Origin of the sequence: Providencia sp. PROV024, assembly GCF_032709665.1 — a bacterium.
GTDB lineage: Bacteria > Pseudomonadota > Gammaproteobacteria > Enterobacterales > Enterobacteriaceae > Providencia > Providencia huashanensis.
In genome coordinates, this window is record NZ_CP120546.1 from 55,929 (window position 1) to 167,297 (window position 111,369).

Genomic DNA, 111,369 nt, shown 5'->3' on the forward strand with positions numbered 1-111,369 from the left:
CGGCGAACATCGGCAGCAGGATGCCAATGAATAGCCCCTCGTACTGGCTCAAGAAGCCCAGTCCGATGGCCGCGCCAAAGCTGGCGATGGCAGGAAAACAGGCGGCGCAGCCCATCGCGGAAACGACGCTGCCGAGCGCGCCGGTTTTGCCAGCGATGCGCGTGATGAGTCCCATGTGTCGCTCCCGAGTTCGGTTAACGGATCAGCGTTTGAGGCTGGACGGATAGCCCGCGTCCTCGGTCGCCTTGGTCAACTTCTGGACGTTGGTCTTGGCATCGTCGAAGGTGACGACGGCCTGGCGCTTGTCGAAACTTACGTCGGTCTTGCTCACGCCCTCAACCTTGGAAAGCGCGTGCTTGACAGTGATCGGGCAAGAGGCGCAGGTCATGCCAGGCACGGACAGCGTGACGGTCTGGGTGGCGGCCCACACGGGGGCAACAACGGCAGCGAGGGCGAGGGCGGCAAACAGTTTTTTCATGATGAACTCCTGTGATTAATAGAAAAATGGCATGACGTAGGGAAATCCGAGCGAGACCAGGACCAGCGCGGCCACGATCCAGAAAATGAGCTTGTAAGTAGCTCGCACTTGGGGAATCGCGCAGACCTCACCCGGTTTGCAGGCTTGCGCCGGGCGGTAGATGCGCCGCCAGGCGAAAAACAGCGCGACCAGCGCTGCGCCGATGAAGATCGGGCGATAGGGTTCCAGCACCGTCAGGTTGCCGATCCATGCCCCGCTGAACCCCAAGGCGATCAAAACCAGCGGCCCCAGGCAGCAGGCCGACGCAAGAATGGCGGCCAGCCCACCGGCGAAGAGCGCGCCGCGCCCGTTTTGTGGTTCAGACTTTTGTGGTTCAGACATACGCTTGTCCTTTCAAATTTGGTTTGGATAGCTTAAGCTTACTTCCGTAGTTATGTACGGAGTCAAGCGATATGCAAATTAATTTTGAGAATCTGACCATTGGCGTTTTTGCCAAGGCGGCCGGGGTCAATGTGGAGACCATCCGGTTCTACCAGCGCAAGGGCCTGCTGCCGGAGCCAGACAAGCCCTATGGCAGCATTCGCCGCTATGGCGAGGCGGATGTAACACGAGTGCGGTTCGTGAAATCGGCCCAGCGGCTGGGCTTTAGCCTGGACGAAATCGCCGAGCTACTGCGGCTGGAGGATGGCACCCATTGCGAGGAAGCCAGCGGCCTGGCCGAGCACAAGCTCAAGGATGTGCGCGAGAAGATGGCCGACTTGGCACGCATGGAGGCCGTGCTGTCTGAACTGGTGTGCGCCTGCCATGCGCGGAAAGGGAACGTTTCCTGCCCGCTGATTGCGTCACTGCAAGACGGAACGAAGCTCGCTGCATCGGCGCGGGGGAGTCACGGGGTGACTACGCCTTAGCGTGCTTTATTTTCCGAATTCTGAGACGACCCCAAAGATAACTGAATTGGGGCTGGGAATGGTCAGGACCCAATTTAATTTCACCAAATCGAGAGAGGCCTAAATAGGCGACAGTCAATAAAATTAAGGCAACAGCCAGAATATAAAACCAGCTGGCATTCTCAAAAAGTTGTGCCTGTAGAGCTTTGAGCAAAATTTCAGAACGTTGAGGAAAAATAGCGGCTATTGCAACGACACATATAATAATAAAAGCGGAAACAAAGAAAACGGGCGGATTTATCTTCCCCCACGTTTGAGACTTTTGTGGTGATAATGACATTCAATCTCCCTTTTAATGCGTGCTCATGATTGTCATGAAGCTCGGTTTATTGTGATAAATATAAGTTATTTAATTAAAAAGTATCCAATCACTTGTTTATACTTAAATATCTCTCTCATGTCATTCCACGCGGTATGACTCATTGTTGAGTAACATAAACTTGATAAACGAATAGAGGGACATTTATTGCGCTATTTTCATCGATTTTGATACTTTCGAAATAGTATGCCGCGAACAACCTATCAGGTTTTCTATTTGGCTATAGCTTTTTTTCTCCATCAGAAGGCCTTCAATTTTTTGGTGTAATATTTTGTTGATCGGACGGCCTTTATACTTCCCTTCTTGTTTGGCTTTTTGCACTCCTTGCGCTTGACGACGCCGTCTATCTTCGTAATCCTTTCTTGCAACCGCTGCCAGCATGTCTAACATCATACTGTTAAGGGCAGCAAGCATTCGTTCTGTAAATTCATCGGTGCGACTCATAAACTGGTAACTGGTTGGGAGGTCTAAAGAAACGACCTTTAACCCTTTGTGTCCAATGAGATATTTTAATTTTTCCCAGTCATCGGCATTCAAGCGGCTAATTCTATCTACCTGTTCAACTAAAATAATATCACCGGGCATGGCCACATTGAGTAAGCGAAAGAGTTCAGGTCTGTGAAGCTGAGCGCCTGACTCATTTTCTTCAAACCAGCAGGCAATTTGTAGCCCCATTCCTTCAGCAAATTTCAACAGTTCATTTTTTGCTCTTGACGCATCCTGTTCATGCGTAGAAGCACGTAGATATCCATAAATTCGTATATTTGTCTTCATCGGTGCACTATACATTGGTGTTGTTATAGTAGTGCATTATACATCTATTTTTTATACTTATTACACTAGAGTTTACCTAGTGTAGTTAAGGTAGACTTAAATTGCACTTTTATATCGATTACGCGCGCGTCCATTATATGATGTTGTTTATTTTTAGAGGATAGAACATAACCACAATGAAAGAGATTAAATCAGGCCGTATTCAAATTTTGACAGAACAGGAGATTCATGAGCTCTATTCTCGTCCAATATTTAATCAAATTGAGCGTGAAGAATATTTTTCATTAGATCCGAGTATAAAAAAAATCCTCACTAAAATGGGAAAAATTGAAACGAAAATATATTTAATTCTTCTGATTGGTTATTTTCGCGCGAAGCCTGTTGTCGCTCAATTTAAACTACGAGAGGTTAAACAAGATGTCGACTATATTTATGCGACACATTTTCCAAATAGAAAGCCGAAATACCCCTTTATTGCTAAAAGTACTCGAGCAACATTGATCGCTAAAATGCATGAAATACTGGGTTTTTCGCGGTTATTAAGACAAGATAAACAAGCCTTGATAGAGCGTTTGGGTGATGTCGCAACAATCTGTACATACCCCAAATATATTTTTGATGAATGCCTCGCTTTTTTAGGTCAAAACAGAATTGGATTAGTGGGTTATTCCACTTTGCAAAATATGATCACCACGGTTTTAGCTAATGAGAGGCATCGTACCGAGTTGATCCTTTCAAATAGCGTGCCACCAATAATACATAAAAAATTAAAGAAGATACTGCATACAAAAGGGGTTTTAAATAGTCTATCTGGCCAACAAGGCGCAGCTAAAGATTTTACACCGACAGAGCTCGCAAGTGAAATTGAAACGCATAATACCATAAAAAGTGTTTATCCCGACGCAAAACGTCTTGTTGGTGAATTGGGATTATCATTAGGTAATTTAAGCTATTATGCATCGATTATTCAACATCAATCGATTTATAAAATTCGTCGATTTCCCGAATGGCAAGGCATGTTATATCTGGTTTGTTATCTATTTTTTCGCTACCAAGAAACTAATGATAAATTGGTAACAGCTTTTTTATATGTGACGAGAAAGCAAAGGGAAGCTGCGAGTGCTTTAGCTAAGTTACGCATTGCAGAAGAACTGGAAATTATTCGTGAAAAGTTAATGCATGCGGGTAATATTTTACACCTCTTTGTTGATGAAAACGTCAGTGACAATACGCAATTTGGTGATATTCGCCAAAATGCATTTGCAATGATGTCTAAAGATGAAATTCAGTTAATAAGTCAACATCTTAATAAGAATAGTTTTGATAAAACCCATTATGAGTGGCTATACATTGATACACAATACAGAAAAATTGCGAATACAATGAGGTCACTCTTTCTCGCGATTGATATCGAGTGCGAACCAGGATTACAACTACTATCTTCCCAATTATTAACAGCAAAATCAGAACTTCAAAAAGATAAGCACATTTCTACCGTCGATCAGCGGTTACTGTTAAAAAACGATAAACCTTTTATCCTGATAGATGAACAGGTTAATACTCAACGATTTGAATACTATTTATACCAAAAAGTGGCTCGGATGATTGAGAGTAACAATATTTACATCAATGAAAGCGCCAGCAACAAGCGTTTAGACGATGATCTGATTTCAGCCACCGAGTGGAAAAAAAGCCATGTCATCATTCAAAAAACAGGATTAACTCGGCTCAATACACCGATACAACAAACGCTTTCGGAATTAACGCAAAAACTGAGAGACCAAATGGAGCGAATTGGTCGCAATATCCATGATGGAGCCAATGATTTCGTGACACTTCAACCGCGTTCAAATCAGTTAACATGGAAACTGGCGAATAAACGCTGGAAAGATGACATTGATAATCCCATATATAACCAGCTCCAACATATGGGGATCATTGAAATTATGGACTATGTTCATCAAAAAACGGGTTACTTAGATGCATTTAAAAATATCGCATCAAAAAAGAAAAACACTAAGGCCAAAGAGGGCGATTTACTCGCTTGCATATTTGGAAATGGCTCAAACTATGGTGTTCATCATATGTCATCAATATCAGCTAGAGCCATCGGTGTGCTTAGAGCCGTCAATGATGGTTATATTAGGCCTGAAACAACGAGTGAAGCTAATGATATGATAGCTGATGCTTTAGCAAAACTCCCCATTTTCAAATATTATACGATTAACGAAAGTGCCCCATTTGGTAGTATTGATGGCCAAAAACATGGTTGCCGAATCAATACATTTAAAGCCCGTTTTTCTGCTAAATATTTCCGAAAAGGGAAAGGCGTATCAGCACTCACATTAGTTTCAAATCATGTACCAATAAATACGAAAGTGATTTCAGCCAATGAATATGAGGCTCACCACGCATTCGATTTACTCTATAATAATACCAGCCATATTCAGCCCAAAACATTAGCAACAGACACGCATGGCGTTAACAATGTAAACTTTGCTATCCTTGATCTCTTTGGGTATCAGTTTGCCCCGCGATATGCAAAATTTAAACACGTTTTTAATGAATTGTTTGAGATCGAGTATGATGAAATCCTTTCCCTGAAACTTAAAAAATCGCTCAACTTATCACTCATTCAAGAAGAGTGGGAAAATATTCAATGGATAATTTGTTCATTAAGCCGTAAAACGACGACACAAAGCACGGTGATTACTAAGCTTTCTAACAGTAAGAAAAACAATCGCACCTTAGCGGCTCTTCGTGAATATGACCGAATAATTAAGTGTTTATACGTTCTCGATTATGTTGATGACAAAATGCTCAGGCAGTTTGTCCAACAAGCACTTAATCGGGGTGAGGCTTACCATCAATTACGGCGTGCAATTGCGTCAATTAATGGTAATCAATTCAGAGGTGGCGATGATTACCAGATAGAACAATGGAATGATTGTGCTCGTATCATTGCTAACTGCATTATTTATTATAATTCTGCATTATTATCCAGTTTGATTGAAAAATTTGCGCGTGAAAATAATCAAGAAGCGGTGAATATGATAGCTGAGTTATCACCTGTCGCATGGCAGCATATACAGCTGGCCGGTAATTACACCTTTGGCCTTAAAAAAGATAATATTGTACTGGAAAGATTACTGGAGAATTTAGATCCTCTTATTTCAGAAGAGTCGTTAAGCTTAGCGGCATAGTCTATTAATATTATTAAACTATATATCGGCTGTAGTCCTTGATATCAAAGGGCTACAAGCAAACTTTGGACTTTTCGATGAAATGGGCACACAACCCCAAGCAGGGGATCGTCAATCACTGAATCATCATCCTGACAGTCATTATCCATTTCCAGGCACTCCGCCAATATTAACGCATTTGAAAAAACGGGGGCGAGACGCCATTCATCGTGAAATAGTTCGCAAACTATAAGGCGTTCATTTTCAAGACCGATAGGCCAGTACAAACCATAGTAATCGCCGTTGCCAAAATCAGTTTCAAATAATGGTAGGAAACCATTTGCTGGAAATGGCCCCTGACTAATTTCACTATCATGAATTGTGAATGGTATTTCTGATTTTAATAGTTCCATTTGCTATTCCTGATGAGGTTGTCATTTTTAAGTAATGATAATGCAGTTTTAATTAAAGTCATATTAAGAAGGTTTAATAACCTAATATCTAGACCAACATACAATAAAGGGTATAACCCCATGCCCCGGCGCTCCGCTTGGGGCAAAACCCAGCCCGAGCTCTATCCTCATTGTTCCGCGATAATATGAAAGCCCGCTTGGGTTCGGTGTCATTATTTGGAATCGGCAAGTTCTTCCTGAATGACAGACGCGAGAAAAGAAGAGATAAAAGAGAGAAAAAAAGAGAAAAAATAAGAGGCGGGGGATTCGGTAAATTCAGCGATAAAGTAGGTAAAGAAGGTCTTCAGTGTGGCAGCGGTGGGTTAATTAAATCATATTGTATGTTGGTCTAGATTTGTAATGTTGGAACTGATATCGGTTATGGCATGGCGTATTTCAACAGGGTAAATTTCTCATGCATAGGAAAAAGCAGATCGGTTTGCTGTCATTTCCTGATGCAGCTGATCGTGGTTTAGGTATTATTAATATCTATTATTAAGCGGGCTAATTATCTGATGAAGTTAAATATTGACGCATGCATTTCCTTTCTGGGCAAGAGTGCTTGGTTTTTTGTTATTGGTACAGCGGTGCTGCAAGTGGTAAGTGTCGCCCTGTTTATTTACTCGCTCTTTACCGGCATGGATATAGACAGACTGATTCTGGCTTCCGCAATCTTGTTTGTTGCGGTAGTGCTGTTTGGTATCTCTAAGTATGCAATTAAAATTCGCGCTCTGGATGACGCGGGTGGACCACAAGCCTATTATGACCAACAGATAGAATGGCCGCTAACACAGTTCTATATCGATCTGATAGAAGAGAGTGATGTGAAACCAGAGTTCGACGCCTGGATTAAAGACAAAGACAAACCTCTGACGCTCGGCCAATTCGATGACGGGTTAGCTAAAGCGATACAAACAGCATATTCATTACCGATGGGGAAGGATTTACCAGATACCCAGATTATTAAACTCATTGTATATCGACATGGAACGCCTGTCTTAAAGTGGATGAGTATTGGTTTCTTCCTCCTGAGTGGAGTGCTCGGCCTTATCCTGCTTAATCCGCAAAACACACTGGCGGAAGGCATTCCATTCATTATGTTCACGCTACTTCTGGCATTGGTTTTTAGGGGACGTCTCAGAAAACGGAAAATAAAGCACGTTAAGCCCATTGCAGACGCTAGATATTGACGAGTACGTCGGGTTTTCTCTTGTTTGAGTTGCCTCTTGTGGTAAGATAGTAATCAATTACTATCTTACAAGGAGTGCTCGTGGACACCCATCCAAAGCATCTGCCGGCCGATGAACGTCGTGCCGTAACTGTCGAGTCCGTCGTGGCGCTTGCCGGTTCACAAAACCCAAGCGAGATAACCACTGCGGCTATCGCTAAACACATGAACTTGACCCAGGGTGCGCTGTTTCGGCACTTCCCGAACAAGGAAGCCATTTGGCAGGCGGTCATGGAGTGGGTAGCAGAGCGCCTATTAGCCAGAATCGATCGATCCGCACAAGGAATCGAGTCGCCCTTGGCAGCCATGGAGGCGATGTTCATGAGTCATATCGAATTCGTAGCTGAGCACCCAGGCGTGCCAAGAATGATGTTTGGTGAGCTTCAGCGTGCCGAATCGACACCGGCCAAGCGCATGGTGCAAACCTTGATTCAGCGCTACGGCGAACGTTTGCATCGTCTCATCGAGAAAGGCAAGGCCAGCGGCGAGTTGTCTCCCTCGCTTGACAACGAGGCGGCGGCAACGCTGTTCATTGGCACGATCCAGGGCTTGGTCATGCAATCGCTGTTGGCGGGTGATGTGGGACGTATGCACCGCGATGCGCCGCGCGTCTTTGCAATTTATCGGCGTGGCATAAGGAGTGCGCAATGAAAAAGTTACCCTTGCAAGGCCGCACCCTGGCGCTGCTTGCCGTCATCATTCCTTTGCTGGTGCTTTTTATTTATGTCGGTCTGCGATCAGGGCCGCTCGCCCCGGTCGCTGTGACGGTGGCAAGCGTGGAATCACGGGCTATCACACCGGCGCTGTTCGGCATCGGCACGGTGGAGGCGCGCTACACCTACAAGATCGGGCCGACGTTTGCCGGGCGCGTCAAACGCCTGGAGGTGCATGTAGGCGACCAGGTCAAGGCCGGACAGGTGCTCGGCGAGATGGAGCCGGTCGACCTCGATGATCGGGTGCGCTCACAGGAGTCGGCATTCAAGCGTGCGGAAGCGGCTTTGCGCGAGGCAGAAGCCCGGCAAGCCTACGCGCAAACCCAGGCGCGCCGCTACGAGCAATTGTTTGCGGTGCGCTCGACCAGCGAGGAAATCGTCACCACCAAGCGGCTGGAACTGCAGATCGCCGATGCCGCCTTATCTGCCGCTCGGGAAGATATTGTCCGGGCACGCTCCGACCGCGAAGGACTCGTCGCGCAGCGGAGCAATCTGCGCCTGATCGCGCCGGTCGACGGTGTAGTCGCCGTGCGCGATGCCGATCCCGGCACGACCATCGTCGCGGGCCAGGCCGTGGTGGAAGTGATCGACCCCAAGAGTTTGTGGATCAATGCGCGCTTCGACCAGATCAGCGCATCGGGGCTGGCTGGGGGGTTGCCGACTCTTATCGTCCTGCGTTCGCGTGGTGGCCAGACCTTGAAAGGTCGCGTGCTGCGGGTGGAACCCAAGGCCGACGCGGTAACCGAGGAAACGCTTGCCAAGGTGACATTCGATAACAAACCAGAACCTTTGCCACCGGTGGGTGAACTGGCCGAAGTCACGGTTGACTTGCCGGCGCTCCCGGCCGCTCCACTGATCCCCAACGCTGCCGTCCAGCGTGAGGGCGACAAAGTTGGTGTCTGGCAAATCGTGGATGGTGATCTGCATTTCTCCCCGGTCAAGCTCGGCACTTCCGACCTCAATGGTTACGTGCAGGTGCGCGAAGGGCTCAAGAATGGGGACCAGGTTGTGACCTATAGCGAAAAGGCACTGACGGCGCGCAGCCGCATCCATGTGGTCGACCATATCCCAGGAGTGTCACGATGATCAGCCTGGCCGGCCGCGACATTCTCCATGCCTGGGGAAAATTCGTCTTCACCGGCATCGGTCTGGGTCTGCTGATCGGCGTCACCCTGGTCATGGCTGGGGTGTACCGAGGCATGGTGGACGACGGCAAGGCGTTGCTCGACAACAGTGGCGCTGACCTTTGGGTGGTGCAAAAGGATACTCTGGGTCCTTATGCGGAGTCGTCCAGCCTCAACGATGACGTGTATCGCGCCATTCTCGCCATGCCGGGAGTCTCACAGGCAGCGAACGTGACCTACCTGACCATGCAGGTACGCAAGGGCGAGAGTGATGTACGCACCATGGTGGTCGGCATCGCGCCCGGTGCGTTGGGGGCTACACCCGGATGGCCTCCTTATCTCGTCGCTGGACGCCAGATCACGCGCGGTCACTACGAGGCGGTGGCCGACATCGCCACCGGCTTCAAACTGGGAGATCGTCTTGCCATTCGCCGAAATCATTACACCGTCGTGGGGCTGACACGGCGCATGGTGTCGTCCAGCGGCGACCCGATGGTATTCATTCCGCTCAAGGATGCCCAAGAGGCTCAGTTCCTCAAGGACAACGACGCCATTTGGCAAAGCCGGCGTCGCACCGAAGCCAACCCGGCCTTCAATCGACCCGGTGTTCCTGGTTTGCTGGATGCCGTGATTGCTTCACAGAGCACCAACGCGTTCGTCAATGCAGTGCTGGTCACTCTGAAACCTGGTCATGCGCCGGACGAGGTTGCCGAATCCATCCGACGCTGGAAGCGTTTGACGGTCTACACACGGGCACAGATGGAAGACATCCTCGTCGGCAAGTTGATCGCCACGTCGGCCAAACAGATAGGCATGTTCTTGGTGATTCTGGCCATCGTTAGCGCGGCCATCGTCGCTTTCATCATCTACTCGCTGACGATGGACAAAATCCGCGAGATCGCGGTATTGAAGCTCATCGGCACACGCAACCGAACTATCGCCGCGATGATCATGCAGCAGGCGCTCGCCTTGGGGGTGATTGGCTTCGTGGTCGGCAAGATCACCGCCACTTTCTCAGCCCCCCTGTTCCCCAAATATGTGCTGCTCACGCCAATGGATTCCGTGACCGGTTTTTTTGCCGTGCTCGTGATTTGCGTGCTGGCCAGCATCGTCGCCATTCGCATGGCACTCAAGGTCGATCCGGCCGAAGCGATAGGGTGACCCCATGATTGGAAAAGGAATCCGCATCGAAGGCCTAAGCAAACGCTTTGGCAAAGGTGACACGGCTGTCTACGCGTTGAAGGACGTGAATATGCAGGTTGCACCAGGTGAGGTGGTCGGATTGGTCGGCCCTTCCGGCTCGGGCAAGAGCACGCTGCTTAAATGCCTGGGTGCGGTGATCGATCCGAGCGACGGCCGCATGACGCTGGGTAATGAAGTGATATACGACGGCGGTTGGCAAGTTCGTGATCTGCGCGCCTTGCGGCGCGACAAAATTGGTTTTGTCTTCCAATCGCCGTACCTGATTCCGTTTCTCGATGTCACCGACAACGTGGCCCTGCTGCCGATGCTTGCAGGCGTCGCGAATGCAGAGGCGCGAGCGAAGGCATTGGAATTGCTTACGGCGCTTGATGTGCAACACCGAGTTCACGCCATGCCATCGCAACTCTCCGGTGGCGAGCAGCAACGGGTTGCCATCGCGCGCGGATTGGTTAACCGCCCACCGGTGATCCTGGCGGATGAACCCACCGCACCTCTCGACAGCGTGCGTGCCATGGCGGTGATTCGCATCCTCAACGACATGGCTCGGAAGTTCGAGACCGCCATCATCGTCGTCACCCATGACGAAAAGATCATCCCCACTTTCAAGCGCATCTACCACATCCGCGACGGTGTGACCCATGAGGAAGCTGGCGAAGGGCGGGAGTTCGAATGAGAGAACGATTGAATTACAGGAGAATTTCATGACCCACCGCAAACACAACCACGCATTTGGAACTATCACCCTGACCGTTACGGCCTGCCTGCTTTTATGGGGTTTTCAGTTGCCAGCTTGGGCTGGTGACGCTACCCAGGTTGAGCCACTGGCGCTACGCAAGATCATGCAGGAACTCGAGCGCAACATGCAGGCTATTACCGGTGCGATTTCGCAGGAGGAATGGGTTCAGGTCGTTCAGCTCGCCCCAAAAGTTGCTGCACACCCCGAGCCACCGCTTACTGAAAAAATGCGCATCCTTGCTTACCTCGGCGCTGATGCGACCAAGTTCAGAAACTTTGACGCGCAGACTCACGAGGCGGCGCTGGCCATGAAGCTGGCTGCTGCGAGCAGCGACGGCAAGGCGGTGATCCAATCATTCGCCCACGTGCAGGAAAGCTGCTTGGGCTGCCACCAAGCTTTCCGTAAACCTTTCGTGGAGCATTTTTATGGAGCACGCTAAAACATGCCAGCGCCCCATCAGCCTCAAAAGACGGCTTGCGGCAACTTACCTGGTAGCTGGTCTGGTCACCGCCGGTCTGGCCGGCTGCGCCGCCGGCCCTGATTTTCAGCGTCCCACCGCACCCGATGTGGCTCGCTACACTGCAACACCGGTGGCTGATAGAACCGCGTCCGCTCCCACGCAGTTCGGCGAAACACAACGTCTAGTCGAAGGGCTTCCGATCGAAACGCAATGGTGGCAAAGCTTGGGTTCATCCGCACTCGACGGACTGATCAACGAAGCTTTCCATGTCAGCCCGACGCTGGCGAGCATCAGCGCCAATTTGCGACAGGCGCAGGAGCTTCTTGCCGCACAGGCGGGCTCGACGCAATATCCACAGGTAGATGTCGCACTGGGATCTCAGCGCCAGCAAATGAGTCCCAGTAGCCAAGGGTTGAGCGGAGACGCACGTCAATTCAGCCTCTACAACGCCAGCGTTGGCGTGCATTACAACCTCGATCTGGCTGGCGGCAACCGGCGCGCACTCGAAGCCTTGGCTGCTCGCGCCGACTACCGTCGCTTCGAACTGAATGCTGCGCGCCTGGCCCTTGCCGGCAACATGGCAACCGCTGCCATTACCCGAGCACGCCTCGCCGCGCAACTAGAAGCCACTACTGCCATTTTGCGCGTGCAGGATGAGCAACTGCGCCTAGCCCATGAACGCGTGCGTATCGGTCAGGCCTCACCTGATGAAGCGTTGAGCCTACAAGCTCAGGCGGAGCAAACGCGGGCAGAACTGCCTGCGCTGCGTAAACAACTGCAACAAACCGAACATCTACTGGCGGTGCTAGCCGGTCGTGCCCCAGGCACGGGTGGCATCCCGGCCTTCACTCTGGCCGATTTCACTCTGCCCGTCGAGATGCCGCTCGTCGTGCCCTCAGAACTGGTGCGCCGCCGACCGGATATCCAGGCGTCAGAGGCGCTGTTGCATGCGGCCAATGCAGACTATGGTGTGGCTGTCGCCAAGCTCTACCCACAGATCAACCTGAGCGCCAACCTTGGCTCTCAAGCGCTGACCACCGGTGCCCTGTTCGGTGGTGGCTCGGCAGTGTGGGGCCTGGTTGCGCAGCTCACCCAGCCTCTTTTTAATCCAGGGCTACCCGCTGAAAAAAGAGCGGCGCTCGCCGCTTTTGATGCCGCCGCAGCCAATTACCAGAGCGTCGTATTGGAGTCTTTGCGTAACGTCGCCGACACCCTGCGCGCGGTGGAAAGCGATGCACAAACTTTGACTGCCCTCGCTGCCGCTGATATGGCTGCACAGGCCTCCTTGCAGTCGGTCGAGCGGCAATACCGGCTGGGCGCGGCCAGCTACCTGCAACTGCTCATCGCGCAGCAACAGGCACAGTCAATCCGGATCAATATGATTGCGGCCCAGGCACAACGCCTAGTCGATAGTGTTGCTTTATATCAGGCCCTGGGAGGTGGTGTCAGTTAAGGCTATGCCCTAACCTGATGTCAGATGTTGAGCACAAACAACGTCAGAGTAGAGTGTGAATTTATATTTATTGACACATTCAGCCAAGGGTAATAGATTTCATCCTGACATTTTTACCTTTGGAGGCATCTTGCAAGGTCAACGTATCGGCTACGTCCGCGTCAGCAGCTTCGACCAGAATCCTGATCGACAACTGGAACAAATAGAAGTCGGCAAGGTATTCACCGATAAGGCTTCAGGCAAGGACACACAACGTCCCGAACTTGAAAGGCTGCTGGCCTTCGTCCGCGAGGGCGACACCGTGGTGGTGCATAGCATGGACAGGTTGGCACGCAACCTTGATGACCTGCGCCGCATCGTCCAAGGGCTGACACAACGGGGCGTGCGCATGGAGTTCGTCAAAGAAGGGCTGACGTTCACCGGCGAGGACTCACCGATGGCCAATCTGATGCTGTCGGTCATGGGAGCCTTTGCTGAGTTCGAGCGCGCCCTGATCCGCGAACGTCAGCGCGAGGGAATCGTGCTGGCCAAGCAGCGCGGTGCCTACCGGGGACGAAAGAAATCGCTGAACAGCGAACAAATTGCCGAGTTGAAACGGCGAGTTGCGGCAGGCGACCAAAAAACCTTGGTGGCCCGTGACTTCGGCATCAGCCGCGAAACCTTGTACCAGTACCTGCGGGAAGACTGACCATGCCACGCCGCTCAATCCTGTCCGCCACCGAGCGCGAAAGTCTGCTGGCACTGCCAGATGTCAAAGACGAACTGATACGGCACTACACGTTCAACGAAACCGACCTGTCGGTGATCCGTCAGCGTCGCGGCGCCGCGAATCGATTGGGCTTCGCCGTGCAGCTTTGCTACTTGCGATTCCCTGGCATCTTCTTGGGCGTCGATGAACCTCCATTTCCGCCCCTGCTGCGCATGGTGGCCGCACAACTCAAGGTGCCGGTGGAAAGCTGGAACGATTACGGCCAGCGCGAGCAGACACGGCGGGAGCACTTGGTCGAGCTGCAAACGGTGTTTGGATTCAAGCCCTTCACCATGAGTCACTACCGGCAAGCCGTGCATACATTGACCGAACTGGCCTTGCAAACAGACAAAGGCATTGTGCTGGCCAGCACCCTTGTTGAAAACCTGCGGCGGCAGAGCATCATCCTACCCGCCATGAATGCCATCGAGCGCGCAAGCGCCGAGGCCATTACCCGTGCCAACCGGAGCATCCATGCGGCATTGGCCGATTCCTTGATACCTGTCCATCGCCAGCGCCTGGACGAACTGCTCAAGCGCAAGGATGGTAGCAAAATGACGTGGCTAGCGTGACTGCGCCAATCGCCCGCCAAGCCGAACTCGCGCCACATGCTTGAACACATCGAACGCCTCAAAGCCTGGCAGGCGCTTGACCTACCTGCTGGCATCGAACGGCAGGTACACCAAAACCGCTTGCTCAAGATCGCCCGCGAGGGCGGCCAGATGACGCCCGCCGACCTGGCCAAGTTCGAGTCGCAGCGGCGTTACGCCACCTTGGTAGCACTGGCCATCGAGGGCATGGCCACCGTCACTGATGAAATCATCGACCTTCACGACCGCATCATCGGCAAGCTGTTCAATGCGGCCAAGAACAAGCATTAACAGCAGTTCCAGGCTTCCGGCAAGGCGATCAACGACAAGGTGCGGATGTATGGGCGCATCGGTCAGGCGCTGATTGAAGCCAAACAAAGCGGCGGCGATCCGTTCGCCGCCATCGAAGCGGTCATGCCGTGGGACACCTTCGCCGCCAGCGTCACCGAGGCGCAAACGCTGGCGCGGCCTGCCGATTTTGATTTCCTGCACCATATCGGCGAGAGTTACGCCACGCTGCGCCGCTATGCGCCGCAGTTCCTGGACGTGCTCAAACTGCGCGCCGCGCCCACCGCCAAGGGTGTGCTCGATGCCATCGACGTGCTGCGCGGCATGAACAGCGACAGCGCGCGCAAGGTGCCCGCCGATGCGCCAACCGCATTCATCAAGCCGCGCTGGGCAAAGCTGGTTCTGACCGACGAGGGTATTGACCGGCGTTACTACGAGTTATGCGCCCTGTCGGAGCTGAAGAACGCACTGCGCTCTGGTGATGTTTGGGTGCAGGGTTCGCGCCAGTTCAAGGACTTCGACGAATACCTGGTGCCGATCGAGAAGTTCGCCACCCTGAAGCTGGCCAGCGAATTGCCACTGGCCGTGGCCACCGACTGCGACCAATATCTGCATGACCGACTGGAATTATTGGAGGCGCAACTCGCCACAGTCAACCGCATGGCGGCGACCAACGGCCATCATCACCACTGCATCGGGCCTGAAGATCACGCCGCTGGACGCAGCGGTGCCAGACGCCGCGCAAGCCTTGATTGACCAGTCGGCGATGTTGCTGCCGCACCTCAAGATCACCGAGTTGCTGATGGAGGTCAATGAATGGACGGGCTTCACGCGCCACTTCACACACCTGAAGACCGGTGACACGGCCAAGGACAAAACCTTGCTGATGACGACGATTCTGGCTGATGGTATCAATCTTGGGCTCACCAAGATGGCCGAATCCTGCCCTGGCACCACCTACGCCAAGCTGTCTTGGCTGCAAGCCTGGCACGTTCGCGACGAAACCTATTCGACGGCGCTGGCCGAGCTGGTGAACGCACAGTTTCGACAACCCTTCGCCGGAAACTGGGGCGACGGCACCACGTCATCGTCGGACGGCCAGAACTTCCGAACCGGCAGCAAGGCAGAGAGCACCGGGCATATCAATCCGAAGTATGGAAGTAGCCCTGGGCGGACGTTCTATACCCATATCTCCGACCAATACGCGCCCTTCAGCGCCAAGGTGGTCAACGTCGGCTTGCGCGACTCGACCTATGTGCTCGATGGCCTGCTGTACCACGAGTCTGACTTGCGTATCGAGGAACACTACACCGACACGGCGGGCTTCACCGATCATGTGTTCGGCCTGATGCACTTTCTGGGATTCCGGTTCGCGCCGCGCATCCGCGACCTGGGCGACACCAAGCTGTTCATTCCCAAGGGCGATACTGCCTACGATGCACTCAAGCCGATGATTAGCAGCGACAGGCTGAACATCAAGGCTATTCGCGCTCATTGGGATGAAATCCTACGGCTGGCCACTTCGATCAAGCAGGGCACGGTGACGGCCTCGCTGATGCTGCGCAAGCTCGGCAGCTATCCGCGCCAAAACGGCTTGGCCGTCGCCCTGCGCGAGCTGGGGCGCATCGAGCGCACGCTGTTCATTCTGGATTGGCTGCAAAGCGTGGAGCTGCGCCGCCGCGTCCATGCGGGGCTGAATAAGGGCGAGGCGCGCAACGCGCTGGCCAGGGCGGTCTTCTTCTACCGATTGGGTGAAATCCGCGACCGCAGTTTTGAGCAGCAGCGCTACCGGGCCAGCGGCCTCAATCTGGTGACGGCGGCCATCGTGTTGTGGAACACGGTCTATCTGGAGCGTGCCACCAGTGCTTTGCGTGCCCACGGCAAGGCGCTGGACGACACGTTGCTGCAATATCTGTCACCGCTGGGGTGGGAGCATATCAACCTGACCGGCGATTACCTATGGCGCAGCAGTGCCAAGATCGGTGCGGGGAAGTTCAGGCCATTGCGACCGCTGCCACCGGCTTAGCGTGCTTTATTTTCCGTTTTCTGAGACGACCCCTTTTAGGTTTCTGCGGAGCAAGCTTCAAGCAAAAGCACAGGCTATAGTTCTCAACAGACCCCTCACCGTGGAACAGGTAGCAAGTTTAATGACATTAGCGGCCAGATTGAAAGTCCATTCCGAATTTTGCCAGCTCTTACGCAGCCCAGAATGCCCCAGGCACAGTTAAAGAAGCACATACATGGATAGTTGATCACGCCAAAGTTCTAGTTTCCGAACACACTACGTTCCTCGGTTAATCTCAAACCCCGGCTTCATGTGAAATAACGAATTCTTGCATTCCCGCCTGATAATTGTATAAAGTATGGATATATATACAGCCCCCACCACGGTGGGGGGTTAGCACGTTACCCTTTCTCGGGGATTTATTATTATGAACATCGCACAAACCTTCCATCGCCTGGAAGATGACTTGGCGTTGCTCAATCGAGTGCTGGCGGAGAAGTCTCCGCTATATGCACGCGTTTGCGTTATACCGCCAGTGGCCGATGGTGAAGAAAACCTGCCGGTTGCCCGTATTGAACCGATTCTAATGTATGGCGCTCAAGCCATCGAGCAGGCCCAAAAAGCTTACACCGATCTGCATATTAAGGATGGGCTTTCTCAGAAATCGACGCGTCGAACTGCCGGTGTACTTTGGTACGCGGATGACAACCCAGAATTCTCAGCTGAAGTCATGGCGCTGATCACGGCCATTAACTTTAGTAAGCAGTCTATACAGGACCACATCATCAGTGAGTTCGGTAATCAGAATGCGCGCTTTTCTGCACTACATAATGCGTGTCCTGGTGTTATGACTCTACATCTGTACCGCCAAATCCGTGCCTGGCATAATGCCGACCTTCAATCTGTCCGCTTCTCATGGCAACGCAAATCGCTACTGCGGATCCCAGACAAAACTAAATTGCTGGCATCTATGCAAACGGATGTCATTGACAATAGTGCCGTGAGCTTACCTGTCGGTAATCTTGCCCAGAAAATTGCAAATACCCCTCAGGAAAAGTTGCGCCTGCGTCGGCCAGCCAAAATACAGCCTGTGGCAAACATCGTATTTCGTAATGAAGATGGTGCAGCGACTGCCGCATTGAAAACCGTAACCGCTTTGATGCCCTATATTGTCATTCAAGATCAGCGTCTGGATATTAAGCCACTTCAAAACTATGCACCGCGCGATATCCAGCGTAACAGTGACCGCCTGGCAACTGAGGTCATAGGTACTTATCATGGCGAAACCATCGAAGTGCTGCTTGTGTGAGGTATTTTGCTTGGAACAGCAGAAATCAAATAATCAATAATTCGAGATAATCATCATGTTTTTAAGTAAGCTGAAAAATCATATTATCAAGAACCATATTTTGGATGAACAGCGTAAAATCCAAGAAATGAATTATGAGAAATTCAACAGAATTATTGCTGTGGGGCAGTCAATCGGAGGGAGGTCAATACCGTTGCTAATCAATGCCATCGGAAGAAACATTCAAAGTGACTTACTGATAGCGGTAGCTGAAGAAGGTACGGATGCACGCTCTGATGACTTTGTTAACCCATATAAATTCTTTTTCTCAGATATTTTTGATGTACTTGATTATGATGCTCTACAGTCATGTTTAACCCACGAAACGAGCTATGTTGCTGATCTATCTACATCATTAATATTACCTTGTCCTTGGAACTACAATCGTTATGTATCCGCATTATCTTCCATAGGGTTCCATGCGGGAAACCCTTGGGAGCAGGATGAAATGAACCACCGAGTAATGATTTGGCTTCCCTGGAATATAGCTTTTGTATTCGGTGGAAACCATTCAATTACTGCTGGTGTCCTCGCCAATGAAGGCATGATAATTCCAGATACTGTCTACGACATGTCACCATTATTCTCTCAAGTAAAGACCGATGGAAAATTTTGGTACCGGAATGGCACGGTCTTTGACAAAGTAACATGTCATCGCCGTGCTGCATTGTTTGAGCTTGGTAGGATGCTCACATCAGCAACAGAATGAATATGGCAATACTTACTTCGTAACCTTCTGAATCTGCCTCTTTCTTTTTCAGTCCCAATTTCGTCACCTGACGCCTACCCATTACCATAAGCAAACCTTAGGTAATACAGCCTAAGGCCTTTGGTGAGAAAAAGCATGAATTATTTCGAAAGTACGCTTCGCTTAAGGATTTCGTCCTACGACTTATACCGGATACATCAGCATCTGGATTATTTCATTCAGGAACAGTGCAAGGCAAAACTCCCATACTCGTTTTCCATTCAACCGGGCACCGGCAATGATACCTACATCTTGTTGCGCACAGCACAAGCCGTTGGCGTGCCGGGTGAGGTTAAAAAAAGCGTGTATTTTTCAGAAGGGCAGGAAGTCACAATCACAGGGACTATTGCAGCGGTTCGGCGTGAAGTTTTAAACGGCCGCAAGCGTGAAACTTGCCCCCCATCCGAGGAATTGCCGGATTTTGTAAAATACCGCTTAGATCGTGCTGGCTTGACTCCCCACCATGTCGGGGTAAACAAAATGGATAATTTAATCGTAAAAAAGGCTGACCAACCTACGCAAAAAGGGCACAGGATCCATATCCCTGCCTGCACATTCCATGCCAATGGCATAGTGACTTCGGTTGCCGACTTTGAAAAGGCATATGTCTTTGGCGTTGGACGAAAACGTATTTTTGGAGTTGGCCAAATTACAGTAACGACAAAATAATCCCCCTCACATACCGAGCCGGGCCCCCCCGGCATTATTGAGTTGCTTGAATAGCTACCTCATTGTGTACTGATTGATAAAATATAGTTATTGACTGGTCAGTAAAGAACTGGTTAACTAGCCACAAATGATATATAGGTGGATAGATATGAGTGGTAGACCAAAGGAGTACGATGACCAAGCTGTCATTGAGTCCGCAATGAATGTCTTCTGGAATAATGGGTATGAAGCGAGTGGCACGCAGACGTTATGCGAGGTCACTGGGCTTGGCCGTGGAAGCTTGTATCATGCCTTTGGTAACAAACAAGGGCTATATCAAAAAGCACTGCGCCATTATCAAGAGATGGGTATTCACTATCAAAGAGAGATTCTATCCGCTGATAAACCCGCAAAAGAGCGCCTTTTGGATATGCTCCGGTGGGGGATTTCCATCGATCTCGATCTTGAAAACCCAAGAGGCTGCCTCGCATTACATTCAGTGCTTGAACGTAATTTCAAAGACCCTGAAATCCAATCCATAAACCAGCACTATCTGTTACGCCTGGCTTCAATGATTGAAAAAGTTATTGCTGAAGGCGTAGGGAAGGATGAATTTACGCCATCCACAGATATCACCACCAGCGCCAAAGCTTTTCTATCCGGGTACTACGGGCTGCGGATTATGGGCATAACAATGCCTGACCGTGACTATCTACTTCAGGCAGCGGAAGGTATCGTCGGAAAAATCTAACCCGATACGTAAACCATATTAATTCGCCCAATTGTTTACTAACCAGTACACAATTGGATGAGGGCGTCCTCGTTACATTCTTTACTGATCAATAAATAATGGAGTTTGAAATCAATGCATTCGTCTGACAAGGCATTCCATATTTCTTCTGGTAACGGTGAGTCCGTTTGGATGAATGGTGATCTGTACTCGGTCCTGATCGACCCCTGTGTCGCTCAAGGGCAACTCTCTATTTTAGAGGCAATCATTCCACCAGGCGGGGGCCCTCCGCGTCATAACCACCTCAACGAGGACGAGATTTTTTATGTCACACACGGACAGCTGGATATTTCGGCTGGGGATGACACGTTTATCGCTCAAGCCGGAAGCCTAATCTTCGTGCCAAGAGGCATGATGCACGGCTTCAGAAACAACACCAAAGATTTTGCAAAACAGTTACTCATTTTTACGCCAGGGGGCTTCGAAAGGTTCTTTTTAGAAGTAGGTCTCACGGCAAGTGCAGGAAGACCTATCCCTGAAGTCTCCAGCACCAATCAAGAAGTTGCCCGTCTTATCGGAGCAAAATATGGATCATATCAAGAGGATAAAATTTGAACCGACATCTCTACATATTGATGATTACTATTTTAGTAGTCACGATGAGCGAACTGCAAACCGCAGGCATGCTACCGAACATTGCTGAAGATCTCGATGCGACAACCGGCCAGGTCGGTTTATTGGTTTCCGTTTACGCGTTAGGCATGGCGATCGGTGGCCCGATAATCGCTTATGTTTTAAGACGTAAGTCACCACGTTCAGTGTTGACTGGCATTATTGCGGCTTATGCCATCATCGAAATTCTTGCGCCGGTTGTTCACGCCTATTGGTGGCTTGCACTTGCGCGAGTTCTAACGGGTTGTCTGTCCGGTGCCACCTTTGGGCTGGCCTTAACCTTTGCGGCCAGGATCGCACCATCTCCAGACCAAATTGGCCGCTGTGTCTCGATTGTTCTTAGCGGCATGATGGTGGGTACGGTTATTGGCCTACCTCTCAGTCATTTCATCGCCACGCAGTGGGATTGGCAAAGCTGTTTTTACCTATTAGGGGTCGCGGCACTGCTTGTCAGTCTACTAGCCAAAACAGGCTTGCCGGATCTTGCTAAGGCGACGGAAAGCGAATCGGTAGAAGACCTACAGAATCTAAAGTCCCCTAAATTATGGTCACGCTACCTGGTGAGTTTTTTAACGATCGGGGCAGCTTATGGTTCTTTCTCCTTCTTCACGCCTTTACTGCAAGACAACGCTGGTTTCAGCTCGGATGTAACCACTGTCATTTTACTCGGTTACGGTATCTGTACTGTGATCGGCAACCTCATCGTTGGTCGGTTCGCCGATGCTCATCCTGTAGGCGTTTTACGTATGGGGCATGGATTGTTACTCGTGGCTCTGATCACCTTGTCGATGTTCAGTGAAATAAAGGCCGTCACCCTCATAATGGTTTTACTGGTAGGGCTGATCGGTATTTCAATGAACCCTGCATTGATCACCAGGGTGACCCAAGCTGGTGGTACCGGCTATCTGGTTACAACCGTCCATACTGCGGTTATCACGATGGGTGTAACACTGGGCACGGTGTTTAGTGCTTTTTCAATGAACATATTCGGTCAAGATCCCGTTGTCGCTACATGGACAGGGGCAGGGTTAACAGTATTGGCAATATTGGCCGTCGCGGTACAGACCGTGACGTTTGCGAGTAAAAAACCGGGTCTGTCTCGGGTTAACTGAGTAAGCGGAGATTTTTGAATGGTAACGCACAACGTCGAAACTGATTTATCTGGGAAAGTAGCTTTAGTGACGGGAGGCTCAAGGGGGATAGGGCGTGAGATAGTGCTGACGTTAGCTAAAATGGGCGTGTCCTACGTAGGGATCCATTGCGGTAAAGACCAGGAGGCGGCAAAATCTGTCATTCACGAGGTCCACCAGCTGGGTGCCGATGCCGATGTCTTTACTGCGGACTTTGCAAGTCATGCAGGGCAGGAAGCATCCCAGCTTTGGCAGAAATTCTTCCAGCGCATTCAGGAAAAAGGTTATCAAGGGATTGATATTCTGGTTAACTGTGCCGGTGTCGCGCCTTCTGCTTCAATTACTGAAACTGAGCCTGCTATTTATAATACAGTCATGTCTATCAACGTTGAAGCGCCGTTTTTCTTACTAAAAGCAGCGATACCACACATTAATGTAGCAGGGCGCATCATCAACGTATCGACGGTTTTAACCCGAGTTGCCGATCCCCAACGAGCTATTTATGCGGCATCTAAGGGTGCGATAAATACGCTCACGTTATCGCTGGCACGCGAATTGGGCTCTCGTGGTATTACGGTGAATGCTGTTGCCCCTGGCGTTGTTGATACTGACATGAACAGCGGTTGGCTACACGAAGCACAGGCTCAAAAGATGGCGTCTGAATTCTCGGTATTTTCACGCGTGGGTAAACCTAACGACATTGCCGAGGTTGTGTCATTTTTGGCTTCAGAACGAAGTCGTTGGATTACAGGGCAGGTCATCGATACGTCCGGTGGTTCTTGTATTTAATACGTTATTCAACCAGCCGTTTGGCTGGTTGTTTTCTTATAGGCCAGGTGAAACCGATGCTTGAGCGTCTTTCTCTTCTGCGGCTGTATCGCCATCTTTTTCAACGGGCAATTGCTTAAGGCGTTTTATCAGAGTTGGATCCACTGCATCTAAAATGCCAATGCTGCTGACCGTGTAGGTATCAATCTGCATCCATGCGGCGCGCATATCGCACTCACTCTTCACATCACTTTTCGCGGCGCACCAGATAAACTTACCATTAGATTTAGTGCTGGGGTCACCGTATTTTTCGATCGCGCCAGCGACCAGACTGTCAGGGTTATTGAAGGTGTACCGAATAGCCTTTACAAGGCTTTTATCTGGCGCTGCTTCAGTGTCATCAATCAGCTGCACAATGACCTCTTCATTACTGTTTGCCCAGGCCATTCCCGTAACTTTGCCATCACGGCTTTGCGTTCGTACACCATTGATGTTTCGTTGCTCTGCGTGTTTATTCGCAGCTTCAAGCGCGTCATTCAAATCCATTCCCAGGCGGATGCCCGCGACGCTAAATTGACCAACATCAACAGAGTGGATCGGTTCCGGTTCTGGCTTTTCTTCAGTGGCAGGCGGCTTCGGAAGATTATCCTGTACGTTGGATCCATAGAGGCCGCCATCATAATTGGGTGATTCATAGGCTTGCGTGTCGGCATCCTCAAGGATCGTGAAACTGGCTTGTGCCATCGTTGAATTAGCTAAGCCAACCAGCAAAACCAGCATTGTTTTCTTCATCAAAGCAGTCCTCATTATGAATTTTGAAAACCATAACATTGACGTGAAAACCGGAGTACAGAAAAGGGCATCAAAACGAGGACCTTAAATATTCGCTATACCCAGTGCGGCCACTACCATGAGGAACTTCATACCACCGATAGGCATAGCTCCATGAACTACGAAAACGCAATCAATCATCTCAAAAACACCCTTTATCAGGCAGGTTTATTGCCAAAAGCCGAGTCAACCGCAACGGAGTCCTTGATGCGTCAGGCTGCGAGGTTGTTTGATCAGGCCGCTGATATGCTTGTGAAGGTGGCCGAAGAGCACCTGAAAGCCAGTCAAGCCCATAATGGCGATCTGAACAAGGCACTAAGCGATGTGCTAAATTTCGAAGCCATTGCCGAGATGCTGGATCAATACCAACTCGAAAGCGATGCCCGTGACGCGCTGGAATCGCCCAAAAAGAGTCAACTCGTTCCCTCTGGGTTTACCTTCACCGATACAGGGCTTCATGGCATTGCAGGAAAGATAGTGGCCTATGTCCGTGAACAGGCCAAAGGTCAGGCGCTCACCGCGCATGTTTGGCCTTACCGTCATGATGATAGCCACATGCTCAGCTGCGATTTTCACTCGAAAGAAAGCGACCTGGTCATTCCTTTGTGCATCACGGCAGGACAAGAGCAATGCGGTGACCCCATTGACGAACCGACGGTTTATGATCTGCCCGAGGCGTTGCACTTAGCCGGTATCATCATTCGTGCCGTGAAAGCGGATATTGAAATTGGCCGGTATTTCAACGAGACAAACCCTGCGGTATTGACCCGACCGCTACAGCATCGTCAAACCAATGGCCCCATCCATCTCTGGGAGGAAAATCATGCTTAAGCCTCAGATCCCGCTATGGGTTCGTGCAACCGCCTTTGTTCGTGAGCACCTTTCCTTCATCGCATTGGCCGGGCTCCTCCTCTGGTCCCTCTGGGGATGGCCTGCACCCGATACTGCGACAGGAGCAACAAAAATAATCGTTAACCTATTAGGTCTGGCGATGCCTCTGGCTGTGGTCTGGTTAGTGATCAGCACTTTTATGCGCACTACGACTTTCGATTATCTCGGCTACTTCGGTAAGCTCGTCTACGATATCGTTTTGCTGGTGATCGTTTTTCAGCTGGTCTGCCGTTTTTTCGCTCAGGTCCAAGGTGAGATTAATGGCGTTATTGACGGGGCACTACGTGACCCGGAATTGGCGATTAGTGCAGTGGTAAGTTTTTATCTTGTCACCTTTGTTTACCGGTTATGCATACGCAATTCAAAAATTCAAACGCAACATATCGAATATGGGCGTTTTTCTGCCCCCCTTCGCCGATCAGAGGCCTCGCTGAAACTGACAGCAATCCATGAATGCGGCCATGCCCTGGTCTATGCCCTTCAGAATACTCATCCGGAATTCATGCGGGTTGCCATTACGCGTGAAACACGCGGAACTGTACTACGTCTGGGCTATATGGAAAGCAACGTTGCGCTTGATGGCCGAGCATCACGCGATCAGCTTTATTGGCGAATGTTGTTGGCACTCGGAGGCTCCGCTGCGGAATTGGCCGTCTATGGCAAGCAATTCGAAGGGTCGCAGGAGGACATGCGTTCATGGGGTGAGCAAGCGGACCGTTACCTTCAGAACGGCTTTGGCAATGTGCTACTGATCGATGACGGTAAAGACGAATCTCTGCGACATAACATCGCCGCCTTTAATACCCTTCATGCCGAACAGATCACTATCATAAACCAGTTCATGCGTGACAACGTCACGTTATTAACGGACATGGCTGCTGAATTACGTCATACCGGGGTCTTGGATAAGCCCGCGATAGAAGCGTACTTGCAGCGCGTGACGATAGGGGCAGGGGTGCCTACTTTTGTGATCACGAACTGATGGTGAAATACGGTCGCTGACTGGTGACCATTTTGCCTAAAAATCACGACATCATTTTGAAAACTGTTATTTTGCGAGGGGGATTATGCGCCTGAATGTTTGAATCAGCATCGCAAACTTACATCATTTCGTTCCCTGAATGTGCTGTGCCACACTATGGGAGCCACAACTAACAGGAACAACTCATGACCCAATCACTTCAACGCAAAAGCCGAGATTTACGGCGACTTCAGATTGAGCCAGGTCGGTATGAGCTGGTGGAGTCAGGAAAAGAATCGATCTTCGATCGAGTGCGCGCAGTGGTCGCTGTCGATGAAGAAGGCATTATGCAGATTAATGCCAGTGACGTGGCCGTTGGGATGTGCGGACTGACAGGTAGAATTGACGACCTGATCGCACGCTATAACAACGGTCATCGTTTTATTTAACCAAGCCCGGAAATGAATAAAAAAGCACTTTTTTCGGTATTGCTAGTATTGGCGCTAGGCGCTGGCTTTCTTGGCTCTTCAGTCGCCCACTGCGGTGAGCCAGTCAGTATAGACAAACCGTCTTTACCCCAGTGCTGGGTAAGCTATCAAGGCCTCACTTTTCTGGCCGGGTGTTAACCCGGCTTTTCTTTAATACCACCTATTAATAGGACTACTAATCGACATGAAAGGCCAAGCAAAGAAAGGCGGCGAAGTTGGTGTAAACGGTGAACACTATAAAGGTGGTCAGTTCATGCCAGGTAGCTCAAAGACAAAGAAAGGTGATCGGGCATCGAATGGCGGGCCTTCTTCCAGACCTAAACGACAACTCATTGAGCCTGGTGTGTTCGTCGAAGTTTATGAGGGAGAAAAAACTATCTTTAGCGGAATTACGGCTTTTGTCGTCGTTGAAAATGGGGTTATGCGTCAATCTGCCAGCGATAAAGCGGTCGCTAATTATGGTCTTACTGATACTTTGCCGGTGTTAATCGAACGATTCAATGCGGGTGAACGGTACCGGTGAGGGGAGTCCCTCACCGACTTCGTCATAACAGTTACTATCTTATTTTTTTATGAATGACAAATAACAGCGCCAGCAAAACTGGGGTGCCCAGATATACATAAGCCAACGTGTTTTGGTGGTAGGCGCGTAAATCCTCCACGAAAGCACGCCAAACGGTAATAGGTTCATTATCTCCCATCACCATGTAGTTGTATGTAAAGCTTGAACTAAACCCGAAATCAAAGACGGCCAAGCCTAAATAAAATAATAAAACCAACAGGATGGTCAAAAACCATCTTAAAAACGTTCTATTTATCATAAGTGCTACCTAATACCCCTCCACCCATTTCTCCACCATCAAAGCTTGTTGCTTCTCCACCAATTTGAGCTGACGATGTGGCAAATTCAAAAATTTGAATCATTGTCCCTTTATCTGATGGCGTAAGATTGTCAATATTTGGGTACTGTTCATGAAAGACATTTGTTACTTCAATTACATCAAGCTTATTAAAGTTATTTTTCTTACCATTCAAATAACTCTGGAATGAAACAGGCACCGTGAACGCCTCTTCTCGCTCGACCGGATACTGCGTTCGTATTGGAGTGTAACTCTCTTCAAATATACGTGTGCCAGATTGCTTCAACCCTTTCACTGTATGAGTTGTGCAATTATTACCTGAGACATCATAAACATCTATAGACCTTCCGTTTCTACGAGTCAACTCACCTGCTTTTTCAGGTAGGTTAGGTATGCTGCCTGATTTCCAAAGGTTATTAAAATAAGTTTCTGTTTTGTCTGTGTCCGCATCTGTTATTTTAAAAACCCTTGCATTCGTTATATATAACTCATCTCTGATGTATTTTCGAGCATCCTCACCGGTCATATATAAAAGTATTCCATCACCCGTTAAAGTTAATGGTCCTGGCGTTCCGTAGCGACCGTATGAATATAATGAGACTTTATTATTTTTGTGGATTGTTATAAATGAATGGCCTGAACCAAATGTTTCCGTCCACACAAAAACGCCATCATAGAGCAAGTTATCTGAAACCCTGCATTCACCATTTAAAGGTGCTGGCGCTACGGGGTTGATCCGACTGCCAAAGCTGGTTCCCTGTGAAGGTGTTGATGGTGCTGGGGCTTGAGTTGCAAAACGACTTGGCTGGGCTTGTGCTGCTACACTATGAGCAATAACCTTGTTAGAACCTGCCGGACAGCCGCATTGTACAATTGAGTCATGTACGGCTTGAAGTTTCCCATGATTTAGAAAACCTTGCTGCCCAGAAACAACGGTGCCTGTCTGTCCACATTTCGGGCATTTTGTTGTCGGGTCACCCACTCTTAATGCTTTTTTATTAAAGCACGTTACAGTTTCTATGGTTGCAATACATGTTGCACCGGTAGTTGTTTTGTCGCCATTTAAAGCCATTGCCTTACCCATAATGATGGGTCTTACTCCAGACATAACACCTCCAATGTGTGATATGGTAGTGATATATAATTAATTAACGAAAATAATATATTAATACCAGACATTGATCTAACTATAAATAATCTAATCATTACAATACACCAACTTCCCATTTCCATTCCTGCCAGGAATTTCGCCGAGCGTACACCTCATGCTTTACTTGTGTAGGTAACCATTCATAACCGATCTAATTATTATCAGAGAGATTTATGAGCACTAAAGCAAACAACCTTGAATTACTGTACAACGCCTGGCTGTCCCGTTCGGTATCCTGGGAGTTCGGTAGTGAGGATGAGCGGAAGGCCCAATGCCGTGATTGGGCTGAGTCGTCTTTAGAAAGCATCTCTGATGCCGAAGAGTTTGAGCAGGATGAAGCTGATTACATCGTGGATGACGAGCTCACGCACTGGACTGAATAACTTCGCCTAACCCCTTCGTCACCGGACGGTCTGATGTGACAATGAAGGGGTAAACAAATCAAACAGGCAAATCGTTATGACCAGCACGCCCCAAGACGAACTGAGCGCTATCGCACTGTTCAATGACATTGGCCGAGATGAAGTCACTGCTCGTTTCAATGCGCTCAGCGCAGCAGCGCAAGCGCGCTTCGATGAGAGCTACCGTATCCACGGCACCATGCCCGTCGGTTTTACTGCTCTCAATTTTATGACCGCTGATGAACGGAAGCAGCGCCACCAGCTCTTACTTGCGATTCAATTATGCACCGATCCCCAAGCCGAAGCGCACGCCCGCATTAAAGCCCGGCGAGCCGCATTGAAAAGGAAAAACCATGTCGTCACCACTGGGTAAACTTCAGCACGCGTTGCTGCACGATATCGTTAACCAGCAGGATGGAGAATGGTGGCCGGGTTGCCCACTAACCGTTCAGACACTGAGCCGGAGCCGGATCATTCTTGACGCATTGGTGGCCCGGCAACTCCTGAAGCATAAAGGCAGCTGTCATTATGAGGTCACAAGTCTGGGTCTGGAAATTGTCTCTCAGAGCAGGCATGAGAAAGCGCGTTAAACATCTGGATTTGAGCGCTGTTTTACAATAGAGTAAACATAACGAATAGGTGGTATATGTCTCATCTTACTGGTGTCATTTCGAGTGTGATTCAGGAGCTCGATACAGTCGGCGAAAGGATTAATTCAGCCATTAGTGAAGCCTCTTCCGACGCAGAAATTCAATTGCTGGAGGATGCGTTAATCTCACTGTCTGAAACCAGAACTCTCCTGCAAGGCAAAACGCCGGTAAGCCAGGTTAACGCCAGTGTGACCCGGATCCGCCCATTACCATAACCAGCCTAATATTGCTTGAGGTGACCAAAGATCATGTCAGACCAACTACCTGCAAACGAAACTGAGCCACTGGTGACGAAAGCTAAAGTCCCTTCAGCCCATCTGGAGACGCTATTTAACTACCTGGTTAAATGCATCAAAGAAGAGGGCGCTCCACCAACTTACGATGATATCGGTAAGGCCCTGGGTTATTCAAAGGGGCTGGTTGCCCGGCGTGTGAAGCAGCTGCATGAGCAAGGCCGTATCATTATAGATGGAGAGAAAACCACGGCCAGAACGATGCGTATTGCTAAAGGGCAGGGCTATGATGAACTGACTGATAAGGTGTACCTGACAGAAGATCGTAAAGCCATTATCAAAGCGGTGAAAAGCATGATGAAGCGCACCGGCATCGGTCCTTCTATCAATATGCTGGCGCATGAGCTCGGCTTCTCGAACAGCAAAACAAAACGCCACGTTGAGTACCTGGATAAAAACGAATTACTCCGGTACAGCCCCGAACTGGGTGAAGTTATTGCCACTGAACCAGGTGACTACGAGCCAAAGCCGAATGCGTAGTGGTGGGCTCTACTTTCGATTTTTCCACTATGCTCTGCTGATCAGTCTGTTGTTTGGATGCATTCTTTTTGGCAAGGCGCTCATCTCTATCTACTGGCCGAGGTATTGGGTTCCAGCTGATGCCTGGTATGCCTTCGGGATAGCGCCGGGTGTTTGGCTCGCGACTCTGATTGGGCTGATTATCTTCATATTCCTCTCATCGCTTTATCGCTATTTCGGGGTATTGGTGATGACTACCTGCATTGCCTGTGCAGGGATCGCCTTTTTCGTCCTCAATTCGTAGCGCTTTCCCTCCGCTCGTATTGAAAAAACGCCTTTTCTCCTGAATTATGGAGCTCTTTATACGGGCCATTCACATGCCGTGGGGGTGTGAGATTGTGCTGATAATCTGCGCCTAAAGCGGTATAGGGCGCATCCAACGAGGGTATCCGATGAAATCTAAAATCCTGGCGCTGGTGGGGGCGCTAATCATTTTAACCGGCAGCGCATTTGCTGCGCCACAGTTTGACCCAAACACGGTCTACGCCGGGAAGGCTGGGCAGGCAACCAAAGAATCAGTGCAGCAAGCCGAGCCTGGTGAAAAGGGCAGTATTACGGTTCTGCGGCTGAACAGCTACGCGCACCTGGGTGAGTTTAACATTCCAGAAGGCACGCCAAAAGCAAGCGTAGAGCGATTCAACAATAAGGTCTATGTACTGTCCGAAAAGCCAGACAAGCGCCTGGCTGGATTGTGGATCGGCCGTGACGCTAATGGCAGAGAAGGTCTTTGCGGTTACATCAACAACAGCATGCGCATTCAAAAATGTTATTTTATTTTTTATAGAGAAAAGTGACATCACGCCCCTCTTGGGGCGGTTTATGAATAGAAAAACAGTTACTTATATCAAATACTGTCTTTTAACGTTCTGGCTTTTTGATGTAGCTCGTTAAATGATTTGTCTTCATTCAAAAGATAGATCACAATATTTCTTAAATATTTCACTTTAACATATTCGGAGTAATCATATAATGACTTAATAAAAACACAATCCTTCATTGTTGTTTTATATTTCAATTCATTTTTTTCTATAACCAAATTAGATCCACAAAAATAATATGATAAAAAACCATGAAACAATAAATTAAAGTTACTGAAAGAATCAGGCTTATTAACGGAGGAAGTAAATTCACGAAATGTATTCTCTTGTCTTTTGATAATCTTTTTGTATTCTTCCTTTTCATTAACTTCGCTCTCTGGCAAAGAAAGCATTAATTTATTAAAATAAGTAGCCCCTGTACAAGTTTCTTTATTTACCATATTCACTAGCTTATCTTTTATTAGTTGAATATCAGGGGCGCAGAATTCAGTTATAGCTTTTTGAAAAGTTTCAGCAATATCCTGGTTCTTATAAACTTTAATTTCATTTCTTAATTCGAATGGATGTGCAAATGAGCCGTCACGCAAATTTTGAAATTCACGTATTGATTTTATGCGTTTTATAAATTCAAAAATCTTCAACTCACTCTCTTCTTTAGAAATTCTTGTTTTCTCGTCTTTGACTACTTTTGTATATTTTATATGTGTTTCTGCTAATTTTTGAAATTGGATAATCAACAAACCAACGAAAGGCTCTAGCTTCATTCTTGAAACACCCTTTGGGTTAGATGATGGGCTTTTAATTCCGCCATCATTGTCAAGTAGCGCTAGGCTAGCATAAATCGAAGATATGTTAATTATGGTGTGATAAATAGAAGTTAAAGATAGGTAATAATTTAATCTGTTTTCATATTTACTAAACTCCATCAATAAGTCATTGCCTTTGTTAGACATCCTTAACAGCTCAGTTATTTGAGAAAACTTAGAGTTTGAATAATTCGCAATCATTAACTCTAATATTTCTTGTTCATCAATATTTTGCATCACTAAAATTCACCTTATTGAATTGACATGCATAATTTCACCTTAATTTGCAACAGCGCCACCATTTTTTTTATGTACTCCTCCTTGACATGCTTAATAAAGATATTTTTATTTATAAATGAACTTGAGAGGCTTTATGCTCAAAGATGCAATCCAATTCTCTTACCATTCGGTAACGTTACATCGATAGAAAGTTCACCGCCTAAAGCTTTAATGTAGCGCTTCAGAGTTGAAAGCTTCGGATCGTTATCAACATTTTCAAGCTTAGCAATAGAAGGTTGCGAAACGCCCAGTGATTGAGCTAGCTCAGTTTGAGAAAGTTTCAGTTCCTCACGAATTTTAGCTAGTGTGATTTCACGCCGGATTTCTTCTGCTCGGTCTTCAATTTTTGCCAGCGTTTCGGGGGATTGTTTTGCAAGTAGTTCATTTAAAGTGGACATGTTATTTCTCCTGCTCTAATAAGTGCGCTGCATATTCCGCATCGGCCATCTTGATTAATTTCTTGTAGAAACGGGTTTCATCTTTTCCTTTCTTATCACCGGCACATAACACAATGCCACGACGAATTGGGTCAAATGCGAAACACGCTCTAATCGGATGACCACCAACCTGAATTCGCAGTTCCTTCATGTTGGGAAACTGTGAGCCCTTCAGGGTGTCAACTTGAGGGCGTCCAAGATTGGGGCCATCCTCACGTAAAATCATTAACACTGCCAACACTTCAATCTGAGTTTCCTCATTTTGCTCTTCGAACCAAGAATCAAAGAGATCTCTCGTTAATATTTCCCACATAAATATATATAACCTCCGAGTTATAATGAATGATATAACCTGGAAGGTATATTGTCAATTTAATTAATGTCCGATATGTTATAATATTTCGGACACTTGAAATTAATAATAAAATAGTGTCTATTAAGTCGATTATTTTAATTAATAGACACTATATGTCCGATAATGAATTAGGAGACACATTTTGCGTCTTTTTGGTTACGCTAGGGTATCCACCAGCCAACAATCGCTTGACATTCAGAAAAAAGCGTTAATTGATGCTGGGGTTGCAAAGCACCGTTTATTTACCGATAAAGAATCGGGAAGCCATATTAATCGCGAAGGATTACAGTTACTCAAAGTTAAAGTTGAGATGGGTGATATTATCCTAGTGAAAAAGTTAGACCGGCTCGGCCGAGACACCGCAGACATGATCCAACTAATAAAAGAATTTGACTCAATGGGTGTCGCTGTTCGATTTTTGGATGATGGCATAAGCACGGAAGGTTCAATGGGAAAGATGGTGGTCACCATTTTATCAGCAGTTGCTGAAGCGGAAAGACAACGAATCCTTGAACGAACAAACGAGGGGCGGCAAGAAGCATTACTCAAAGGTGTTAAATTTGGACGCAAACGGTCGGTTGACCGTGAACGAGTTTTAGAACTGAAGGCAAGCGGGTTAGGCGGTACTGTCATTGCCAAAGAAATGCAGATTGCGCGTTCAACCGTTTACAAAATTATCAATGAGAAAAGGAGTGGGATAACATAGAGAAATAGATAGCTAAATGACACAAAATAATTTTCCCCACATGAAAACATGTTATAAATGTGTAATATATGGGATTTGATTCTTATCCAATGGGTATTCAATTATCACTAATTACTTTGGAGGTTGTTTTATGGCGTTTCCCCCAAGAGCTGTTCGTCTTAATTTGTTTTTCGAAAAACTTCTAGCTCACCCCCCTGTTGCTGATCGTAAAGAGGCGCTCTCTCTGCTGGTTCGTATAATGGCAGAGGTTGAAGATTTTTATGGTCTTCCTAAAAATGATTTCACTACTCGCATGGGGGTTTTTCGTCCACAAGAAAACAATCCAAATGATTGGAAAGATCTTGATTCCGACCCTTGTTATTGGGATGACTCTCTAACAAAAACTCATCGTACTATAGTGTATAACAACGGCAGAATCATTATTAAAAATATAAAGAGTAATCCAGCTGTTGTGGTGCTAGATAAATCCGGGGCATAGAACGCTTTATACTGATGAATCCCCTAATGATTTTGGTAAAAATCATTAAGTTAAGGTGGATACACATCTTGTCATATGATCAAATGGTTTCGCGAAAAATCAATAATCAGACAACAAGATGTGCGAACTCGATATTTTACACGACTCTCTTTACCAATTCTGCCCCGAATTACACTTAAAACGACTCAACAGCTTAACGTTGGCTTGCCACGCATTACTTGACTGTAAAACTCTCACTCTTACCGAACTTGGCCGTAACCTGCCAACCAAAGCGAGAACAAAACATAACATCAAACGAATCGACCGATTGTTAGGTAATCGTCACCTCCACAAAGAGCGACTCGCTGTATACCGTTGGCATGCTAGCTTTATCTGTTCGGGCAATACGATGCCCATTGTACTTGTTGACTGGTCTGATATTCGTGAGCAAAAACGACTTATGGTATTGCGAGCTTCAGTCGCACTACACGGTCGTTCTGTTACTCTTTATGAGAAAGCGTTCCCGCTTTCAGAGCAATGTTCAAAGAAAGCTCATGACCAATTTCTAGCCGACCTTGCGAGCATTCTACCGAGTAACACCACACCGCTCATTGTCAGTGATGCTGGCTTTAAAGTGCCATGGTATAAATCCGTTGAGAAGCTGGGTTGGTACTGGTTAAGTCGAGTAAGAGGAAAAGTACAATATGCAGACCTAGGAGCGGAAAACTGGAAACCTATCAGCAACTTACATGATATGTCATCTAGTCACTCAAAGACTTTAGGCTATAAGAGGCTGACTAAAAGCAATCCAATCTCATGCCAAATTCTATTGTATAAATCTCGCTCTAAAGGCCGAAAAAATCAGCGCTCGACACGGACTCATTGTCACCACCCGTCACCTAAAATCTACTCAGCGTCGGCAAAGGAGCCATGGGTTCTAGCAACTAACTTACCTGTTGAAATTCGAACACCCAAACAACTTGTTAATATCTATTCGAAGCGAATGCAGATTGAAGAAACCTTCCGAGACTTGAAAAGTCCTGCCTACGGACTAGGCCTACGCCATAGCCGAACGAGCAGCTCAGAGCGTTTTGATATCATGCTGCTAATCGCCCTGATGCTTCAACTAACATGTTGGCTTGCGGGCGTTCATGCTCAGAAACAAGGTTGGGACAAGCACTTCCAGGCTAACACAGTCAGAAATCGAAACGTACTCTCAACAGTTCGCTTAGGCATGGAAGTTTTGCGGCATTCTGGCTACACAATAACAAGGGAAGACTTACTCGTGGCTGCAACCCTACTAGCTCAAAATTTATTCACACATGGTTACGCTTTGGGGAAATTATGAGGGGATCTCTCAGCGCTTTATATGAATATTTAGTACAGGCCAATATTTAAAATTGATTTGTGATTTGCCGTAGCATCGAGCACAAGTCAGTGCTAGTACAATTTAGATTCTACAAAGAATCTTTTGAATTGCCCCTTAAGTTTTTAATATCCAAGCTAGCGACGTCGTAAAACGAGACGCAATAAAAGGCGCTCGTTTTGTCCTGCTTTTCTCTTCGTCAACTTCCCAACCGATCGTACCATCCTCTCAATTCCGTACAATATTTCAACTATCCGTAGGAGTTGGTCTGATGGCACGCAGGAAGGTTTTATCGAATATCGTTGACCGCCTGGGTAAACAGTATTTGCCCGAGGTGGATGCAGTCAAAATCGCACTTGAGCTTGAGGCAAAACACTTGTACTTACGTGCTGCTAAGCAGTGGGGCGTTGCGATGCAGGAAAACCCCAGTCATGCCGAGTACATCGCGGCTCAACGTTTTCGCTGCATAGAACTATCCAACGCCTACCATGCCAGGCGGATCGAACTTAGCAACATTCACAACGACATTACGTCAATCCATCAGAAAGTCGAAGCGGCGTATGTACGCCTCTGTGTGAAAAGCAACTCTTGCCTGTAACAGATCTGATTTATTTCGTCACCGGGATCACTGCCCGTAAAATTTTTTTATCGCCCAAGGGCGCAACTAACACAACCAGAGAGGTTCTATGTCCACTTTACTAAAAGACTTCGTACTCATGGCGCTGCCGCACCGTGAATGGTCCTGCGAGGCCATTCATTTTCGCGTCAAGCTGTGCCCTGAGCCGGGGAAGTTGGGAAATAAAAATCACACTTACTTCATCCTGGAAGACCTATATGGATTTGACACCAATGAAACGTCGTTTGTCGTGTTCACAAAAATCCTTTTGCAGCGGTTCCCGCACCTGCCACCCAATCGTGTTCACATCCTTATCCATTGCCGAGACATGTCAAAATCTCTGGGCACCAAGGTGTTGCGGTACGATTTAATGCGCGACGAAGATCGCCAAGTCAAGTTGGATAAAAAGCCGGAAGACGTATCGGAGAAGTCGGGCTACGTCTCGATGTGTACCTTCTAACTTTCAACGTTGTATCGGAGGACCTACCTTGGCCGCACCTTATCATCGTTCTGTAGGCTCACCACTATTGATGGGCGCAAAAACCATTCAATTCGGGTCGCATAAAAAAGTGTTTTTCCCTGATTACGATCAGGCATTGATTGTTGCCACCAGCATGACGGCTGAACACCGGTTCCCGATGTGGATTTACAAGGCGCTGCACAATCACCATGCCGGATATTTAATCGCGGGTCACGGGTCGCATACACTGGAAAAACCAGATTCGGCATTACAGTCGAAGCAAATTGACCAGATGCAGTACCGAGATAAATTACCGACACTTTTGGAAAGCAATGCTGTTCGGCCAAGTGCGGTGTCGCGTATTGCCATCCGAAATAACGAGTTTTTGCAGTGCCATGCACGAGTCTCTGAAGCAGACATTATCACCTGGAGCATGATGCAGGCAGATCCGGCGCTGATTTTCAACGTCAACCCAACGAGCAGTCCCGCTGAGGCAAAAAAAATCAGCAATCGCATTAAAGCAATGCTGCAAAATGCCTTGTACTGTCAAACAGCTGTCCGCTGGCTTAACAATTATAACTTCGTGGTAGCAATGCGTTGGGCGGATGATGACGGGTTGAGCCCAAGGCATAAAGTCGAAAATGGCTGGTGGATCCTGAGTGCGCAAGAGCAGGGCTCGCACGGGGTTTCGCCCAAATGTGAAGATGTACAGAAAAAAGCAAACGACCGTTAACCGAAGAGGACAACATGAAAACTGAACAAATTGACATCAAATTGTACCTACAACGTCAAAGCTCCTGTGGGTTGTTGAAGTTCACACGTCTGATGGACTGCATCCTCACACCACCGCTTATCTCCTTCCTTATCATGGCGTTGCTGTTTTCTATCGCTCACCTGATCATCATGCCGAAAATTGTGGATGAGCTCTTATTCATCCCGTTGTGCTTCTTTACCGGGGGCTGTGTCTGCTTGCTGGCCTTTGTGCATTTGTACTATTCGTGTGTGTTTCCACGCCTGTGCCCGCTGCTGGAAGTAAGTGAAATCGAGGCGCTTTGTTCCAAAACGTTCAGCGTATACCAAGAAATGGGGTGTTCAGAGTCAATACAAAAGTCGGGTATTGATTACCTCGACACTCTGATCAGGGAAGGGATCCCAATGAATTATCGCCACCGGCGAAAAATTAACGCATTGGTCGAGGCGGATGAACGTGATTCCAAGCTGAACGCCTTGAGCCAGACATTCGAATCTGCCATTGAAAAAACAAAACGGTCGTATAGCCGCCCCTAAATATCGTAACGCTCAGACCGTCTAACACGAACGGTTTGAGCGCTCAAAGAGAGCATGATGAATATGGATAAGACAGACATTCAACTGTACCTGCAACGGCAGAGTAATAGCCGTATGCTGAAGGTCACTGTGTTTATTGAAAATATCCTCTTGTCGGCTGTGCTGACGCCAATGTTATTTTTTGTGGTCTTGTATGGCTTTACTTATTTATGTACCCATCTGGTCGGTTTCGGTGACTCAGAATTTCACCGTGTAATGGATCTGGCGGGGTACTACGCGCTGGGTTGTGGTAGCATCCTGGTCTTAACTCGTCTGTTCTTCTATGGGGCTTTGCCTAAGTTCAAGGCTCTGTTAACAGTCAGTGAAATTGAATTGCTTTATACGGTGTCTAAGGATGCCTACGACAAATTGGGCTATGGGCCAGAGGACGAGCGTCCCGCCATTGACTATCTCAATGCAGTTGTCATGTCCGGCGTGCCGATGAGCGCGGTGCATACCCGAGCCGTGGATGCCATGCTTTTCCGGGCAAAAAAAGAAAAAGACAATCACGATGCTCGTCTTAAGATGGAAAAAAATATTAATTCGCTGACTGACAGTATTGCAAAAACGGGTCTGACTCAGGATACACCTTCGTTAGAACACCCAGACCACTAACATTGCGAAAAAGGTGCTAACGTAGTCAGTGTGCTTTTAAAGACTTCGCATTTGACTAACGTCTTAACTCAGCCCCAGGGCAACTGTGTCATGAATATCAGTGAGATTTCGGGTAAAATAGCGCTGTAAACAAAAGAGAAATATAGGCAATACTTGACGTTATGAACCAAACAAAGACGACCTTAAACCAAATGAGCGCGCACCTTGCCTGGTGTGCGCTTACCGCATTGGGTATTGCCAAAAGAGATGGCCGTGCTAACGGAAATATACAAGAGCACCTTTTTCTCTTCGAATGGTTGAAGCAGGCAATGCGTCAAAAGCGTTTTCACAAGGACGTTGCCCCTGACTTGCGCTGGCTTATCAGCCAAGGTGAGAATCACCCCACCAATGCCAAGCTGAAGGAAAAGCTTCAATACTTGTACGACAGCGGGACTGGCAAGCTGACCACTCAAAACGACTTGTATCGGCTGACAACGATCTTGGGTACCCTGTCTCAAATGGGCTGGCCGTACTCACTGTTAACGGAAGTGGAATGGCTGAAGATGGACGCGGCACGATTAAATGCAAATACGGACTACCTACGGATCAGAAAAGCCTCATTAGACTCCGGTTTCAATAACGACGGCACACAAACCGACCCAGTCGAAGTGGTGTTAACAGGGAGGGTGGACAAAGTGGAGTCGCTGCTGGCTTCTTGCTGTTGGGGCCTATCCAATACGGAATTGGCGCAAAAGCCGTTTTATCACCTGCTCGCGTTACCGGATTAGCGCTAAGCGCTGCACCATTTTCACAAAAGAGAGCCTCAATAAAAGGCTCTTTTTTTGTCTTAAAACCCCCTCATTCTGCTGCCCTTTTAATTTCGTCAGTCAGTGCCTCAGGGTTAACCTGTCAGTAATACAAGCACAGGGGGCACTATGTCCAAATTTAGAGGCAGTATTACACCCGGCACCGAGTACAACGAGTCCCTTTCGCATTTCCTTGAACAGGAAGCGAGAGCGGGTCATATCTCGTTAGAGGGCATGCGCCGCGTTACCATGAAGCGTAATTTGGCCGGAACAACTGCACTGATCACGGGAATGACGATGGTGAGCGCTGGGGCCAGTTTTATAGCGATGGGTGGTGTAATGCCATTGTTGACACTGATAGGCGCAGCTTCCGCTGTGATGGTCTCAATGATCGCATTAGCGCGTTATCCTGGTGGACTGTTTTACCAAATCTCCGCGATTGAAACCCCGTTTACGCATGCAGCTTTGCTTCGGTTCGCGGCCAGTGGTGCGCCAGAAGACGTCATTCGTGAACTCATTGTACTGCTGAACAAGCAAGAACACGTCTCTTATGCACAAGTTCATGATGTGACTTGGTTCTGTAGTCGCCAGGCCAGTGGAATTGCAGAAAGCCACCTTTTCCATGACCGTTACACACTGATCCGGAATCGACTGGCTTTGGAAAGCCGGAGGGCAGGCTGATGCGGAGCTTGTTTATTCTTCCGTTTGCTGAGCTTCAACACATTGCGGCATGCGCACTGCGTTACCCGCTCATCTCTCGACGTAGTCTTTTGTGCTGCCTTAGCGTGATGTGCGTTTTCTGCCTTTGCTGGTTCTCTCTGGCCGGGTTTGAGGAAACCTCGTTGACACAGTCAACGCTATTGGGTGTCGGCTATATTTGTGGGGCTACATCCGCTATCGGTTGGGGCTTGAAAACCTCTGAAATGTCACACAATGCTCTGCGTATTGGCTTCGGTGTTTTCGCGATCATTGTTCTCTTGCTGAACATTGCGGATAACGGGTTTATTCGTGCCGTACACCTGCTTGCGGAAGGGCAATTATATTCACAGACCAACCGAGCTTCAGTGATGATGGCGCTGCGGGATATGTTACTGATTAACGCCGCTGCCAGTCTTAGCCCGTATGTCTTTTGGATCGGGTTGATGTGGATTGAGTTTCGCAACTTCCGCCATAATGCAACCTTTCGGACACATGCGCTATTGCGTATGGTCGCCAACTACAAGCTGGTGCTTTATCAGATTTTCATTGTGGCAGGGGCATCGTTGAGCCTGCTCCTATTGACCACCTGGACAGTGTTGCCGTTCATGCTTTCGCCGCTTATGACTGTCTGGGTTGCGCTATTTGTCTTCTTATCCATCTATCGCATTGAAAACGGATCCCCTCCAGAGTTTATCTTGCACGGCATTGCCACTGTAGGGCAGGTGCGCCGATGAAACTACCCTCGTCATTCTGCGCGCGCCTGCGTGTTTTCATTCAACTCGGTAAAGCGATCTGCACGAAAGGAGTGCTGAATATCATGTTTGACTCTCAATCATTTTCACCAATGGCGGATGACGCCAACCACAATCCAATTCCTACTGCGAACGTTTGTTGGCATCCCGTGGGCACCAAGGGGGAAGGGTTACCAAGCACTCCCGGCGTGTATCGCTTCCGTGTCCCGATGGAATCCAAGCCGGAGGAAACAGTTGAATTTCTGGCGCAGTTACGCTGGCGTAAACACGGTGTGCATCACGTCTTGATGCCAACCTTTGAATACGTACTGGACGATGAATTCATCACCTTGCCAGAAGGCACCCACTGGCGTCATCGCATGCCGGGTGATCCGGAAATGTTAGGTGCTACACAATTCCCGATCGCGCCAGAAATGGCAGACGGTGCAGCGGCATGCCCGTTCTGCCACCAACACCCCGTCATTGCCGGTGAAAAAATCAAAGAAGATGACGGCGATCGGTATTACACCCACATCCCCTACAAATTTAACCGATTCTGGTTCACCTGCTGCGAGTGGATAGGCAAAGCCCCGCGCCCAAGCATATCTGCACTGAAGCACGACTGGAGCCAACGTTAAGATGAAATACGCCAACCAGTATCTGGAGAAGAGCGTGCGTCCTCACTGGGCTAACGCCACTTTCACACAAAAAGTCTATCTGACGCTCTTCATGTTGTGGTTCAAAATCATGATGGCGCGAAATGGTGCGAAGCAGCAATATCGAAAACGTGGGTTACTGTCTGTTGCACTCTGGGCCAGTGCCGTCGGGTTTGTTGTGCGGGTCATCACCACTGATGTAGACAGCTGGCATTCACTGGCCGCGTTGTTCCTGTCGTGCATGATGTTATGCCTGATTGCGTTTGCAACACTTTGGACGCTATTCACAGCATTTATTCTACTGTTCAATTACACGTTAAGCTGGTGGGCTGGCTGGGTATATCCCACCAGCCATACCGAAGCTTTCATAACTATAGCGCAGGTGGAAGACGAGAACGCTCGTGCCGCTGCGCAGGCATATATCATGGCGTTTAGCCATCGCACAGTCACCCAGGTCACTATCGCGTTATCAATGATGTTTGCGGCAGATCAGGAGGTCAATGCCCAATGAGTCACTATGCTGACCACATGATTAAACACAACCGACGTTTCGGTACGCATGATGGTGTGGAATGTAGCTTTACCACTTACCTGCCTCACCAGCCTGAGTTCGCTTCGCCTGACAGCAACGATATGACGGAAGCTGAAATTGCCGCGTGCGTTGAAGCCTGGATGAAGTGGCTGCATTGGGAGGTCTATCCCGAAGTACATTTAAAACACCACGGAAAGCGTCCTGATTTTGTTGCCACGAAAGGTCCTTTTGTACAGGTCATTGAGTGCAAAAAAGCGATCGGTTTGCCGGTACTGGAACAAGCTATGGCCTGGTTCTATCCATATCGCAATAACAAGGTAGGCCTTCCCCATCTCATCTATGTGGCCTGTAAGAAGTCGTCTGCCCGCCGAGACTTTCCATTGTTACTCATGCGTCAGTGGGGTATCGGTTTGCTGGAAGTTGAGAAGTCGCCTTCACGAAAACTGCGTTATGACGGAGTCACCGAAAAGATCAGTGAAGCCCATTACTCTCTCAGGGTTCAGCTTGAACCTCGCATGGTTCCTGGCTCTCGTCATCAAGGGAAAATCTTGCGGGCTCAGCTTCACGACGATATGCGGATCGCCGTTGCGGGCACCACAGGCACGGGACAATTTATGACCGACTGGAAACGCACCATGATCCGTATTGAAACGTTGATGGGGGATGGTAAACAAAGGCATGTTGCTGAGATTGTTGACTGGTTAAACGTCAACGGTGGCTATCACTGGGCGAGCCGGAGTAGTGCGGTCAGCGGCATAAACACGTCATTGATGCGCCAAGGCTACGAATGTGAAGCCTATGGTTTTGAAGGTCGCGGCCATCGGTGGAAATTCGTTGAAGGAGTAACCCAAAAGGTCCTGAAAACTTCGTCACCCGAATGACTCGTGATTAACTCTCTACATACGAACTAACACTATCGTTGAGGTATCTCATGACATTTTGGCTGCTCAGTATTATCACACTACTGGTGCAACTCAGTTGGATTGCCATTTCTCCAGACAGCTATCATTCCTGGGCTTATATCCCTTGGATTGCTGCTGATTTGGGCATTGTCGCCTGGTACTTTTTTCGTCCCCATTCTGCGGACGTTTAATGCTGAGCGTCCTGCGTAATTTTTGTATCCTTCATCCGACCACCTGAGAGGTTGCTCATTTGCTAACGTTCATTGCTGCATTGCTGAGCATTACCTGCCTGACATTTTTGGGGCTGTCACTTATGCCTTATTTGTGCAGTCGGGCAGATGGCCTTGTCATGCGCAGGCGTGAAAAAGAGTGGTCATTTCTCTGTGGCTTAATTGCTCTGCTATCCGGCACCGGGGCCTACAAGTTGGCCGCTTACGTTTTTATGATCGGTTAGATGTTTTAAGGGGGTTACAGTGGTTTGGATTTGGGTGGGACTGGGCGCACTTTTTGGCATTATTGAGCTGTTCACATTGACTTTTTTTGGCCTATGGATGGCGCTGGCCGCGATAATTCCAGCAGCTATCACGCTGATTGCTCCTGATGTGAGTTTGCAGTGGCAGATTAGCATTTGGTGCATTGCAACGGTGTGTTGTGCGTTTTTCTGGGTGAAGTTCTCACGCAATAAGCCGAAGCGATACGTGGAAGAACCATTGATCGGCGAGGTCGGTCAATTGGCATTTGCGTTACCGGAAGGTGGGGAAAGTGTGATTTTGCTGACAAAGCCGGTTCAGGGTAACCAGCAATGGCCGTGTAAATCACAAGAGGTGCTGCCACGCGACGCTCGTGTCAGAATTGTGAGTGTTGGTAGTGGTGTTGTTTTAGTCGCCGCAGTGACTGCGGAATAACGTTGATTGGATAGGAAAAAAACATGATTGGACTTATCAGTCTTGCTGTTGTTGTTGTGTTTCTCGGTATCACGCTGTACCAGTGTGTGCGCATCGTGCCTCAGGCGGACCAATGGGTGGTCGAGCGCCTGGGTAAATACCATACGACGTTAAATCCCGGACTGAACATCCTGATCCCGTTTTTGGATAACATCGCCTACCGTATGTCGGCGAAAGATCAGATGATCGAAGTGAAAGGCATTGAAGCCATCACAAAAGATAACGCCATGACGCAGGTTAATGCGATTTGTTTCATTCGCGTCGCAGATCCGAAAAAAGCTGCCTACGGGGTTGATAACTTCAACACCGCCGTGCGTAATCTGGTCATGACCACGATCCGCAACGCCGTTGGTGGGATGGAGCTCGATGAGACGCTGACCAACCGTGACGAACTGGCCGCACGTTTACGTCAGAGTATGGACGTGCAGATGGTTGATTGGGGCCTAAGCCTGCGTACTGTGGATATTCAGGATATTACACCTTCCGACTCAATGCTGAAGTCAATGGAAAAGCAAGCTGCTGCGGTTCGTGAACGCAAAGCGACCGAAGAGCTCGCGGCCGGTAATAAAAATGCTGCCATTATGGAGGCGCAAGGCAAGAAGGAAGCCATGATCCTGGATGCAGAGGCGAAGCAGCAATCGGCTGTTCGCGAAGCTACTGCGCTGGAAACGCTGGCTAATGGGCAATTCAAAGCTTCGTCGAAATTGGCTGAAGCACTCACGATTGAGGGGGGGCGCGAAGCAATGAGTTTCCAGTTAGCGAACAACTATATTGAGACTCTCTCTGTGCTGGCAACCAGCCCTAACGCGAAAGTGGTGGCTATGCCCGCTGATTTGGCGCAAAGCGTTGGTGGTCTCATCAATGCAGGTTCCCTGATGTCTGTCGGTTCTGCTGTGTCCAAATAACCTCAATCGGCCATCACTTTGGTGGCCTTATCAGAAACGAAAGCCCGAGTCTGGTTCTCAAAATCTGTAAAACGAAACACAGACTCTGGCTCTGAAAATGGCGTAACCACATGAATAAATTAATCATTTTACCTCTGGCTTTTTTTCTGGCAGGATGTTCAACCACGTTTGGGTTATCACTTGATGAACGCTACCAATCTGCCTATGAAGAGGTGGTTACGGATCCCAGTTCTGACAACATGACTCGATATATGCAGCTGAGCAAAGAAGTCGCCGAGCGTGACATGCGAAAAGCAACTGCGGCCGCTGAATCTGCAACGCGTGAAAGCGATAAAGGCTTCACTGAATATTTCAAACAATATGGAAGCGAAAGCTTCAAGCGACAAAAAAGATAAGGACTCCCATGACTACACTAACTTCAAATGAATTCAACGCTGGCGCTCTGTGGGCTGCTTATATTTTGATGTCCACGACCCGCGACACCGCCAGTGCGGCTGAAATTTTAAGCCGCATCCCAAACCTTCATTATCTGGCAACACAAACCGCTGAGAAAGAACTCGTGTCGCTACGTGAGTTTGTCCTTAACGAATTGCCTCTGGGAACAGGGCACGGCTTTATCCGCATTGCTTACGGTGCCGAAGGTATCGGTAACGAAATCATTGATCTTCCGGCGAGCGGCGATGTCGATGAGCTGGTTGCAGCGCCTGGCGATACGCTACGATGGGTGGTGTACGGAGTCAGTGCTGACGGCGCTAAGCATGCGCTTATCTCTGCCATCGATATTCCTGATATTGCTCAAAAACATGCTGCGGAATTGGCATCACAACTCCTATAGCAATTGCGCCTCACCAGGGAATGCAATACAGTTAGCCAGCACCACTATTAAATATAAAAAAAGTGTTTTACCTCGTTAGACATAACGATCACCATGCCCGGCTTCCGGGCTTTTTTTATTTTCCTTTCCCTAAGAATGTTTCTGGAAAAGCACCCCATTTTGTCCCCCTTAAAGGTTTGTCATCTGACGCACATCCGTAAAATAAAGATGGTAATTCAGTCAACCATCAATACCAGAAGGATAGTCGTATGGCACAACGTGGTGTTAACAAAGTCATCATTGTCGGGAATCTCGGCCAAGATCCCGAACTCCGTGCAATGCAAAATGGTGGCTCTGTAGCCAATATTTCAATCGCAACATCTGAAACCTGGCGTGACAAGCAGACGGGTGAGCAACGAGAAAAAACAGAGTGGCATCGCGTTGTTTTCTTTGGAAAATTAGCCGATGTTGTTGGTGAGTACCTGCACAAAGGCTCGCAAATATATATCGAAGGACAACTTTCCACGCGTAAGTGGCAAGACCAAAGCGGCACGGATCGCTACACGACTGAGATCGTAGTCAATCCGGCTTCTGGTGGCACTATGCAAATGCTCGGTTCAGCCCCTGCCAGCGGGCAGCAACAGAACCAGCAAAACCCCCGCCAGGCAAATAATCAACCGAATAATGCACCTGGCGGCCAGCAAGGAGGATGGGGTGCTCCGCAACAAAATTCGCAACAGCACAGCCAAGGCGGTTGGGGTGCGCCAAATACCGACGACCCACCATTCTAACATCCACCATCGTTCCGTTATGCAGCCTTCCGGGCTGCATTACTGTTTCTATCTCTCGGAGTCTGACATGAACGAAATACAGGCATCACTGAATGCCATTCTCAACAACGGTAGTATCGGCCAGGCACTCAGTTACGCGGGGATTGCTGTGGCAGGCTTTGCTGTTGCGTCATTGCTGTTTCGTAGTGTGATGATGGTCATGCTGGGGGCGGTTGCTACATTCTATGTATTCTTCCTGAATACCCCTGAAGCGGCACTGGATAAGGCTACCGCAGCATCTTCCCAGCTGGTTACGCAAATGGCGCAGGCCAGTGAATGTGCGGCAGGCAAGATTGAGCATATCCGTAACATTGGTGTTGTGATCCGCAATGGTGACGTTTTAACCATTGCCGGAGATTGTGGATTGTTGCCGAGATAAGGTGTTTCGACAGCGGTTAAACCGGTGGTAGCATTCTTGTGTTACCACTTTTCACTCGCAGATATCACTGATTAAGAAATAAATTCTGCCGTAAATCAGAGAGGCTAAATTGAAAGCGTTCTTCAAAAAATTAATTTCATCGTTGTCTTGGGGAAACAAAAACAATAACACGATGGATGCCAAACAGCACCGCGATACCCTGTACCACATGCGACATGGCCGCGCGCCAGTGCATACGCATCCCGCTGATATGGAAAATCAGCATGATTGACCCAAAAACAACTAAAGCCCTGAATGAACTCGCGATGGGCGCTCAACACCATGAACATACCCTCCTGGCTGAAAATAGCCATTTAATGGAGGTTTTTATCTCGGATCCCCTGGAGAGAGGCTTTACCAAGTTCTTTTGGCGTCCCGAGTTTGGAAGCGACCGAACAAGAAGGGGAACGCTTCTTGGCTTGCGTGAGTGAGGCTTGGGCAACTCGGTATAACGCGAAAGCCCAAGAAACACTGTCAAAAAAAATCGCCGATAACAGTTCGACTGAGAATGACAACCTGTATCTGCTGACAATGTTCTATGCGCTACGCGGCCTGCTGGATAACCTGCTGCCGTTCATTGACTTACACAACTACCAACAATTTGAGCCAGAAGGCGCATTGGCACTTAACGAAATCGTTAATGGATTTGAGGCTGTCACCAATGGTGTTATCACCACTGAAAAGGTGAAGACTGACGTGTTTAGTGCTGGTGTTGAAAATGCCATCATGGCGCTGAATGAGCAAAAGCACATCCTTGCCAATAAAGGGCAAGATACCCGTGGCATTGAGCAATCCATAGGGATTATCAAAGCCTCACTACGTGGAGACAGATCGAATCCAATGCCAGGCCAACGTATCAATTAGCCCCTTGGGCGTAACAAGTGGAGAAATAACGTGAAAAACGGACAGTCTACGCACTCAATGACGACTAAAAAGCTACGCCGGAAGCTGTCCGGATACGGCCTTCGTGGTCAGTTTCTGAAACAACGGGTCCGCGATATCATCGCTGGGCCTCAATCTGGTAGTGGTGGTGATCGTGAATTTGCCTTCGGCTGGTCGCGTGACCAAATGGACAGACACATGCGGCGAGCGCTGATAGGGAAGGGCTACCGCGTGAAGTTTCAAGTCGATAATGCCGAGCGTGTAATTGATAAGCAAGCAGCTTTATTACCAGCTCGTCGTCGCAGTGTTATTTCCATTAGCCGTCGTTATTTAGGTTAGCCTTTGAACCGGCACGCCCTGTGCCGGTCTTCTTTTCCTCATTCGTCCTCGCGCCCTTTGCGGATAGTCTCTGCCAATTCAATGCCAATCTCGCTTAATGTGTACGCGACTTTTAGTGAGCGTGGGTCACGGTACTTGAGCAACAGCCTTCGCTCCACCAACGTTCTACAAGATATGCGCAAATTGGGGCGTTCTACCTCACGGGAACGGCCTTTGTTAAGGATCGAGAAGATGGCTGTGAAAGGAATTGGATTGCTGTTACGCGCCCTAATTTTAAGCAATACGTACATTACGTCTTGTTGTAACGATGAGTTCCGGTGTTGCGTGGTGTTTTCCATGTTTACGCCTAATCATATACGATATGAATAAGCTATCTTTAGCCTGGCTCCATGTCATCGTTTTTAGTCCTCGTTTTGTTGGCCTTTTCGGGCGAGTGGAAATCATGTCCGTAGTAGGATCGAGCTACCCGTCTGGGTGAACATTAACAAGGTGAAAAAACATGTTTAAACGTATCCGTGGCGTACCATTTCTGGCCGGAGCCATTGCCGCATTGTGTATGACCAGTGCCTTTGCTGAAATTCCTACCAATGCGAGTGGGCGACCTGTTGCCGGAAAATCAATGGCAGAATTCCAATCCTACAAAGCCAGCTGCCCTGAGTGCTTACAGGTTGCTCAGGACATTATTAAAATGCGCACCCAGCATTGTCAGCAAGCTGGTGATGTGGATCAGACTATCTTGCAGGACCCGATTTATCCCTACCTCAACGGCATCCGCGTCATGCTTGCCAATCGTGGGGGGTACAACAGCCCCATGTACACATCCGCACGCCAGGTATTCGAAGCCAACGTTAACTGTGAAAACAGCAGCGACTGGGTTGAACGCAGTCAGAAAGTTATCGAAAACACCTTTAGTGGCCCCAAGTAACCCAGCCAGATCATCAACCCGCTAAACCAGCGGGTTTTCTACGCAAAAATTTCGTGAGCCATATCACCCACGTTATGCTATCTCAAATTATCCAGAAGGACACACCATGAAAGACCCATGCTTATTGAACCTGCGGCAGTTGTTCATACAGGATCTGCAATCGCGCTTAAACATCAACCACGCCACGGCCGCTGAGCTAGTAGCCGCAGGCTTTGTCGATGATGATGATGACTCTGAACGTATCGACCTCAACGTGGAATGGAATGCCTGGGTCCGCTGCCACCATGCTCGCCTGAAACAACCGGCATCGCAATTGCTGACACCCGAAACGCATTCCGCTATCGCTACGATGCGTGCGTTGGCTGACGAATTTCGCGAGCACTTCGAAGAGCATGGCGAACATCACCATGCCGTCATCGCCCTGTATGACCGGGCAGACAGTGATTTTGGCTATGAGAATGTCACGCACCTAATTGCGGCGCTGGATCGTCTGGTGGAGCACATCAACCAACCCGTCGATTTATCTTCTGACAGGGTCTATACCGCACAGGTCGCGGGGGCAGTTGCCGCCTATCGTCAAACCGTTATCGCCGCATTAGATGCGGTGGGTAAACCTTGGTCAGCATAATGCTCGCGTAGGTGAGTGAACTTTTTTCAACATCAGCAACCGGAGTAATTCATCATGAACATGAAGTCGATTTTGAACCAAACACTTGAGACGCTGAAAGAGAAAGGGGTCTGTGCTGACAATCTGCGAAAAGTCACGGCCCCCTCAGAGCTCATCACACAGCTGATCTCAACGCTGGCTAACCTGTCCGGTGATTACAAAGGCAGCTATTCCCCGGCTCCTGACTATCAAGGTTTGTTGCGCCAATTTAATGCCCTCCAGCAACTGAACGTCTCATTCGGCAAGCAACTGACTTTCTACCGTGAAAAAGCCAAGCAAGACAGAGACAATCCGGCTGAACTCAAGCGACTTCAAGATGAAGTTAACTCTGAGCGTGGGGCTAACGAGCAGTTGACAGCTGAAAATGAGCGCCTTCGTGCTGAACGACTGGAAGCGGATGCGGAAACGGAAAGACTCAAGGCGTTGGTGCTGACGCTGGGAGGGAACCCAGAGGCATGGGAAAGGAATGCACTATGACCGTTAATTCAGCGGCTGATCTGGCAATTACATTGAACGTCAGTGAAGCCGAAGCAACTCAGTTTGCACTCACTACTTGCCATCTTATGTTACAGCAGCCTGAATTACTGGCCGGGGATATTCTGCATTTTGCACAGCACGGAGCCTGGCTGGAGAATACAGATAAGCCCCTGCTCAAAGGTGAACCCGATACAGAAAGTGTGTTGATGGGGATGCGCGTTCTGATCTACAAATTGGGTAAGCACGAAGGTCCTAACGGTAAAGCCCGCCAGATGTACGACATGATGCGGCGGCTCGGATATTTTACTATGGCGGATTGTCTGCGTTAACAGAAGGCGATGGGGTCAAGTGACCCCATTTATTTTGTGAAGCCATAATACTTCACTTATCCTAAATAATTCGCTGTTTTGCTATTCGTCACCAGTTTGGGTCGAGGTAGTCTAATTATGACTACTTACTAAATTATAGGGATCCGACATGACCACAACTCTGAATCAGCAAGCGGCACCAAAGAAGCGTACCTTCAAAGATCTGCCAGGCTTCGACATCTCTGCAAATGACATGCTGCGTATCATCGATGCGCCTTGCATGATCATTAAGCGTGGTAACGTTCAGTTCAAAGTATTGGAAATGTTGACCCTGACCCTGGTAGGGGACAACCTGAGCGCGCTCGGTGTTGATTACAATACCGGGCAAGTGATCTCCCGTGGAGTGGTCCATAAAGCCAACGGTGATATGGTGGCCTCTGTACCTGCAACCCATATCAGCACCTTGTTCCGTAACATGAAAGGTGAAGAAACCGTGAATGTACGATGCGACCAAGACCGAAATCGCCTCATCATTCGTACCGGCAAAAATGCTTACAACATTCCTCTGTGTATGGACACAATCCCGGTTGTAGACGAGTCCGATTTGACAGCCAAGTACAGCATCACTTTCCCTGCCAATATGCTGCATCGAACCTTGCAACGTGTCATGCACTCTGCGGGTAAGAATGACGTTCGCCATTACATGAATGGGGTTTTCCTGAGTCTGGATAAAAATACCTTCAACGCCGTCGCGACCGATGGGCACCGAATGTCTGTAATGACTCAAGACGTACTGTTTACGAACGAACCACAAGAAGAGATCGTGACACCAGTAGCCCCTGCATCTCTGTCTGGGACTTCTTCTGGGGTCATCCTGCCGATCGAAGTATGTCCTATCCTCATGAAGTTGCTGGGTGCAAACCAAGGAAATTTCCGTATTGACTACAGCGAAAGTTACCTGACCTTTAACCTGGGTGATGTCACCTTGGTCTCCAATCTGATTAATGGCAGCTATCCCGATTGGCATCGTGTTGCAGGTGTTGTTAAGCACAATACAGAGAAGTTCAGCATAAATGCCTTGGTGCTCCGTGACGCATTAAGCCGTGCGCTGCCGCTCATCAATGCAGGCGCAGTCAGTAAGAATGCGAACAGTACAGGCGTATTCGTTTTCAAAAGTAATGCGCTGATGATTAAGTCCCCTAATCAAAACCTGATCGAGTGCAAGGAAGTGCTGGATATCGAAAAAGTGGCAGGGGAGCAGGAAGACAAAATTGAAATCGGCATCAACTGCGAATACCTGCTTCGCGCACTGAATAGCTTGATCTCACATTCAGACGAAGAAACAGAAATAACTGTTGCCCTGAAAGACACGGTAACAGGGTTGGAAATCGGCTTCGGCGATGACTGCTGCGACATCATCATGCCAGTCAGATTCTAACAAGTCGCACTAACTGTTTGTTTTGTTAACCAAAAGCAATCGCACGTCAATCGTGCAAAGCTGCTGGCATTTCCCACTGAAAAACAACGACAAATTGACCGCCTTTTCGAAGGGAATGGGAAACGTCAACGGTTATGATGAGAGCACTTTCTCCCGCATGGGTAACATTTATTTTTCAAAAGTTACCTCTTGCTCCACCAGCAATAAAGAAACTTGAGGATTTTACGTGGAACTGAAGCAATACCATGAAGAAGCCCTTCGCACCGAATCGGTGATCCCTAACATCAGCGGCGTGAGTGTGCCTCACCTGTATCTGTTGTTGTCAGCGGCTCACTCACTGGGTGAAATGCTGGACCAGTTTAAAAAAGGTATTTTTTACCGTAAACCGATTGACATTAATCGCTTTAAAAAAGGCCTGGCCGACCTGCAAGACCTGATCGGCACGCTTTCGCCGGAGTCCATTTCCGCTGATGAGCTGCATGACGACACCAACACCATGATGATGACTGGTTTTGACGGCAAAGCACACAATATCGGCCTCGGTTCCCTGGGTGCAATCGACTCGCGCATTCTGCATGCCTCTCTGGGTGTGTTTACTGAATCCGCAGAAATCTGCAAAGCGCTGGTGAACACGATTGAAGGACAGTCGCTGGACCTGGTTAACCTGTCTGAAGAGTTCGGCGACCTGAACTGGTATAGCCTGGGTGTTTTCCCATCGGCCTCCGGTATCCATTATGGCCGTATTCTGGAAACCAATATCGTCAAGCTGGCCGTCCGTTATCCAGAGAAGTTTGAAGCGTTCCTGGCACACGATGAGAACCGTAATCTCGTCGAAGAGCGCAAAGCGTTGGTAAACGGCATCAAGTAAGCCTTATCCATTCATGTGGGCAACGTGGGGTTGCCCGCTTTCTATGGTGAAATAATGAATACAGTTCTGAAGTGGGTTGGGGGTAAGCAAGGCGTCATGGCTCAGCTGAAGTTGGCGCTGCCAAAGGGTGCCCGTCTGATCGAACCTTTCTGTGGTTCGGGTGCAGTGATGATGAATACCGCGTATTCAAACTACGTACTGGCTGACATCAACGCCGACGTAATCAACACTTACGACACCATCCGCAACGCTGCTGAAAGCGTTATTGCTGCACTGTCTGAACTCTATGCTACGTGCCGTACTCGCGAACACTACGATGCGATCCGTAAAGAATTTAACGAACGTACAGCTGAGCCAGTCCGTATGGCCGCGATGTTCATCTACATGAACCGCCACGGGTATCGTGGTCTGTGCCGGTACAACAAGCGTAAAGGGGAGTTTAACGTACCCTGGGGCGATTACCGCAAACCCTATCTGCCAGAGAAAGAAATCCGCTACATGGCTGACCGCCTTGCAAATGTGGATCTGCTTTGCGCAGGCTATGAAGAAACGCTGAAACTGGCCGGTGAAGGTGACGTGGTCTACTGTGACCCGCCTTATGTCAATCCGGGCAAATTTACAGGTTATCACGCAAGCGGATTCTCTGAAGCCCAACAACGCGAGCTGGTGGGCATTTTGAATACTCTGCCGGAGGAAGGGGTGCATGTGGTGGCTTCCAGCCATGATGCCGAGAACATCCGCGAGATGTATGCCGGATTCGCAGTTAAAGGGTTTTCTGCCCCACGCAGTGTTTATAACGGAACGGGGGAAGGGAAAAAGGCGAATGAAATTATCGCTATCCGTCGGGCTGTATCTTCCGGCAAGACCTCAGCATGACCGTGCCGGTGTTTGAAATTCCACCGCTCAAGGATCCTCTAACTGAGCGATTCTGCGATGAAATTGCCATCATTCACCGGTATGACCCTGCTGAAGCTAGTCGCCAATACCTTGAATTTATCAAAGACAACAATGTGGTGTATTGGGTGCAATTGGCTATTCGTGACCGCATCCAGTACCTGTCAAAACAAAAATCAAAGGGCAAGCCCCTTCTGATTAAAAATCATAGTGAGGGAGCTATGCCTCTTTTTCGTCCCAAAAGTGTCGTGGTGTACCGCATCACCCGCCAGATTGACTTCAGTAACATCACAGAACAACTGAAACCCTTCATGTTTCAGCCGTGCGGCCCGCAGGATATGGCGCGCACTGGTTGGGTCAGCCCGCTGGGTGAAGAGTACGAAGAGCTTACTCACCAGGCGAATGGCCTCATTCTGCTGACTCAGCGTAACGAGAGCAAAATCATTCCTCCGGCCACGGTAAAAGAGCTCGTGCGCCAGCGTGTGACCAAGCTGGAAAAAGAGCAAAATCGTCGTCTGAAACGCACAGAAATTTCAGCGCTGAACGACCTGGTGCTAGGGGAATTGCTACCCAAAGCACTGAGTAAATACGCCAACATGAACATGTGGATTGATCCCAAATCCCGGCTGATCATAGTGGATACCACCAGCTTTAAACGCGCTGAAGACGCGGCAGCGCTCCTGCGTAAAACACTGGGCACTCTGCCTATCATACCTTTCACGTTAGAAACTCCGGTTGAGCTGAAGCTGACCGAGTGGGTTCGCTCTTCCGAGCTGCCTCCAGGCCTGGCGTTGTGCGATGAAGCGACCCTGGAAGCTATTCTGGAAGACGGTGGCGTTGTGACGACAAAACGACAAGATCTGGTTTGCGATGAGATTGCTAACCACATCGAAGCTGGCAAGTTGGTCACTAAGCTGGCGATGAGCTGGATGGAGCAACTTAATTTCGTCATCAACGACAGCTTTGTCATCTCAAGGCTGAACTTTGCTGACGCCCTCATTGAGCAAAACGATGATATTGATCGTGAAGATGAAGTGCAGAGGTTTGATGCAGACTTCGTTTTGTTTACCGGAGTCATTATGGAGCTCCTTGATCAGTTAATTGCTGCGTTCGGCGGGGAAGCTAAGTCCTCAACTGAAGCTGACGGGGGTGACAAAGAGGAAGGCGATGAAAGTGGTGAGGCGGCCGATAACAGCGAGCTGGATGACGACGAATAACGTGTAACCATACCGGGTATGAATTAGGTAATCGAAACCGAAGGTAACGTCTAATGCTTCGTTGGACTGAAGAACAGCAACGCGAATACGAACAGAGAATGGGCCGGAGCGCGAGTTCAAAATCGGTACCAAAGAAAGACGTGCAGCCTGTAACGCCCATCCAGCAAAGCCTTGAGTCTGCACCCGCAGAGTTGACAGCAAAGCTACGGACCCAAGCGCTGGGGCGGTTGCGAACGGGCACAATGAATAAAACAGAAGCACGCTACGCCGAACATCTGAAATGGCGTATGCATGCTGGTGAAGTCGCCTGGTTCAAGTTCGAATCAATCAAACTGCGCCTTGCCGACAAAACAACGTATACAGCGGACTTTTTCGTCATGCTGACCTCGGGTGATCTGGAGGTGCATGAAGTGAAAGGGCATTGGGAAGAGGACGCGAGAGTCAAGATAAAGCTTGCAGCAGAACACTATCCCTTCCGTTTTCTGGCCGTGAAATGGCTCAAAGATGAGGGAGGTTGGAATTTTGAAGACTTCTCTCCGTGGTACAACAAGGAAAATCCATGAGCGTAACTGATAGCGTGGTAAAGCAATTTTTCGAAACCTGGTTCTTATCCACGGAGCGCAAGAAGCGCAATGACGATACTTGGCAACCGCCCGTCGAGGGGCAAATGGATCCCTCCATGTATCACGTTCGCAAGGATGCGGCCTATGAAGCGTGGTTTGCCCGCAGCGATTACCCGCTGTTGAGTGCCAAAGCCATGACTTTGCCGGAAGAGATGTATCGATATTTGCAGAATGTCCGCAAAGCGCGTGAAGCCGAAATTAATAAAGAGCGCCCGCCTGCGGTACTGCGGGACTTGGGCGTTTCTTCACTTAGGGACCTGGCTGACTACCTGATCCGCAACGACATTGCGGTCAGGCCGGTATAACAGGAATTACTCACCAAGACAGGCACGGGGGTGCGTCATGTCTTTCAAGATGATTGGATTGGCCGTATTTATTGCAGGTGTATTAGGGTTGGCCTACTTACTGTTTTTTACCGGGAAGTCGGAAAAAAAACCGGGCGGCGAAAAGGGGAGCCGGAAGCCAACGCTCGACGAGTTGTTTCCCATTGATGCCGAAACGGGTGAGCGAATTTATCAAAGGGAAGATCACGAAGGCGTGATATCCAGTGATGACGAACTGACTCCGGCCATTTACGTTGGGTACAAACGCCATAAATTTATTCTCCCGCGCGATGCCAGCAATCTGTACTCTCGCCTGATTGAGATGTTTGCCGACCAATATGCGGTTGCACCACGCGTCAGAGTGACCGACATTATTCAGGCCGAAGAAAAGGATTTTGAGAGCCAAAGTCTGGACGTCAAAAGTGCCATGCAGTTTATGTCGCGAATGAACTTTAACTTTGTTCTAAGCGATGTGCATAGCGGCGAAATTGTACTGGTCATGCTGACTGAAGAGCGACTGGCCGAATCTGAGAACAGTGCATTTCTGATTGGCCTGCTCAGCCACCTGAATATCCCGCTCTACCGCTACGAGCGCCTGGCAGATATCAGCGATAACGATCTCGCGATAGATATATCGGAGACCATCTCCGACGGTCAATTCGAATAAACCAAATGAAAGCCCGACTTGTTCGGGCTTTGTCGATTCTGAACTACTGATATCATGTATTTGTGAGATCACTTAAAGGGGGCGTGGAATGTCTCAATCCTATAGATATTGGACAGGTAACCTGTATACCGGATCCACGGTATTCATTCAGCACCAGGACGGTCATCTTTCCAAAGGTGAGGTCGTTAATGTTGCCGAACAACGGTTCATTGTTGCTGGCATTTCCTCTCCCTTTGATAAATTCACAGCAACCAGCATAGAAGGCGTTGTTGCACTACCTGATGAGTATGATGTCCGCGAACGCTATAGCATTCAGCGGCAGCGGGATTATCTGACACACCTGGATATATCGGCGCTTTCTTCTCATCAGATCAAACATCTCTATGCAGGTTTGCATCTCGCAAAGCGTGCTGGTGGAGGTGTATTGCCTGGCATGCCGATCGTTGAAACCCCGGAAGGGATATGTAGATATATACAAGAATTAAACCTAAGCACCTTGAGTGAAATTCAAGTGATGTACATGTTGGCTGGCTTAAAAATTGCCACGAAAAGTTAAAAAGAGGTTTTTATGACTACTCCTGAGCGGCCTCCTAAAAGAGCTCCGCGCCGTAAAAAAAACACGCGCAAAAAGCAAAAACACTGGTCGTACACAATTACGTCAAGGGAGTTCCTGATTGCATTTCTTTTGGTCTTGCTTGTGGCCGGGCTTTCCGTGATTTATTACTTGCGTTCGACAACCTTGATCACCACCTGGGATGTTGGCACGGTCACGCAGCCTGTTGTTCGAGCCTCAAATGAAACGGGCACTGGTTTGAAGACTGATTTCCAGACCACAAAAGGCCAATTTACTGTTCAGCTACAGATCTTCCCCAATCCGGGTCTGCCGCTTGAATTGCGCCAGTACCATCGCGGGAATTTCAAACTTTGCTATTTGATGGGTGACTACGAATATCAGTCTGGAAATGCCCTGTGCTTTGACATCCCGACAAGTGATGGCCTAACCATGAGCAGCAAATTGTAGTACCTGGAAAATTCAGTCAGCGGCACAAGCCGAAGTAAAATCGGCATTACAACCATTCCTGAGGAAGTGAAAATGAGCCAGTCACTGATAGCGCAACGCATTCATACCCAATTACCACCGAACTCGGTTGAGGGAGCTATTCAGGCGCTTGAAAATGTAGCCTTGCGATCGGGCGCGGACGTGTTAACTGTGACCATAATGCGCAACACGACCTACGCGAAGTTGGAAGAATACAGCGATGTGTTATCTCTTTCGCCAGAGCGGATCCTTCAGTCACTGGAGGGTATTCGAGGTCATGATGCACCGGCTCAGTTCTATAACGAGCAGCGTCTGCCGGAAATTTGCGATGCTTATATCTGGCCGACCGCTGAAGACTTTCGCGAGGCCCTCATGGAAGGCGGCTCTACGCCGGTATTCCTTTGCCCGAACTGCAATCAAGAGTCCGATCATGAAAGTGAATGCACCGCGCTGATCACGAATAAACGTGGTATACGCGTAAAATGTGGCTGGATCTTAAACCCGACCTCAGATACTCTACGTAACAGTATAAAAATACTCATACAAGCAGAGTTTTTGAACAACCTCCAGCTCCATCATACGTTTCGCCCCAAAGGAGTCGCTCTCCCGACGCGGGTTTGTTTCGATGAGTTCGGTGAGGATGTTGAAGACGACGTGTGTTGAGAGATAATAAGTAGTACCTCATTTTAATAGATGCCTCGTTAGGACGAGGCTTTTTTTTTGACTTTTTCCCTTCGTCAGCGGTTAGTCCCACCGGATAATAATTCTATTTCCAGTGAGGTACCCCATGACAAGTTTAGCCATCTACGAACCCAACCCCGCCACTGAATTTCAGCCGATACTTCCTCTGTATCAAGCTATAGATGGTCATCATGCCGGTATAACCCCACACGAAGGGTTTCGTCTGTTCAACGCACTTACGCAACTACTCGCAGAATACCACGATGCACGTAGCGAAATTGACTCATTGCACCTCGTCGTTATGGGTAAACGTCATAGCCAGGCATTTCGTTATTTTACTGACGGATGTAACAACTCGATAGGGACAACATTGGCCGTTGATTGTCTGTTTGATCTCCAGCGAGCCACCTGCGCATTGGATGAGTCCTTCTGGCAAAAAGTATTGGATCTCACTGGTGTACGTAATTTTATGCCAACCGCCCGGAAAGACGAGTGGTACAACACGCTTAGGCAGTGGCGCAAAGCATCTCCAGATCGACTTGCCGCCCTACGGCCTGTTGCCTTCACAGAAGAGAATGTGCTCGCCACTGCAAAAAGCCTGACCACTGAGAAAAAAGATTATTTCGCAGAAATGGTCGAAGGCGTATTCAAAAAACTGTCAGTGTTTCACAAAACTAACAAGGCTCAAGGTTTTAGTCCGAAGATGGTGATCACCAATTGCCTGCCATGCCGCGACTATAAACGCGGTTATGACAATATGGATTACCTCAGCGATCTGCGTAAAATCATCGGCCTCATGCAAGGCCGTCCTGGCGCTGAAATCGTGAATAAGTGGGCGTTGGAGCAATCCCTCAGCAGTAACGTGGGAGAATGGATATCGGTAGACGGTGGCGCGCTGACCTGTAAAGGCTTCCTTAACGGCAATGTACATATTCAGGTCTCCGAGACTGTTTGCGATGACCTCAATACGGTACTGGCTTACCGTATGCCAGGCCTCATCCCTCAATTCAAAGAGAGAGGAAAAACCAACAAGGCACCTCGAAACACGCAATACACGGGCGATTTAATTGATTACCGGATTGCGTTCCCAACCTGCACAGAATTGGCTGAAATGGCCCGAAACAACCAACACAGTGCGAAGCAATATGGTGCGGCTCCATTTACTATCGTGATGCCCCGACCATACCAATACACCGACTTGGTAAAAAAGGAACTTGATAGTATCTTCCGTATCCTTGGCGCGGTGGAGGTAAAGCCTGAAGTCTACGAGTTTGAATTCTGGCCGATGGACGCGTTTAAAGCGATCGCAATCAGTGGTACCTTGCCCGACCAAAAAACACATCAGTTCTACCCTACAACGGGGGACCTCCAGAAAGCGGCTATGGACGAATGCGACCCGCGTGAGGGTGATACTTTACTTGAACCCAGCATCGGCTTTGGTGCGCTACTTCGCAATTTGCCAGAAGGTGTTAAGGTGATCGGGGTCGAGGCAAACAATGTCGCAGCCATGTGCTCTCGCTTGCGCTGGGATACCCACCAGCAAGATTTCCTCAGTACCACGGTAACGCAACTGGGCCTATTTGAGCGTGTGTTAATGAATCCTCCATACTCCGACAATCGTTGGAAATTGCACCTACAGCATGCGCAGCAGTTTGTTAAGAGTGAAGGGCGTATTGTGGTTATCTTACCTGGAAGCGCTACTGACGAAAGTATTCAGGCGTTGATAGATCGTGAGTGTGATGTACATCAGGTCGGCCAATATGAAAATGCCTTTGAAGGAACTGGAGTGCAAGTTAGACTATTTACTATTGATTTCCATTAATATTCTCGGCCGTTAATGGGATTTGCCATAACGGCCGCACTGGTAAACCTATGAGTAAAACCGACTACGTTCTCCGAGCATTATCAAAAATTTCACACAAGCGCTGGGAGCACTACATCATTAATAGAATCTTTCACAAGTTGGATGATCCGCAGCTTGAGTTCGTTTGCCAGCAGTGCATCCGTAAGGAAGGAGAATCTGGAAAGATTTACCTTGCTGATCTGCTTTTCCCTCAACTTAAGCTGTATCTTGAGATAGACGAAGCACACCATGACAGCGATGATGCAAAAAAGGCTGACGGTATTCGTCGGTTAGATATTTTGGAAGCGACCGGATTTATTGAAAAACGCATTCCGACCAATAACCTAACCCTGGATGCCATCAATCAACTCGTTGACGAATTTATCCAGTTCGTCAGGGATAGAAAAGCCCAGCTGGAAATGCAAGGTTTGTTCCTCTCCTGGGACTATGAAGAACGCTATACTGCTCAAAAACATATTGATGCAGGTTTCCTGGAGGCGGGACCTTACGCTGTATTCAGATATCATCGTGATGCTTTACAGTGCTTTGGCTATGGAGATAAAGGCCACCATCAATCAGGAGGCTGGCGATTACCCAAAGCCGCTGTAGAAGCAATAGGGTTGACCGGGGATGTGATGGTTTGGTTTCCACGTTTATACAAGGCAGGAGAATGGGATAATTCACTTTCCATTAATGGCGATCTGATAAGGGAAGAAAGCCTTAATCCTGAGCGTAACTATAAGGAAACATGGTGTTACCGCATCGTAATGGCTCATTCGCGCGATGAACTGAATCGAACGCTATATCGATTTCTGGGGGTTTTCACCCAAGACGAGTCTGAATCAACTGAAGGCGTTAATGTTTTCAAGCGGGTAGATACACGCGTGAAGGTTTTTTCAGGGCAAAAATAGCACCGCGTTTTGTCGCCCATTTTACTTCGTCACAGGTTCACCTCATCTTAAAATGACGTCACACATAGGCAGGCATGTGGGTTCCAATGCCTGCCTTTTTTTATCTGCTGTTCATTTTTCTTCAGGACAATAGCGTGACTCAGTTTGTAAATTTGCGTGGAAAGCGACTGGCTTTCTCAGCCAATGAATCAACTTGCATTCCTCCTGGTGCTTCAGGCCTTATCTACCCGCAAGGGGCAGGGTTTATCATCACCGATGAGCAGGGGGCTGAAAGACTCTTCATCGAACATGACAAAGCCACAGGTATCTCCTGGTTCTTGAAAGTTGGCCGTCGTGGCGTTCGTCGCTGGTTTGAGCCGACTAACGATGAAACGCTCTATCATTTTGGGTTAGATGTTCTCGACTATAGCGCCTCGATCATTCTTGCCGGTCGTGTCCACCAGCAGTGTAAAAAGTACCTATCAATGACAGCCTCGAAATAAATCATCCTCCATTCTGCGTTGAAATTCTGAAAGAAAAGGAGGTCATTTCGATCTCCTTTGCATTCTTTGTCAGCAGTAGTTGCATGAGACAATTAACCCATTCGAAACCATTTAGGAAGAGTCATGGGTAACTTTAAATATTGGTTAAAGCTGGTGGTATACCGCTTCACATTGAGCAACGAAGATCTGGCCCAGTGCCTGGCTGACCGTCAGAGCATGGACGAGTTTCGCCGTAAAGCCTCGGATGTGAAGCAGCGTATGAAACTGCATGAACTCGCCGGGGGGCGTTGCAATGAAGATGGTGGGGAGGGAGTCCCGTTAACATTCCAGGGCGTTACTCTTAAGGCCTATCGTCCTGCCGAACGGACCGCCTTGCTCTCAACAACCTCTAACTCCAACGTTGTTGACCTCAATACCCGCCGAAAGCGCCGTGACCTCACCAATGTTATTTCCCACGCTTCGCCTCAAAAGCGTTGCGGCCAATAACCAACCTTCAAATAAGGGATGTCCAATGTCCAAAATGCGACACGCGAAAGTTAGCACCCGTTCGATCAAATCCATTTTCACCGAAACGTGTAAATCCTTTTTGAGCCCTTACGGTTTGCTCATGTTGATAGTCCCGACCTTTATCGGCGGAGGATTGCTTTCTTTGCTAATGCAGCGGCTTTCTATGGCCGATATCGGCTTTTTTATCCTCCAACCTGTTTTCATCACCTCGCTGGTGATGATGACCCTGACACAACAGAAAATCACGGGCAAAAGACTGCCATTTAAAAATCACATTCGGAACCTGATTGTGACTTTGTTTACTGGCCTTATTGCCACACTCTTGCTGGTATTTGTGCTTTGGTGCCTCAGCCTCTACATGCCGACAGCCAGCGCTGCCGCAAGTAATGCTCAAGTACCAGTACCGTTATCAACCCCTCCAGCCGTTCAGTCCCAGGGGTTCTTTTCATTGTTCCCAGTCTACTTCAACATGTACAGTCTGGTGACGTTCACGACCTTGCTCGTCCTGCCAATGATGATCATGTTCGTGGGGGCTGTAGTGTGTTGTGAAGGGGCGTTGTTCAGCAACTTCAAGGCCGTCGTCTTGGCCGTGTTCCGCAATGTCAGCATCATGATTGCCACTTCCATGCTATCCCTTGCCATGTTCGCACTGTGGTCGTACACGTCACTTAATAGTGACTGGCTGGTTTACACTGCGATCGTGCCCATTGCGCTAATCACTGCGGCTATCCATCGCATTGCCGTGCTGGCTTTACCCGTCGAAATGAAACCGTGAGGTTAACAATGAAAAGTTCTATCGCTATATTCATCGCGGTGCTCTCTCTGGGGTCTATTCCGGCTCAATCTGCACCTTTGCCGAAAGAATCCATAGGCGAAATTGCAGGCTCGCATGGCGCTGTACTCGCCGCAATCGCACAGTGCCGAGCCTACATTGAAAGCCCCAGTTCGCGCGGCAAAGAAATTGCCCGACAAATGCAGCGGGCGTTATCTAAAGCGCTAGGTGCTGAACAGGATTCTGATGAAAGGGCGCAGGCAATGACCGACTATATGCAGGAAACCGTTGAGAAATACACCGGCCAGCTAAAAACTCAGTTCGATGAGATCGGCGCAAGTTCAGATTTTCGTCGCGAGAAATGCGAGCAACTGATTGCCGGGAGCATTGCGCGTGCTGAACAAATAGACATCAAGCACGGGGTTAAATGATGATGTATGTGCTGATCGCGGCTGTCCTGATCTTGGTCCGTTTACTGTATGTTCAGGACAATAAAAACCGCGATTATCAATGGAAAATCACCAATGAAATGATAGTTAAGAGTGACGCTCTTAGTATCGTGATATCACCACATCACATTGGTGCGATGCCTGTATTGATCAGGGCATTGGTGAGAAGCCTTGAACACAACCGTGCTGCGGCCACGGCTTATCTACAACTTAATATTCCAATCAGCCCTGAAGCCAATGTCGCCGCATGTGAACTTCGATACGCGCAGGCCAGCGCTAAGCAAGCCCTATGTCGTGTCATCCTGTTGCTTACTGAATTGGAGAGGAAAGGGCAAATAGTTCGTCGGCTGGTGGACGATTTTCGAGCAACGGATTTGGATGCCGATGATGTCTTTACCGCTTTGGATGAACGCTACCCCTCTGATGAGCAACACACACCATTCATGCGTTTAAGCGATGTAATCCCAGGGCACTGGAACATAGGCGGTCAGCAATGAATAAGTTTCGCATTACCCATACATACGCCACCCGAAAAGATGATTTTTACGCAATAGAAACCATGATGAACTTGCACCAGGTGGATCTGGCTGTTGCTTACCTTCAGTTCATGCACTTCAACCTGCCGACCTTCAATTTCCTCAATGACGGGTTATGTGAATTGGATGTCATCGTGTTAATGCACCGTATATACGGCGCAAATATCATTACTGACCGCACTGCAATCAAGGCAGAGGTTGATCTCTATGTGAACTGGGAACATCAGTTAAGTCGCATTCATAAGACACTTCCTGAGTTACACGAGATAGCAAGGCCCGGCGTAAATGAAGGTATCCTGTTCCACCTGTGGGAAATGGGTAATCGGATCTTGCCGATGCTTAAGCAAACCAACCAGGCCTTGTACGATGAAGCCCTTCTTCAACTGCCACGTATTGATAGAGTGCTCAAAGGAACCTCTGTTGACCCCGCATGGGGCTGGGAATCTTTCGATGGCGAACGATGTGATGGTAATCTATATACCAAGCAGTCAACCCCTGACTTCCTTGTGAGGCTTTTTTGATGAATCGCCTAAGTGAGTTACCAAAAGGCGCTTTTTGGCCGCACTTGCTTGATGCTATTCGGCGCGATGTCTATGCCCAATTTGGTGGTGTTCTGGCCGTCCGGCAAGATGAAGTCAAGCGCGGCGTATCAACACCAGAGCTGGCTGCTACGCTGTTGAACGAGTACGCTTCCGGCCTTTGTATGTCTCTCGACATTGTCGGTGTGGAGCACGATTTACCACGAATGATGGCCGAGGCGGTCCGCAGTATCGACCCTAACTTCATGCTCAACACTACTCGCCGCTGGAAAGGTGCATCGATTATTTATACGGAACAGAAATGAACATTAAAAAATTGTTTGCCGTTAAAAAACCTTGCGCAAATTGTCCGTTCAGAACGACGGGAGGGATCCCGTTGACAGAGGGCCGTCTGGATGACATTAAGCGCACATTGCTTTCTTCTGATCAGGAGGTTTTTTTCTGCCACAAGACAACCTACCAGGGCGGTGCTGAAGACAGAGAGGAAGGGCAGTATCAGTCTTCAGGCCGTGAATCCTATTGTATGGGAGCAATGGCTTGGCTGTATGCAAATAACCAATTAAATCTTACAACCCGATTAGGTCTCCTTCTAGGCAACGTTGCCATTGACGAACTGGAAGTCGCCACAAAGGTCATTAATACCACTGCCCCATAAAAACTACCCTGTTGTGTAGGTTAAACCTGTAAGAATTGGCTATATGCTTTGAGCGTCCTAGCCAAAACAACCATCTCACAGGTTTAACGATGAATTTCTTACATCATGCATCTTCCGCACCGCTATGTAACAGCACTCAGCACGTCTTAGATAAACTAAACATGCATCACAGGGTTGTTCAAATGAGCGATTCCGATGGTGTAATGTCTCTATTCAGTGAACATCCCATTTCTAACAATGTCATCTATCACTCCCTGGGGGAGTGCTCAGACCCAGAGGCTGCATTTTTAAAACTCACGACTCAATTTCTTGAGCTTGAGCAGGCAGGAAAAACTGTTCTGAGCCTAATTCACTCAGACAATCTACCAGCAGTAGCCGCAGCGCTGAATGCCGGACTCAGTCCCAGTGGATTGATAGCGTTTAAAGATCCCAGGGGCGCTGATATCGATATTGTTGAACTGCATTATTCCAGCGCTAAATCTGGTCACGAATCCTTCACTCCATTCCCGCAAGAAGGCCTTACCGATGGCGTGGTAACGCTACGCATTTCAGCCCGACCCGATGGGCATCGTATGTTCCAAGACCACTACGACTCTGTCACTCGTTTTTGGTCTATCTATCCTGACATCCCATTCTCTCAGTTTGATAAAGACTGCCGTCTGGCAGGCCTATATTGGCTACTGGGGGAAAAAATGATGCTGTCTATTTTCGAAAATGAGACACAAGAATTAATTGGTCGGATCAGCCTTCGGCCTGTAGTGCCACCCAAGGTTGGTGATGTTGGCTACGGCGTTTTTTCAGGGTTCAGAGGAAAGGGGTATGCATCTCAGGCCCTGAAATTGCTTTCTGAGTGGCTGATGACTGATGGAGGATTTAATCGCCTTGAATTAGGAGTTAAACCCGAAAATGTGGCCTCCAAAAAAGTCGCGCTCAAGGCAGGCTATGTACATGAAGGAGTCAGTAAACACAGACTAATTAATCAAGATGGCACTTTCAGTGACCAACTAAGTTACGTCAAAACCAAACTCTGAAACACCAACCTTTCAACATAAGAGAATACCATGAAAGAAGATTTCCTTAGCTATATTGCATCGCGTGTAGATGGTGAGTGCGTTGTCAGGGCAAAACGGCTACCAGATAACGTCAGTGCTTTTCGACGTAGAAAAATTAAAGGCATTTTACGTCCAAACTCACTCATAGACCTCCAGCAAATAGTGATAGGTGCAAGTGAGTTTCCTAACACCCGGCTGCATCCTGTCAGCATTGGGTACAACTGGGGCCTGGGCTCTAGGGAGGATGTTGCGGACGGTAGCTACCTTGTTGAGTTACAAAAATTAAATGCAGTACGGAAAATTGATACAGACCAAGGCTGGGCAATTATTGAGCCTGGCGTGACCCAAGGCGAACTGTCTGAGCTGTTAATCGGCACCCAAAAAATGTTGAACATTACAGCATCTTCCGCTCACTCCAGCTTCCTCGGCAATGCCTTGGACAGAGGGGTGGGACTTCGTCATCAACGAACTGAAGACCTTGTCGGCATTGAAGTCCTGTTGCCGACGGGAAAAATCATCCGTGTTGGCTGGTGGCCCGGAAGTGTTGAAACGCCTATATACCCGCATGGTGTAGGCCCCTCATTAGTGCAGTTTTTTACGCAATCTAGTTTTGGTGTTGTTACGGCAGGGGTAATAAAACTACATACCCGCCCTGAAAGTACACATGTAGTCCGATTTAACTTCAGCCGAAAGTTGCTTTCACCAGCAATACAAACATTGAAGAAATGGGTGGCTAACGGCCTGAGTAGCGGCGTATTGAAGATCTATGACACCACGGCCAACTCAACCTATGGCGGTAGTGACGGATTATATACCGTTCACTTGTGTGTGGACGGTCTATCTGACGATGTCTCGCAACGAATCGGTTTGATTAAAAAATTGTGCGAATCTTCGCAGGTATTTACAAATGTGACATCGAATTCGGTAACTGAAGGTAATTATCCTGGGCCTGATGTGATCGCTAATTTGGTTGAAGCTGCCCATGTTGGCGATTCATCCCTAAATGACACTCTGCTTAGAAAAACGCTGGGAGCTAGACACGACAAAGTTGATACAGGTGGCACTGGCTGGATCTTTTTCCTTCCGTTGATTCCTTTCACTGCTGATGCGCTGGAAATGGCCTATCAGCTAATTGATGAAGTTCACAACGAAACCGGAGTTCTTTGCGGGGCTACGATCAACGCCCTTAGTGGTGATGTCATAGACCTGGTTGTCTCAATCGCTTTTAAGAAAAGCGAAAAAGAGTCGGCAGATTCATTGACCGCTTTAAGTAAATTACATGAAAAATTTACGGCGCAAGGATTTATCCCTTACCGGCTAGGTGTTGAACATGCCAAGTGGGCGGATCCAATTACTCCTGGTGTGGGTGAAAGAAGCTTTGTTCGTGAATTAAAGCAATTCATTGACCCCAATAACATTATCAGTAATGACAGATATTTATAGGTGATCGCAATGCACGCAATCTCATTCGAATCATTGTTACTTAATGCAAAAAAGCTGGCAAAGGAAGTTTCAGCTGAAGGTGGTGTACTTGAAGAACAGCGCCGACTACCTCCCCATATTGTTAACAAACTCAGGGAGATTGGCGTATTCAGGATGAATTTCCCATTAGGATGGGGAGGGCTGGAATTAACCTCACCTCAGCAAACCCAGGTTATCGAGCAACTGGCTATTGGTGATGCTGCTGTGGCTTGGTGTGCAATGATCGGCAGTGACTCAGGTATTTACTCAGGCTTTATAGATGAGCCTGTGGCGCGTGATATGTTCACCGTTGACTCGATTACGGCAGGCTGGATACATCCTCAAGGTAAAGCAGAGATAGTGCCTGGTGGATATCGTGTTTCCGGCCGCTGGCGGTTTGGCAGTGGCTTAAGTCATTGCGATATACTCAGCGCAGGGTGTTTCGTTTATCAGGATGGTAATCAGGTCGTTGATCGCCACGGAGCGCCAATTTGGCGGGTTATGATGGCAAAACCTGATGAGTACGAATTACACGATAACTGGCACACGACTGGTCTTGCCGGAAGTGGAAGTCGTGATTATGGTGCCAATAACATGTTCGTTCCCTACGAGCACAGTTTTAGTTTCAATGAGCCTTATCGCAAAGGGCCTTTACACGATGTTCCTGATGCTATCCTGCGCAACATGGCAGGAATACCACTCGGGATGGCGCGTGCTGCTCTGGACTATGCGATCAGCCTTGCTGAGCACAAATACGACCGCTCACTGTCGGTTTCGTGGAAAAAAAGTCCACGAGTGCAGGCGGTTCTTGCACGGTGTGAAATTGAGCTCTATAGCGCACGATGTGCCGTTTATTCATCACTGAATGAGCAATGGGATGGCCTTGTAGGTAAAGAGCCGCTGAGCAACGCTCACCGCATTACAGTTGCCCTGGCAAGGCAACAAGCATTCAAGGTTTCCCGTCAAATCATCTCAACCATTTATGACTTGGTGGGCGGTGCTTCGATATATAAAAACGAAACACCGATGGATAAATGGTTGCGCGACAGTTACACCATGAATCAGCACGCTGTTGCCAGTGAGTCTATTGTTCAGCAGTGTGGACAATTTCTACTAAACAACCATTCAAACAACCTGTTCATTTGATGTTTATTGGCTGGGTCATCCCCAGCCTTTAACGTGAGGCAAAAATGGTAACGGCAACTGTATCAAGCATGAGAGCTCTAAACTCTTACATCTATCGTGTAGTGATTCGACTTGAATCTGAACTAAATTATCAGCCCGGTCAATATGTTCAGGTTATTCTAAATTGCGGCCGATCTGGGTATTTTTCGATAGCTTCTCCCGAAAACTCAGGTGAGGTGATCGAGTTACATATCGCCGACACAAGGAAGCATGATAGTTTTCTCAAAAAACTAAAGGTCGGTGATGACGTTGTTGTTGCCGGGCCTATGGGGAACGCCTGGCTTCGTTCAGACAGCGGTAGGCCTGTCATCGTTCTGGCCTTTGGTTCTGGTTATTCTTATGCTCGCTCTATTTTACTCACTGAAGCAAATAAAGATTCGGAACGAAAGATAAGTTTTTACTGGGGTGTTCAGAATGAAAATGATTTTTATGAAAGAGATATTCTGGAGTCTCTACCTACGCGATTTACAGTGAATTTTCACCTGTTGAATCAAGCGCCAGGCTTCCCGGACATTATGAGTGCTTTGCTTGTGAAGTTATCAAATGCACATGCTTGCCTGGTGGATTACGATGTGTATTTGGTTGGTAAGCGGGATTACTGCTTGTTTGTTAGGGGCGAGATTTGTGAAAAACTCAGCGCGCTGCCCGAGCGGGTGTATGGTGACTCTTTCTGAAGCTATTTCTCCACTTAAAAATAGCCAGAAGTCTTTTTTAACGTAGTTATGGCTTGTCTCATATTGCTAGAATTCAATTTGGTTAGGATATTCTTAACGTGAAATTTTATAGTGTTCTCAGAAATTGATAGAGTCTGAGCGATCTCTTTGTAGGTTTTTCCATGTCCGGACAGTTGCAGCACCTGTAGTTCCCTGCTGCTAAGGATGTGTTGTTCTATTTCAGCCACTTCATTTTTTTTGGTTAACATCATCTCATGTAGGGTTATGATTTTTCTATATATATTATCATTTATTGGATGATGAGGTCGCTGGAGTTCGCTGGATGAATTGTCATTCCAAACACTAAAGGCCACTACGTTATCCATGTGGTCATGCAAAGGTATTGTGTATCCATTCAGTACACCAGGAATGGCATGGTCGGATATCTGAATATTTCTGACATCCTGATATGGTTTGCTACCAGCATCAGCCCAGTGAAAAGGCTGTATACTTTTTTTAGCACATGTCATGATAGGGTCTATGTGATGATATGATAGTTTTTCGTATCTAACCTGCCAGTGTGGTGGAAAGTTCGAGACGATTACGGAACCACCTTTTTTGCTTTTAGGCTGGACCGCATAGGAGAAGCCTTTGCATCCTAGCGCATCTGAAACCTTCAAAATTTGTTCAATAATATCAACGTCATCCAAGCTAAATAACCGTTTCACCGTAACCTCAGAGTACACAGCTATGACTACTCTTAGGATACCCGTCGTTCATTCAAAAATCATCATGATCTATGATAATGAAAGAATTCGTTACTTCTGAAAATTGATTTTTTTAGAATATTCAATTCTAATAAAATGTTCCTAAAAATATTTTGTTAGGTTAAAGTTCCGCGAGAATTTCAATTATGAATAAAAATAAATTTCAACTATGTGACATTTCAGACCAGATCCTATTGTCATTAAATGCAAAACCTCCGCGTAGAATCAGTCTAACCCAACAAGTTGAAAATCGTCTAAAATGCGCCTTAATTCTGGGGTTTCTTGCTCCAGGCCAAAAGATGATCACCAAGGAAATTGCAGAATCTTTAAACATGAGCATTACTCCTGTAAGAGAAGCACTGGTAAGGCTTTCTTCGTATGGAGCGTTACATGTTTCACCTTCCCACGCTTTTTTGGTTCCGGATATTCATCCTGATCGACTTATTGAATTGATGGGCATACGGAAGATGCTAGAACTACCCGCCATCACTCGTTCAATAAATATCATGTCTGACGAAGCGCTTAATTCACTGGTGGAATTGACGCTCGAACTCGAAGCGGCACACTTGTCGGGGGACATTAAAACCGCCGTTCAATTGCATTGGGCGTTGAGACTGCGGATGTTTACGCTTTCTGATTCCCCTGAGCTTATGGCGTTGATTACACAGCTTTGGGTAAGTGTGGGGCCTAGCTTCCACTTCCTCTATGAAACAACTTCCTTAGAGGAATGGCCTAAATATTATTATCCTTTGCGCGATGCTCTTATCAACAGAAATGCAGATCTTATAATTAAGATATTTACGAACTCCATCGACAGTGGTATGAAATTGTATATGGATATTCACGGGGAAGGTTGAGGTGATGCGGTTACTTGAATTCATTCATTACATGTACCGCAACCAAAAAAATAAGCTGCTCATCGCAATATTTATAATCGCCTTAATCATAGTCCGACTTGTTAGTCTGGGTGTTGATGCTACGACATTGCTTGGCTTCATACTTGGCCTTGCCTTTTTAATGTTAATGGGCAGGCAAAAGGCCGTAAGGACAATCGTTATATTGGTTGGTATGCCTTGTATTTTACTCGCTACCATCGCAGGCTATCACCCCCCAGAAGGATATCAGAGCAGCATTTCAGGCTTTGTCGCGGGTGGGTTTATCATGCTTCTGTATCGCGAGTATATTCTTTACCGGAATACCATCACAAAATAGCAACTAGACAATCATTCGCACCTGAATAATAATACTGTATATATTTACAGTTATTCAAAAGGTGGCGTTATGCAATTTTCATTATGTGAATTACCAGCGGGGATAAAACTGCCTTTTTTCGAGGCGCTCATTCCCGCAGGCTTTCCCTCCCCAGCCGCTGATTACGCCAAAAAAAACATAGACTTAAACGAATTATTAATAACACACCCGGCGGGAACCTATTTTTTGAGGGTATCAGGTACATCAATGATCGACGCCAATATTAGCGATGGTGACATTGTTATCGTAGACAGTAGCCTACAGGCGCATGACGGAAACATTATCATCGCTTCCATAGATGGCGAATTTACTATCAAAAAACTCCAAAAAACGCCGTATCCAGCACTTATCCCGATGAACCCAAGTTTTTCTCCAATTCCTATAGCTGATTGGGCTGAGTTCACCGTCTTTGGGGTTGTGACCTACGTTATTCACAAAACGTTATGATGTTTGCTCACTGCGACATTAACAGTTTTTATTGTTCGTGCGAGTCTGCTTTTAACCCGCGCCTCCAGGGCTTACCTATTGTTGTTCTGGCAAATAATGACCATATCGTAATCTCACGTTCAAAGGAGGCAAAGGCGCTGGGTATTAAAATGGGGGCTCTGTACTTTGAAAATGCAAATTTCTTTAAAAAAAACAATGTTCAAGTCTTCTCTTCAAATTACACCTTGTACCAGGATGTATCAGACAGAACTATGTCTGTGTTATCCACTTTTGCAGATGTCATGGAAGTATACTCAATAGACGAGGCCTTTCTGATCGTGCCAGAAAGTAAAAGGTTAGGGGGGTACGAGGAATTTGGCCGGGCCATCCAAAAAGACATTTTGCAAATTGCACATGTTCCTATTGGCGTTGGTTTTGGTCCGACAAAAACACTCGCCAAGCTGGCTAATCATGCGGCAAAGCGCTGGAGCAAAACCGGGGGCGTAGTCGAATTAAGCCAAAAAACCAGACAAAGAAAATTGATGTCATTATTACCGGTTGATGAGATTTGGGGGGTGGGTCGTCGCATTTCTGCCAAGCTGCGTATGATGGGCATTAATACCGCGTTAGAGTTGGCTGATGCTAATATCGCTACGATCCGAAAAACCTTCGGCGTTGTCGTTGAAAGGACGGTTCGTGAGCTCAACGGTGAGTCCTGTATTGAAATAGAAGAAGTGCGAAAAGTTAAAGAGCAAATTATTTCCTCGAAATCTTTTGGCAAAAAAGTTCAATGCTATGACGAAATGCACCAGGCAATTTGTTCCTATGCAGAGAGAGCGAGTGAGAAATTGAGGGCTGAAAAGCAACTGTGTGGCGTCGTCAGTGTATTCCTTGGCACAAGCCATTATTCGCCAGGCCCTTTGTATAGCAATCGGGCTACTGAGCGTCTGGTGTACGCTAGCGCAGACACAAGAGATATCATTAATGCCGCAGTTAAAGCTCTGGGGGCAATTTGGAGGGAAGGGTATCAATACCACCGAGCAGGCGTGATGCTGTCTGATTTTTCCGGTTCAAATGTTACTCAGTTCGACCTTTTTTCCACCGCCAAACCTTTTAAAAGAAGTGAAGAGTTGATGGCTCTATTGGATAACATGAATCGATCTGGAAAATTCAATATTGGCTTTGCTGGAAAAGGATGTGACCCATCCTGGGGAATGACGCGCGGCATGCTGTCTCCGGAATATACAACAAACGTCAATGACCTCCCGATTGCGAAGGTGCGTTGATCGTCAGGAAGGCATTGAAAAGGGTGCTTGCATCACCGAACATGGCAAAAGAAAGAGAAATGTGGGGGAGATAACTCCCCCACAAGACTACTCGTTACAGGAAAGAGTAGCTTGAACCACTGTATTTCCGCTGCTTACACTCAAAGAGCAAAGCCTATCTCGCATTAGCAGAGAGAAACACAAAACCGTAATACATACGGCAATCAGCCTAATAAGGGCAAACTTGGTCATTCCTCTTGACTCCTTTTGTTAAAGGAGGCAGAATCAAATTGCTACGTTTGGAGACTGCCTCGAATTATTGTCATATATAATTCGGGGCTTTCGTCTTTTTGGAACTTGCAAATGCTCGAACCAAAATGATTCAAGCACCCAAATCCATAATAACAGACTTTTACTTCCCACAAACATCTGATCTCATTAATCATCAGTATGACGAATGACCTCACCATCTGCATCTTCACCAGACGGGATATATAAATTTGGAATAATAAAACGGCGGTCCAGTTCTGGCTCTATCTCTGGCGCTTTACTTGTGGTTGCAATGACTATATTTGCAGGTAACAATGGATGCTTTTGAGATATGTATTCCTTTGCGTAACCGACGACTGCGGGATGGTAATCTAAACCAAATCCAGAGAAATTATCAGCCAAAAAATTTGCCCACGGCTTGCCTAAGCCTGGTAATTCTTTGGATTGATTGGAAGTAAATCTGCTAGTGCCTTTTAGGAGGGAATAAACAAAAGCAGCTGGTAAAGCAAACGAACCAACTGAGTGTTCCGGGTCTCCTCCATTAGCACTTGAAGTAAGGCTTACGTCGTATAGTAATATGTTGCTTCCCCATGAGTGGTGTACTATCCTGCCCAATTGATTGAAGTCAAAAGCTGAGTATCCTGTAGGTTCTTGTCTTTCATTTAAATACATTTTTTTTGCTTCGTAGTAAATTACCCCCTCGATGGTCACCTCATTAGATAAGATTACTTTAATAAAAAAAAGTACGTCCCCTGAAGCTGTCTCAGCCTTGCCTTTTTGCTTATATGACTCCCAAACAGTAGATTGGTTTTGCGATTTCCATTTCAATTGCTTCCCTAAGCTACCAATGGCATTCAATGCGTTCGTTGTTATCTGATTTTCATCCCAAGAACCATTTTTATCGGTTCGTAGTGCATTAGCTAAGACATCCTTAATAGATTTATCAGCTTCAATGATCCAGTCGTTTTTGTTTAATTCCGTCATTTAATATCCATATAAAAGTAGGTTAAAAGTGTAAGCTCATTGCTGTGCTTTGCTGTCTAGCGTTGCGTAATAGCCCGCGCCAGGCAGTGTCTCGGAAAGCTTGCGGTAATGAGCTAATCTCTCACGGAAATATTCTCTCAGGTGCTCTGGCTGCTCCTGTTCAACTTGAACATCAAGCACTTGCTTATTTAGTCGCTCTTTATAAGCAACGGCTGAAGCAGCAAGGTCAACATTAACCTTGTCCATTTCTTCTTTAGATAATTCCGCTAAGTTGTGTCCCATGTCGTGCCTTTAATTTAACGTCTAATCCATCGATCATAATATGGTTAAAGTATAAGTCTATGCACATTGAAAGATAACAAGATGCGTTGGCTCTCATTTTCATCTTTCAATTCCATTTCTGACACTTTGAGGTTCGAAATCTCCTCAGGAAACCCAATTGTTAAAATTGTTAACGCGATACATATAATGAGGATTATGTTAAATAAGCCATTGATTTATAAAGGCATTTCGCGATTATAATTTTATGCGTTCCTGCCCTACTCGTCTACTTGCAGGTTAATGCAAAATTACACAATGTTGAGTCACTTCAAAAAAAAGAGAGCAAACGCTCTCTTCTTTTCTTATTATCGAGTAGATATCAGATTAGTTAAACCACTCTGGATTCCTGGCTTTATCCATCACAAAAATCTGTTCAGTGCTCTGCATGACATCGTTCGGTGTCAGCATTAACTCATCGTGGCGCACGATAAATGGCCGAAGTCTCACTAGGCCATTTTTCTGGCTATAGATATTCATGACTGCGTGCATGCGTTCGCAGGGTGAAATCAAAGTGAGCCATTGGCGATAAGCGCCAGTGTTTTTGATGTAATTCACTAACGCAAAGCTGAGCGCGCCAGCATGCTTTTGCGATAATGCTTTTTTCCTACTTTTTTTAATGAGCTGAGCTATTGCCTCCACATGAGCCCCAATGGGCACATCAAGGTTTGTGCGCGCTGAATCAAAGTCCCGCTGTCCAATGGTCACCAAATGCACCTGATCATCTCGGTAGTCCCGCAGATAAAAAACATGGGAGGTAAACGGTGTTGAGTGAATGTGGTCTCCCAACTGCCAGCCAAATGCATTTAAGTTCGCGGCGGAAATCTGTTTATCAATTATTGCAGTCATTCTGAGCTCCTTCTGTACGTTAATACAGAAATGGTAAGCCCGCCCAGTCGCCTGACGAAATCACTTAACCGAGATCATGCGTAATAATTCAAGAAACAATGTCTGGCTTTTGAAATGCCCAATTAGCCAAGAAAGGCATTTATCCAAAGAGGATAAACCAATTTTGTCACAAAGGTTGGATGAAACGGCTAGTTTTATCGGCGCTTTTCAGTTGTGCGCACCATCGAGTGATTTGTTAAATTCTGGTTAATTTGTGCCCACATTGCACATAGGTCATTCATGCTGCATAAACGCGACCCACGGTGGTAAAAATGCAAATTATACTGAGCAAATATATACTTGCTGTAAGCAATGGAAAAATCGTGACAATTTTATCACGCATTTTCGCTTCAAATGTTCATTCGTGGTTTATGCATTTTTTGACCAAAAAAAGACTTCCATCTAATTCTGAAGAATGTATGATTTAAATCAATGCAAACGAATGTGAAGCATTGTATGTCTGGGTGGGGATCCAGTGTGGGGGGTGACTTTTAACGAGTCACCCCCTTTTTTACGGCTTAAACCTCACTCATATTCCATTAGTTTTTATGCATAAATATGCAATTACTAACACGCTGTTAATTGTACCGAAAAGGACAACAAAACAGGGTGCTTTTCCGTTGACCCTTATTTGGCAAAATCTATACCCTACAGGGAAAAGGTAAGGATTTGATTGACTGGAAAAACAATGAGCGAGAGCAACGAAGCAAAAAGTTACAAGCACATACAATTAATGCAGCGCATTACGAAAATGTCCACGGCTGAAGATTGGGAAAGTGCCCGTACTGAATGGTCATTACAGCAAGTTTTTCGGGCGCAGATAGCTGACCAGTGCTTGTGCGGCCATCAGCCAATCATAAAAATCTGCGTTATCAAAAATAAAACGAACAACAAGGCTGCAAGAGTTGGGAACTGCTGCGTCAATAAATTCATGGCTCTGGGTTCGGATGGCATTTTCAATGCAATTGATCGGATATCAAAAGACGGTACGAAAGCAGCCAGTCGAAAATTGCTTGAAATGGCATTGGCTCAATCCGTGATTACCCCCTGGGAATTTGAGTTTTACCTGAGCAACATCGACAAGCGGAAGCTAACGCAGAAACAACGGAAAACGCGTGAGTCTATCAATGCCAAATTAGCAGACATGGGTGAAGAAAGTCGTGCGCTGGTCTACGGTGCAAGTCACATCCAAACCGCATTCAATCAGAATGTCATCAACCAGTGGGAAAAGGACTTCGCATTGCGGACCTTTCCTATGAAAAAATTAACGGTCAAACAGCACGCGATACGAGCTAACATCCAAACCAAAATGATGCAGGCCGGGATTTCCAAAGCGCTACCGGAAACCACCGCAGAAGCGCAGGCCCTCGCAAAGGTTAGTGCCACCCCCTTCTGTGTCATTTCAGATCCTGAACAACTGGTAGTCAAATTGGCCGAGGCACGGGAAAAGGGCTATATCTCCGCCTGGGAAAAAGACATTTTTGAACGCAAGCATAACACTAAGGGATTCAGCACAATCGCTGAGCGTGCGGCAATCCTGCGTGTCAGAGCGGCTATACAGCGTCTGTTGAATGAGGGCTAATCCGTGAGCCCACATCACCTAACCATTCCACCAGCCCGACCTTCATTAACCGAGATTGCCCAGAAGGCAAGAATTATACTCGACGGGTTACTAGCACACTGCAATGTTTCCTCAACCAAGGGAACCTGTCTATATGCCAGTTTGATGCTGGCCGCAATGTTAACCCGAGGCGGCTATCCGACACGGATCCGTGGAGGTGATGGGTACGCTGACGGAGGGTTATACACATCATCATCTCAGCACGGCCATTATTGGTGTGAAGCAACTGCGGATAATGCTGACTTTATTGTTGACCTGACTGCGGATCAGTTTGGATTTGAGGTCGTGGTTATAAAGCGAGCAAATGCAACTGATTGGCCGAGATACATCCCCGGCTGCCAGGCAACCGTTGACCTGCACGTTAGCTTAAATCTAGAGGGCTAATCCAATGATGCCTTTGAAATTTAAATCAAGCTTTTTGATCGCCATTTTATCCACAAATTCTGTACATAACCCTGTGCAAAATAGGTCACAAAATTTCGATAGTGACTTGCCCTCGGTTAAAATATCAGCACTGTAGTAATCAAATAGGACCTCAACATGACTCAAGAGAACATCGCGTGGTCGATTACTGACGAACTCAAGCTTGTGAAGGGGCTGAAGGATAACTACTCTTTTACAGCCTTATCGTCAGTCATCGGTAAGGATGTGGAAGAAATTCAACGCAAGTGTATCGCGATGGATTTGTACATTGCCACTTGTGAAAACATTGATGACCTCAGCCAGATAACCCTGGTGCCAAATCACCAGGTCGGTATTGCTTGCTTGGGTAAAACTATGTCCGGCATTTATCGCAATCTGACCGAGATGGGATGGGCTCCACAGGTATGGCGTGGAGAGCAATCACTGCGGTCGCCTGAGTGGTGGACATCACGCCCTGCTCTTGCGTTTCGTTATAACGACGATGCTGACGCGCCTGCTCGCCGAACAGTTCACTTGCTCAATAACGGTAAGCCTTGGACTCCAGAGGATGTGGGCATGATGCTGACAGCTCTGTCTCAGCGCCCCAGTAAGGATGCACTAACGCAGGTACTGATGCGCAGCATGTCTAATATTATTCAACAGCTCTCTATCATGGGTTTGGTTCGTGTCGGAACTGCTGAAGACTCAGGGGAGGCCAAGGTCTGGATGTGCGCAACTATCCAGCCACGAGTGCTGTCGAAAATGCGTTATTTTGACGTGCTACCTATGTTGCACAATGGCTGGCTCATTGATGGTTTGCAATTAACAGCCCCAACCTGGTGGTCTGACGCAACCCAGATCACCGACCTGATTCCAGGCTCCTGGCCGCTGAAAGCTTCAGTCACAGAAGCCGATACACCAGTTCGGTGTAATGAGCACATGATGGCCGCTGCAACCTTGTTGAAAGCAGTGAATGCCAAACGACAGGCTATTGATACCGCAGCACCTCAACCCCCTCCTCTGGCTGAAAAAACGCCACCCCCGCAGCTTCGACACCACCTACATCCACTGAAAAGCGCCAGCCAGCACCTGCTCGTGAAAAAACGCGCAACGGTAAATTATGGTTCGCTGGCAACTATAAATTCCTATTCACTTTACTTGGGGAGCATCATTCGCCAGACGTGATAGCCAAAAAAATGGATCGGACAGCAGGTGCAATCAGCTCACGCATTCAACTCATCGGCCTGACACGTTACATTAAAAGTGAGATTGAAGGTGAGAAAGGAACGGTCTGTATTGTCGATGAAGTTTCCATTGACACGCTACGCAAACAACCTGACTTTGTTAAAGATCAGCTGATAGGTGCTGGCTGGAAAGAGAAAGGAAACTTCCTATACTCACCTGACTGGTGGCTCAAATACCCCCACCAGCTGGGATGATCCAACAAGAAAAGGCAACCACATGGTTGCCTTTTTATTACCGACGTGTCAGTAAAGCTCTCCTGACGTTAGCAACAACACATCACCGACGATCGGCCCTTCCAGGCAAACATGTTCCTCCAGCAAAGTGGTGGCTCGTTGATTCAAACCCAGCTCGCTGTGTTTCGCGTCTTCATTCATGAGAACACGATCATAGACCACACCATTCAACGTGATGCCCTGACTTAGCTGAGAAAACTCAGGGTACCCTTTCAGAACGCTTTGAACGAATACAGGGTCAAGAAGCCCTTGCTCATCAGCCTTGGTGACTGTGGTATCACTCTGGCCGGTTCCTGCTCGGATAATCAATGCCATTAAAACCTCTGCGTTGGTAAGAGCCTTAATTATCTCATGGCACTGTATGGAGCCAGATTTTTTTCCCCCTCGTTTCGCTCTCCTTTTCTGTGTTTTTGTCAGAATGCCCGTGTTTAAATTGGGAACTGCCTACGCTGCCCGAAAGCGTTAAACGCCAGCCGGGTATGGACCCATTTTGACTGGAGAAGAAAAATGCCTAAGCTCGACTTGTTTGATGTGCTGATGATTGGTGGTGGAGTTGCCTTACTGGCTGGTCACTACATTTGGTCAAAATTCTTTAAGAAGCCGGATGATGAGGGAAAGGATTACGCCGAACCTCCGGCTATTATGTCAGCGGCCTCTCAAGCAGAAGAGGAAAACGATCACAACAAGCACTACCATTAATCAAAAGCCCCGGCAAAACCGGGGCTCTTCGTTTCTATGAATTGTGGTTCACGGCTGCGTTCTCAGTTGCTTCAGCAAACGCAGATTTCTATTTGCGAATCCAGACAACGTGATGAGTATCATTGTCATCACAAGTAAAGCACAGTTCAGTATTCGTGATATTCCTGCGATTTCAGCCGACTCCTGATACTTCACTTCAATGCTTGGTTTGGCATCATTAACAATGCTTGGCTCAAGTCGCTGGGCCAATTCATATAATCGATATGCCAACTCGCTATCCACAAAATAATTATCCCTCAAAATTCGAACACTGAGGGCTGCGACTCGGCTCGCTTTATCCAGAAGCTTGTTAGCTTCCTTCTCGTCAGAAGTGTTCTGCGCGGCCACAGCCAGAGCCTGAACCAATGCCACGCTTATGGACATCGCACGACGAGCGTCACCCGCAGCATAGCCTGAACGTATTTCACCTTCAAAAGCGGTAACCGCATTTGTATCATTGCTCCCCTTTTCCATCGCATCCTTCAGGATAAGGCCAACCCCTGGGTATTCTGTCGTGATCGCGCTCAGTAATTCATTAACCTCACCGGCAGGAATAAGTATTTCAGTCCGTACCGAAGTGGCGCTAGGTAACGATTTTGGTTCATCATGCGTCAGGATTATTGTTGAAAAAATGACACCGGCGACAGGCGCAATGATGATGAGGTACGATGCTTCTGACTGCATTATCGCAATCCCTACCACGACAACGGCCAATGCAACTAAAAATGGAATACTATACGAAAGGTATTTTTCAATAACCCCGCCGATTGTGACAAATCCCCCTTCTATCGACGCCCCTGAACCGAGAGACAAATTAACAGGTTTATTGATCGCCATAGCATGGAGTGTATCCAGTTCAAACTGTTGCATCCAACTGAATATCCAGACGAAACCCGCAAGCAGCAACAGGATGCAACCCGTCAAAAACAATCGATTTCGCTTGTGTTGAATACGTTTTTCAGTCGAGACAATATCTGGTTCTGTCTTAACCATTCCCCCCTCCGGACACTAAACGTTAAATGAGATGGCCGAATAACTCGGCCTATGATGTAACTGCTAAATTATTCCGCCAGTTCCAAAAGCAGTTCACGGCGGTGCTTCTGCCAGGCGTCTGTACGTTCAGATAGGCGAGCGTAGTGGCCTTCGCTTTCACGTTGGATCCGTTTAATCTCGCGCGCGGCACCGCCGATGGTGTTTGAAATGTGCTCCAATGTTGACTCATCATACACCGGGCGATGTCCTTCCCGTGCAATTCGGATGGAGCTCTCGCTGACCAAGTCTGCCTGGTGTCTCGCCTGCGCATTAACGACATCGCCCACTGCCTGAACCAGCTTTGAACGGTTGTTACTTTGTGTGGCCTGATCCACCAGCAAGTGAGCGCGTTTGGCAGATGGGAGTGTTACACGCTTGATGGTTTCAAACTGGTCAAGCATGTTGAGGTTATTTCGCTGCATCATTCGGATCATGGTCAAATCCTCAAAGCATTTCTGCTGCGTCATGATGATATCTACTTTGCGTTTTTTCAGTACGGCCAGCTGGTGGTCGATATTACTGACTTCCAAAGCAAGCAAATTGTTTTCTGGGTCGCTCTTCAATGCCTTGCGGCGCTGTTTCAGGGTGGCTTCAATATGCTCTATCGCGAAACCTGCGGCCACAATATTAATGCCCGACTCATGCACTTCGGCCAGCACTTCCTCATACAAAATGTCGAGGTTATTGTTGTGACCAATGAGATCAGTCGAGATGCTGGTGATGTCTTCCGTCAGTAAGCTGACTTGGTTTTTAACGTTGTCAAAACGGTCATTCGCCCGATGAGCGAGTCGAAGTGCGCGCGTCGCGTAGTACCCGAGCACTGGGATTTTCAGTAACAGCTGCTGCACCTTGCCAGGCTGTACAGACGTACTGATATCGCGAGCAAGTTCAACGATTTCATTCAGCCGCTTGCCGTCCTTGCCTTGGTTATAGACATGAACGTTTTCCAACAGCTTATCCAGATAGGCACCATCGGGTGATTTGCTGCGGCCAAAGTTATGTGCGCTCCTTGGATCGCCCAGCACAAGGGTGTTTGCGACGGCAGCGACCTGATCGCGCTGAGCTGGGGTGACGGCAAACTTTTCAGACTCTTTGTTCAAAATAATCTGATCAGCGGTGACAGTGATTGTGTTGGTCATATCAGCTACCCTTTTTAACGTTATCGTTGAGTTTGTTTACCAACGTTCGAAAACGCTGTTCGACTTGCGGATCTATCTCGATATTGGCCGCTCCACTTCGCAGTTGTTTTATTTGGTGATGCCAGATAGGGATTGCACTTTTCACAACCGCATCCAGAAGGTCTACCTCTGTTGCGGCAGAGTGCAGCAACATCCCTACCTGAACCTTATTCATTTCTGAAGAGGCTTTGGTGACTTCCAGATTAAGGATGCGTTGAGCTAAGCGGGTCAGTCCGTACTCCAACTGATCTGATAGCCCCTCCCCACTTTCACGATATTGGGCTATAAATGCCCGGCCTTCTTGGATGTAAGCGTCCAAAGCTTCAATGTCACGCGTATAGATTTGCTCAAGCGCCAACAAGATATGCACGCCTTTTTGCGCCTGCTCCAGTATCAATGGGGCTTGTGCCACCAGCCGATCGACACGACGACAATTCATGGTGAACTCAATCATGCGTGTTTCTTTTGACCCCGTCAGGGCATCCCAGATGCGGGACAGGAATCCCGTCTTGCGCTTGAAGTACACCGCAGGGTCACAAGCCTCAAGGTGCTTTACCAAGAGTGCGCTTGTTTCGCTGATTTTCGTATCTTCAGATCCCGATTTCATGGCTTCTTCCAGCGTCATTTTGTTACCGTTGAAATCAAGGATGTCATCGGAATGGGACAGTAATTTGGGACCAAAGCTAACAACGCCTATCGCGTCATTGACGAACGCGGGTAATTGCCGAGCAATCAGGCTGGTGGACATGCGCACTCCTAAAGAACAATAGAATCTACCTTCAAGCTATCACGACAAATTTGCTGACAAAGAAAATGAGGTCAATTTTTATCAGTAATAAGCCCCCTTTTTTTCGTCTTCGTTTTGTCGATGAAAAAACTCAGTCACCGGTTAGGTGTTCGGTATCCTGTCCGCATCCATAAACAGGAGGAAGCTATGCTCCGATTCGTACCATTGATGATCTTGACTGGCCGCCTACGGCTCAACCGCGTATTCACGTTACTGACTGACGGTGCTGTTTCTGTTGCCTTTTGGTTCTGTTTATCGGGGGAATTAACTTGGATTGTCCCAGTCGGTTTGCTGGCTCTTTTCTTACTGGTTTTTGCGGTGATCGGGTATCGCTGTTATTACCTGCCGGTAAAAACGAATCGGGTAATCCGTGTACGCTTTAGTCGTGATGACCAATTCGTCAACTTGTCCCTCATAATCATGGAAGGAGGCGAAGAAATAGAGTATCCATTGGCCGTAAAAATGGCGCAAGGTAGCGCATATCACTTCTACCTGTTGTCAATTTACATACGCCTGGCTGATTCACTCACTCGTTACGCGCGTTCTTTGAAGGCGGTGCATTCATGAATGGGCTCGGTATTTTATTTGTCGGGCTGGTGGCAGTTTTGGGCCGAGATGTCATCAAACGCCGAAAACCGCAACCCTGGCTTGTGATCGCCCTTGCCTTGTCCGTGACGTTGTTTGTCAGTGATCGGTGGATAGGCTCAATCTACAGCGTCCCTACGGGCTCCATGCAGCCCACCTATAAAGTAGGTGACTATGTTACGGCGGTCAGGCTGGGGGGATTGCTGGACGATGGCCGATTAATGCGCGGCGATGTAGCTGTGTTCAAGGCTCCTTCAGTACCTCGCACGCTTTATACAAAGCGCATTATCGGCATTCCCGGTGATGTGGTTGAATTTGACACAGACAAAACGTATCGAGTCAATGGTAGGGTACTGGGGCAAAAAACCGAAGAAAAAGGTGGTTTCCTTGTGTTCTCGGCCTGTGATGAGCGCACTGGTAAACCGTACAGATTTGTGATCGATACACACGCTGCTTATGTACCAACAAAAGGTCGCTGGGTTATTCCTGAAGGCTATTACTTTATGGCCGGGGACAACCGTGATCACTCATGGGATAGTCGTTACTGGGAAAACCCACCTGGCACACCAAAGCCTTTACGAGGATTGGTCCCGCATGACCGGATTCATGCCCGTGTCATACACACATTGTTCAATTTTAATCCGTTCAACAATTACGATGCGCTCGACGTACAAATGGCAGTGATCCGCCAAGGTGCAGATGGTGCGCGAAAATGATGATTGAAATCTTCTACCAGACAAAATCACCTGAAATGGTGGCTGAATTCGCTCGTGCCGTAGAAGCCTACAATGAGTGGAGAGCTCAGACTCTGGCTGTCTGTGAACGGCTTGGGTTCATCAACTTTTCAGGACCAGACTTCTGCGTACCTGAATATTTTTTCCGCTCACGTTATGAACACATCCAAAAAGTGACCGGCTTTAAGTTGGCCGGGGATGATTCCCTTTTGGCTGAGACTGATCACATTCCCTATGCCTTGCGTCATGACAACCCTGCTGGTGAGGCTGTCTCTCGTGAGCTAATGCAATTAGCTGTAAATGCTTTGACTGCGCTAGGTGTTGATTGTGCGCTATACGGTGAGCCTGGTGCAATGGGATATCAACGCGCTATCTGCATGATGCTGGGCATTAATCAGCGCGTCACGGCAGGGGCTGTCATTGGTTTTTCCCAAATATGGGCAATATCTGACGAGCAAGGAAACTTCTCTCTCGTTTGCTCCATTCCCGTGAATGCCCGTGAAGATACCATGACCTATGAACTACCGGATATGCCTGAAGGCTGGGAGGATATATCGGCTCAGCAGGTAATCCACTTATTCAATAACCACAATTCCATCGTCATGAAGGAGTAATGCAATGAAATATCTGTCAGTTTTGATGGTTCTAATCCTTGGGGGGTGCGCTAACGTCGGGCCGGGAAAGCCGATGCCTGTGACACCTCTGTCAGCCCCAGCGCAACAGAAAGCGCCGAGCAAAGAGGTGACGACGGATCCAGTGACGGAGCTGGATGCACTACAAGTCTTATTTAACGAAGGGCTCGCTGAGGATGCTCAGTATGAAAGCGCCCGATTTATTGAGGGGAGCAACCAAACCATGATTATCGCGTCTGTCCTAAATGTCCCCTGCCAAATGGTTTTTCGGTTTGTTGAAGCAACGAACGGGGATTTTTGGATCCCCAACCAAATCGCATGCGATAACCAGGATGCTATGGCTGGGTACGTGCCTGCGGCCGAAACTGGAGTGATTTCGTCAGCGGATCTGCCGATGATAAACTCGGCACATTCAAATGACTAAGCTACTTTGTTGAGGTTTATATGGTTTTGCGTGTGGTGAACTACGTTTTAATGTTAATGATAGCTGGTGTTTATGCCCTGGCTGTATATGCCAGTAAGAATGAGGCCGAGCTCTTCCACATTATCGGTGTTGGAAACATGGCTTTGTTCTGTGCCGCTGTATTTTTGCTGGCCCGCAAAGAAATTTACTACATCTGGGCAACGTATGTCTTATCACTAGTGGTTTACTATGCTGTCATTTCACCATACCTACCTCTCATCCCTGAAATTGTCGTTTACGGCACGCCATCCGTAGTGGGGTTGATTGCCGTTTACGACATCGTGATTCTAAATTCCAATGAGCTGTCGGTGAGGGCCAAGGCTCGCCGGGCTTGGCCTAAAAAACGAAAATAGGTGCAGTAAATGTCGAAAGGAAAGAAACGTCAGGTTACACCCGAAAAGGCAATGCGGATCCGCTTCTATGGTATGTCGGGCCTGATTATAGTGCTCAATACGATTTTTGCGGGGAGCTCGAAAATTCAGCTGATTTCCTTTCTGCTGACGTTGTCCATTTTCCTGTTTTTCACGTTCTCTGGGCGGGTTGTTGTCGGAACGTGGTTCAGAAAAGAAAATTGGCGCACTTTAAATGCCCCTCAGACCACATTGCTATTTCGTGTCTATATCGGGCTTCCAATCGCGGCAATCACGGTCCTTCTCTATGCTTATGGGTATCAAGGTGCCATCAGCCAGGCGATTGTCGATGTGTTGTTCCCGCCCGGTGAGAAGGTTGAAGACAAAATGGTCTCTGTCATGAACCTGCTCCATGCCAAACTACCGCTGCTAGTGGGTGCTTTCCTTTTCTATATCGGCTTGTGTTTCTTTGTTGGGACGGTCGTTAAATATCTTCAGTTATCGGCTTCAGGGCGTGCGCTTGGCAAGCTAAAAGGAGTCGTCAATGCACGTCAGGTCTTAGAGCGAATGACGTGGGATCAGTTCGAAAAAGTGGTTTGCAAGTTCTTCGAAACTAAAGGCTATCGCGCCCGTGTTACTCAGGCTGGCGCTGACGGTGGTGTGGATGTTGAGCTTCAGGGTTTCGGCCACCGGGAAATGGTGCAATGCAAACACTGGAAAACAAACCGTGTCGGTGTTGCTATTGTCCGCGAAATTTACGGTGTGGTGCTCGCAGACGGCTTTCACCGTGGATTCATTATTACGTCAGGCCTGTTTACCGATGAAGCATGGAAGTTCGCTCAACGCGAAAATGTGAAAGGAAAGGTTATTTTACTCGACGGTACACAACTGATCGAAATGATTAAAGGGAATGGAGAGTTAGAACAGAATCCCCCTAAGTCCCAAGCAACCACTCAATCCATTGATGCGAAAGAGCCGTTGTGCCCGGTATGCGGCGGAAAGATGGTTCTTCGAAAATCTGGCAAGTCAGCATTCTTTGGTTGCTCCCTATTCCCAGACTGTCGTGGTACCCGCGAACTGTAGTCGTTCACCTTTTCTTTCATGGAGCGCCGTTTAGTCGGCGTTCTTTTTTTATATCCACTCCATCTGAAAAGGGAAGCAAAACGCAGACCTTTTCGCCCTTCTGAATTTCGGCAGCGGAAGCAATGCCGTTATAATCACCAAGCAATCCAACCAGGCAGTGAGGGTAACACTGTTGGTCATGGGCTCCGTTCTGCGGGGTTTGTTAAATAGGCTGAACTGCGACGGGGTAAACATAACGAACGTTGCAGTGATCGGTAATGTGCATGAATGAATTTGAGGGGAAATAGATGACTGAGAAACGCGGCACTGGCGCTGAATACGGTCAGGAAATTTTGCGTGAACGCTCTGCGGAAGCGGACACGCCTGAACCAACGAAGAAAGTATCGAAGAAGACGGTGCTTTCCGTGATCGTAGCGGCCATTATCGCAGGGGGTGCGATGACGGCTGTTATTTTAACGAGCGATAAAACTCCGGCTGAGAAAGTCGAAGCTATGTCGGTTAATATCGGTAACGACGGTGTTGCGCTGACTGATAAAGTCAAAGAGGACATTGAGAACAGCGGCACTCAAGCTCATGAGTCTGAACTGACTAATGCCGAAGCCGTAACAACTGATAGCAAAAACGAGCCGCAAACGCCCGCGTTGGAAATTGCCGAACTGAAGAAGAACAGTTTGCCTGAAACTAAAACTCCGGTTGAAGCCGAAGTGGTTGAGCCTGTTATGCCTACGGCAGAAATCCTTCCGGCTGAAGATGTCGTTAAGGCAGAGCAATCTGCTCCAATTGCGGCCAGCAATGAGCGGGAGTATGACCCGGCCAAGTTTGGGATCGCTGAGGAAAATTCACCTGAAGCCGACGTTTCCCCTTCACTGGGCGGTGACGTAAAAGCGGCCCCAGTGGCTGAAGAGCAAGCGAAGGCTGAACTGCCAGCGCCTGAGCCAGTACCAACTCCTGTACCAACTCAGGCGGCTGAGCCTGCACCAGCAGGCTCACCAGAACCTATCCGACCGGAGCGCGTTGAGCTCCCCGCTACTAATCAGTTCGCTCAACCTATGACGATGACGGGTTCGGATCTGAACTACACAGGTTCGGCGTTGAAAGTTGAGTATAAAGCTCAACAACAGGATACCGTTTATCTCTACAGCACGTTTGCTGCCAAAATCTTCCTGCTACCAACGGATAAGGGTGAGAACATAAGTGCCTACCTGTCAGACGAGAAAGGTTGGCAACTGAAATTGCTGCCTGGCGGTATTCTCCGTGTCCAGCGCAGTGAAAATAAGGCCTCCTGGTCGCAAGCAACGGATCTGTTTATCGTTGCAGGCAAGCGAACCTATTCACTGATTCTCCAAGGTGTTGGTGAGCCGGGCCAGCGGACTGACTCCCTTCGTTACATTTCGGCGGAGCCTGAACAAAAGCCGAAATCAAAAAAGTAAGATCAATGGGACAGGCGTATCCTTGATACGCCTTTTTTATCGGAGTAAATATGATAAGCCCTCTTATTGATGGAATCCGTCTCATTGCGACAAGCTACTGTATCAGCATTCCTCACGCCGAATGGACACCACAACATTCATACCTAGTTTGTCGTGCGCTTCTTCAGCGGGGTGTTTTCGGTGGTAAGGCAATGTTGGGAACTCGGCTAACGCGACATAAAGAGGCGGTTAACGATGGTGATCACGGCGTTTTTTCAATATCTCATACGCAGTATGGCTGGTTAGTCCTGGAGGATGGCACCATTCTTGACCCGGTTGGTTGCCTGCAAAATACCGATGACAGTGGTGAGCCACAGTACCGTATTGAGTATGATTCGGCCTGCTATATTGACGGCATCGACCCTATGACCTGCGATCGAAGTGAGTTACCAAAGCACTTCAGTGAAGATGAAATTTATCGAGTTAAGCGCGGCGTAATGCGTGAGATTTGTTCCCGCGCGCTGGGCTATACGTTGCAGGTTGAAGGCTTAACAATGGCAGAGGTGGTGTTTCTTCTGAATCAGCCGCTAAGTGTGTTTGGTGGGCACTCCCGCATGCTCTATGAGCACTTTATGGGGTTGGGTCTGAGTCGTGTGATGCCTATTTCCAAGGTGAATGTCATCAACCCTACCCTGGCGAAAAAGCTATGGGAGGTGTTCTTTGTCGATACTAACGAGAGCGAGCTCACCGCCATTTTGCGTTGAACAAAAAAACCACTCGATATATAGAGTGGTTTTCAGTTCGCTAACTTGACACTTCCAACTTAATAGCTCATCTCCGGCTCGGTCCCGCCTGCCCAACGGCGTTCCCAATGCTCCAGATAAACCTCAGCCACTTCTGGTAAATTATACAACACGATCGCATTTTCACTGTTTCGCTTATTCGCACTATCGCTGTAGTTGAAAGATCCAGTTTCCACCGTTTGCCGGTCAACCACGATGAACTTGTCGTGCATGATGGCATATCGCCCGTTGGTTCGGATTGGGATCTTAGCCAGTCTTACCGTATTCATCGCTGATATAGAGTGCTTGCTCTTATTGCCTTTCTCATCCACCACAATCTTGACATCAATACCACGCTTCTTTGCTGCCACCAGCTCTTTCACGATATCTCTCGATGTAAAGGAATATGCGGCCAGGCGGAGCTCTGACTTTGCCGAGCGGATAGCATTGATGATCGCCTTCTGGGCTGACCCTTCTGGCGAGAAGCCAATTACGATTTGCGTTTGGTGGTTTATCTGCGCGCCTTTCTGTGCGCGTGGAGGGATTTGTTCGCTTTGTTCTTGGCTACTACCCAGACCGTTAAGCAGATCGTCAAATTTAAACGCGAATGCGTTTTGGGCTGATAACGAGAGAGTGAAAGCCAAGGAACTGACCAAAAGCTTTTTCTTGAGATCCATGAGTCACCATTTTAGAAGTTTGTAATTGCACTAACCATTACAACACAGGGAAAACAAGCAACAAAACGTTTAGCCATGCGATTTGTTCACCTTTTTTCTACATGCAGAAAACTCAATAAATCAGATTTTTATCCATTACATCTAACCATTTCCCTTTTTGCATCAAAAAGTCACCTTATTTCTCATGTTTCAAGGTATTTCTGTCAGGCTTTTTTAATGAATCAGGTATTCGGTATCTGTATATTTATCTGCGTTCCCTGCTGAAACCCGTTAAATAGTCAGGTGAACATCCAAAAACTGAAATTTAACTCAAGAAAGGATGTTAACGATGAAAACTATCTCCGCCCGTAACCTGAAATCTGTTCTGGCTGCTTCCGCTGTTCTGGCTCTGGGCGTGACCGCCGTTTACGCGAAAGGTACCGAGCAAACTGGTTTTAGCGAAGTGTGGGCCACAATCACTTCCTACATGCAGGGTTCTCTGGGCCGCGTGCTGGTGGGTCTGATCGTCATCGTCGGCGTTGCTGCTGCGGTTGTTCGCCAGTCCCTGATGACCTTCGCGGTCGCTGTTGGTGCGGCCATCGGCCTGTACTACGCGCCGGATATCATCAACGGCATGATGACTTCCACCAGCGCCGTAACGACCGCCCTGCCAGCTGGCATCTAATTCAGCGGCTACGGCCAGCATCAAGAAAACCCGACTTCGGTCGGGTTTTTGCTTTGTAGCGCAAATTACAGCGAGCTTTGTAGGTCTGCGACAAATGGCTTAATATCACGTTCAAACACTTCAGAAATGACTTCTGATACTGCTTTTACCCTAGCGAGTTCAGCGGCATCTTTATGTACGACTTTCCACACTTCATATTTTTTCTTTCTGGCCTTATCCGGCCATATTCGAATTAACTCAGGATACCGTTGCTCTTGGTAGCATGGCAGTTCCCCTAAAGCCATTCCCGAACGCACAAAGGTTGTGAGTAAGAAGCTTGATGTCAGCCTGGCTACAACCCGCGCATCTCGGCGAGATTCACCTACCATCGTATCAGGTACAGGGCTGCTGAATTTATTGTCGTATAAAGCGATATCATGGTTAGCAAGGTGCTGGCCGAGTTCTGGTGGGCCAAACTTATCAAGGTATGTCTGGGTTGCGTATAGGCCGACATCCCAGCTCCCTAGCCTTTTAGCAATTAGATCTGGTGCCGCAGGTCTTTGGATTCGCACGGCAATTTCAGCTTCACCACGCGACATATCTGCCATCTGTGCGCCAAGTTTCATGGTGACATTAATATTGGGGTAGCGATCTCTCAATATCTTAACTGCTGACATTAGGAATTCGACTGCAAGCCTGTCTGTAGTAGCTATTGATACGTCACCGGAGAATTCACCATTAGATCCTTCACTCAAGCGCAGAAAGGAAACAGAGTTACGCTCCATTTCCTGGGCGATACCTAACACTCTTTCTGCCACTTCAGTAGGAACTAATCCATCTGGCGTGCGGTAAAACAGTTTAGCACCGAGTTGTTTTTCTAAATTTGTTAGCCTTCGACTTACCGTGGTCTGATCCATCGACAAACGAATCGATGCCCCCCTCAAGGAATTGGTTCGAAAAGCAGCAAGGAAAACTTTGACGTCGTCCCATCCCGATAAATACATGCATCCTCCCCATGCAAAATTGCAGCCTAGGATTGTATTTTTGCAATTTACTTTTTTGAAGTAAACAAAAAGGGAGGCGCATTAAAAATGCAACCTCCCTTTTTGGTCTGAAATGCTGGTGATTAGATAATTTGACCAACCCACAAAAAATACCACAAAGAAGCATAGCCAAGCACCCAGGCCCCTACTAAAGCACGAAATCGGCGCTGATATGCACTACGTGTTTTATGCTTGAACATCTGCTGGGCGATGATGCAACCCGGCCAACCACCGAGAAAGGCCAGCGCATCAAGCGTTAATTCCTCTACTCGCGGGCCTCTCTCGATAGCCTGTTGCTTGTCCTTACGATACACGTAAATCGAAATGAGGCTCCAGGCAATCATCCACAGCACCGAGTATGCGTAAAACATCATTTATTCCTCTCATCAATATTCGTGGAGAGATAATCCCGAAGGTTTGTCATCGCAAGCGTAGTGCGATCTTCCACTTCCTCAGCTGTATCAAAGAACTTCGCCAGTTTACGATTGGCCTTTCTTAGTGCTTTTGTTGCTATATCCTGCTGCACCAGAAACGCCTCACTGCGCTGCTCATCCAGACTTTGAATGGTTAGTTCGTTTAACTGCATTGTGGCATCCTGCACGGCCTTTTGCAGTTGCTTTTTCTTTTGTGCCTGCCGGTCAGACTCACGAAGGGCGCGCGTGCTCTTCATATACAGCGTGCGTAACGTTTTAACAAGGCTATCTGGGCTAATGGGCTCGCTATTTAAGGGTTCTTCATCGGGATTCTTCATGCACTTATGGCCTGTTGTTGTGGGGATTTCTAAACCGGTAACCACTACCGAGTTTTACGATAATACCTCCCCAAATTTATCGTCTCTATGAGACACCGAATGAATCCACTAGTCAGCCTTTTTTGTCCCCGATCCGCTCTCCTTTTTTGTGCCAACTCGGTTGTATAAATCGTACCATTTATGTCCATTTCAACCGACAGGAAGGCTCATGGCAGCAACTGACGAGCAACAGAGGATTATCGACTACAAGGCTGAGCCCGGATCGATGGTTTGCGTGCAGGCCTATGCAGGCTCGGGCAAAACATTCACACTAAAGGTCTATGCCGACACGCATAAAGACAAGAAGATGCTTTACTTGGTCTTCAATAAGTCTATCCGTGAAGAGGCGGAGAAAAAATTCCCTAAAAACGTGGAGTGCAAAACCTCTCATGCGCTGGCCGCTGCACGCTTTAAGCATTATCGCCATAAAACAAAGTTGAATATTCAGGTTAAAGAGTACCGCGATCTGATGGAGGAAGAGGATTGGCGCGTGGTCAAACTGGCTATCAATGGCCTTTCACACTTTATGAACTCAGCTGACTATGAAATTAACACGACCCACGTATTAAAAGATCTCGGCAACATTGACAAAATCCCACCTTCACGCGTGGATTCGGCATTGCGCGCAGCGCGTCGGATCTGGAAGCAACAAATCGATCAGGAATCTGACGTGCCTTGCACGAATAACACGTTACTGAAGCTTTATCAGATGTCTAACCCTGCATTGGATTCGGTCTATGACATTATCCTGTTCGATGAAGCTCAGGACGCCAACCCCGTGACACTCGATATTGTGCTCAATAACAAGTGTGCGAAGTTATTTGTCGGCGATAAGCATCAAATGATTAACCGCTGGCGTGGTGCAGAGAATGCGCTGGACGTTGTTGAAGAAAAAGGCGCGTCAGTCCTCAGGCTGACAAAGTCTTTCCGCTTTGGCCCAATGGTTGCAGCTCTTGCCAATGTGGTCTTATCCATGATTGGCGAAACCCACCCACTTGTAGGGTTGGGTAAGCTGGATGAAGTTTGTCAGCCTCATGAAATCGCCGAACATGGCTTCCATGCTGTTATCTCACGAACGTACATGGGAGTCATTTCTTCTGCCTATGAGGCTATCCTGATGGGGAAGCGTGTCATGTGGAATGGTGGTATCGGTAAGTACAATCTGGGGGAGTTGCTTGATCTTCACGCCATGAAAACAAGTAACTATGAAGCTATTAAAAACCCTCGGGTGCTGACAGATTACGGTAACTGGGCCAACTTCCAGGAGATTGCCGAAACGACCAAAGACACGAACATGATGCGGGCTATCAGGTTGATGGAAAACTACGTTGATATCCCCGGCATGGTCGATACGATGCGCCTGAATGAGGCTCGTACCCACAAAGATGCTGATCTTATTATCACCACGGCTCACACATCCAAGGGCATGGAATGGGATAACGTTATCCTCAATGATGATTACCCAAGCATTATTGAAGCTTTGATGATGAAGAAATCGAAACAAAGCATTATTGATGAGATGAACCTGCTTTATGTCGCGATTACCCGCACACAGAGCCGCATCAACATTAATGGCTCAATGATGGAGCTGCTGGAACAATATAACCATAGGCGAGAACGAAACGAATCCATCATTATCGTGTAAAGAAAAGGCCCGTAATGGGCCTTTATTCAATAAGACTAAGGTCTTGATCGGATGATATCTTTTCTGCCTTCACTATTGGTTTTATTAATATCTATCTCTGGGAATTTATTTTTTAAATTCTCTATTAAAGAAGCCAATTCCATTTGCAATGACATTGAAAGCGAGCCAATAACATCCCAAGCCATCTGAGCATCGCTGCTTTCGTACCTTTTTCTCCCTGGAAATATATAATCAAGTCCATTCTGGTGATGATCATAAAAAAACTGACCAGCTTCAACTAATTGACTCCAGTTTTCATAAATATTGTTCAGTATTTTGAAAGTTGTAGTGTCATACAAATAAAATGCACTTGACTTGAATATCGCTCTAAATGATTCCCAGCAGGTTGAGCCATCAAAATACATTATGTTAGGCAATGCCTCAAAATAATAATCAAGTATATTTGTATCGAGATAATTCATTAAACCGGTCAGGGTATTAATATCACTCTGGCGCTTGATTTTTTCTGTTATGGCTGGGTCAGATTCATTAGGGTATGCAGGGTTATTAGAGGTGATCAATTCAATGGCGAATATAAGTAACTTTTCTAGGTTTTTCTTTCCGTCATCTCTATTCGAATTATATAGTGAAACCCTCTGCTTATTGATGTCAAATGGTAGGTCTTTGGGGCCATGCCCTTCGCTACTATTCAACAAAGTAATTATTCGCCCCCAACCTATTTTTGCAACTGCAAAACCCAGTTCAAACATAACGTTAGGATTTGGAAATTCATTTTTAGGTGTCCCATTTTGAGGTATCACTGTCACATCGCTAATCACGATTTGTGATGCCGATATTTTAGCCAATATAGTTGCTAAAATGTCAGGACTTCCTGATGAGTAATCCGTGGCTTGATCCCATTCATATATGAATGTTGATTGTTTTTCATTCAGATGCGTCACTGCTTTTGTTAAAGCATCACGAATATAGAACCTATTTTTGCGTTCGTCATAGCTTGATTGCCAAGAATAGAAAATCTTGACTTTTTCCTTTTCGCCTTCCATTCATTCCACTTATAATTAATGTTTTAATGACTAATTATATCAACATTTAAGACGATTTGAGACGGAAGATTTTAATAACCTTTAGAATAAATCAATGGCTTTTCTGGGATACTCAATGAACATTAAAAAATGCCCGGCGAAACCGGGCATCAACATTTATTTTTTGGCCTGTGCCGGTGCGGGAGCTTTCTCTAAACCACCTTTCACCATTCGCTCAATGACGTCAACGAAGCCTGCGAATGGTCTCGCGCCGACAATGCTTTCACGTTCACCGGTTTTGTTGTCGATCACGATGGTAGTTGGCGTCCCGTTTACGCCGTCTTTGGTACCGGCATCCATATCACGCTTGATGCGCTGGATGATTTTCGGATCCTGCATACAGGTGTCAAACGCTGCTTTATCCAGCTCAAACAATGCAGGGATGCCTGCGCTGTCTTCAAAGCCTTTGCCATTGCCCTGCGTGTGCTCAAACCAGTAGTTGGTCGCACCCCAGAAGCCTTTCGGTCCTTTTTGCTCTGCCACGCACTCTGCTGTCATTGCCGCTTTGGTTGCCATTGGCTCATGAAAAGCCAGGTTGAAGTGACGCCATTCCCAGTTCACCGCGCCATTATTGGCCGTATCGACCAGATATTTCGGCGTCTTATGGAACTGCTTACAGAACGGACATTCCAGGTCTTCATAATTCACCAGCGTGAATCGTGCGTCCGGATTACCGTAGATGTAGCGCCCGTCTTTGTTGACACTGACCTGTTCCCAGCCTTTGTATAGTTCAGCGCGTTTCTCTGCCAGCTTATCTTCCTCCAAACCGGCTAACGCAGCTTGTACCGCCGACTTAACATCACCGTTAGCACCAACGCCACCACCACCGGATTTAGCCAACTGCGCAAAGTGCCCCTCAACACTTGCGGATATGCTTTTGCTAAAGTTTTCGACTTCAACCACCTGCGATTGAAGCGCGTTAAGTTTGGTCTTGATGGCGCTCGTTTGCACGGCAGTGTAAAGACTTGCGCCCATTGACACAGCAATCATCACGCCAATTGCAATTGACCCAACGACTTGAATTTTATTGACTTGCTTGGACATTATTTTCTTACCCCACTTAAGAATTAATTAGTCACTTAAAATTTGGTGAACTGGTTATCGACATACATCTTGAGTCGATACTGACGCAGTTCTTCCGGTTCGCCACGGGTCAGCACGTCAATTTCATGCTGGCTCAGACGGTAACCTGGTGTAGAGCAATAACGCTCTTTAATTTGCAGGTACTCGCCACGTTTGGCAGTTTGCTTATTGTTCGGCAGCATGAACGAATTTTCATCGCAGAACCTGGGTGACTGAGTAAATGTCCCGCGCGGGCCGTTAGCATAGGCACTGCTGGATACACTGGTCAGTAAAATCTGGGTGTCCAGATCGTGTGCAACATACCGCTTACCCGTTTGGTCATGAACGGCATATGGGCTCACAAGCGTATGCTCATAGCCTGGGTGGCGCAGTGCAGCACCGCCACGTTCAGTGCTGTAGTAAGACTCTGAAAACTCATAGCCTTCAGGGTAAGTCGCCTTGACCACCGTCACCTGCGTTTCATCAACATAGGTGCGTTCAGGGGCCTTTGGTTCATCCGCTGCACACCCGGTCAAGGTGGCTATGACTAAGGTTGCCAACAATGGCAATGCGAAACGTTTACGGGTTTTCATCACTTCTTCTCCGGTTAGAAAGCACAGACATTATCCTTTTTTTTAAAATTGCCAGTTACCGTTTTAGCCGACAAAACGATGGCCTTTTCGTTCCTGCACACCCCCAGTCATGGGTTATCGTACTTGCACTACAACGGAGAGCTTTAAATGCTGAAGATCATCAAAACGCTGTTTGGCAAAAAAAATGAGGAACAGAGCGAGATTAACATCCCCCTGGAGACCCTCGAAGAAATCGACTCTATGCGCGACGGTGTGGATTCAATGGTTGTACGGGGTGACATTTTGCGCTACCCGCCTGCCGAAATTGGTTTTCCAGCACTGATACCGGGAAGCTACATTCTGCGTGAAAAGCAGACCGATATGATCCAGGCCATTAAACGCGAACTGAATATCCGAGATAGCGAATTTGAGCAGCTGATGATGCCGATGCTTGATAGCTTTGCGAACTTCGTGCAGCTGTTCCCTGCATCGGAACACCACCACCACCGAGCGCAGAGTGGACTGATGCGCCATTCTCTTGAAGTATGTTTCCAGAGCATCCGTAAAGCCAAAAACATTGAATTCGATTCGATGGAAATGCCCGTGGTGAAATCCAGCCGCATGTTGGCCTGGCGTCTTGCGATTGCGACAGCGGGCCTTCTGCATGACATTGGCAAGCCGTTTACCGATTACGAAGTCTGGGACAAATCCGGCACCTATCACTGGCCTCCGGGGCGCACCCCGATCCATGAATGGGCAAAAGCCAATAAAATTGAACGTTACTTCCTCGTTTGGAAGAGCTCGCGCCACCAGCAGCACCACTCCAGCACCACCGCCATGATGATGATGATCATGCCGCAAATCCTGCATGAGTTCCTGCTGAGCGAAGGCAACGACATCTATAACGAGCTGACTCGGGCAATGGCCGTGAGTACCGTTCGCCTGGATGCCACTGAAGAAAACGCCCCTGAAATGAAAAACAAGATCCTTAAAATTGTGAAGGAATCTGACGTTATTTCTGTCCGCCACGACCTGCAACGCTACGGCGGTGATGCGGTACGTGCAACGCAATCGGGTGTGCCTGCGGTCCAACGCATCGTAGATGCCATGCGCCACCTACTTAAGAAAGGAGTGTGGCAACCCAACAAACCCGGCAACCCGATTTGGGTCACCACCTATGGCGTGTTTATCGTTTGGGGTACTGCGGTCAAAGACATCACCAACACCGTGAAGAAGTCCGGTGCAGTGATCCCGCAGTCGGCCAACAGTCTGGCTGATCTGATGATGAGCTACAAATTGTGCATTCCGAACGTAAATAAAAACGAAGATACCGCATATTGGCGAATTGCCCCACACATCATGAATGACCGCGATTCGCGTAACAGTAAAGAGCCGAAAGTAGCGCTGAGTTGCCTGCGTCTAATCTCTCCGGACGTTCTGTTTGTGGACACAATGGAGCCGCTGCCTATTTCCTCCCGTATCCGAATTGAGAGCGAATGGCGTGAATTCCAGACCAGTAAAGGGAAAAACATCCCTGTGCTGAAAGAAAGTCGTCCTTTCGTGGGGAATAAAGAGCCGCGTGAAAACAGCATTCCGGCTGACGTCGATCCTGAAATCCTGAAAGGTGGCACTCTGCTGCCGGATGAGAATGACAATCCGCTGGATAATATGTTTGGAGCCTCGAATCCGGTGACCTCTGATAACGCCCACGAGCTACTGCATCACTTGAATCTTCTGTCTGATGCTGACTACGAAAAAGTGAATGCCCGTCAGGACGCGAAAGCCAAAGCACAAGCGGAATTGGCTAATCAAAAACCAGGGGTAGCATTCCAGACTCCAATTGAACAAAGTCAGCCTGTTAAAACCTCTTCGCCCGAAGCAAAAATAGCCAAAGTTGGGCCACAACAACGGAGCCTGAAAGACGTTTTGAGCAAGCAAGATACCTCTGCCGAAATGCCCCCTCCAATCATGTCGGAGCCAGAGCATTATCAGGAGCCAGAGTTTGACCGTGAAACCTTATCTTTGTGGGAGACTCTCAAAAACCACGCTGTCGCTGATGGGTATCAAAATGACGAACAGAATCTGGTTGAGAAAAAACCGGCTATCGACCCTATGTCTGATGCAAGAGCAAAAATCCAACGCGTACAGGACGAAGTGGACAATGGGAATTTTACGCCAGTGACCCCGGAAAATGATTTTGGCTACAACAAGAATAACGAGGTGGCATTTGGTACCGAACAACTGACTGCACTGCACCAAGACCAAAGCCCATTGTTCCGCAATGCCTCAGATCTTGCCAAGGACAAACTCGCGTCCTACGTGGCCGCGAATCAGTCTGCCCTTTTCCATGAAAGCGGCCACTGCTGCATCATCCTGGAGAACGGGGTTGAGGACTCACTCTTCGAACCGATGCGGGATGCAGATTGGATCTGGTATCCGTTTATGGAGGCTCCTTGCGAGTATTACACCCATCGTTCGCAAATGTGTTTCTACTTGCGTAAAGAGCTCAATACTGACATCGACCAGCTTTCAGGTCACCGTTATCGTGCCAGCCTAAGTCCGTTTGACCTGACCGACATCAGTGTGGATATGACCGAAGTCTATCGCGCCATTGCCACCAAAGGGGCAAATAAAACTGCGTTCAATGGCGACCCAGTGATCGCCTTGTCCTCGCTGCAAAAACGCCGTATTGCACAAGATCTGAACATCAACGCAAATCAGTTCCAACAGGTACTGATCGATAATTTCGACTACGTGACCCGTACTGGTGTCGATTACATCCTCGTTAACAGCAATATTCAAAATTTCATGGTGAATGATAATGAGTGAGTGGAGTTATAACATGCGCTGGCGCCCCAACTTTGAGGCGCTGGAAATTGCAGGCTGGGGTGTGGGGATTGCTGCCTCACTGGCGGTCAATGCCGCATTCAATATGCCTGCGGTTCCTTGTTATTTGGCTGTTGCGGTACAAGCGGCCTATGCGGCTCGTTCCGTACCTTCCGCATGGGATATTTACAAGCATAAGAGCCGGTTAAAGCGAAAGCCTAACGTTCTGAAAATGGAGTTGGAATCCGTTATTGATGTCATGATGAAATTCCCCGACAGCTACCTGCTGGGGTATGGTTTTGAATGGGGTCAACCTGAAGGTCAGTTAGCCTCCGAACTCATCAAGCGCGACATCAAAAAGTTCGTTAGCAAGGTGCCAGAAAACTTCATGGGTTTGGGTTGGATCCATGCGCTTGGTGAAAAGCAACAATGGATACGAGTCGCTGAAGATCTGCTGTCATTGCATACCCTGGTGACCGGTACAACCGGTTCAGGTAAAACAACATACTATAAGTTGCTCATCCTTCAGGCAGCACTGAAGAAACAACCGCTCATTCTCATCGACCCGAAAAACGATGAAGAGTTGGCTGACTGGATGGAAATGTGTCTGCGTTTGGTGAACCGCGAAGATAAATTCAACTACATGTCGCTGGCGCACCCGGAGAAATCCGCGCGCATTTCTCCGATCACCAACTACACTCGTGCAGGTGAAGTAGCTAACCGTATTACATCCGTTATCCAGCGTGCCGATGGCACCAGTGACCCGTTCGTATCGTTCGGTATCATGTCCTTAACCACAGTCGTAGAACTGATGAAAATCTGCGAATTGAAACCCACGCTCAAGAACGTGAAAACCCAGTTGGGGTCGGATGTATCATCTCTGGCTGATCTCATCATCAAATCAGTGACCAAAATTGGCCGTCAGGTGCTCGGTGAAGATGACTTTGACCGTATTTTCGCCATGCGCATGGATCGTTATGCAAACAAAGCGAAGGGGCCAAAGGAAATCGCTGATATTTGCGCCGAAATTTACCGCAACGACATCAAAGCAAACCGCAGCTTCCCAAGCATTGAAGCAGGGCTGGATATGCTCGGCCACCAGCGTGAGCACTTCCAGAAGATGATCCTCAACGTGATGCCTATCCTCAGCCAGCTGACTCAGGGTTTCATGGCTGAATTACTATCCCCGGACAGTGACGATGAATCCCAGTTGAATGACTTCCGCCCTATCTCCAACGTGCGCGACATCATCACAACCGGAGGCATGCTGTACATGGGGCTAGACTCCTTAGCGGATGCAGAAACTGGTTCGGCGGTGGGCTCTATCTTCTTGTCAGACATCACCAGTGTGTCAGCGGACGTGTACAACTTTATGAAACCACGCGGGGATGACCTGGCCCCAGTGATGGTTCTTATCGACGAAGCTGCTGAGGTCATTAACGATCAAGTGATCAAGATGTTGAACAAAACCCGTGGCGCGGGCTTCCGCCTATTTATTTCATCTCAGTCCACCAGCGACTTTGAGGCGCGCCTGGGGTCTGAAGCCAAGATGAAACAAATCGTCACCAACACCAACCACTTTACTGCGTTGCGTACCCCCGATCCTGATGCGCAAGAGGCCGTCATGAAGCGTGTACCAATGACCAAGTTCAAGTATGTCATGCGCGGGCATGGCTCCAGTGCTGGTGCTGACCCTGAAATGATCTCTGGTTCGGTCAGTGAACGCATTATGGAAGAAGAAGGCGAGTTGTTCCCTTCTCCGTTGCTGGGCTGGTTACCAAACCTTGAATTTATGGCAATTAACCAGGCGAACAAAATCGTCAAAGGTAAAGTGCCCATCATTATGTCACCGAAGGGAGATAAGGCCTTCAACCAGGCCAGTAAGAAAGCCCTGAAGTTCCTCAAACTGTACGAGAAGAAAGTTCGGGGTGAGAAGTCGCGTATTCGTGTTGGGGGTAAAAAGTCATGATCAAAATGAAAACCTATTTTTTACGTAAAGAAGATTGCAACGCGTATGACAGCTTAACGCTGGTGTGGCCGTGTGTTGAGCCTATTACGCAATCACTCATCTCCTTACTGCCTAGCACCCTGACTAAGGGGCTGGTGGCCGATGCGGTGCAGTCCTCGGTGATGGCATATAACCAACAGGTTGATTGCCCTCTAAATGACTGGGAACGCCTGGCGGTTTATTTCATTACGTTGGCTAATTTCGTCACCGAGCACCTTGGCGGAAAAATAGGGTTCAACGAGCTGGCAACTACAAGTCAGTTACCCCGCAGGCTGAATAGCGAGCTCATTAATGCGGTGGCGGATAAACTCGCATTAAGGATCTTACATGCTTGACCAATTAACCGAAGAGAAATGGCCCCAGACGATAAAGATGATTATCATCTTCAGTACGGCAATACTGTTCGTCATTTCCATGTTTTTCCCGGCCTCGTATTTTTACGAGAACGTGAAAAAAGAAGTTGCCTGGGGCCAGCGATTGATCGGCGATACGGATTTCACACCAGTGATCTCGGACGTCAACAAAAACTACCGTTCATTCTTTGTAAATACTGGAGTGGATGGCTTCTTGCGTGACTTCTATGAGCTCGATTCATCCGATATGGCAAATCAAGGTGGTCCACTTTTCCTTTTCGCTTCCATCTTCCGAAACATGGCCGAAAACCTGAATTACTGGTTTTATATGATCGTGTATCGATTGACCCTGAATATATACTGGCTTCCGTACATGCTTGTGGTCACACTTCCCTCTCTCTTTGCTGGGATCATGCGCTGGAACGCTAAGCGATACACGTTTGCCTATTCGTCACCGTTTCTTAACCGCCGCAGCATGGTGCTGATTGGTTGGGGGATTTACAGTATTTTGCTGTCACTGTTTGTCCCTCTGCCAGTACCGCCGATGATTGGTGCCCTCATCATGATTGTGATGATCCCAATAGGCAGTTCGTTGCTCATCAGTAACCTTCCAAAACGCATCTAAATTCCTCCCCCGAAAAGCACCGCGTTTTGCGGTGCTTTTCATTATCAGCGCCAAAACCGGAATGGTAAATTATCCCCCGAGGTGAACTATGAATGAACTGAAGCACGTCTATCTGTCCGGACTCTTGTGTATTGCCTTTTCAGTCTGTCTGGGCGCGGGTGTTCTGCTTACTGATAAGTCTGAGCAGATCCACGAGTTGAATACGGTCCTCCACAAGTCCAGCTACTTAACCGACCGGGACAAGATGGACCGTGAAATGGCTGAAGTATTGTTGCCACGGCTACAAGCCCAGCAGGAAGAAATGAAAAAACGCGGGGCAATAAAGAAACCTGACATGGTTTACGTCCCTGAACAATTACAGCAATCCCGAGGTTATTAATGGCTAAGCGTACAGGTTTGAAAAGCGTCATTTATGGCATTCCATTGGCTGTCATGATCGCCACTTCGGGGTTCGTCGCCTACACGTTGGATAAACAAACGCGCCTGCTTAACGACTTGGCCGTTGTCGCTGATATGCAGCGCAATGTCATCAGTAATCGGGGGGATTTGGAAGCAGCGTTCGACCGTTATATTGCGGCCTCTGGGCTAAAAGTCAACGAACAGTCTAAAGGGGCAAATTCGATTGGCTTCAGTACCGGTAAAAAACCGTCTGAGTCTTACGCGCCGTCTACAGATAGTGAGCGTATTTACGGCAATCCTGACGCACAGTTTTACGTCATTGAGTATTCCGATTTTGAATGCCCGTACTGCAAAACCCATTTCCCGCAAATGATGGATCTGGTGGATTCCTCGTCCGGCAATATCGCGATGGTGTTCAAGCACGTTCCGGTACACGGCCAGGCATCACGCACCGAATCTCTCGCCTCTGAATGTGCCGCAGAGCAAGGTGGAAATCCGGCATTTTATAAGATGGCACGGGCTATTTTTGCGGATACCCGCTCCGACGGTCACGGTATGGCAACGCCATTGGACAAATTGGCTGAAAACAATGGGCTGGATGGGCAGCGCATTATTGAGTGCGTTAACGCCGCTCGCCCAAGCGCAAAAATTGCGGAAGATGTGAAAGAGGCCGCGCGACTCAATATTCAACAAACGCCTGCAAACATCGTGGTGTACGGCGATAAATCGGCAATGGTGCAAGGCTCGGTCAACGGGACAGGCCTGATGCAAATGATGGCGCAATTGGCCCAAGGGGGTGAGAAGTAAAAGAGTCCGGGCATTGTGTTAAAGCACCCGAAGGGGTTCGGGTATTTCGATTCATAATTGGGGGTAAGAATGAGTGAGCCAGTCCACATCTCGCATTCTGTCGATGATCCGCCGAAGTTCTTCTTCTGGAGCGTTGATGAAGCGATGCCATTTTTCGTTTTCCTGGGTATCGGGGTCTTTACGGGCCGTATCTTTACGATGTCACTCATCGGCATCGTGATCACTCGGTTCTATGGCAGCTTTCTGCAAAAGGCGTCAGAAAAATACTTTCTGCATCTGTGTTACTGGAAGTTCGGTGTTTCTTTCGGGAAAAGCACCATTGTACCTAACGCATTCGACCGGGAATTTATTGTATGAAGAGCAAAGATTTTAAAAAGGGTTTGCTGAACATGAAAGGCGAAAACACCACGCTGAAACTGGTGTTGGTTGTTTCGATTATCTGCATCGGCATTCTCTCCAGCACATTAATGAACCGTTCACAGATCGTGACCATTGTTCCACCCAACCTGACCGAAACCACTTGGTTAGATGAAAAGACGGCCGGACAGCCTTACATGCAGGCATGGGCTATCTATTTGGCTAACTCTATGGGTAACGCAACACCTGAGTCAGTGGACATGCTGAAGAAATCTATCGGCCCATTCCTGGATGCGGGTATTTACACGCAAGTCATGAAGCGCATTGATGACCAGATTGACCAGATTAAGCGTGATCGTATCAGTCTGAGCTTTACACCGACTCGCGTATACCACGACCCCAAAGCCCCTGGCACCTACTTCGTAGAAGGCAGTCAAGGTCTTGAAGGGATCGCCGGTAACCCTATCGTGAAGCCCGTTACGTTCCAAATGACAATTGATGTGAAAGGTTACCGACCTGTGCTGACCTTTATCAACATCAAGCAAGGTAAAGCCGAATTGCCGAGCGACAAAAAAGGCGACAAATAAATCCAGGGAACACTGTCCCGTAAATTTCGTCACCCGCCTCGTGCGGGTTATAACCACATTGAGCGCTTTTACGATGACGTAAAAGCTAGGTAAACAAAGTGAGCAGCATTAACAAAACCGTCGCGGTAACTTCCTGTGTATTGCGTCTGTCACTGTTCGGGGGAACAAATGTTGAATAGTAAACACGTTAAAATATTGGCGCTGATGATTGCGTCAATCACCGCCGGGCCATCCATTGCGAATGGCCTTGACGTTAATAGCAATACACTGTCAGTCGATAACGGCGTCGTACTCCAGCGTTCTGGGGACTCTGCATCTGAAGAGCCTGTTGTCGTTGCATCGAAAAAAGGTAATCACACAGCAACTGCGGGCGCATCAACCAATGCCAGTTCCAGTGATAATCCTGCCGTAGACGGCATTAACGTCCAACCGGTCCCTAACGCCATTGTTCAGCCTGTCCGATTAACTGATGATGTCATCCCTTCTCGCCAGGATCTGATTGTAGAGCCCGGCGTAAATACCCTGATCCCGATTTCTCTCGGCCAGCTTAACCGTATCGTGACGCCGTTCGAGAGACCAACAGTGCAGCGCTTGCAACTGACTGACGTAAAAGTCAGCGTACAAGGCAATGTGATCTATGTTTCAACGACCTCAACCAATCCGGTCGCACTGTATATCAGCGAAAAAGGTGACGAAAGTGTCGCGCTGTCTTTGTCTCTGGTTCCGCAAAAGATTGCACCAGTGCAAGCTTCGTTAATGCTTTCGCGTAAAGTCGGTAATGCTCCGGCCGGAGCGGGGCATGCGCAGTCAGCAGGGGTGATGTACGGCGGTAACGAAGCCAAAGCTCGTAAATGGGAGCAGAAAGACAACTACGTCGAAACGATCCGAAACATTCTTCGGGCTGTTGCGTTGGGCGATATTCCTCCTGGCTATGCAATGGGCAATTTAGGCTCTGGTCATAGCATTCCAAACTGTAACTTCAGCACAGGTACAGCGCAGGACAATATCAAATACAGCTTTGCTGGCGGCCAATATATTCAGGGCAGTCAGTTCAGTGTCATCGTGGGCGTTGCGCAGAATACCGGCGCTTCTACCATCACGGTAGACGAGTCACTTTGCACTCACCCTAACCTCGCCGCGCGCGCACTCTGGAGCCGGAACACGCTCCAGCCGGGCCAAAAGACTGAAGCCTACTTTGTCATTCGCAATCAGTCACAGCAGGCACAGGTTGATGATTCTGTACGTCCTAAATTAGCGGAGTAATAAAAAGATGAGTAAATTGAAAGAACGCTGGGACACGCTGGACGCCAAGAAAAAACGTCTTTTTGTGTTGGGGGGTACGTTTGTTGTACTGATCCCAGCTATCCTCCTGCTGATGCCTGAATCGCGCACACCTGCGGCGCGCGGGCCATCAGAGCAAGTTATTTCCAGTGTATTGACTGACACTGACACCCAGGGGGTTAGCCAGAACGCGATCGCTGCTCGCCTGCGCGCTTTAGGGGAAGCGATTGAAAAGCAAAACTCAAACATCACGGATTTGAAAAAATCCATTAACGTTGACGAAATCAACAAGCGCCTGATCGCCATTGAGCAACAACAACGCACCGACCGTATTGAACAAGAAAAGCTGAAAAAACGTGTTGCTGAAGGCTCTACCGTATTGCCTTACTCCAAATCAGTTCGGTCAAAAGACGTCTACAGCGGCGATAATAATGCTAAGCAAGGTGTAGAGAAGTTAACGTCGGACAGTGTTCACGAAAACCTGAATAACGACGGCACGCTCCAACGAGTGTACGAAAACACCCAGCAGCCGAACCCCGCTGATTTTGCTGCGGATAAAGACGCCAAAGGTAAAGACGGTAAGGCGGCACCACAAGCAACGCCGGATATTATCTCTGTGCATGAGGACATAAAAGAGGTCGCTGCCGCTGATCCTGATGATGATCCAGCATTCCAAACCTACCTCCCAGCGACCTCAATCCTGAGTGGTGTCTTCATTTCAGGTATGGATGCACCGACGTCACAGAACGCTCGCAAAGACCCCTACCCAGCGCTTATCCGCATCAAGAAAGACGCCATCCTGCCGAACCGCTTCCGTGCGGACGTGCGTGAGTGTGGCATGTTGGCCGCTGGATTTGGCGAGCTGTCGTCCGAACGCAGCTACTTCCGCTCTGAGGTGATCACCTGCATTCGTGATGATGGTGCTGTATTTGAATCTCCACTCGATGCGTATGCAGTGGGGGAAGATGGTAAGGCTGGTGTACGTGGTCGTCTGGTTACCAAGCAAGGTCAATACCTGGCGAAAGCCTTGACCGCAGGCTTTTTACAGGCTGCGTCATCGTTGTTTAGCGTCCAGAACATTCCGACTATCAACGTTACCCGCGATAACAACAGCGGTAAGAAAAACAACACGCCTTATGAGCAAGTGATGAGCAGCGAAGCCCTTCAAGGTGCTGCTATCGCTGGTGTTGGTGGAGCATTAGAACGCTTGGCCGATTTCTACATGAACATGGCCGGTGATCTGTTCCCTGTTATCGAAATCGATCCGGGTCGCAGTGTCGATTTTATCGTTCAAAAAGGTGTAACGCTGAAATTTACCCGCGTCAAGCCTAATGGCAAAGCAACGCCTACCACTTTCAATTCTAACGGGACTCACTAATTATGTGGAAAAAACGTCTTTTAGCAATCTGTGTCGCAGTAACTGGTCTGGCCGCATTGTCTGGTTGTTCGCTGGTGGATGGGAATTCAGAATACGGCTGTAAAGGTATGCCCAATGCTGTCACTTGTATGAACATCCGCGACATCCACCAGCTGACCGATGGTGATGACTACCAAGATCGCATTGATGCGGTGTCGGAACAACAGCTGTCTGGTAAACCAGTAGATCTGAAGCGAAACAGTGTTGCAGGTACCGCCGGGGCTGGTGGTGTGGCAACTGGTGGTCGTTATGTACCTGTCCCTGCTGCTACCGCAAACCCTCAGCCAATCCGTACTCAGGCACAGGTAATGCGTGTGTTGGTTGACCCTTATGAATCCGCAGACGGTGATCTGAACGTCCCTGGCTATGTGTACACCGAAATTGAACCTCGCCGCTGGGAAGTTGGCGCGTCACATGCATCGACCCGGAGTGCTGTTATTCGACCAATGAGCACGCCTCCAGTGGCGGCACAAGCCCCTCAAACACCGAGCAAATAATGCTCCAATTGAAATTAATGCAAACTGAATGATTTGATATTCCCCCTCAAATACAGTCAGTTGTGTTATAAAAGCCGCCTAGTGCGGCTTTCTTTCATTTAGGGTCTCATTGCTATTTATAAGGATTGTGATTAAAATTACAGACGCATGGTAACCATACCGCATTTTGCCAATGCTGACATTCGATGTGTGACTTACCCCTCGCATTGGATAAACCCCACTCAGACATATTGGTAAATGGATTCATGCGCAAGGCCGTTCCCCCTCGAACGGCCTTACCTTTTTCTAATCCTGCAAAAATCCCCCTTAAAGAGAACGCTGTTTTTTGACCTCGTTTTGCTGGCCTTTTCGCTGTTAATCCGCCTTTTCACCATTGAAAATGTAGCCTCATTCACAGGAGCACTCCAATGACGCTACGCAAGAAAGTATTATCCCTGATTCTGTCCGCCAGCTTCGCCGCTTCCGCTTTTGCCGGTGCAGATGTGAACGCTGATACTGTGTTTAACAACAAAGCCTTCATGAACGCGCCGAAGGAAAGCAAAGACGTCAAGCGCTTCGTTGTGCCAACCAACGGCATTATCGCGCTGGAAGTTGACGGCAAAGTCAACCTGCTGTCGTCAAATGGCCGGTACCTGTTCAAAGGCACCATGTACGACACTTGGGCCAAGAAAGACCTGACCACACTTGATGAGATCACCAAGTATGCCAGCATCATTCCGATCAAAGAGCTGAAACTGAACATCGCTGATCTTCAACCTGCCGTTTGGGGCGACGGACCTAAAAAAGTCATTCTATTCACTGACCCGAACTGCGTGCATTGTGCCGCAGCCCTTAATCAGCTGGCTGACCTAGACCCGCACGAATACACCGTTAACGTTCTGTCCCTGGGTGCCCTCGGCGAGCCAAGCCAAATCCGTAACAAAGAGCTGTACTGTGCTTCAGATCGCTACCGTGCCGACCGCGCTATTATCGCGCATGAAAAAACCAAATTTGACCAGGTTAAAGACTGTGATATGCAGGCATTGGCACGCCGCACAATCACCGCTCAGGTGTTAGGCGTCAGTATGGTGCCATTCATCATTCGAGACGACGGTGCTTTCAGCATCGGCGCACCAAAACAAGGTCTGAAAGCCTTCCTGGCTGGTCAATAAGTTCTTCTTTCTGTGGGGTTAGAATGAGCGAATCAATCATCATACAGCGTTTGAAGTCTATCAAACGCTTCTCAGATGTGTGCCCGGTTCGGGCATACGATGAGAAAAACCACATTTTCCTATGTGACAATAAATATATCGGTTTCGGCTTCCTTTGCCGTCCCTTATCCGGTACCAGCGGTAAAGAGATGCAGCAATTACAAACATTGCTGTCCTCAAATTTCCCGGCGAAAACCATTGTGCAGTTCGACCTGATTGCCAGCCCGAATATCGTTGGCAAAATTAACCAGATGGACGTTCTGCGCATGGACTGTGATGACGAAGTATTGCGCGATGCAATCTACAACCGTTCTAAGTTTCTGCTTCACAGCACCGACTATCCTATGAAGGGTACGGGTACCCGTGTCCGCAACTGTTTGTTGCTGATCACGGTGAAGGTGCCGGTGAAAAACGAATACGACATGCGAGAAGAAGAATTCAACCTGATTTCTGAATTCCGCAACACGTTTGACACCACGCTGGGGATCATGGGCTTGTGCCCTGCTACACTGACGCGCGACCGTTACATCGATGTGCTTTCTTCCATTTTAAATCAGGGGGAAACTGCTTCGTGGCGTGACCGTAATCCGCTACAAGTGCAAGACGATTTGATGATCTCTGAGCAACTGGTTGACCCTGACCGAGAGTTCTTCATTCGCAATAAATACTGTGCCTTCGGCAATCCAGAAGACGAAGACCAGCGAGGTGAGCGTCACACAGGCACAACATTTGTGCGCACATTAAGCGCCAAAAAACTACCTAAGCGGTTTTTCCCTGGGCAAGCTCAATATTTCCTCGGCGATATGATGAGCGGCGCTACTGGTATTAAATCGTCCTGCATTATCTCCATGAGCATGATCTTCTTCGACCAGCAAAACGCGAAGACCAAGTTCACGCAAAAGCGTAACTGGATCGTGCAGCAAACCGATGGGCCAATGGTGAAATGGATCCCATCGTTGAAAACTATCCGAGAAGGTTACGACCTGCTGAGTGACAAGCTGGACAACGGCGAGCCAATTTGTAAAGCCAAATTCACAGTGACTATCTTCTCAAACTCCAAAGACGGTGTATTCCGTGCTAGCCAGGAAGCGGCCAGCTACCTCAACACCTATCAATTCAAAATGATCCCGGATAGCTACTTTGTTGCGCCTATTTTCCTCTCGTCCCTGCCTATGTTCAACGAGGCTGGTGCTGAGAAATCAATGGGCCGTTACCGCACGCTGGCACTGAGTGAAGCTTTGGTTATCTCACCACTTTACGCTGACTGGCAAGGTACCAGTAACCCGGCGTTAATGCTGACTTCCCGATCGGGGCAGGTGCAGATGCTCGACCTGTTCGACTCTGATACAAACTACAACGCCTGTATTGCGGCAGAGTCCGGTTCTGGTAAGTCGTTCTTAACCAACTACATTATTACCGCTTATCGCAGTCTGGGAGCGAAGGTGTGGTGTATCGACGTAGGGGACTCGTACAAAAACATTTGTGAGACCTACAACGGGGACTACCTGGACTTCCATCCGGATAAGAAGCCATGTCTCAACTTCTTTGAACTGATTGAAGACTACTTCGGTGAAAACCCGGATAACGAAGACGGCGGTGAAGAAGACCTGATTATCGGTCTCCTATCTGTGATGGCTGCGCCTAAGGCTGGTCTGAACGACTTCGAAGAAGCTCGTATGAAAGAACACGTTGCCAATCTCGTTCGCAAGCACGGTAAAGAGACTACCGTTGATATGGTTGCGGAATCACTTCTGGCGGATGAAGAGAACGACATTAAACGTTTGGGGCACCAATTGTACCCATTCACCAGCCGGGGTCAGTACGGCAAGTTCTTCGTAGGCAAAAACAACATTGACTTCCGTAACCCGTTTACGGTTCTGGAACTGTCGCGCCTGGAAAGCTCTGAGCACCTGAAGCAGGTTGTGCTGTTACAGCTGATTTACCAAATCCAGCAAGACATGTTTATGGGCGATCGCGGCCAGATGAAAATCGTGGTTATCGATGAAGCCTGGGCTTTACTCAAAGGAAACATCGGCGCGTTCATTGAAAAAGGTTACCGCCGCTTCCGTAAATACAACGGCGCTGCCATTACGATCACGCAATCCATTAACGATATTTACAAAGATAGCGTCGGAAAATCTATCGCCGACAACTCTGCGTTTATGCTGTTACTGGGTCAGAGTGAATCTGCGATCAACGAAGCTCAGCACCACCAGCGCTTAGCACTGGATGATGCAGGGTACCGTTTCTTGAAAACGGTGCGTTCAAGCCGAGGGGTTTACTCCGAAATTTACGTTATCTCCAAATCCGGTCAGGGGATTAGCCGGTTGATTGTGGATCCGTTCTCCATGCTGCTGTACTCGACAGCGCCGGATGACGTGGCAGCTATCAGAAAACGTAAAGCACAGGGCATGTCCACCCAGGATGCCATCAATTCAATTCTTGAAGAACGACAACGAGGTATAGCCGCATGATTAAGACCGCAGCTGTTTCATTACTCTGCGGGTTTCTGGGAGCCGCCCTTTATGGGCGGTTCGTCCCTCCCGCTGCACCAACTGACTACATTGCTGTGGTTAGTTATACCGGGGCAAATGGAAAGGTTCTCAGCGACCCTCAAATCAAACTGGTTCATGCGCGCGCCGAGGCAATGGCGAAAGCTGGCTACATGGTCCTCAATGAGTCCGCTCTATACAAATATCCTGCCTATATGCAGATCCCGCAAACAGTTTCTTCGTCAGGCAACTAACCGGGGGTATCGTGGTCATGGCCGCAGCGAACTCACTTTGGAAGAAGATTTATAAGCAAAAGCGACCGTGGAAAAAACATGCTTTGCTGATGTTGCTGGTGGGGGCGATCTCTGCGCCATCAAGTTATTACGTGTTGCATCGTTTCGAAATTGGTATTGACCCTCAAAATAACCAGTGCTTACCCCCTTACCGTATTTATCTGGTAGATAAGCACGACACTACCCCCGTTAAAGGCACTACCTTTGCTTTCAGTTCGAAATACATGGGTGAGTCAGGGAAAGGCATCAAAATGGTGGACGGGGTCGGTGGGGATGCCATCTCTGTGAATGATGAAGAGACCACAGTAAATGGTTCGATGGTCGGTGAAGGCCTAGCGCTTGCCACAGAATCAGGTCACACCCCTCAAGAACTTACTCGCAATGGAGTTATCCCTGAGGGTCGGATCTGGCTTATGGGCCGAACAAAACTCAGCTTCGACTCTCGCTACTGGGGATCGGTGCCGGAAACACAAATCATAGGAAGGGCCTACCCGATATGGTAATCCAACTAAAAGTCACGAAGTTTCGCAAAGCTCTCATCGCATTGGCCGTGTTTAGTAGCATGGCCTATTCTGTCAGTGCGGCATCACTGCCTTTGACGGATTTACCCTCTCGCCCTGCTGAGGTAACGGATAATGAGAA

139 protein-coding genes and 2 pseudogenes (2 of these 141 running past the window's edge) are annotated in these 111,369 nt (G+C 48.1%); 113 read left to right on the forward strand and 28 right to left on the reverse strand.

From position 1 onward, the window contains the following. The 3 genes in view from merC to merT are tightly spaced (at most 27 nt apart) and all read right to left on the reverse strand, a layout consistent with a single transcriptional unit that may run on beyond the window. Positions 1–175: the beginning of an organomercurial transporter MerC gene (gene merC, locus P3L56_RS21280; RefSeq protein WP_000522996.1), read on the reverse strand. 251 nt of this gene lie to the left of the window's left edge; 175 of the gene's 426 nt are visible here — the first part of the coding sequence; the start codon lies at positions 173–175; its stop codon lies off the left edge, out of view. A 27-nt stretch (positions 176–202) separates the two neighbouring features. Further along, positions 203–478 carry a mercury resistance system periplasmic binding protein MerP gene (merP, locus tag P3L56_RS21285; protein ID WP_000732275.1) on the reverse strand — a complete coding sequence of 92 codons (276 nt, stop codon included), beginning with the start codon at positions 476–478 and terminating at the stop codon, positions 203–205. A 15-nt stretch (positions 479–493) separates the two neighbouring features. Then, entirely contained in the window at positions 494–859 is a 366-nt protein-coding gene (gene merT, locus P3L56_RS21290) for a mercuric ion transporter MerT (RefSeq protein ID WP_001294656.1), read from the reverse strand. 71 nt (positions 860–930) lie between these two features. On the opposite strand from merT, the gene merR reads away from it, so the two are divergent. Then, positions 931–1,386, forward strand: a complete 456-nt coding sequence (gene merR, locus P3L56_RS21295; protein ID WP_001166628.1) for an Hg(II)-responsive transcriptional regulator — start codon at positions 931–933, stop codon at positions 1,384–1,386. A 37-nt stretch (positions 1,387–1,423) separates the two neighbouring features. Here the strand turns inward: merR and P3L56_RS21300 are convergent. Continuing rightward, a pseudogene (locus P3L56_RS21300) lies at positions 1,424–1,705 on the reverse strand (BCCT family transporter); the annotation flags it as partial. Positions 1,706–1,888: 183 nt separating this feature from the next. Beyond that, positions 1,889–2,518, reverse strand: a complete 630-nt coding sequence (locus tag P3L56_RS21305; RefSeq protein ID WP_172412315.1) for a recombinase family protein — start codon at positions 2,516–2,518, stop codon at positions 1,889–1,891. Between the two features lie 176 nt (positions 2,519–2,694). Between P3L56_RS21305 and P3L56_RS21310 the strand changes: the two genes are divergently transcribed. Continuing rightward, positions 2,695–5,721: a Tn3 family transposase gene (locus P3L56_RS21310; RefSeq protein ID WP_094963219.1), complete on the forward strand. Its 3,027-nt coding sequence runs from the start codon at positions 2,695–2,697 to the stop codon at positions 5,719–5,721. A gap of 44 nt (positions 5,722–5,765) precedes the next feature. Here P3L56_RS21310 and P3L56_RS21315 read toward each other — a convergent pair whose 3' ends face one another. Continuing rightward, positions 5,766–6,113: a hypothetical protein gene (locus P3L56_RS21315; protein ID WP_094963218.1), complete on the reverse strand. Its 348-nt coding sequence runs from the start codon at positions 6,111–6,113 to the stop codon at positions 5,766–5,768. Between the two features lie 554 nt (positions 6,114–6,667). Between P3L56_RS21315 and P3L56_RS21320 the strand changes: the two genes are divergently transcribed. The 16 genes and pseudogenes from P3L56_RS21320 (at position 6,668) to P3L56_RS21395 (ending at position 22,765) form a co-directional block, all read left to right on the forward strand. Further along, positions 6,668–7,342 carry a hypothetical protein gene (locus tag P3L56_RS21320; RefSeq protein WP_272686061.1) on the forward strand — a complete coding sequence of 225 codons (675 nt, stop codon included), beginning with the start codon at positions 6,668–6,670 and terminating at the stop codon, positions 7,340–7,342. An 80-nt stretch (positions 7,343–7,422) separates the two neighbouring features. Then, the gene (locus P3L56_RS21325) at positions 7,423–8,031 is read left to right on the forward strand and encodes a TetR/AcrR family transcriptional regulator (protein ID WP_004393990.1); all 609 of its coding nucleotides are present in this window, start codon (positions 7,423–7,425) and stop codon (positions 8,029–8,031) included. Next, on the forward strand, positions 8,028–9,179 hold the full coding sequence (locus tag P3L56_RS21330; RefSeq protein WP_094963215.1) for an efflux RND transporter periplasmic adaptor subunit: 1,152 nt from the start codon (positions 8,028–8,030) through the stop codon (positions 9,177–9,179). Before P3L56_RS21325 ends, P3L56_RS21330 begins: the two co-directional genes overlap by 4 nt. Next, complete coding sequence (locus P3L56_RS21335) at positions 9,176–10,378, forward strand: ABC transporter permease (protein WP_094197185.1); 1,203 nt, start codon at positions 9,176–9,178, stop codon at positions 10,376–10,378. The genes P3L56_RS21330 and P3L56_RS21335 overlap by 4 nt, the downstream gene beginning before the upstream one ends. 4 nt (positions 10,379–10,382) lie before the next feature. Beyond that, complete coding sequence (locus P3L56_RS21340; RefSeq protein WP_048607673.1) at positions 10,383–11,093, forward strand: ABC transporter ATP-binding protein; 711 nt, start codon at positions 10,383–10,385, stop codon at positions 11,091–11,093. Positions 11,094–11,121: 28 nt separating this feature from the next. Beyond that, a complete protein-coding gene (locus tag P3L56_RS21345; protein ID WP_094963214.1) occupies positions 11,122–11,595 on the forward strand; it encodes a cytochrome c in 474 nt (157 codons plus the stop codon). Then, entirely contained in the window at positions 11,582–13,069 is a 1,488-nt protein-coding gene (locus P3L56_RS21350; protein WP_048607676.1) for an efflux transporter outer membrane subunit, read from the forward strand. The genes P3L56_RS21345 and P3L56_RS21350 overlap by 14 nt, the downstream gene beginning before the upstream one ends. 130 nt (positions 13,070–13,199) lie before the next feature. After that, positions 13,200–13,757 carry a recombinase family protein gene (locus P3L56_RS21355; protein WP_001162010.1) on the forward strand — a complete coding sequence of 186 codons (558 nt, stop codon included), beginning with the start codon at positions 13,200–13,202 and terminating at the stop codon, positions 13,755–13,757. A gap of 2 nt (positions 13,758–13,759) precedes the next feature. After that, a pseudogene (locus P3L56_RS21360) lies at positions 13,760–16,721 on the forward strand (Tn3 family transposase). Between the two features lie 406 nt (positions 16,722–17,127). Continuing rightward, complete coding sequence (locus P3L56_RS21365) at positions 17,128–18,009, forward strand: DNA replication terminus site-binding protein (protein WP_042849106.1); 882 nt, start codon at positions 17,128–17,130, stop codon at positions 18,007–18,009. A gap of 127 nt (positions 18,010–18,136) precedes the next feature. Next, entirely contained in the window at positions 18,137–18,757 is a 621-nt protein-coding gene (locus P3L56_RS21370) for a DUF6710 family protein (RefSeq protein ID WP_336297985.1), read from the forward strand. Positions 18,758–18,892: 135 nt separating this feature from the next. Further along, a complete protein-coding gene (locus P3L56_RS21375; RefSeq protein ID WP_113767342.1) occupies positions 18,893–19,465 on the forward strand; it encodes a type I-E CRISPR-associated protein Cas6/Cse3/CasE in 573 nt (190 codons plus the stop codon). 148 nt (positions 19,466–19,613) lie between these two features. Then, positions 19,614–20,195 (forward strand): TetR/AcrR family transcriptional regulator, encoded by a 582-nt coding sequence (locus P3L56_RS21380; RefSeq protein WP_042849103.1) that lies wholly within the window; start codon positions 19,614–19,616, stop codon positions 20,193–20,195. Between the two features lie 114 nt (positions 20,196–20,309). Next, on the forward strand, positions 20,310–20,789 hold the full coding sequence (locus P3L56_RS21385) for a cupin domain-containing protein (protein WP_052219460.1): 480 nt from the start codon (positions 20,310–20,312) through the stop codon (positions 20,787–20,789). Between the two features lie 20 nt (positions 20,790–20,809). Further along, the gene (locus P3L56_RS21390; RefSeq protein WP_226617279.1) at positions 20,810–21,958 is read left to right on the forward strand and encodes an MFS transporter; all 1,149 of its coding nucleotides are present in this window, start codon (positions 20,810–20,812) and stop codon (positions 21,956–21,958) included. An 18-nt stretch (positions 21,959–21,976) separates the two neighbouring features. After that, on the forward strand, positions 21,977–22,765 hold the full coding sequence (locus tag P3L56_RS21395) for an SDR family NAD(P)-dependent oxidoreductase (RefSeq protein WP_042849101.1): 789 nt from the start codon (positions 21,977–21,979) through the stop codon (positions 22,763–22,765). A gap of 36 nt (positions 22,766–22,801) precedes the next feature. On the opposite strand, the gene P3L56_RS21400 is transcribed toward P3L56_RS21395, so the two are convergent. Beyond that, positions 22,802–23,536 (reverse strand): hypothetical protein, encoded by a 735-nt coding sequence (locus P3L56_RS21400; RefSeq protein ID WP_042849100.1) that lies wholly within the window; start codon positions 23,534–23,536, stop codon positions 22,802–22,804. A gap of 153 nt (positions 23,537–23,689) precedes the next feature. Here P3L56_RS21400 and P3L56_RS21405 point away from each other — a divergent pair, with 153 nt between their 5' ends. The 4 genes from P3L56_RS21405 (at position 23,690) to P3L56_RS21420 (ending at position 26,438) form a co-directional block, all read left to right on the forward strand. Beyond that, on the forward strand, positions 23,690–24,406 hold the full coding sequence (locus P3L56_RS21405) for a hypothetical protein (protein WP_094962950.1): 717 nt from the start codon (positions 23,690–23,692) through the stop codon (positions 24,404–24,406). Further along, entirely contained in the window at positions 24,399–25,448 is a 1,050-nt protein-coding gene (locus P3L56_RS21410; RefSeq protein WP_042847402.1) for a hypothetical protein, read from the forward strand. Before P3L56_RS21405 ends, P3L56_RS21410 begins: the two co-directional genes overlap by 8 nt. A gap of 185 nt (positions 25,449–25,633) precedes the next feature. Beyond that, the gene (locus P3L56_RS21415; protein ID WP_042847400.1) at positions 25,634–25,876 is read left to right on the forward strand and encodes a hypothetical protein; all 243 of its coding nucleotides are present in this window, start codon (positions 25,634–25,636) and stop codon (positions 25,874–25,876) included. 292 nt (positions 25,877–26,168) lie between these two features. Next, a complete protein-coding gene (locus tag P3L56_RS21420) occupies positions 26,169–26,438 on the forward strand; it encodes a hypothetical protein (protein WP_226617277.1) in 270 nt (89 codons plus the stop codon). Positions 26,439–26,472: 34 nt separating this feature from the next. Here the strand turns inward: P3L56_RS21420 and P3L56_RS21425 are convergent, their stop codons facing one another. Together P3L56_RS21425 and P3L56_RS21430 are read right to left on the reverse strand one after the other, a co-directional pair. Further along, positions 26,473–26,736 (reverse strand): hypothetical protein, encoded by a 264-nt coding sequence (locus P3L56_RS21425; protein ID WP_042847398.1) that lies wholly within the window; start codon positions 26,734–26,736, stop codon positions 26,473–26,475. Then, positions 26,726–27,883, reverse strand: a complete 1,158-nt coding sequence (locus P3L56_RS21430) for a PAAR domain-containing protein (RefSeq protein ID WP_094962948.1) — start codon at positions 27,881–27,883, stop codon at positions 26,726–26,728. Before P3L56_RS21430 ends, P3L56_RS21425 begins: the two co-directional genes overlap by 11 nt. A gap of 215 nt (positions 27,884–28,098) precedes the next feature. On the opposite strand from P3L56_RS21430, the gene P3L56_RS21435 reads away from it, so the two are divergent. From P3L56_RS21435 to P3L56_RS21455, 5 genes are all read left to right on the forward strand, one after another. Then, positions 28,099–28,308 (forward strand): hypothetical protein, encoded by a 210-nt coding sequence (locus P3L56_RS21435; protein WP_042847397.1) that lies wholly within the window; start codon positions 28,099–28,101, stop codon positions 28,306–28,308. A gap of 76 nt (positions 28,309–28,384) precedes the next feature. Next, entirely contained in the window at positions 28,385–28,699 is a 315-nt protein-coding gene (locus tag P3L56_RS21440) for a hypothetical protein (protein WP_042847396.1), read from the forward strand. Positions 28,700–28,972: 273 nt separating this feature from the next. After that, on the forward strand, positions 28,973–29,191 hold the full coding sequence (locus P3L56_RS21445; protein WP_042847394.1) for a hypothetical protein: 219 nt from the start codon (positions 28,973–28,975) through the stop codon (positions 29,189–29,191). A gap of 33 nt (positions 29,192–29,224) precedes the next feature. Beyond that, entirely contained in the window at positions 29,225–29,749 is a 525-nt protein-coding gene (locus P3L56_RS21450; protein ID WP_052219403.1) for a hypothetical protein, read from the forward strand. 431 nt (positions 29,750–30,180) lie between these two features. Further along, complete coding sequence (locus P3L56_RS21455; RefSeq protein ID WP_042847392.1) at positions 30,181–30,582, forward strand: hypothetical protein; 402 nt, start codon at positions 30,181–30,183, stop codon at positions 30,580–30,582. 50 nt (positions 30,583–30,632) lie between these two features. Here the strand turns inward: P3L56_RS21455 and P3L56_RS21460 are convergent, their stop codons facing one another. The 3 genes from P3L56_RS21460 to P3L56_RS21470 form a co-directional block, all read right to left on the reverse strand. Continuing rightward, a complete protein-coding gene (locus P3L56_RS21460; RefSeq protein ID WP_042847391.1) occupies positions 30,633–31,649 on the reverse strand; it encodes a hypothetical protein in 1,017 nt (338 codons plus the stop codon). 140 nt (positions 31,650–31,789) lie between these two features. Beyond that, entirely contained in the window at positions 31,790–32,089 is a 300-nt protein-coding gene (locus P3L56_RS21465; RefSeq protein ID WP_042847390.1) for a helix-turn-helix domain-containing protein, read from the reverse strand. A 1-nt stretch (position 32,090) separates the two neighbouring features. Further along, a complete protein-coding gene (locus P3L56_RS21470) occupies positions 32,091–32,441 on the reverse strand; it encodes a type II toxin-antitoxin system RelE/ParE family toxin (protein WP_042847389.1) in 351 nt (116 codons plus the stop codon). 184 nt (positions 32,442–32,625) lie between these two features. Here P3L56_RS21470 and P3L56_RS21475 point away from each other — a divergent pair, with 184 nt between their 5' ends. The 51 genes from P3L56_RS21475 (at position 32,626) to P3L56_RS21725 (ending at position 68,659) form a co-directional block, all read left to right on the forward strand. After that, positions 32,626–33,189 (forward strand): recombinase family protein, encoded by a 564-nt coding sequence (locus tag P3L56_RS21475; protein WP_042847388.1) that lies wholly within the window; start codon positions 32,626–32,628, stop codon positions 33,187–33,189. 130 nt (positions 33,190–33,319) lie between these two features. Continuing rightward, positions 33,320–33,667 carry a hypothetical protein gene (locus P3L56_RS21480; protein ID WP_042847387.1) on the forward strand — a complete coding sequence of 116 codons (348 nt, stop codon included), beginning with the start codon at positions 33,320–33,322 and terminating at the stop codon, positions 33,665–33,667. Between the two features lie 118 nt (positions 33,668–33,785). Beyond that, a complete protein-coding gene (locus P3L56_RS21485) occupies positions 33,786–34,994 on the forward strand; it encodes an IS4-like element ISVsa5 family transposase (RefSeq protein ID WP_001339197.1) in 1,209 nt (402 codons plus the stop codon). Positions 34,995–35,283: 289 nt separating this feature from the next. Then, positions 35,284–35,610: a PerC family transcriptional regulator gene (locus P3L56_RS21490; protein ID WP_042847386.1), complete on the forward strand. Its 327-nt coding sequence runs from the start codon at positions 35,284–35,286 to the stop codon at positions 35,608–35,610. A gap of 88 nt (positions 35,611–35,698) precedes the next feature. Beyond that, positions 35,699–36,088 (forward strand): hypothetical protein, encoded by a 390-nt coding sequence (locus tag P3L56_RS21495; RefSeq protein WP_042847385.1) that lies wholly within the window; start codon positions 35,699–35,701, stop codon positions 36,086–36,088. A 28-nt stretch (positions 36,089–36,116) separates the two neighbouring features. Further along, on the forward strand, positions 36,117–36,821 hold the full coding sequence (locus P3L56_RS21500) for a hypothetical protein (RefSeq protein ID WP_042847384.1): 705 nt from the start codon (positions 36,117–36,119) through the stop codon (positions 36,819–36,821). Positions 36,822–36,835: 14 nt separating this feature from the next. Then, on the forward strand, positions 36,836–37,375 hold the full coding sequence (locus tag P3L56_RS21505) for a hypothetical protein (RefSeq protein WP_042847383.1): 540 nt from the start codon (positions 36,836–36,838) through the stop codon (positions 37,373–37,375). A gap of 63 nt (positions 37,376–37,438) precedes the next feature. Next, positions 37,439–38,029: a hypothetical protein gene (locus tag P3L56_RS21510; protein ID WP_166268309.1), complete on the forward strand. Its 591-nt coding sequence runs from the start codon at positions 37,439–37,441 to the stop codon at positions 38,027–38,029. A 161-nt stretch (positions 38,030–38,190) separates the two neighbouring features. Beyond that, the gene (locus P3L56_RS21515; RefSeq protein ID WP_042847377.1) at positions 38,191–38,796 is read left to right on the forward strand and encodes a DUF2913 family protein; all 606 of its coding nucleotides are present in this window, start codon (positions 38,191–38,193) and stop codon (positions 38,794–38,796) included. Between the two features lie 147 nt (positions 38,797–38,943). Beyond that, on the forward strand, positions 38,944–39,495 hold the full coding sequence (locus P3L56_RS21520; protein ID WP_162762212.1) for a hypothetical protein: 552 nt from the start codon (positions 38,944–38,946) through the stop codon (positions 39,493–39,495). Between the two features lie 161 nt (positions 39,496–39,656). Then, positions 39,657–40,247, forward strand: coding sequence for a hypothetical protein (locus tag P3L56_RS21525; RefSeq protein ID WP_042847373.1), 591 nt, complete (start codon positions 39,657–39,659; stop codon positions 40,245–40,247). Then, on the forward strand, positions 40,244–40,882 hold the full coding sequence (locus P3L56_RS21530) for a hypothetical protein (RefSeq protein WP_113767330.1): 639 nt from the start codon (positions 40,244–40,246) through the stop codon (positions 40,880–40,882). Before P3L56_RS21525 ends, P3L56_RS21530 begins: the two co-directional genes overlap by 4 nt. A 1-nt stretch (position 40,883) precedes the next feature. Beyond that, entirely contained in the window at positions 40,884–41,411 is a 528-nt protein-coding gene (locus P3L56_RS21535) for a hypothetical protein (RefSeq protein WP_042847371.1), read from the forward strand. Next, a complete protein-coding gene (locus tag P3L56_RS21540; protein WP_042847368.1) occupies positions 41,408–42,313 on the forward strand; it encodes a hypothetical protein in 906 nt (301 codons plus the stop codon). Before P3L56_RS21535 ends, P3L56_RS21540 begins: the two co-directional genes overlap by 4 nt. 50 nt (positions 42,314–42,363) lie before the next feature. Then, entirely contained in the window at positions 42,364–42,525 is a 162-nt protein-coding gene (locus P3L56_RS21545; protein WP_162762211.1) for a hypothetical protein, read from the forward strand. A 282-nt stretch (positions 42,526–42,807) separates the two neighbouring features. After that, positions 42,808–43,239 (forward strand): NfeD family protein, encoded by a 432-nt coding sequence (locus tag P3L56_RS21550; RefSeq protein ID WP_042847366.1) that lies wholly within the window; start codon positions 42,808–42,810, stop codon positions 43,237–43,239. Between the two features lie 23 nt (positions 43,240–43,262). Continuing rightward, on the forward strand, positions 43,263–44,183 hold the full coding sequence (locus tag P3L56_RS21555; RefSeq protein ID WP_042847363.1) for an SPFH domain-containing protein: 921 nt from the start codon (positions 43,263–43,265) through the stop codon (positions 44,181–44,183). Positions 44,184–44,293: 110 nt separating this feature from the next. Further along, entirely contained in the window at positions 44,294–44,578 is a 285-nt protein-coding gene (locus tag P3L56_RS21560) for a hypothetical protein (RefSeq protein ID WP_042847360.1), read from the forward strand. Positions 44,579–44,586: 8 nt separating this feature from the next. Continuing rightward, positions 44,587–45,018, forward strand: a complete 432-nt coding sequence (locus P3L56_RS21565) for a hypothetical protein (protein WP_042847357.1) — start codon at positions 44,587–44,589, stop codon at positions 45,016–45,018. A gap of 248 nt (positions 45,019–45,266) precedes the next feature. Next, positions 45,267–45,788: a single-stranded DNA-binding protein gene (ssb, locus tag P3L56_RS21570; protein ID WP_052219401.1), complete on the forward strand. Its 522-nt coding sequence runs from the start codon at positions 45,267–45,269 to the stop codon at positions 45,786–45,788. A gap of 67 nt (positions 45,789–45,855) precedes the next feature. Continuing rightward, positions 45,856–46,206 (forward strand): hypothetical protein, encoded by a 351-nt coding sequence (locus P3L56_RS21575; protein WP_042847355.1) that lies wholly within the window; start codon positions 45,856–45,858, stop codon positions 46,204–46,206. A 420-nt stretch (positions 46,207–46,626) separates the two neighbouring features. Beyond that, on the forward strand, positions 46,627–47,109 hold the full coding sequence (locus P3L56_RS21580; protein ID WP_162762209.1) for a hypothetical protein: 483 nt from the start codon (positions 46,627–46,629) through the stop codon (positions 47,107–47,109). 30 nt (positions 47,110–47,139) lie between these two features. Next, complete coding sequence (locus tag P3L56_RS21585; RefSeq protein WP_162762208.1) at positions 47,140–47,466, forward strand: hypothetical protein; 327 nt, start codon at positions 47,140–47,142, stop codon at positions 47,464–47,466. A gap of 499 nt (positions 47,467–47,965) precedes the next feature. Then, entirely contained in the window at positions 47,966–48,391 is a 426-nt protein-coding gene (locus P3L56_RS21590; RefSeq protein WP_042847343.1) for a hypothetical protein, read from the forward strand. Positions 48,392–48,497: 106 nt separating this feature from the next. Beyond that, positions 48,498–49,019 carry a hypothetical protein gene (locus P3L56_RS21595; RefSeq protein ID WP_042847341.1) on the forward strand — a complete coding sequence of 174 codons (522 nt, stop codon included), beginning with the start codon at positions 48,498–48,500 and terminating at the stop codon, positions 49,017–49,019. A 54-nt stretch (positions 49,020–49,073) separates the two neighbouring features. After that, complete coding sequence (locus P3L56_RS21600) at positions 49,074–49,535, forward strand: hypothetical protein (protein ID WP_042847339.1); 462 nt, start codon at positions 49,074–49,076, stop codon at positions 49,533–49,535. Continuing rightward, positions 49,532–49,864 carry a hypothetical protein gene (locus tag P3L56_RS21605; RefSeq protein ID WP_166267808.1) on the forward strand — a complete coding sequence of 111 codons (333 nt, stop codon included), beginning with the start codon at positions 49,532–49,534 and terminating at the stop codon, positions 49,862–49,864. The genes P3L56_RS21600 and P3L56_RS21605 overlap by 4 nt, the downstream gene beginning before the upstream one ends. A gap of 148 nt (positions 49,865–50,012) precedes the next feature. After that, the gene (locus P3L56_RS21610; RefSeq protein WP_226617165.1) at positions 50,013–51,281 is read left to right on the forward strand and encodes a DNA polymerase III subunit beta; all 1,269 of its coding nucleotides are present in this window, start codon (positions 50,013–50,015) and stop codon (positions 51,279–51,281) included. 226 nt (positions 51,282–51,507) lie between these two features. Next, a complete protein-coding gene (locus tag P3L56_RS21615; protein WP_052219399.1) occupies positions 51,508–52,149 on the forward strand; it encodes a nucleoside triphosphate pyrophosphohydrolase family protein in 642 nt (213 codons plus the stop codon). Between the two features lie 54 nt (positions 52,150–52,203). Next, positions 52,204–53,025 carry a DNA adenine methylase gene (locus P3L56_RS21620; protein ID WP_166267806.1) on the forward strand — a complete coding sequence of 274 codons (822 nt, stop codon included), beginning with the start codon at positions 52,204–52,206 and terminating at the stop codon, positions 53,023–53,025. Between the two features lie 239 nt (positions 53,026–53,264). Further along, positions 53,265–54,260 (forward strand): recombination-associated protein RdgC, encoded by a 996-nt coding sequence (gene rdgC / locus P3L56_RS21625; protein WP_042847513.1) that lies wholly within the window; start codon positions 53,265–53,267, stop codon positions 54,258–54,260. Positions 54,261–54,502: 242 nt separating this feature from the next. Next, complete coding sequence (locus P3L56_RS21630; RefSeq protein WP_052219416.1) at positions 54,503–54,823, forward strand: DUF1064 domain-containing protein; 321 nt, start codon at positions 54,503–54,505, stop codon at positions 54,821–54,823. Continuing rightward, positions 54,820–55,188 (forward strand): hypothetical protein, encoded by a 369-nt coding sequence (locus P3L56_RS21635; protein WP_252501100.1) that lies wholly within the window; start codon positions 54,820–54,822, stop codon positions 55,186–55,188. The genes P3L56_RS21630 and P3L56_RS21635 overlap by 4 nt, the downstream gene beginning before the upstream one ends. 37 nt (positions 55,189–55,225) lie before the next feature. After that, a complete protein-coding gene (locus P3L56_RS21640; protein ID WP_052219397.1) occupies positions 55,226–55,873 on the forward strand; it encodes a DUF2726 domain-containing protein in 648 nt (215 codons plus the stop codon). 88 nt (positions 55,874–55,961) lie between these two features. Next, positions 55,962–56,429: a hypothetical protein gene (locus P3L56_RS21645; protein ID WP_042847333.1), complete on the forward strand. Its 468-nt coding sequence runs from the start codon at positions 55,962–55,964 to the stop codon at positions 56,427–56,429. Positions 56,430–56,441: 12 nt separating this feature from the next. Further along, positions 56,442–56,894, forward strand: a complete 453-nt coding sequence (locus P3L56_RS21650) for a hypothetical protein (protein ID WP_042847331.1) — start codon at positions 56,442–56,444, stop codon at positions 56,892–56,894. A 72-nt stretch (positions 56,895–56,966) separates the two neighbouring features. Beyond that, on the forward strand, positions 56,967–57,575 hold the full coding sequence (locus tag P3L56_RS21655; RefSeq protein WP_042847330.1) for a hypothetical protein: 609 nt from the start codon (positions 56,967–56,969) through the stop codon (positions 57,573–57,575). Positions 57,576–57,699: 124 nt separating this feature from the next. After that, the gene (locus P3L56_RS21660) at positions 57,700–59,415 is read left to right on the forward strand and encodes a DUF4942 domain-containing protein (protein WP_052219395.1); all 1,716 of its coding nucleotides are present in this window, start codon (positions 57,700–57,702) and stop codon (positions 59,413–59,415) included. A 50-nt stretch (positions 59,416–59,465) separates the two neighbouring features. Then, the gene (locus P3L56_RS21665; protein ID WP_042847328.1) at positions 59,466–60,347 is read left to right on the forward strand and encodes an AbaSI family restriction endonuclease; all 882 of its coding nucleotides are present in this window, start codon (positions 59,466–59,468) and stop codon (positions 60,345–60,347) included. An 86-nt stretch (positions 60,348–60,433) separates the two neighbouring features. Next, positions 60,434–60,829 (forward strand): hypothetical protein, encoded by a 396-nt coding sequence (locus P3L56_RS21670; protein ID WP_191901253.1) that lies wholly within the window; start codon positions 60,434–60,436, stop codon positions 60,827–60,829. A gap of 123 nt (positions 60,830–60,952) precedes the next feature. Next, positions 60,953–61,315, forward strand: a complete 363-nt coding sequence (locus P3L56_RS21675; protein ID WP_042847325.1) for a hypothetical protein — start codon at positions 60,953–60,955, stop codon at positions 61,313–61,315. Between the two features lie 25 nt (positions 61,316–61,340). After that, positions 61,341–62,111, forward strand: a complete 771-nt coding sequence (locus P3L56_RS21680) for a hypothetical protein (RefSeq protein WP_042847323.1) — start codon at positions 61,341–61,343, stop codon at positions 62,109–62,111. A gap of 8 nt (positions 62,112–62,119) precedes the next feature. Further along, on the forward strand, positions 62,120–62,539 hold the full coding sequence (locus P3L56_RS21685) for a hypothetical protein (RefSeq protein WP_042847321.1): 420 nt from the start codon (positions 62,120–62,122) through the stop codon (positions 62,537–62,539). 2 nt (positions 62,540–62,541) lie between these two features. Further along, positions 62,542–63,054: a hypothetical protein gene (locus tag P3L56_RS21690; protein ID WP_210814695.1), complete on the forward strand. Its 513-nt coding sequence runs from the start codon at positions 62,542–62,544 to the stop codon at positions 63,052–63,054. Beyond that, a complete protein-coding gene (locus P3L56_RS21695; RefSeq protein WP_042847318.1) occupies positions 63,051–63,614 on the forward strand; it encodes a hypothetical protein in 564 nt (187 codons plus the stop codon). Before P3L56_RS21690 ends, P3L56_RS21695 begins: the two co-directional genes overlap by 4 nt. Further along, positions 63,614–63,937 carry a hypothetical protein gene (locus P3L56_RS21700; RefSeq protein WP_042847315.1) on the forward strand — a complete coding sequence of 108 codons (324 nt, stop codon included), beginning with the start codon at positions 63,614–63,616 and terminating at the stop codon, positions 63,935–63,937. Before P3L56_RS21695 ends, P3L56_RS21700 begins: the two co-directional genes overlap by 1 nt. Before the next feature lie 71 nt (positions 63,938–64,008). Then, positions 64,009–64,287, forward strand: coding sequence for a hypothetical protein (locus P3L56_RS21705; protein ID WP_226617167.1), 279 nt, complete (start codon positions 64,009–64,011; stop codon positions 64,285–64,287). Positions 64,288–64,469: 182 nt separating this feature from the next. Beyond that, positions 64,470–65,318: a GNAT family N-acetyltransferase gene (locus tag P3L56_RS21710; RefSeq protein ID WP_166267800.1), complete on the forward strand. Its 849-nt coding sequence runs from the start codon at positions 64,470–64,472 to the stop codon at positions 65,316–65,318. Positions 65,319–65,348: 30 nt separating this feature from the next. Continuing rightward, positions 65,349–66,782: an FAD-binding oxidoreductase gene (locus P3L56_RS21715; protein ID WP_072035188.1), complete on the forward strand. Its 1,434-nt coding sequence runs from the start codon at positions 65,349–65,351 to the stop codon at positions 66,780–66,782. A gap of 9 nt (positions 66,783–66,791) precedes the next feature. Continuing rightward, positions 66,792–67,946: an acyl-CoA dehydrogenase family protein gene (locus P3L56_RS21720; RefSeq protein WP_042847312.1), complete on the forward strand. Its 1,155-nt coding sequence runs from the start codon at positions 66,792–66,794 to the stop codon at positions 67,944–67,946. 44 nt (positions 67,947–67,990) lie between these two features. Further along, on the forward strand, positions 67,991–68,659 hold the full coding sequence (locus P3L56_RS21725; protein WP_042847309.1) for a hypothetical protein: 669 nt from the start codon (positions 67,991–67,993) through the stop codon (positions 68,657–68,659). 14 nt (positions 68,660–68,673) lie between these two features. Here P3L56_RS21725 and P3L56_RS21730 read toward each other — a convergent pair whose 3' ends face one another. After that, complete coding sequence (locus P3L56_RS21730) at positions 68,674–69,366, reverse strand: helix-turn-helix transcriptional regulator (protein WP_042847308.1); 693 nt, start codon at positions 69,364–69,366, stop codon at positions 68,674–68,676. A 185-nt stretch (positions 69,367–69,551) separates the two neighbouring features. Between P3L56_RS21730 and P3L56_RS21735 the strand changes: the two genes are divergently transcribed. The 4 genes from P3L56_RS21735 to umuC all read left to right on the forward strand — a co-directional run bounded on the left by P3L56_RS21735 (position 69,552) and on the right by umuC (position 72,368). Then, positions 69,552–70,262, forward strand: a complete 711-nt coding sequence (locus P3L56_RS21735; RefSeq protein ID WP_196053751.1) for a GntR family transcriptional regulator — start codon at positions 69,552–69,554, stop codon at positions 70,260–70,262. A gap of 1 nt (position 70,263) precedes the next feature. Then, on the forward strand, positions 70,264–70,617 hold the full coding sequence (locus P3L56_RS21740; protein ID WP_210790441.1) for a hypothetical protein: 354 nt from the start codon (positions 70,264–70,266) through the stop codon (positions 70,615–70,617). Positions 70,618–70,686: 69 nt separating this feature from the next. After that, positions 70,687–71,103, forward strand: a complete 417-nt coding sequence (umuD, locus tag P3L56_RS21745) for a translesion error-prone DNA polymerase V autoproteolytic subunit (protein WP_042847304.1) — start codon at positions 70,687–70,689, stop codon at positions 71,101–71,103. Beyond that, entirely contained in the window at positions 71,103–72,368 is a 1,266-nt protein-coding gene (gene umuC / locus P3L56_RS21750; RefSeq protein ID WP_042847494.1) for a translesion error-prone DNA polymerase V subunit UmuC, read from the forward strand. Before umuD ends, umuC begins: the two co-directional genes overlap by 1 nt. Positions 72,369–72,455: 87 nt before the next feature. Here the strand turns inward: umuC and P3L56_RS21755 are convergent, their stop codons facing one another. The 4 genes from P3L56_RS21755 to P3L56_RS21770 form a co-directional block, all read right to left on the reverse strand. Then, the gene (locus P3L56_RS21755) at positions 72,456–72,599 is read right to left on the reverse strand and encodes a Hok/Gef family protein (protein ID WP_072035187.1); all 144 of its coding nucleotides are present in this window, start codon (positions 72,597–72,599) and stop codon (positions 72,456–72,458) included. Positions 72,600–72,785: 186 nt separating this feature from the next. Then, a complete protein-coding gene (locus P3L56_RS21760) occupies positions 72,786–73,601 on the reverse strand; it encodes a hypothetical protein (RefSeq protein ID WP_042847303.1) in 816 nt (271 codons plus the stop codon). A 36-nt stretch (positions 73,602–73,637) separates the two neighbouring features. Beyond that, a complete protein-coding gene (locus tag P3L56_RS21765) occupies positions 73,638–73,883 on the reverse strand; it encodes a DNA polymerase III subunit theta (protein ID WP_166267796.1) in 246 nt (81 codons plus the stop codon). Positions 73,884–74,246: 363 nt separating this feature from the next. Next, on the reverse strand, positions 74,247–74,768 hold the full coding sequence (locus P3L56_RS21770) for a hypothetical protein (protein ID WP_252501073.1): 522 nt from the start codon (positions 74,766–74,768) through the stop codon (positions 74,247–74,249). A 727-nt stretch (positions 74,769–75,495) separates the two neighbouring features. On the opposite strand from P3L56_RS21770, the gene P3L56_RS21775 reads away from it, so the two are divergent. The 4 genes from P3L56_RS21775 (at position 75,496) to P3L56_RS21790 (ending at position 78,269) form a co-directional block, all read left to right on the forward strand. Next, positions 75,496–76,389 (forward strand): hypothetical protein, encoded by an 894-nt coding sequence (locus P3L56_RS21775; RefSeq protein ID WP_052219389.1) that lies wholly within the window; start codon positions 75,496–75,498, stop codon positions 76,387–76,389. Positions 76,390–76,392: 3 nt separating this feature from the next. Then, on the forward strand, positions 76,393–76,812 hold the full coding sequence (locus P3L56_RS21780; protein WP_226617171.1) for a hypothetical protein: 420 nt from the start codon (positions 76,393–76,395) through the stop codon (positions 76,810–76,812). A gap of 156 nt (positions 76,813–76,968) precedes the next feature. Next, positions 76,969–78,015, forward strand: a complete 1,047-nt coding sequence (locus P3L56_RS21785) for a hypothetical protein (protein WP_272686062.1) — start codon at positions 76,969–76,971, stop codon at positions 78,013–78,015. 11 nt (positions 78,016–78,026) lie between these two features. Then, positions 78,027–78,269, forward strand: a complete 243-nt coding sequence (locus P3L56_RS21790) for a hypothetical protein (RefSeq protein WP_272686063.1) — start codon at positions 78,027–78,029, stop codon at positions 78,267–78,269. Between the two features lie 48 nt (positions 78,270–78,317). Here the strand turns inward: P3L56_RS21790 and P3L56_RS21795 are convergent, their stop codons facing one another. After that, complete coding sequence (locus P3L56_RS21795) at positions 78,318–78,623, reverse strand: hypothetical protein (RefSeq protein ID WP_042847295.1); 306 nt, start codon at positions 78,621–78,623, stop codon at positions 78,318–78,320. A gap of 192 nt (positions 78,624–78,815) precedes the next feature. On the opposite strand from P3L56_RS21795, the gene P3L56_RS21800 reads away from it, so the two are divergent. Beyond that, positions 78,816–79,007 carry a hypothetical protein gene (locus tag P3L56_RS21800; protein WP_042847293.1) on the forward strand — a complete coding sequence of 64 codons (192 nt, stop codon included), beginning with the start codon at positions 78,816–78,818 and terminating at the stop codon, positions 79,005–79,007. 48 nt (positions 79,008–79,055) lie between these two features. On the opposite strand, the gene P3L56_RS21805 is transcribed toward P3L56_RS21800, so the two are convergent. From P3L56_RS21805 to P3L56_RS21815, 3 genes are all read right to left on the reverse strand, one after another. Further along, entirely contained in the window at positions 79,056–80,039 is a 984-nt protein-coding gene (locus P3L56_RS21805; RefSeq protein ID WP_042847290.1) for a hypothetical protein, read from the reverse strand. Positions 80,040–80,107: 68 nt separating this feature from the next. Continuing rightward, the gene (locus P3L56_RS21810) at positions 80,108–81,217 is read right to left on the reverse strand and encodes a toxic anion resistance protein (RefSeq protein ID WP_042847288.1); all 1,110 of its coding nucleotides are present in this window, start codon (positions 81,215–81,217) and stop codon (positions 80,108–80,110) included. Between the two features lies 1 nt (position 81,218). Beyond that, a complete protein-coding gene (locus tag P3L56_RS21815) occupies positions 81,219–82,004 on the reverse strand; it encodes a hypothetical protein (protein WP_042847286.1) in 786 nt (261 codons plus the stop codon). A gap of 186 nt (positions 82,005–82,190) precedes the next feature. On the opposite strand from P3L56_RS21815, the gene P3L56_RS21820 reads away from it, so the two are divergent. The 8 genes from P3L56_RS21820 (at position 82,191) to P3L56_RS21855 (ending at position 88,063) form a co-directional block, all read left to right on the forward strand. After that, positions 82,191–82,610: a hypothetical protein gene (locus tag P3L56_RS21820; protein ID WP_042847283.1), complete on the forward strand. Its 420-nt coding sequence runs from the start codon at positions 82,191–82,193 to the stop codon at positions 82,608–82,610. Further along, entirely contained in the window at positions 82,607–83,344 is a 738-nt protein-coding gene (lepB, locus tag P3L56_RS21825) for a signal peptidase I (protein WP_052219387.1), read from the forward strand. The genes P3L56_RS21820 and lepB (P3L56_RS21825) overlap by 4 nt, the downstream gene beginning before the upstream one ends. 35 nt (positions 83,345–83,379) lie before the next feature. Further along, on the forward strand, positions 83,380–83,976 hold the full coding sequence (locus P3L56_RS21830; RefSeq protein WP_162762204.1) for a hypothetical protein: 597 nt from the start codon (positions 83,380–83,382) through the stop codon (positions 83,974–83,976). 127 nt (positions 83,977–84,103) lie between these two features. Continuing rightward, complete coding sequence (locus P3L56_RS21835) at positions 84,104–84,418, forward strand: hypothetical protein (RefSeq protein ID WP_210790177.1); 315 nt, start codon at positions 84,104–84,106, stop codon at positions 84,416–84,418. A gap of 20 nt (positions 84,419–84,438) precedes the next feature. After that, the gene (locus tag P3L56_RS21840; RefSeq protein ID WP_042847277.1) at positions 84,439–84,810 is read left to right on the forward strand and encodes a hypothetical protein; all 372 of its coding nucleotides are present in this window, start codon (positions 84,439–84,441) and stop codon (positions 84,808–84,810) included. A gap of 9 nt (positions 84,811–84,819) precedes the next feature. Then, a complete protein-coding gene (locus P3L56_RS21845) occupies positions 84,820–85,890 on the forward strand; it encodes a restriction endonuclease (protein WP_052219386.1) in 1,071 nt (356 codons plus the stop codon). Between the two features lie 287 nt (positions 85,891–86,177). Then, complete coding sequence (locus tag P3L56_RS21850; RefSeq protein WP_042847275.1) at positions 86,178–87,320, forward strand: hypothetical protein; 1,143 nt, start codon at positions 86,178–86,180, stop codon at positions 87,318–87,320. A gap of 50 nt (positions 87,321–87,370) precedes the next feature. Beyond that, positions 87,371–88,063: a hypothetical protein gene (locus P3L56_RS21855; RefSeq protein WP_052219385.1), complete on the forward strand. Its 693-nt coding sequence runs from the start codon at positions 87,371–87,373 to the stop codon at positions 88,061–88,063. Between the two features lie 59 nt (positions 88,064–88,122). Here the strand turns inward: P3L56_RS21855 and P3L56_RS21860 are convergent, their stop codons facing one another. Further along, entirely contained in the window at positions 88,123–88,758 is a 636-nt protein-coding gene (locus P3L56_RS21860; RefSeq protein ID WP_080750914.1) for a phospholipase D family protein, read from the reverse strand. A gap of 328 nt (positions 88,759–89,086) precedes the next feature. Between P3L56_RS21860 and traA the strand changes: the two genes are divergently transcribed. Continuing rightward, complete coding sequence (gene traA, locus P3L56_RS21865; protein WP_042847274.1) at positions 89,087–89,422, forward strand: TraA family conjugative transfer protein; 336 nt, start codon at positions 89,087–89,089, stop codon at positions 89,420–89,422. 65 nt (positions 89,423–89,487) lie between these two features. On the opposite strand, the gene P3L56_RS21870 is transcribed toward traA, so the two are convergent. The 3 genes from P3L56_RS21870 to P3L56_RS21880 all read right to left on the reverse strand — a co-directional run bounded on the left by P3L56_RS21870 (position 89,488) and on the right by P3L56_RS21880 (position 91,195). Then, positions 89,488–90,405 carry a LysR family transcriptional regulator gene (locus tag P3L56_RS21870; RefSeq protein WP_042847272.1) on the reverse strand — a complete coding sequence of 306 codons (918 nt, stop codon included), beginning with the start codon at positions 90,403–90,405 and terminating at the stop codon, positions 89,488–89,490. Between the two features lie 122 nt (positions 90,406–90,527). Then, complete coding sequence (locus tag P3L56_RS21875) at positions 90,528–90,818, reverse strand: DUF1294 domain-containing protein (RefSeq protein ID WP_226617172.1); 291 nt, start codon at positions 90,816–90,818, stop codon at positions 90,528–90,530. Further along, positions 90,815–91,195 (reverse strand): hypothetical protein, encoded by a 381-nt coding sequence (locus P3L56_RS21880; protein ID WP_042847269.1) that lies wholly within the window; start codon positions 91,193–91,195, stop codon positions 90,815–90,817. The genes P3L56_RS21875 and P3L56_RS21880 overlap by 4 nt, the downstream gene beginning before the upstream one ends. A gap of 208 nt (positions 91,196–91,403) precedes the next feature. Here P3L56_RS21880 and P3L56_RS21885 point away from each other — a divergent pair, with 208 nt between their 5' ends. Then, a complete protein-coding gene (locus tag P3L56_RS21885; RefSeq protein WP_042847267.1) occupies positions 91,404–92,879 on the forward strand; it encodes a 3'-5' exonuclease in 1,476 nt (491 codons plus the stop codon). Positions 92,880–92,914: 35 nt separating this feature from the next. Here P3L56_RS21885 and P3L56_RS21890 read toward each other — a convergent pair whose 3' ends face one another. From P3L56_RS21890 to P3L56_RS21900, 3 genes are all read right to left on the reverse strand, one after another. Next, a complete protein-coding gene (locus tag P3L56_RS21890) occupies positions 92,915–93,922 on the reverse strand; it encodes a hypothetical protein (RefSeq protein WP_052219384.1) in 1,008 nt (335 codons plus the stop codon). Between the two features lie 156 nt (positions 93,923–94,078). Beyond that, the gene (locus P3L56_RS21895; RefSeq protein ID WP_272686064.1) at positions 94,079–95,005 is read right to left on the reverse strand and encodes a thioredoxin domain-containing protein; all 927 of its coding nucleotides are present in this window, start codon (positions 95,003–95,005) and stop codon (positions 94,079–94,081) included. Between the two features lie 35 nt (positions 95,006–95,040). Beyond that, on the reverse strand, positions 95,041–95,616 hold the full coding sequence (locus tag P3L56_RS21900; RefSeq protein ID WP_042847265.1) for a hypothetical protein: 576 nt from the start codon (positions 95,614–95,616) through the stop codon (positions 95,041–95,043). A gap of 147 nt (positions 95,617–95,763) precedes the next feature. Between P3L56_RS21900 and mobH the strand changes: the two genes are divergently transcribed. From mobH to P3L56_RS21980, 16 genes are all read left to right on the forward strand, one after another. After that, a complete protein-coding gene (gene mobH, locus P3L56_RS21905) occupies positions 95,764–98,424 on the forward strand; it encodes a MobH family relaxase (protein WP_191901256.1) in 2,661 nt (886 codons plus the stop codon). Then, positions 98,417–100,390: a conjugative transfer system coupling protein TraD gene (gene traD / locus P3L56_RS21910; RefSeq protein WP_042847261.1), complete on the forward strand. Its 1,974-nt coding sequence runs from the start codon at positions 98,417–98,419 to the stop codon at positions 100,388–100,390. Before mobH ends, traD begins: the two co-directional genes overlap by 8 nt. Next, positions 100,387–100,764, forward strand: coding sequence for a hypothetical protein (locus tag P3L56_RS21915; RefSeq protein ID WP_052219382.1), 378 nt, complete (start codon positions 100,387–100,389; stop codon positions 100,762–100,764). The genes traD and P3L56_RS21915 overlap by 4 nt, the downstream gene beginning before the upstream one ends. Then, complete coding sequence (locus tag P3L56_RS21920) at positions 100,757–101,407, forward strand: DUF4400 domain-containing protein (RefSeq protein ID WP_042847258.1); 651 nt, start codon at positions 100,757–100,759, stop codon at positions 101,405–101,407. Before P3L56_RS21915 ends, P3L56_RS21920 begins: the two co-directional genes overlap by 8 nt. Positions 101,408–101,495: 88 nt before the next feature. Further along, the gene (locus P3L56_RS21925) at positions 101,496–101,786 is read left to right on the forward strand and encodes a hypothetical protein (protein ID WP_042847256.1); all 291 of its coding nucleotides are present in this window, start codon (positions 101,496–101,498) and stop codon (positions 101,784–101,786) included. Further along, a complete protein-coding gene (locus P3L56_RS21930) occupies positions 101,786–102,613 on the forward strand; it encodes a DsbA family protein (protein WP_042847254.1) in 828 nt (275 codons plus the stop codon). The genes P3L56_RS21925 and P3L56_RS21930 overlap by 1 nt, the downstream gene beginning before the upstream one ends. Positions 102,614–102,682: 69 nt before the next feature. Further along, a complete protein-coding gene (gene traL / locus P3L56_RS21935) occupies positions 102,683–102,970 on the forward strand; it encodes a type IV conjugative transfer system protein TraL (protein WP_042847251.1) in 288 nt (95 codons plus the stop codon). Further along, positions 102,967–103,557 carry a TraE/TraK family type IV conjugative transfer system protein gene (locus P3L56_RS21940; protein ID WP_052219381.1) on the forward strand — a complete coding sequence of 197 codons (591 nt, stop codon included), beginning with the start codon at positions 102,967–102,969 and terminating at the stop codon, positions 103,555–103,557. Before traL ends, P3L56_RS21940 begins: the two co-directional genes overlap by 4 nt. A 168-nt stretch (positions 103,558–103,725) precedes the next feature. Continuing rightward, positions 103,726–104,820 (forward strand): type-F conjugative transfer system secretin TraK, encoded by a 1,095-nt coding sequence (locus P3L56_RS21945; RefSeq protein ID WP_042847248.1) that lies wholly within the window; start codon positions 103,726–103,728, stop codon positions 104,818–104,820. A 7-nt stretch (positions 104,821–104,827) separates the two neighbouring features. Further along, positions 104,828–106,216, forward strand: a complete 1,389-nt coding sequence (locus P3L56_RS21950) for a TraB/VirB10 family protein (RefSeq protein ID WP_252501075.1) — start codon at positions 104,828–104,830, stop codon at positions 106,214–106,216. A gap of 2 nt (positions 106,217–106,218) precedes the next feature. Continuing rightward, complete coding sequence (gene traV / locus P3L56_RS21955) at positions 106,219–106,752, forward strand: type IV conjugative transfer system lipoprotein TraV (RefSeq protein WP_042847246.1); 534 nt, start codon at positions 106,219–106,221, stop codon at positions 106,750–106,752. Positions 106,753–107,159: 407 nt separating this feature from the next. Further along, positions 107,160–107,903, forward strand: a complete 744-nt coding sequence (locus P3L56_RS21960) for a DsbC family protein (RefSeq protein WP_042847243.1) — start codon at positions 107,160–107,162, stop codon at positions 107,901–107,903. 23 nt (positions 107,904–107,926) lie between these two features. Next, positions 107,927–110,416, forward strand: a complete 2,490-nt coding sequence (gene traC, locus P3L56_RS21965; RefSeq protein ID WP_042847241.1) for a type IV secretion system protein TraC — start codon at positions 107,927–107,929, stop codon at positions 110,414–110,416. Beyond that, positions 110,413–110,688, forward strand: a complete 276-nt coding sequence (locus P3L56_RS21970; protein WP_042847240.1) for a hypothetical protein — start codon at positions 110,413–110,415, stop codon at positions 110,686–110,688. The genes traC and P3L56_RS21970 overlap by 4 nt, the downstream gene beginning before the upstream one ends. A gap of 89 nt (positions 110,689–110,777) precedes the next feature. Then, the gene (lepB, locus tag P3L56_RS21975) at positions 110,778–111,230 is read left to right on the forward strand and encodes a signal peptidase I (protein WP_226617185.1); all 453 of its coding nucleotides are present in this window, start codon (positions 110,778–110,780) and stop codon (positions 111,228–111,230) included. Then, a protein-coding gene (locus P3L56_RS21980) for a TrbC family F-type conjugative pilus assembly protein (RefSeq protein ID WP_173424828.1) crosses the window boundary here: on the forward strand, positions 111,224–111,369 show its 5' portion. It continues 1,114 nt past the right edge of the window; the window shows 146 of its 1,260 coding nt (coding positions 1–146); it begins with the start codon at positions 111,224–111,226; the stop codon falls past the right edge of the window. Before lepB (P3L56_RS21975) ends, P3L56_RS21980 begins: the two co-directional genes overlap by 7 nt.

Excerpts from the sequence above, each read along its gene's own strand:
- umuD (WP_042847304.1), top strand. The coding sequence starts at position 70,687 with ATGCAATTTTCATTATGTGAATTACCAGCGGGGATAAAACTGCCTTTT.
- P3L56_RS21460 (WP_042847391.1), bottom strand. The coding sequence starts at position 31,649 with ATGCAAAATATTGATGAACAAGAAATATTAGAGTTAATGATTGCGAAT.
- P3L56_RS21495 (WP_042847385.1), top strand. The coding sequence starts at position 35,699 with ATGTCCACTTTACTAAAAGACTTCGTACTCATGGCGCTGCCGCACCGT.
- P3L56_RS21400 (WP_042849100.1), bottom strand. The coding sequence starts at position 23,536 with ATGAAGAAAACAATGCTGGTTTTGCTGGTTGGCTTAGCTAATTCAACG.
- P3L56_RS21695 (WP_042847318.1), top strand. The coding sequence starts at position 63,051 with ATGAATAAGTTTCGCATTACCCATACATACGCCACCCGAAAAGATGAT.
- P3L56_RS21660 (WP_052219395.1), top strand. The coding sequence starts at position 57,700 with ATGACAAGTTTAGCCATCTACGAACCCAACCCCGCCACTGAATTTCAG.
- P3L56_RS21855 (WP_052219385.1), top strand. The coding sequence starts at position 87,371 with ATGATAAGCCCTCTTATTGATGGAATCCGTCTCATTGCGACAAGCTAC.
- lepB (WP_052219387.1), top strand. The coding sequence starts at position 82,607 with ATGAATGGGCTCGGTATTTTATTTGTCGGGCTGGTGGCAGTTTTGGGC.
- P3L56_RS21600 (WP_042847339.1), top strand. The coding sequence starts at position 49,074 with ATGAACATGAAGTCGATTTTGAACCAAACACTTGAGACGCTGAAAGAG.
- P3L56_RS21650 (WP_042847331.1), top strand. The coding sequence starts at position 56,442 with ATGACTACTCCTGAGCGGCCTCCTAAAAGAGCTCCGCGCCGTAAAAAA.
- P3L56_RS21775 (WP_052219389.1), top strand. The coding sequence starts at position 75,496 with ATGAGCGAGAGCAACGAAGCAAAAAGTTACAAGCACATACAATTAATG.
- P3L56_RS21330 (WP_094963215.1), top strand. The coding sequence starts at position 8,028 with ATGAAAAAGTTACCCTTGCAAGGCCGCACCCTGGCGCTGCTTGCCGTC.
- P3L56_RS21685 (WP_042847321.1), top strand. The coding sequence starts at position 62,120 with ATGAAAAGTTCTATCGCTATATTCATCGCGGTGCTCTCTCTGGGGTCT.
- lepB (WP_226617185.1), top strand. The coding sequence starts at position 110,778 with ATGTTGCTGGTGGGGGCGATCTCTGCGCCATCAAGTTATTACGTGTTG.
- P3L56_RS21370 (WP_336297985.1), top strand. The coding sequence starts at position 18,137 with ATGAATTATGAGAAATTCAACAGAATTATTGCTGTGGGGCAGTCAATC.
- P3L56_RS21630 (WP_052219416.1), top strand. The coding sequence starts at position 54,503 with ATGAATAAAACAGAAGCACGCTACGCCGAACATCTGAAATGGCGTATG.
- P3L56_RS21670 (WP_191901253.1), top strand. The coding sequence starts at position 60,434 with ATGCCTGCCTTTTTTTATCTGCTGTTCATTTTTCTTCAGGACAATAGC.
- P3L56_RS21610 (WP_226617165.1), top strand. The coding sequence starts at position 50,013 with ATGACCACAACTCTGAATCAGCAAGCGGCACCAAAGAAGCGTACCTTC.
- P3L56_RS21430 (WP_094962948.1), bottom strand. The coding sequence starts at position 27,883 with ATGTCTGGAGTAAGACCCATCATTATGGGTAAGGCAATGGCTTTAAAT.
- P3L56_RS21390 (WP_226617279.1), top strand. The coding sequence starts at position 20,810 with ATGATTACTATTTTAGTAGTCACGATGAGCGAACTGCAAACCGCAGGC.
- P3L56_RS21605 (WP_166267808.1), top strand. The coding sequence starts at position 49,532 with ATGACCGTTAATTCAGCGGCTGATCTGGCAATTACATTGAACGTCAGT.
- P3L56_RS21785 (WP_272686062.1), top strand. The coding sequence starts at position 76,969 with ATGACTCAAGAGAACATCGCGTGGTCGATTACTGACGAACTCAAGCTT.
- P3L56_RS21640 (WP_052219397.1), top strand. The coding sequence starts at position 55,226 with ATGTCTTTCAAGATGATTGGATTGGCCGTATTTATTGCAGGTGTATTA.
- P3L56_RS21545 (WP_162762211.1), top strand. The coding sequence starts at position 42,364 with ATGACATTTTGGCTGCTCAGTATTATCACACTACTGGTGCAACTCAGT.
- traA (WP_042847274.1), top strand. The coding sequence starts at position 89,087 with ATGAAAACTATCTCCGCCCGTAACCTGAAATCTGTTCTGGCTGCTTCC.
- traV (WP_042847246.1), top strand. The coding sequence starts at position 106,219 with ATGTGGAAAAAACGTCTTTTAGCAATCTGTGTCGCAGTAACTGGTCTG.
- P3L56_RS21690 (WP_210814695.1), top strand. The coding sequence starts at position 62,542 with ATGTATGTGCTGATCGCGGCTGTCCTGATCTTGGTCCGTTTACTGTAT.
- P3L56_RS21770 (WP_252501073.1), bottom strand. The coding sequence starts at position 74,768 with ATGACTGCAATAATTGATAAACAGATTTCCGCCGCGAACTTAAATGCA.
- P3L56_RS21320 (WP_272686061.1), top strand. The coding sequence starts at position 6,668 with ATGAAGTTAAATATTGACGCATGCATTTCCTTTCTGGGCAAGAGTGCT.
- P3L56_RS21510 (WP_166268309.1), top strand. The coding sequence starts at position 37,439 with ATGGATAAGACAGACATTCAACTGTACCTGCAACGGCAGAGTAATAGC.
- P3L56_RS21565 (WP_042847357.1), top strand. The coding sequence starts at position 44,587 with ATGACTACACTAACTTCAAATGAATTCAACGCTGGCGCTCTGTGGGCT.
- P3L56_RS21450 (WP_052219403.1), top strand. The coding sequence starts at position 29,225 with ATGTCAGACCAACTACCTGCAAACGAAACTGAGCCACTGGTGACGAAA.
- P3L56_RS21620 (WP_166267806.1), top strand. The coding sequence starts at position 52,204 with ATGAATACAGTTCTGAAGTGGGTTGGGGGTAAGCAAGGCGTCATGGCT.
- traC (WP_042847241.1), top strand. The coding sequence starts at position 107,927 with ATGAGCGAATCAATCATCATACAGCGTTTGAAGTCTATCAAACGCTTC.
- P3L56_RS21380 (WP_042849103.1), top strand. The coding sequence starts at position 19,614 with ATGAGTGGTAGACCAAAGGAGTACGATGACCAAGCTGTCATTGAGTCC.
- P3L56_RS21925 (WP_042847256.1), top strand. The coding sequence starts at position 101,496 with ATGAATGAACTGAAGCACGTCTATCTGTCCGGACTCTTGTGTATTGCC.
- P3L56_RS21860 (WP_080750914.1), bottom strand. The coding sequence starts at position 88,758 with ATGGATCTCAAGAAAAAGCTTTTGGTCAGTTCCTTGGCTTTCACTCTC.
- merR (WP_001166628.1), top strand. The coding sequence starts at position 931 with ATGCAAATTAATTTTGAGAATCTGACCATTGGCGTTTTTGCCAAGGCG.
- merP (WP_000732275.1), bottom strand. The coding sequence starts at position 478 with ATGAAAAAACTGTTTGCCGCCCTCGCCCTCGCTGCCGTTGTTGCCCCC.
- P3L56_RS21305 (WP_172412315.1), bottom strand. The coding sequence starts at position 2,518 with ATGAAGACAAATATACGAATTTATGGATATCTACGTGCTTCTACGCAT.
- P3L56_RS21735 (WP_196053751.1), top strand. The coding sequence starts at position 69,552 with ATGAATAAAAATAAATTTCAACTATGTGACATTTCAGACCAGATCCTA.
- P3L56_RS21800 (WP_042847293.1), top strand. The coding sequence starts at position 78,816 with ATGCCTAAGCTCGACTTGTTTGATGTGCTGATGATTGGTGGTGGAGTT.
- P3L56_RS21920 (WP_042847258.1), top strand. The coding sequence starts at position 100,757 with ATGCTTGACCAATTAACCGAAGAGAAATGGCCCCAGACGATAAAGATG.
- P3L56_RS21950 (WP_252501075.1), top strand. The coding sequence starts at position 104,828 with ATGAGTAAATTGAAAGAACGCTGGGACACGCTGGACGCCAAGAAAAAA.
- P3L56_RS21820 (WP_042847283.1), top strand. The coding sequence starts at position 82,191 with ATGCTCCGATTCGTACCATTGATGATCTTGACTGGCCGCCTACGGCTC.
- ssb (WP_052219401.1), top strand. The coding sequence starts at position 45,267 with ATGGCACAACGTGGTGTTAACAAAGTCATCATTGTCGGGAATCTCGGC.
- P3L56_RS21480 (WP_042847387.1), top strand. The coding sequence starts at position 33,320 with ATGGCGTTTCCCCCAAGAGCTGTTCGTCTTAATTTGTTTTTCGAAAAA.
- P3L56_RS21805 (WP_042847290.1), bottom strand. The coding sequence starts at position 80,039 with ATGGTTAAGACAGAACCAGATATTGTCTCGACTGAAAAACGTATTCAA.
- P3L56_RS21635 (WP_252501100.1), top strand. The coding sequence starts at position 54,820 with ATGAGCGTAACTGATAGCGTGGTAAAGCAATTTTTCGAAACCTGGTTC.
- P3L56_RS21470 (WP_042847389.1), bottom strand. The coding sequence starts at position 32,441 with ATGTGGGAAATATTAACGAGAGATCTCTTTGATTCTTGGTTCGAAGAG.
- P3L56_RS21960 (WP_042847243.1), top strand. The coding sequence starts at position 107,160 with ATGACGCTACGCAAGAAAGTATTATCCCTGATTCTGTCCGCCAGCTTC.
- P3L56_RS21595 (WP_042847341.1), top strand. The coding sequence starts at position 48,498 with ATGAAAGACCCATGCTTATTGAACCTGCGGCAGTTGTTCATACAGGAT.
- P3L56_RS21655 (WP_042847330.1), top strand. The coding sequence starts at position 56,967 with ATGAGCCAGTCACTGATAGCGCAACGCATTCATACCCAATTACCACCG.
- P3L56_RS21415 (WP_042847400.1), top strand. The coding sequence starts at position 25,634 with ATGACCCAATCACTTCAACGCAAAAGCCGAGATTTACGGCGACTTCAG.
- P3L56_RS21315 (WP_094963218.1), bottom strand. The coding sequence starts at position 6,113 with ATGGAACTATTAAAATCAGAAATACCATTCACAATTCATGATAGTGAA.
- P3L56_RS21520 (WP_162762212.1), top strand. The coding sequence starts at position 38,944 with ATGTCCAAATTTAGAGGCAGTATTACACCCGGCACCGAGTACAACGAG.
- P3L56_RS21440 (WP_042847396.1), top strand. The coding sequence starts at position 28,385 with ATGACCAGCACGCCCCAAGACGAACTGAGCGCTATCGCACTGTTCAAT.
- P3L56_RS21930 (WP_042847254.1), top strand. The coding sequence starts at position 101,786 with ATGGCTAAGCGTACAGGTTTGAAAAGCGTCATTTATGGCATTCCATTG.
- P3L56_RS21435 (WP_042847397.1), top strand. The coding sequence starts at position 28,099 with ATGAGCACTAAAGCAAACAACCTTGAATTACTGTACAACGCCTGGCTG.
- P3L56_RS21765 (WP_166267796.1), bottom strand. The coding sequence starts at position 73,883 with ATGGGACACAACTTAGCGGAATTATCTAAAGAAGAAATGGACAAGGTT.
- P3L56_RS21590 (WP_042847343.1), top strand. The coding sequence starts at position 47,966 with ATGTTTAAACGTATCCGTGGCGTACCATTTCTGGCCGGAGCCATTGCC.
- P3L56_RS21940 (WP_052219381.1), top strand. The coding sequence starts at position 102,967 with ATGAAGAGCAAAGATTTTAAAAAGGGTTTGCTGAACATGAAAGGCGAA.
- P3L56_RS21725 (WP_042847309.1), top strand. The coding sequence starts at position 67,991 with ATGGTAACGGCAACTGTATCAAGCATGAGAGCTCTAAACTCTTACATC.
- P3L56_RS21900 (WP_042847265.1), bottom strand. The coding sequence starts at position 95,616 with ATGAAAACCCGTAAACGTTTCGCATTGCCATTGTTGGCAACCTTAGTC.
- P3L56_RS21875 (WP_226617172.1), bottom strand. The coding sequence starts at position 90,818 with ATGATGTTTTACGCATACTCGGTGCTGTGGATGATTGCCTGGAGCCTC.
- P3L56_RS21575 (WP_042847355.1), top strand. The coding sequence starts at position 45,856 with ATGAACGAAATACAGGCATCACTGAATGCCATTCTCAACAACGGTAGT.
- P3L56_RS21845 (WP_052219386.1), top strand. The coding sequence starts at position 84,820 with ATGTCGAAAGGAAAGAAACGTCAGGTTACACCCGAAAAGGCAATGCGG.
- P3L56_RS21375 (WP_113767342.1), top strand. The coding sequence starts at position 18,893 with ATGAATTATTTCGAAAGTACGCTTCGCTTAAGGATTTCGTCCTACGAC.
- umuC (WP_042847494.1), top strand. The coding sequence starts at position 71,103 with ATGTTTGCTCACTGCGACATTAACAGTTTTTATTGTTCGTGCGAGTCT.
- P3L56_RS21505 (WP_042847383.1), top strand. The coding sequence starts at position 36,836 with ATGAAAACTGAACAAATTGACATCAAATTGTACCTACAACGTCAAAGC.
- P3L56_RS21425 (WP_042847398.1), bottom strand. The coding sequence starts at position 26,736 with ATGATAAATAGAACGTTTTTAAGATGGTTTTTGACCATCCTGTTGGTT.
- P3L56_RS21885 (WP_042847267.1), top strand. The coding sequence starts at position 91,404 with ATGGCAGCAACTGACGAGCAACAGAGGATTATCGACTACAAGGCTGAG.
- P3L56_RS21790 (WP_272686063.1), top strand. The coding sequence starts at position 78,027 with ATGGATCGGACAGCAGGTGCAATCAGCTCACGCATTCAACTCATCGGC.
- P3L56_RS21335 (WP_094197185.1), top strand. The coding sequence starts at position 9,176 with ATGATCAGCCTGGCCGGCCGCGACATTCTCCATGCCTGGGGAAAATTC.
- traL (WP_042847251.1), top strand. The coding sequence starts at position 102,683 with ATGAGTGAGCCAGTCCACATCTCGCATTCTGTCGATGATCCGCCGAAG.
- P3L56_RS21350 (WP_048607676.1), top strand. The coding sequence starts at position 11,582 with ATGGAGCACGCTAAAACATGCCAGCGCCCCATCAGCCTCAAAAGACGG.
- P3L56_RS21645 (WP_042847333.1), top strand. The coding sequence starts at position 55,962 with ATGTCTCAATCCTATAGATATTGGACAGGTAACCTGTATACCGGATCC.
- P3L56_RS21395 (WP_042849101.1), top strand. The coding sequence starts at position 21,977 with ATGGTAACGCACAACGTCGAAACTGATTTATCTGGGAAAGTAGCTTTA.
- rdgC (WP_042847513.1), top strand. The coding sequence starts at position 53,265 with ATGCCTCTTTTTCGTCCCAAAAGTGTCGTGGTGTACCGCATCACCCGC.
- P3L56_RS21535 (WP_042847371.1), top strand. The coding sequence starts at position 40,884 with ATGAAATACGCCAACCAGTATCTGGAGAAGAGCGTGCGTCCTCACTGG.
- P3L56_RS21815 (WP_042847286.1), bottom strand. The coding sequence starts at position 82,004 with ATGTCCACCAGCCTGATTGCTCGGCAATTACCCGCGTTCGTCAATGAC.
- P3L56_RS21675 (WP_042847325.1), top strand. The coding sequence starts at position 60,953 with ATGGGTAACTTTAAATATTGGTTAAAGCTGGTGGTATACCGCTTCACA.
- mobH (WP_191901256.1), top strand. The coding sequence starts at position 95,764 with ATGCTGAAGATCATCAAAACGCTGTTTGGCAAAAAAAATGAGGAACAG.
- P3L56_RS21310 (WP_094963219.1), top strand. The coding sequence starts at position 2,695 with ATGAAAGAGATTAAATCAGGCCGTATTCAAATTTTGACAGAACAGGAG.
- P3L56_RS21720 (WP_042847312.1), top strand. The coding sequence starts at position 66,792 with ATGCACGCAATCTCATTCGAATCATTGTTACTTAATGCAAAAAAGCTG.
- P3L56_RS21540 (WP_042847368.1), top strand. The coding sequence starts at position 41,408 with ATGAGTCACTATGCTGACCACATGATTAAACACAACCGACGTTTCGGT.
- P3L56_RS21760 (WP_042847303.1), bottom strand. The coding sequence starts at position 73,601 with ATGACGGAATTAAACAAAAACGACTGGATCATTGAAGCTGATAAATCT.
- P3L56_RS21345 (WP_094963214.1), top strand. The coding sequence starts at position 11,122 with ATGACCCACCGCAAACACAACCACGCATTTGGAACTATCACCCTGACC.
- P3L56_RS21830 (WP_162762204.1), top strand. The coding sequence starts at position 83,380 with ATGGTGGCTGAATTCGCTCGTGCCGTAGAAGCCTACAATGAGTGGAGA.
- P3L56_RS21710 (WP_166267800.1), top strand. The coding sequence starts at position 64,470 with ATGAGCGATTCCGATGGTGTAATGTCTCTATTCAGTGAACATCCCATT.
- P3L56_RS21515 (WP_042847377.1), top strand. The coding sequence starts at position 38,191 with ATGAACCAAACAAAGACGACCTTAAACCAAATGAGCGCGCACCTTGCC.
- P3L56_RS21870 (WP_042847272.1), bottom strand. The coding sequence starts at position 90,405 with ATGTATTTATCGGGATGGGACGACGTCAAAGTTTTCCTTGCTGCTTTT.
- P3L56_RS21445 (WP_042847394.1), top strand. The coding sequence starts at position 28,973 with ATGTCTCATCTTACTGGTGTCATTTCGAGTGTGATTCAGGAGCTCGAT.
- P3L56_RS21410 (WP_042847402.1), top strand. The coding sequence starts at position 24,399 with ATGCTTAAGCCTCAGATCCCGCTATGGGTTCGTGCAACCGCCTTTGTT.
- P3L56_RS21890 (WP_052219384.1), bottom strand. The coding sequence starts at position 93,922 with ATGGAAGGCGAAAAGGAAAAAGTCAAGATTTTCTATTCTTGGCAATCA.
- P3L56_RS21560 (WP_042847360.1), top strand. The coding sequence starts at position 44,294 with ATGAATAAATTAATCATTTTACCTCTGGCTTTTTTTCTGGCAGGATGT.
- P3L56_RS21970 (WP_042847240.1), top strand. The coding sequence starts at position 110,413 with ATGATTAAGACCGCAGCTGTTTCATTACTCTGCGGGTTTCTGGGAGCC.
- P3L56_RS21680 (WP_042847323.1), top strand. The coding sequence starts at position 61,341 with ATGTCCAAAATGCGACACGCGAAAGTTAGCACCCGTTCGATCAAATCC.
- P3L56_RS21465 (WP_042847390.1), bottom strand. The coding sequence starts at position 32,089 with ATGTCCACTTTAAATGAACTACTTGCAAAACAATCCCCCGAAACGCTG.
- P3L56_RS21485 (WP_001339197.1), top strand. The coding sequence starts at position 33,786 with ATGTGCGAACTCGATATTTTACACGACTCTCTTTACCAATTCTGCCCC.
- P3L56_RS21850 (WP_042847275.1), top strand. The coding sequence starts at position 86,178 with ATGACTGAGAAACGCGGCACTGGCGCTGAATACGGTCAGGAAATTTTG.
- traD (WP_042847261.1), top strand. The coding sequence starts at position 98,417 with ATGAGTGAGTGGAGTTATAACATGCGCTGGCGCCCCAACTTTGAGGCG.
- P3L56_RS21420 (WP_226617277.1), top strand. The coding sequence starts at position 26,169 with ATGCCAGGTAGCTCAAAGACAAAGAAAGGTGATCGGGCATCGAATGGC.
- P3L56_RS21385 (WP_052219460.1), top strand. The coding sequence starts at position 20,310 with ATGCATTCGTCTGACAAGGCATTCCATATTTCTTCTGGTAACGGTGAG.
- P3L56_RS21530 (WP_113767330.1), top strand. The coding sequence starts at position 40,244 with ATGAAACTACCCTCGTCATTCTGCGCGCGCCTGCGTGTTTTCATTCAA.
- P3L56_RS21490 (WP_042847386.1), top strand. The coding sequence starts at position 35,284 with ATGGCACGCAGGAAGGTTTTATCGAATATCGTTGACCGCCTGGGTAAA.
- P3L56_RS21795 (WP_042847295.1), bottom strand. The coding sequence starts at position 78,623 with ATGGCATTGATTATCCGAGCAGGAACCGGCCAGAGTGATACCACAGTC.
- P3L56_RS21945 (WP_042847248.1), top strand. The coding sequence starts at position 103,726 with ATGTTGAATAGTAAACACGTTAAAATATTGGCGCTGATGATTGCGTCA.
- merT (WP_001294656.1), bottom strand. The coding sequence starts at position 859 with ATGTCTGAACCACAAAAGTCTGAACCACAAAACGGGCGCGGCGCGCTC.
- P3L56_RS21455 (WP_042847392.1), top strand. The coding sequence starts at position 30,181 with ATGAAATCTAAAATCCTGGCGCTGGTGGGGGCGCTAATCATTTTAACC.
- P3L56_RS21665 (WP_042847328.1), top strand. The coding sequence starts at position 59,466 with ATGAGTAAAACCGACTACGTTCTCCGAGCATTATCAAAAATTTCACAC.
- P3L56_RS21340 (WP_048607673.1), top strand. The coding sequence starts at position 10,383 with ATGATTGGAAAAGGAATCCGCATCGAAGGCCTAAGCAAACGCTTTGGC.
- P3L56_RS21365 (WP_042849106.1), top strand. The coding sequence starts at position 17,128 with ATGAACATCGCACAAACCTTCCATCGCCTGGAAGATGACTTGGCGTTG.
- P3L56_RS21895 (WP_272686064.1), bottom strand. The coding sequence starts at position 95,005 with ATGTCCAAGCAAGTCAATAAAATTCAAGTCGTTGGGTCAATTGCAATT.
- P3L56_RS21880 (WP_042847269.1), bottom strand. The coding sequence starts at position 91,195 with ATGAAGAATCCCGATGAAGAACCCTTAAATAGCGAGCCCATTAGCCCA.
- P3L56_RS21700 (WP_042847315.1), top strand. The coding sequence starts at position 63,614 with ATGAATCGCCTAAGTGAGTTACCAAAAGGCGCTTTTTGGCCGCACTTG.
- P3L56_RS21715 (WP_072035188.1), top strand. The coding sequence starts at position 65,349 with ATGAAAGAAGATTTCCTTAGCTATATTGCATCGCGTGTAGATGGTGAG.
- P3L56_RS21405 (WP_094962950.1), top strand. The coding sequence starts at position 23,690 with ATGAACTACGAAAACGCAATCAATCATCTCAAAAACACCCTTTATCAG.
- P3L56_RS21840 (WP_042847277.1), top strand. The coding sequence starts at position 84,439 with ATGGTTTTGCGTGTGGTGAACTACGTTTTAATGTTAATGATAGCTGGT.
- P3L56_RS21755 (WP_072035187.1), bottom strand. The coding sequence starts at position 72,599 with ATGACCAAGTTTGCCCTTATTAGGCTGATTGCCGTATGTATTACGGTT.
- P3L56_RS21915 (WP_052219382.1), top strand. The coding sequence starts at position 100,387 with ATGATCAAAATGAAAACCTATTTTTTACGTAAAGAAGATTGCAACGCG.
- P3L56_RS21555 (WP_042847363.1), top strand. The coding sequence starts at position 43,263 with ATGATTGGACTTATCAGTCTTGCTGTTGTTGTTGTGTTTCTCGGTATC.
- P3L56_RS21810 (WP_042847288.1), bottom strand. The coding sequence starts at position 81,217 with ATGACCAACACAATCACTGTCACCGCTGATCAGATTATTTTGAACAAA.